Origin of the sequence: Paenibacillus sp. BK033, assembly GCF_004345425.1 — a bacterium.
GTDB lineage: Bacteria > Bacillota > Bacilli > Paenibacillales > Paenibacillaceae > Pristimantibacillus.
On record NZ_SLVP01000002.1, the window covers coordinates 1 to 115,343 of the forward strand.

The following is a 115,343-nucleotide window of genomic DNA, read 5'->3' on the forward strand; positions in this document are numbered from 1 at the left end:
GACCTTCCTCACCAGCCGTAAGAATAGTATAAAACGCCGCAGCAAAATTTTCATTATTCTGTGGTGCCCCGTGAGGGGCATGGATGGCTAACGGGCACTATAGTTCAATCAACAAAGGCTGTAGCAGATCAAAGGATCTGCTACAGCCTTTGTTGAAGTAAAGGGAGGATAGTGCAACAAAACAAGAAGAGCCTCGATTTAATGAGTGCTCCTCTTAGTCATAATAGTAATTATTGAGCCAATCGAGAATGCAATTGCCAACACCTACAAACGTATAAGCATTAAAGAAAAAGGTATTTGTATATTGATTTAATAATGGGTAGCGGTACAGTTTATATTCAGGATTATCCCAATTACCTAGAAAAATCATTTTCATCAATAAAACGAATTCCTCCATATATCGCTGCATCAACGATAATACAACTACATAGAAGAATAAAGTTTTTGGTTATTTTGTATTTGCTTGCCCAAGCATGTGCCAGAACGATTGTTATCCACAGTAGTGGTAAGTAAACAAGTGTAGATAATGACGACTGGAACATCTTTGTCAGCCCGAAACTAGAGACAAACTTGCCGGGTATTTTCGGAGCTCATTAGGGCGTTGAGAACCTGAGATCTATACAATAGATACATTGGGAGCCGCATATACTGCGGTTTTTTTCTTTTATGAGAATCATATTCTTGGTCTACTGGTGAATTTAGCTCAATCTAACGAATGACCAGCCCGCCTGACTGTTTTCCTATATTCAAGGGGGTTTGTTTTGGCTATTTCTTTGAAGACGCGTCCGAAGTGGCCGATGTTCTCGTAACCAACGCGCTCAGCGATCATCGTAACCTTCCAATCGGTCTCCCGGAGCAGCCTCTGTGCCTCGTTGATCCGGATGCTGTTTACATATTCGACGAAGGAAAATCCGGTTACACGCTTGAACATGCGGCTTAGATGATAGGGACTGATGTAATGCTCTTTGGATACGGATTCCAAGGATAAAGGCTCATCGAAACTGCCGTTGATGGCGGCGACGATTTCGGCAATTTTTTTATGGGCGGGGCTCTCATGTTCGAAATCCTCTACGCTTCCGAGGTTCATCCGGCGTACACACCATATGAGCAGTCTAGCCAATTGAGCCTGGAGTGTCGTTTCGGAGCCTGGCAGAGCATCGCTTGACTCCTTCAGCATCTCTAATAACAGGGTTTGCACCCATTCCCGCTCCTGAGGGGGGACCGAAAGCCGTCTGATTTTCATCCGGAACGGTTCGTACAGCAGCGGCTGGCTGAAATGGCGCAAGAAGCCGTCGGCGAAATTGATCAGAATACGCTCGTGATTCGGCAGACGTACGTCGCCTGTTTTGTGAAGCTCGTATCTATCAATGAATACAAGATCGCCTTCGCTGATACGATAGGTCAAGTCTTTAATAAAATAAGTCCGTTCGCCATTGATTAAATAATAAATTTCGTATTGGTCGTGAAAATGATTCTTGTGCATGGTGTAGAAGCCGTTCCGTTTATGGTGGTGGATGAACAAATCTTTCTGCATTCTATTGTCCCCTCCCTTTACTCCATATTAGTGCTATATTCTGAAAAAAATGCGCAAGAATTGCGAAGAAAGCGGGATAACTTCGCAATTATTCGGCAGAAAGGAATGTTTTACTGCGTTACAATGAAAGCGCTTAGAAAACGAGAAAGGGGAAGTAGCTTAGATGAAAAAAAAATATGCGTTGGTCGGTACAGGCGGACGCGCCGAATTCTATTACGGGGCACTTGCAGGGGAATACCGTGACCGTACCAAGCTCGTCGCCTTCTGTGACATCAACCCTATCCGGCTATCTTATGCGAACCGGCTGCTCAGGGAAAAGTACGCCCACCCCGAAATCCCCGTTTACGGCGCAGATCAGTTCGATGCGATGATTGAGAAGGAGAAGCCCGACACCATCATTGTCACGACTATAGATAGAACGCATCATAAGTACATTATCCGGGCTATGGAGCTTGGCTGCGACGTCATTTCCGAGAAGCCGATGACGATTGACGAGGACAAGTGCCAGGACATTCTCGATGCGGTGAAACGGACCGGGCGCAGCCTCAGAGTTACTTTCAATTATCGCTATGCACCACATAACACCAAAGTACGCGAACTAATAATGGATGGCGTTATCGGCGAGGTTCATTCCGTCCATTTCGAATGGCTGCTTAGCACCGAACATGGTGCTGATTATTTCCGCCGCTGGCACAGGGATAAACGGAACAGCGGAGGGCTGCTCGTCCATAAGTCGACTCATCATTTCGATTTGGTTAATTTCTGGCTGGGAACCCACCCTCTATCGGTATTTGCCATGGGCGGTCTCATGTATTACGGACGCGAAAATGCGGAACGCAGGGGAGTCACGCAATTTTACCAGCGGGCGCTCGGCAGCGATGCGGCAAAAAAAGACCCGTTCGCGCTTCATCTGGATTCTAACGATCATTTGAAGGCGCTGTATATGGACGCGGAGACAGCAGACGGCTATCAACGGGATCAAAGCGTGTTCGGCGACGGAATTAGTATCGAGGATACGCTTGGAGTTATGGTTCGATACGAGAACCAGGCGTTGCTGACTTATTCGCTTAACGCTTACCAGCCTTGGGAAGGGTTTAATGTCGTATTTAACGGCAGCAAAGGGAGAATGGAGCTGAAGGTCGTGGAACGATCGTACATCAACTCAGCGGGGGCGAAGGAGGATGAGGGAGCACTTTCCTACAAGCAGTTGACCGTACAACCGATGTTCCAGAAGGCTTATGAAGTCGAGATTGAGGAAAGCAGCGGAGGGCATGGGGGAGGTGATCCGATTCTGTTGAACGATCTGTTCGGAGAACCGGAGCCCGACCGCTTGAACCGCGCTGCCTCGCATATTGACGGAGCCTTATCGATTTTAACGGGGATTGCAGGCAATGTCTCCATGCGAACCGGACGTCAGATCAGGATCGAGGGTTTGGTCAAATATTAATTTTTGCAAGATTTGCAGTCCTATTTACGAACACGTGTAACATATATTGGAAATAGATACGTCGTTTGAGAGGAAGCAACCAAATTCATGAAAGTAACCATTAAGGATATTGCCCGTGCTGCAGGCGTAAGCCATCCCACCGTATCGAAAGCGTTAAACGGCTCACCGGGAGTGAGCAAAGCCGTCCGCGAAAGAATCGTTAGTATAGCCGAACAGATGAACTATATCCCGAATCAGGCCGCTCGAAGACTAGCCGACAAGAAAACGCAGACCATAGGTTTGCTATGGCCAAAGTCGGAAGCATTATTCTTTCATCACCTCAGCCTGCAGATTCAGCAGGAAGCCGCCAGGCGGGGACTGGACGTGATGATTTCGCTGGCTGATCCGCCCCGCGGACTTCGCGCGTTCAATGAGCATTTCGTCGATCGGATCATCTTCTGGAGTCCTCCGGGATGGCAGCCTGATATGGCCTTCATCAAGCAGAAGGAACTCTTTCACGGGCGTATGCTTCTGATTGGCGGCGGCGTCCTGAAGGGCGCGCACCGGATCGGCATTGACCGCAGCGGAGCGATTTATGAGGCCGTTTGCTATTTGGCGGCTAAAGGACACCGCAGAATTACCTTCGTCGGAGACTCCTCCGACAAGCAGCTGGGCTTCACCAGAGGCGTTCTGGAACAGCGGCTGGACTACCATGAGCATTACGTGATTGCCGCCAAAGAGGGGGATCCCTTTCCCGAACAGCGGGTCGCGGAGCTGCTGGATAGTCCCGACAGGCCGACGGCCTTTATTGTCGACAGTCAATCTTACGCCTTCGGGCTGATGAAGCTGTTCAGAGATAGGGAAATTCGTATGCCGGGTGACTATTCGTTAATTGTATATGACGATATTCCGGAGATGGAGAGGATGGAGATTCCAGTGACAACGGTCGGTCCCTCTATTGGGAAACTGGCAGCGCTTGCCTTGAAAATCATAGCCGGCAAAGAGGGGCAGGGCCAAGACCGCCTGGAGGATATTGAGATCAAATGCGAGCTGAATGTGCGAAAATCTACTGGACGCCTCTAAGTGTATGCAGTTGCGAACACGTGTAACTTTTCATGCAAGTTATTTCGTTCCTATCAAAGGGAGGTTCTTCTATGAAAAGGTTCAAACTTTTCTCGGCATCCGTTTTGATTGTGTTCTCCGCTGCAGCCTGTTCCTCGGAAACGACCTCGAATACTCCTTCGGCCAGCACGTCCGTCGAACCATCGGCTGCTCCGAAAGAAGTCACTTTAAAAATCGGTTTGCCCGGCAGCTATGATATTACAAGCAAAAAAATCATCGACGGCTTTGAGGCGAAGTACCCCAACATTAAGCTGCAGATCGAAGAAGCGCCTTGGGCTGATTTTACAACCAAAATCGTAACGAATATTGCGGGTAACAACGCGCCTGACATCTGGTTTCAGGAAAATGCCGTTATCCTCGGTTACGGGACTCGGGGCGTTGCCGAAAACCTCGAGCCGTACATTAAGCGAGACTTGAAGACGGAGGATTATATCGATTCCTTGCTGTCCGCCAAGACGCCCGACGGTAAAATCTACGGCATTCCGCACGGCGTGAACCCGATCGCGCTTGTGTATAATAAGAAACTCTTCCAGGAGAATAATGTCCCGTTTCCTACCGACGATTGGACTTACCAAGATATGATTGATACGGCTAAGAAATTGACGAAGGACACAGACGGCGACGGGAAGACGGATATATATGGTTTTCAAACGGCTAGCTCTATTACCCAGGGATGGATCCCATGGATCAAAGCATCCGGGGGCTCAGCGCTTGATGCAGGCTTGACAAAAGCGACATTCACCGATCCGAATACGATCGAAGGCTTGACCCGTTGGTCCGATACGATACTTAAGGATAAAATCAGCCCAACCCGCGAGATGCAGACGAACCAGAATTATTTCCAAAGTGAACAAACGGCGATGACATTCCTTCAATATTCCGGTCAAATCAACTTGAACAAAAACAAGCCTGATTTGGACTGGGATGTCGTTAAGGTTCCTATAGGGTTTAACGGCAAACGGTTCGTCCCAGTGGTTGTCAACCAATGGCTGATCTACTCCAAGGCGAAACCTGAAGCCAAGGAAGCGGCATGGACGTTCCTAAAATATTATTTAAGCGACGAAGCACAGACGTTTTTATCTGAAAGCGGTGCCAGCTTGCCTGTGAAGAAGACGACGCTTGAAGCGCTCGAGAAGTCGACCGGCAAGCCGGCGAATAAGCAAGCCTTTACGAAAGGGGTCGAGGAGGCGGGAGGCACACTAGATGAGAATCCGTCCTGGAACGAATGGCGCGCAGCGGCGACTCCGATATTGAACGATATCCTTGACGGTAAAATATCGCCGACCGACGGAGCGAAGGAAATACAGCAGAAAGTGCAGTCCGTTTTGGACGAGAATAAATAAGCACGGACTCCAAGGTCCGGTCGAATGAGGTGCTTTCGATGCGCAAACAAGGCTGGTGGGGCTTCTGCTTCACCCTTCCTTTTTTAATACAACTAGCCGTCTTCTTCCTGTTCCCGTTCTTCTTCTCGTTTTATTTGACATATACGAAATGGGACCTGTTCAACGCGCCGCATTGGATCGGACTGAGGAATTGGTCGCTAATGGTGCATAATGACGTATTCTGGCTGGCGCTTCGCAATGTATTCTACTTCGCGCTGCTGTTCGTGCCAGGTCAGACGATAGTCTCCTTGCTGCTGGCTTACATGTTGAATTTGCAAATTCGCGGGAAAACGTTTTTTCGGCTGGTTTACTTTCTGCCTGTCATTACGCCTTGGGTGGCCGGAGGACTGGTGTGGCTCTGGATTTATAATAACGAATTCGGGATTCTGAATTGGGTGCTGGAATCTCTGGGTCTAAACAGGGTCAACTGGATTCGCAGCGAAAAATGGTGGCTGGTCATCGGCTCGATCGGGATCGTTAATATTTGGAAAGGTGCCGGATATTCAATGGTGCTTCTCCTTGCGGGGATGCAAAACATTTCTAAAGACATCATGGAAGCTGCCCGGATCGACGGTGCCAACGGCTGGAAATATTTCACGAAAATTACGATACCAATCGTATCTCCGATGGTTTATATGGTCATGATCCTATCGACGATTTCGGCGTTTCACGCGTTTGACGTGTTTCTGGTTATGCTTGGCGAGAAGGGAGACATCAACTCCATTCATGACAGGAATATGGTGCCCAACATTATGATCTATCGCGACGCTTTCCTGAACGTCAAGATGGGCGCAGCATCCGCTTGGGCCTGGGGTTTATTCATTATCATTCTGCTGGTAACGCTGTTTCAGAAAAAAATGGAGAAAAGGTGGGTCCATTATGAATAAGCCGTCGTTAGGTCTGAGATGGACCGCTTACATCGTATTGATCGGCGGCTTGCTGTTCATGCTCGTACCGTTTCTGCAGATGCTCACTACGTCACTCATGAAGCCAGGCGATGAATTGACGCTGCCGCCAAAACTATGGCCCGATCCGTTTGAATGGAACAATTACTATAAGGTTTGGGTCGAGGTTAATTTTGTACGGTACTCGATGAATAGCATATTTGTCACCGTTCTCGATATGGCGGGCATGGTCATCTCCTGCTCGTTAGTTGCTTACGGACTTGCGTTTTTCGAGTTTAAAGGACGCGGCCTTATTTTTCTGGCGATGCTGGGGACGATGATGCTTCCATCGCAGGTCACGATGATTCCAACTTATTTCATATGGAAAGAGCTGGATATGCTCAATACGTATTATCCGCTTTACCTGCGCAGCTTTCTGGGAGGAGCATTTGGCATCTTTCTGCTGCACCAGTTTTACAAAACGCTTCCGAGGGAGTTGTACGATGCGGCTTGGGTGGATGGGGCGAATCCATGGACCATCTTTTATAAAATTTATCTGCCCCTGACAAAACCGGCAATATCAGCTCTGGCCGTATTTACCTTCATCAGTTCGTGGAACAGCACGCTGGAGCCGCTTATTTATTTACAGGACAAAAAAATGTATACGCTGCCTCTTGGACTACTGTTTCTTCGCAATGAAGTAGAAAACAAGACGACTATGATTATGGCCGGTTCCGTCATAACGATTATTCCGGTTCTGATTGTGTTTCTCTTCGCTCAGAAGCAATTCATTCAAGGTGTCGCATCTTCGGGATTAAAAGGTTGACTGCATAAGGAACAAAGGGAATAGAAAGGAGGGAAACGGAGATGGGAGCAGAATCGGCGACACCCGTATGGACGAATATGCCCGATATTTGGGGAGAGGGAGCACTGTTTGCATTTTCAGGGCTTGACGGAGCTACCGACACACGGTCGCAGTTCGTCGCTGCCGCAGGATCGACAGGCTACAATCTGCTTATTCATACGCCTGCCCGCCGGCTGCTTAAAGTTCGAACGGCCGATTCCGGCAAGGTACGGATCGCCACGGGTGATGTGCTGATTGCCGATACTGCCGGAGGCGAGATGATGATGACGTATGCAGCCTGGCATACGCTGATCGGTCATCTGCCCAATGATGGAGCAATAGCCATCGAGTTCGCAGACGGCGAAGGGGAGAACAGGGATAGGATGATACGGAGGATGGAGGTGCGTTCTGATGGAGGAAAGCTAACGATCACTGAGGATTCCGCAAACGGGGATGTTATTGCGCTTCTGTTAGCTGCGGATGAACGAACCTGGACATTGGCTTTCGGGACGAATTCGGCCGAAGCAACGGATCGCGCAGCTGTCGCCCTCAAGCTGGATCGGCATCAGGTGGCGAAGGAAAGACTGGCCATCTATGACAAGCTGCCCTTGCTTGACGATCCTGCAAGAGCCAGGCTGTTAAAAAAATGCGTAAGCGTCATGAAAGTGAATACGCTCTCTGCCGAGGCGTCAATCGGCCAGATGTGGTCGACACCTGACCGGGTACCGCACAGAGCCATGTGGCTGTGGGATTCCGTCTTTCATTCCTTCGCCATGAACAGCATAAATGCCGATATCTCCTGGATGTTTCTCCGGAGCGTGCTCGAGACTCAGCTTGGCGACGGGATGATTCCGCATATAAGCAGAGTAGACGGTACGGTTTCTTCCATTACGCAGCCTCCTATACTGGCTTGGGGCGTTTGGGAGAATTTCCGGTTTACGAAGAATCGGACCGCTCTGGAATATGCGCTGCCGCGTCTGGAGCGTTATATGGAATGGATCCTTGGGCACCGGGATGGTAATCATAACGGACTTCTGGAATGGATGATCGAGGGCAATCCACTTTGCCGGTCCGGCGAATCCGGTATGGATAATTCTCCGAGATTCGATGAGGCGGTGCAGCTGGATGCCGTGGATTTTTCCTCCTATGCAGCCGCTGATATGAAATATATGTCCCTGATCGCCGAAGAGCTGGGAGACAGTGAGCGAGCTATAAATTGGTCCCGGCGTTCGGCTGATATGTCGGCAAAAGTCCACAGTACACTGTGGGACGAAGAAGACGGATTTTATTACGATCTTGCGATGGACGGCAGCCTATCGAAAGTGAAATCTGTAAGCGGTTTCATGCCACTACTGCTTGAGGATATACAGGCAGCAAGGACGGAGCGCCTGCTCACAATGCTGCACGACCCGCGGCACTTCGGAACAAGGCTGCCTGTTCCCAGCACCGCCGTCTCCGAGTCTTCATTCTCCACGGACATGTGGCGCGGACCTGTGTGGCTCAGCACGAATTACCTGGTTATTACGGGGCTGCGCAAACAAGGGAAGGAGGAGGAAGCGCGGAAGCTGGCAGAGAGAACGATTGCTGCTTTACAGTTCTGGTATGAGCGATATGGCGTCATTTTTGAATATTTTGACGCGGTAGACAACACCCCTCCGCCCCAATGCTGCCGGAAGGGTCAGCCTCTGCAGCAATACGATCTGCGTCGAAAGATCGACCCGATCCGCGATTTTCACTGGTCGGCTGCATTAACCGCCCGTCTGCTGTTAGATTACCAAGCCATGTCCGGTTAGCGCGAAATACATGTAAGTTAATTTCTAGTCACAGTTACTTACGAAGGTCAACTAACCGTCACTCCGGTTTATATTTGGGAGCTAGTCCAACATATTTCTGAGAGGGGTTCTGAGGTATGAGTGACCAACAGACAAATCCGAATGAAGAAATTGCGGAAGTTTCCACCAAAGACAGATCGGGGATGAAGTTAAACCGAAGGGAGCTGCTCGCTTCCATTGGGGCGGGAGTGATCGCCTTTACTGTAGGAGGCCTGATCAACCCCAAGCTGGTGTTGGCAGCCACGTCCGCGTCCACTACTGACAGTTCAAGCAATAAACCGTGTATGACCGTGACGTTGAGCGGATTGAGAACAACGGCAGATCGTCTTCCTGAGGCTGCCTACTATGTGACGGATAAAGGCAAGGAAGGTTTTTTCCTGGTTGACAACGCAGATACGACATCGGCGGACAATAACGGAACTGTAGTCGTAACGACGCAGGGGAAAAGATTCAAGCGGGTATTCGGAGACACCATTGTACTCTCCTGGTTCGGCGCTGTTGGTGACGGTGTGACCGATGAAACGCAGGCTTTGCAGAATGCCCTTAACGCCGCAGCCGGCAAACGTCTGTATATCCCTAAGCAAAAAGCCAGTTATTATTTGTCCGGCCAATTGATCGTGCCGAGCGACATTGTTATCGAATTCGAACCCGGCACCGTGATCCAAGCGATCGATACGTTAAAAAAAGTAGCTCCCTATGAACGGCTGGTCCGAATTAAAAATGCGAAGCATGTGCATATCATCGGCAACGGGGCTACCCTGCAAATGAAGCAATCTGCTTACACCTCCGGGGAACAGGCGCATATTTTCGATATCAGCGGTTCGGAAAATGTCGTTATCGAAGGGATCCATGCGAACGACAGTGGTGGGGACGGCTTCTATATCGGCAATTACGAAGCGTCTCAGCCGTATAGCAAGGATATTGTCCTGCTGAACTGTACGGCTAACAATAACCGCAGGCAGGGGCTTTCCGTCACTACCGTGGACGGTTTGCTGGTGCAGAGCTGCAGGTTCACGAGCTCGGCGGGCACAGCTCCAAAAAGCGGAGTCGATATCGAGCCCAACAACAGTTCAGGCAAAGACCCCCTGAAAAAAATCCGGTTTGTGGATTGCGTGGCCGAGGGCAATGTCGGGCGGGGCTTTCTCGTTGCGCTTCAGAAGATGACTGCAGCTAATCCGCGCATTGATATTACCTTCGAGCACTGCCGCACCAAAGGCAATTCCTTCGGCAGCTCGGTCAATTACGGTGGGGAAGGAGCGAACGCGGTTAAGGGAGAGGTTAAGTTCATCGATTGCGTGGCGGAAGAGGAGCAGTATGCCGGGTATTCGGTCTTATCCAACTCTCCGGACAGCATCAAGGTGTCCTTCATACGCTGCCGAGCGGTCAATTGCAATACGGTGAATATGCCTGAAGACCCCTATGGTTACGGCTCTTCTTTCATTGTCACGACCGTGCCGCAATTTCCAAGAACGGCCATCGGCAACGTTGAGTTTGTGGAATGCGCTTCTATCGATGAGCGGCCGGTACCCTTGATTGCACGCGGATTTTCAGTTAAGAAAAATAGCAAGGAAACCATTCGAGACATCCGGTTTATCAACTGCACGGCTAAAGGGGGACAGCAGCGTCTGCTATATGTAGATCCGGCTGCAGACCTGGTGTTCGCAGACCTGTACCCGCGGCCGGAGCTCACGCTGTCGTCCGAAGCAGTGATTGACTCGGGTGCCAATGGACATCTTGTCACCAATACAGGCGCTTCTGGCGCATCTGCGTTCACGCTGCCGCCGTCAAGGAAGGGACAGCTGATATCGTTCGCGGTTGAGACGGCTTATCCGGTCATGCTGACGCCGCAGTCCGGATCGTCGATCCGAACGCCTACCGGTCTCAAGGGACAGCTTCAATCCGCGAATCCCGGCGATTTGATAGCTTTAAGCGGGCGGGCCGACGGTAACTGGGATATCGTCGGTTTAGTAGGCGGATGGTTTGAAGCTGCGGCTCCCCAAACGACTGAAAAACCGGTTACCGAAACGACAGAACCGCCGGTTACAGAAGAACCGGCTCCCGGAACGATTGAGCAACCGGTTACCGATGGAACCGCAACTCCAGCTCCCGAAACGCCACCGGTTACAGAAGGAACGGTACCAATCGGGGAATGAAGGAGCCGCAGTTCATAGAGAACAAGTCCGTGCGGGATAAGGAGATATGAAAAAAGATGGCTGATTTCAGTAAATTAATTTATTATGCACCGCAGGCAGCAGCCGGAACGCCGGAGCATATTGAAGCGGATATATGCATTTATGGCGCCACTCCTGCGGGGATAGCCGCAGCTGTTCAAGCAAGCCGGATGGGGCTCCGCTGCGTAATAGCCGAATTCGGCAATCATCCGGGAGGGATGACCGCGAGCGGGTTAGGCCGCACGGATGTCGGTAACAAGGATGCTATCGGCGGAATATCCCGGGAATTTTACCGAACGATCGGCAGGCATTACGGCAGCGATGAGCCGGACGGCTCCGCATGGGCCTTCGAGCCGCATATAGCGGAAGCTATTTTTGCAGAATGGCTGGAACGTGCGGAAACGCCTGTGTATTACCGGCAGCATCTTGACACGGTCGAAATGAAGAACGGCAAGATCGTCCGTATGCAGATGGAGAACGGTAATTCTTTCACAGCCTCTGTATTTATTGACGCTACCTACGAGGGAGATTTGATGGCTCGGGCAGGTGTGTCCTTTCATGTGGGCCGGGAAGCGAACTCGGTATACCGAGAGACGTTGAACGGCATTCACTTCGGGCATCCGAAGCATAATTTCTATGCTTGGACCGATCCGTACAGGATCCCGGGGAAACCAGGCAGCGGACTGCTTCCAGGCATCAGTGATGAATCGCCGGGCTATCAGGGACAGGGAGACCGCAGCGTCCAGGCTTACAATTTCCGTATATGCCTGACGAATGTTCCGAATAACCGGATCGCTTTTCCCGAGCCGCCGAACTATAACCCCGACCGGTTTGCGCTGCTGGCCCGGTACATCCATGATGGGGTATGGGATACTTTGAAGCTGAATAAAATCATGCCCAGGGGCAAATCCGACCTGAACAACCGAGGCGCGGTCAGCACCGATCATATCGGGGCTAACTACAATTGGCCGGAGGGGACCTATGCTGCTCGTGAGGCTATCTTTCAGGACCATGTGAATTATAATCTGGGGATGCTCTATTTTCTCGCGAATGATGAATCCGTCCCGTCCCACGTCCGTGCGGAAACACGCCAGTGGGGATTGCCAGCTGACGAGTTCAAAGAGACGGGCGGCTGGCCGCATCAGTTATATATAAGGGAAGGCCGTCGTATGATTGCCGAGGTCGTCATGACCGAGCATCATTGCCGTAAATATTCCGTGGTAGAAGATTCCGTCGGACTCGCTACGTACACAATGGATTCCCATAACTGCCGAAGGCTTGTGCTGGACGGCCGGTGCGTCAATGAAGGCAATGTGGAAATAAACCCTATCGGTCCATATCCGATTTCCTATCGTTCTATTGTACCTAAGGCAGAGGAATGCACGAATCTGATTGTGCCTGTTTGTCTATCCTCTTCACACATCGCCTATGGTTCGATTCGCATGGAGCCCGTATTCATGATTCTCGGGCAATCCGCGGCAACGGCGGCCGCGCTTGCTATGGAAGCCGGCTGCGCCGTGCAGGAGATCGACTACGCCAGGCTTCGTGAACGACTGGTACTAGACGGACAGGTGCTGGATGCGTAGCACTATGTCTTAAGTTAGCGGCCTGACGTTCGTATATCGTCAGGCTCTTTACGTTGAAACATGAAGGAGGCGATTATTATCAGCCGACCATTGGACCTATCGGAGCTGGATACACCGGCAGTGCTTATCGATTTGGATATACTCGAACGAAATATCAAGTGGACGGCGGAACTGGCGAGGCGTGCCGGAGTGAAACTAAGGCCGCATTTCAAAACGCACAAAAGTATATGGATTGCGCGCAAGCAGTTGGAATACGGCGCTTGCGGCTTAACGGTCGCCAAGCTTGGCGAAGCGGAAGTGCTTGCTGATTCGGGGGTCGAGGATCTGTTAATCGCCTTTCCGCTTGTCGGCGAAGCCAAGCTTGGCAGGCTTCGTGCGTTGATCGACCGCGGGATCAAGGTTACCATATCCACGGATCACGCTGCCGTAGCTGCAGATATATCCCGTTTGGGCGAATCCCTTAATTACCGTATTCCGCTGTATGTCGACGTGAACACCGGCCTGAACCGGTGCGGCGGCGAGCCGGGCGAGGAGACCGCCGCTTTGATCCGGCAAATGGCAGGCATGCCCGGTGTCGAGGTCCGAGGGCTGATGACCCATGGCGGTCATGCCTACGGCAAGAAGAGCCTGAGCGAGCTCCGGGAAGCAGCCGCTGAAGAGGTCGGCGGCCTGGTCCAAACGAAGGAGTTGCTGGAAAGGTCGGGCATTCGGATTCCCGAAATCAGCGTAGGATCAACTCCGACCTCCAAGTTTATTGCGGAACAGACAGGGGCTACGGAAACAAGACCGGGCGCCTACGTGTTCGGCGACATCTCCCAGCTGGCGATCGGTTCCATCACCATGGATGAGCTTGCCATGACCATCTTGGCGACCGTTGTCAGTACGCCTCGCCCCGGGACCGCCATTATCGATGCAGGCTCGAAAACATTCAGCAGCGATACGAATCCGCACCGTCCGGGTTACGGCTTTCTCCGAAGCGATCCATCGGTGTACATCGAACGCCTCAGCGAAGAGCATGGCATCGTCAAAGTTCCCGAAGGAGTACAGTTGTCTATTGGAGACCGGCTCGAATTTATTCCCAACCATTGCTGTACCGTAACGAATTTGCACGATGCCCTGCATGGCGTACGTCACCGGAAGGTTGAGAGGCTGATTACCGTTGATGCTCGCGGCCGAATCCAGTAATTATTTTGCGAGAAAGGTTGATTGCTATGCCTAAAGCTTATAACGTCCCTGAGGCTCCACAGTTTCCGCTGCCATTTTCTCATGCCGTCCAAGCGGGAGATTTCGTTTATGTTTCCGGGCAGGTTGGCGTGGATCCCGTTACGCGTGAGGTTGTCGGTTCGACCATCGAAGAACAGACCCGACAATGTCTCCGGAATATCGAAATCATCTTGGAGCAGGTGGGCCTTACACTGGATCATGTCGTAAAAACGAATGCTTTTGTCAGCAAAACGGAAGATTTCCCCGGATATAACCAGACCTATGCCGCGGTGTTACAGCAGCCTTATCCCGCAAGAACCACGGCGCCTGTCGATATGGGAGCCTATCTGGTAGAAATCGATGTTATCGCCTATGCTCCGGCAAAAAGAACGCAGGGATTACAAAATAGCTAGGGAGGGTATGCGGGATGGAACGCGATCGGTTATCGCAAGCGATCCGCCTATGGGTGGAAGAGCATCGGGAGGAGGCTGTTGGACTAGCGGCTAAGCTAGTACAAATACCAAGCGTCAACCACCCGCCTGATGGGGATGAAGCGGAATATCAGCGATTTCTGGCCGATTGGCTGCAAGAAGCAGGGGCTGAGGTAGATATGTACCAGCTTATGGATGTGCCCGGCTTAAAGGTTCATCCGGCTTATATGGACAGCAGGGTGTATACGAACCGTCCGAATGTAGCGGGGAGTTTTTTTGGCGGTACTGGCAGATCGCTGCTATTTTCAGGGCATGCGGATACGGTTTACCAGGGTACAGAGCGGTGGAATTACCCGCCTTTTGGCGGTGAAGTGCATGACGGCTATCTGTACGGCCGCGGCGCATATGACATGAAGGGCGGCATGGCAGCCGCCATGATGGCGGTGAAGTGTCTGATCTCGCTGAACGTTCCCCTTGCGGGGGCGGTACACATCGAGAGCGTCGTTGATGAAGAGCACGGGGGAGCGAACGGGTCACTGGCCGGCAGACTGCGGGGATTAAATGCCGATATGGCGATCATTCCAGAGCCCTCCAATATGAGGCTCTATACGGCACATTTGGGCGGAGGCATCTGGAAAGCGCGTTTCGAAGGGAAAAGCGGGATCGGCTTCTCAGGGGAGGAGCTCGTAAGCGCATTGGACGCAACGGTCGAGTTCGCCGCCATGCTGAAAGCATTCCGCGAATACCGTCTCGGCAGGTTGACACCCCATCCCCTATGGAAAGGCGGCCGCGAACCCGAGGTAACGCTGCTTAGTATTTACTCCGGGGATGCAAGCCGCGAGCTTCAGGAGAAGCTTCCCGCAACGGGAGAGCTTAACTTCTGGATCGAAGCTTATCCCGGAGTGACCGGTGAGGATATTTTGGCTGAATTATGGGATTATTACGAAGCCCAGCTGGTTCATTATCCGACGCTTGTCAAATGCCGTCCGCAGATTAAGCCGCTGATTCGATACTTAAGCGGCAGTGAAATGCGCAGGGATGACAGCACAGACAGCTTCTTGCAGATTGCCGCCAGAACCGGCCAAGCGGTGCTTGGGGTTCCCATCGGTCCGCCTCAGGGTTCTCCGTTCGCATGCGACGGCTTTATGTTTAATCTATACAGCAGTACGCCTGCATTAATATTAGGTCCAAGCGGGGAAAATGCCCATGCGGCAGACGAATGCCTCGAACTCGATTCTTACGAGCGCTTGATCCGCTGGTATGCGGAAATTCTCATTGACTGGTGCGGACTGCTTCCTTAAGAAAGGATGAATCAGCATGAAGCTTGCAGTAATTGGGATGTATCATGAAACGAATACATTTGCCCCGGGCAGGACGGGATTGGAGGCATTCAGCACCGAATGGGTGCTCGGCAATGATGAATTCCTTAGCCGATACAGGGACACACGCACTTCGATGGGAGGCGTAATCGATGCGGTTTGCAGTGAGGGTATAGAGCTTGCCTGCGGATTGTATGCAGGAGCAGTACCGAGCGGGATGATAGCAGCGGATGCGGCAGATCACCTGATCGGCGCAGTCGCCGGTTCGCTCGACACGACATCGGATGGCGTGCTGGTTATTTTGCATGGAGCTATGGCAGCTGAGGGGCTTCCTGATGTGGAAGGCGAGCTGTTACGGCGGGTGCGGGAACGGCTCGGGCTATCTAAGCCCATTGCGGCGACGCTGGATCTGCACGCGAACATAAGTCCCGAGATGGTACGCAATACCAATATTCTCGTGGGCTACGATACGTATCCGCATATCGATGCGTATGAGAGGGCGGTTGAAGCGGCTGCACTTCTGATCCGGACGATCCGCGGTGAAATCGTACCTACGCTTGCAATGGCGAAGCCTGGCATGTTGGTTGTTCCTCAGATGATGCCGACTCATGAAGAAGGTCCGATGAAGGAATGGATGGACCGGGCATTTGCCATGGAGCTTGAACCGAGGGTATTAAATGTTACGGTGGCAGGGGGATTCCCCTACAGTGACGTGCCGGACGCGGGAGTATCCTTCGTGGTGACAACCGATAAGGATCCGGAATTGGCGGTACGTTATGCCGATGAGCTAAAGCGGATGGCTTGGGACAGCAGGGAACGGTTCGCCTACGCGGCTCTGCCGGTGGAGGAAGCGGTGTCCAAAGCGATGGAGATCGCGGAAGGCCCCGTCATTCTGGTGGAAGGCTCGGATAATGTCGGTGGCGGAGCGCCTGCAGACGCACCCATACCCTGGCTCTTCTGACCGTCCCTTCGAAAAAAACGCTTATCGTCATGCATGACGAAGAGGCCGCTGCAGAAGCGTACAGTCTCGGAGTCGGAGCCGTTTATGACGGCAGTATCGGAGGAAGAAGCGACCGCCTGCACGGTGAGCCCGTTCGGATACACGGGATCGTCCGGACACTGTTCGACGGCAAATATACGCATATCGGTCCTTATATGACCGGCCAGTGGGCGGATATGGGGAAAACGGCCGTGATCGAGGCTGGTAAACTTACTCTCATTGTAACCGAGAAGCGAACGGCCCCTTGGGATGCGGGGCATGTCCGCTCTGTGGGGCTTCAAGCAGAGGATTATCATGTGATTGTCGTCAAATCCGCCTTAGCCTGGAAGACCGCATTCGGGTCCATTTGCAAGGCTGTCTTACCCGTCGATACGCCGGGCTGCTGCAGTTCCAACCTGTCCCATTTTCCATATAAACATATCAAACGTCCTATCTTTCCTTTGGATTCGTCTATATCTAGTTACGGAGGTAAATCCCAAATGTTAAATATTGAACGTTCCAAAGCCAACTACCAGCGAGCGCAGCGGCATCTTGCCGGAGGCGTCGCGAGCTCGCTTCGCGCTTCGATGAAGCCGGTTCCGTTGTACGCTGAATCTGCCAAAGGCGCCCGCCTGAAGGACGTAGACGGGAATACCTACATCGATTATTTACTCGCCTATGGCCCTTTGATTCTCGGGCATGCTCATGACGGATTAACAGATTCGATCTTAGCCTCGATGCGCAAAGGGTACACGTACGGATTGCAGCACGAAGGCGAAATCGAGCTGGCCGATCTGCTGGTGAAAGTGCTTCCCTGCGCGGAGAAGGTCGCATTCAGCGGCTCGGGTACCGAAGCGGTTATGCTTGCGCTACGCCTCGCCCGTGCCCATACGAGGAAAAGTAAGATTGTCCGTTTTCATGGGCATTATCATGGCTGGTCGGATTCGATTTTTACCTCTTTTCCCGGAGCCGGATTAAGCGGGCAGGCCGCCGGTGGAGAGACTTCCGCAGTACCTCCGGGCACGATGGGGCAAAGCGATAACAGTCTGGACGATATCATCCTGCTTCCATGGAACGATCCGGCCGCGCTGGAATCGACGTTAAGGACCCGAGCCCCCGAGATCGCTGCCGTTATTTCGGAGCCGGTTATGTGTAATTCGGGCTGTATTCAACCAAAGCCCGGTTATTTGGAGCTTATCGGCCGGTTAACGAAGGAGCTGGGGATCGTTTTTATTTTGGATGAAGTCATTACAGGCTTCCGATTAAGTCTTGGCGGCGCGCATGAAAGGTTCGGCATCAAGCCGGATCTGGTCACTATTGGCAAAGCGATGGGCGGGGGGATTGCAATCAGCGCTGTAGCCGGTACGTCCGCGCTTATGAAATATATCGACTCATCCGATGTCAGTCATCTGGGAACATTGAACGGGAACGGTGTGGCCATTACCGCTGCGCTCACTACGATCCGAGAGCTTGCAAGTAATGGGGGGACCGCCTACAAGCGTATGGAAGAGCTATTAGTCACCTTATCTGCCGGTATTCGCGCGTTGCTGAGCAAGCATCGTATTCCAGGCGTGATCAATCAGCTTGGTCCGGTTTTCCATCTGATGTTTACCGATGAGCGGGAGGTTACGGATTTTGACACCTTCAATAAAAGAGATGCAGGCAAGTATGCCCGATTTGCTGAAATTATGCTTAGCGAAGGCGTACTGCTGCGACCGAACGGCTTGTGGTACATTTCGACGGCTCACAGCCTGCCGGATATCGAAATAACACTGCTAGCCGTGGATCGGGCTTTAGGCCGTCTTTAGTTAAGGGAGGAGGCAAGGACATGCGCCTCAAAGATAAAGTAGCCTTAATTACAGGTGGATCGCACGGCATCGGCCGTGCCGTCTCCCTGCGTTTTGCACGGGAAGGCGCGAAGGTGGCGATTGCGGACAATGAAGCGGAGGCACTGGAGGAAATAAACGCATTGCTTCGCGCTGAAGGTGCAGAGGTGTTAGGGGTCGTTACGGACGTTCAAAGCAAGTCCCAGGTTGATACGATGATCGATAAAGTGACCGCTCAATGGGGCAAGCTCGATATTGTTGTGAATAACGCTGGCATTTGCAAGCCATCCGCTTTTCTCGAGATTATGGAGGAGGATTGGGACCGGCACTTGAACGTGAACCTGAAGGGCGCCTTCCTCGTATCTCAACGTGCGGCAAGGGATATGGTGCATCAAGGAACCGGTGGTTCGATTATTCAGATGTCGAGTGTGAACGGATTGGCAGCTGAGTCTGATCAAGCCCATTACAATGCGTCGAAGGGCGGTCTGAATCTACTAATGATGTCGATGGCGCTCGAGCTGGCCGAATACGGCATCCGCGTCAATTCGCTGTGCCCCGGCTTTATCGAAACGAGGCTGACTAAGCCGCTAATAGAGAATCCGCAGGCGATAGGGACCTATGTAAAGACGATTCCAATGCGAAGGGTCGGCCAGCCGGAAGATATTGCCGATGCGGCCCTGTTCATGGCGAGCGACGAGTCCCGTTACATGACGGGACACTGTCTGGTCATAGACGGCGGCCAGCTCATCAAGCTGTCTTAAGCCCTGCTCTCTTCAAACACCTAATGACCTCGATTCGTTTCCTGAAAAAGTAGAGTGAAACACTGGAACATAACCTGATTATTTTAACCGTGAAGGTGGCTTAACAATGCTTAATGATGAGGTTAGAAGACAATTAATTGAGATTGTTGGAGAAGCCTATTTCAAAGACGACTCTCATTCGTTGGTGACACATTCCTATGATGGGACGCCTATGCTGCAAGCATTACCGAATGCCGTTATGTATCCCGAAAATACGGCACAAGTTTCCCGTATTATAAAGGTGCTGAATAACTATTGTATCCCAATCGTGAGCAGAGGTTCTGGGACGAATCTTAGCGCAGGCACCGTACCTGTTCAAGGCGGAATAGTCCTGGTCATGCACAGAATGAACCGTTTGCTCGAAGTGGACTTGGAAAATTTGACAGCAACTGTTCAGCCCGGAATGATTACCAAGCAATTTACCACCCGGATAGAAGAGCTTGGGCTCTTCTACCCTCCGGATCCGAGCAGTATGGTCATCTCGACGATTGGTGGCAACATTGCGGAATGCTCTGGTGGACTTCGTGGTTTGAAGTATGGGACAACAAAGGATTATGTTATCGGTCTGGAAGCCGTTTTGGCGAATGGCGACATCATCCGCACTGGCGGAAAACTTATGAAGGACGTGGCAGGATACGACTTGACCAAGTTGCTTGTCGGTTCAGAGGGGACGCTAGCGGTCATTACAGAAGCGACGTTAAAGCTCATTCCTCCTCCGAAATATAAAAAAACGATGCTTGCCATGTACAAGGACATATATGGAGCGGCTAGGACGGTTTCGAAAATCATCGAAAACCGTATTATTCCGGCAACTTTGGAGTTTCTTGATAAACCAACGATTCAAGTTGTGGATGATTACGCTAAACTAGGGCTTCCCCGGGATATGGAGGCGATATTGTTAATTGAGCAGGACGGCGATGCGGAGATGGTGGAAAGGGATATAGCTCGGATTGAGGAGATATGTCGGGCAGAGCAGGCAGACCGAATTAGTGTAGCGGAAAATGAGGAAGAGTCGCTCAAATTGCTGACTGCGCGGCGAAGTGCCTTCACGGCGCTCGCTCGACTGCGGCCGACGACGATATTGGAGGATGCTACCGTCCCTCGCTCGAAAATCGCCGAAATGGTATTAGAAATCAATCGGATCGCGAAAAAATATGACGTACAAATTTGCACCTTCGGACATGCGGGCGATGGAAACCTTCACCCGACCGCGATGACGGATGCCCGAAACCCGGAGGAGGTACACCGGATAGAGGAGGCTTTTGAAGAAATTTTCGAAGCAGCTATCAGGCTCGGCGGAACGATAACAGGTGAACACGGTGTCGGTATCGTAAAGGCACCTTACCTTGAATGGAAAGTGGGTGATGCTGGTCTAACCATGATGAAAGGAATCAAGAAGGTGTTCGATCCGAACAATATCCTGAATCCGGGCAAAATGTTCGCCAAAGAAACACGCAAAAGGGTGGTGATTGACCGTGGATAACTCGAACCATCGGAAACCTGTGGCATGGGAAGCCAGTATTTCGATGACAGAGAAGCTGCGGCTTACGCTCGATTACGAGCAGCTCACCAACTGCATGCGCTGCGGCTTCTGCTTGCCTGCATGCCCGACATTCCGGGAGACGGGTGTCGAGGTCGAATCGCCGCGAGGAAGGATCGCACTAATGAAAGCGGTAGTCGATGGTGTGATTGAACCGGATCGCCTTTTCGAAGAGCAGATGAACCATTGTCTTGGATGCCGTGCGTGTGAACCCGCATGTCCTGCCGATGTGAAGTATGGGCAACTAATTGAGCAGGCACGGGATGCGATTGAGGACCATACGAAAAGCCATCGGTGGTGGGTTAAGGCGATACACCGTACTGCATTCCGGAGTATATTCCCAAAGCAAAGCCGGATGAAGCTGCTCGGCAATGTCATGGGAATTTATCAGAAGTCAGGCATACCCAAGATGGCACGCACTTCGGGGGTCATGAAGCTTTTTCCTGCCTATATTCGTGAGATGGAAGCTATCCTGCCGAAAGCAGCTATTCGCGGCGTTATAGAGCAGATGGGCGTACTTCATCCAGCCAAGGGGAATAAAATCGCGACTGTCGCTTTGTTCAGGGGTTGTATCATGGATGTGCTGTTTACGAAGACGAACGTCAGGACCGTCCAGTTGCTGAATGAAGCGGGGTTCGAGGTTATCATTCCCGAATCCCAGAATTGCTGTGGCGCGCTTCACGCACATAGCGGGGAATCGGAGGAAGCCAGAGCACTTGCCCGCCGTAACATACGTTGTTTTAAGGAAGCTGGAATTGATTATATTGTGACCAACGCCGGAGGTTGCGGCGCGTTGCTTGTCGAGTATGATCATTTGCTGCATGATGATCCGCAGTGGCGGGAGGACGCGGCTTGGTTCGCGGAGAGGGTAATCGACATATCGGAAATACTTGTATTGCATGGTCGTCAATTACGTTATGCTGATCAGGGCGAAATGACTTCCGTGCGTGTGACCTATCAGGATTCCTGTCATTTGCGCAACGTGATGCGAGCTTCCAAGGCGCCAAGAGAGCTGATCCGGCAAGTGGAGAACACGGTTTTCACCGAGATGAAGGAAGCCGACCGCTGCTGCGGATCGGCAGGTATCTATAATTTGACGCAGCCCGCAATGGCCGGACAAATACTCGAACACAAGATGGAACATGCCAATGCCACTGAATCTGAATTCATACTGACCAGCAACCCAGGATGTTTATTGCAAATGAAGCTCGGCATAGCGAAGCATGGTGATTACCGCAAGACACAATCCGTTCATGTGGTAGATTTTCTGTATGAACGCTTGTTGCCAGGGTAGGTTTACAACGCCTATGGATTTTTCACAGTTGGACTTCTCTTATTTCTAGTAATCGATACGTTTTTGGAAGGTCAGGAACTGGGAAGAGAGGTACCCGCTGTATCGCTGTATTTCAGGGACTAGGTCTTGTATGGTTTGGAGCTATCCTTAGTTTCCTTTTTCTCTTAGCGATGGATCAGGCAGGGGCTTCTAAGAATCGTTGTGATAAGAAAAACGTTGCATTTAAGATGAACTTCTAACGAAAACACGAGGAGGAATTTATATGCCATACGGTATTGGAGTCACAGGATTTATCCTTATTGTTGTCGTAGGCTTGCTACTGTTCGGACCTTCCAAACTGCCTCAGCTTGGAAGAGCCATTGGATCCACTTTTTCGGAATTTCGCAAAGGAACACGGGAAGGAATGCTACTGGATGAAGATAAAGAGGATGAAATGAAGAAATAAACCTAATAAGTCCGCTCATCAGCGGGCTTATTTTCAAAACTAGTATCGTTAATAAATGTGAAGAAAATTATTCATATTTGTGTTTACCGGTTTGATGAAGAGTGATGTCTCCAGATTTACCCTTAAAAGGGCATAAAAAAAAGCATCAGTCACAAAGGGACTGACCCCCGTTTTTGAGACAGGGATCAAAACACCTTTCAAGTTTAAGCAGCCAGTCGTCGGAAATCAACCGGCGACTGGTTGTTTAGTTTCGTTTGAATTCGAATTGAGTTATAGTAAGTGTAGTCTCGAACGGTCTGTTCAACGATGGCCGTCGTTGTATAGGTTAAACCTTCGAGGTAGAACGTTTCAGACTTTAGAGTGGAATGAAACGTTTCGATGGGGGCATTATCAGCGGGCGTTAACTACGAAATTGTAGATATTGCGGATTTAAGACATATGTATAAAATACGGGTTTTGTGAAAAAGCTAATAAGGAAAACCAAAGCTGGGCCAGTTTGCTCTTATTTAGTTGCCAGTTGCTTGTCTGCGCTATTTTAGATCTTTTTAATTTTATCTTCAGATTTTGCTTAGATCTTTTTAATTTTATCTTCAGATTTTGCTCTTAAATTTTAATCTTTAGATTTTGATCTTTAGATTTTGATCTTTAGATTTTGATCTTTAGATTTGATTTGATTTGATCTATTTCAATTTGATTTGATCTAATCTTATTAGATTTGATTCTTGTTAGATTTGATTCTTGATTAATCAATCTGGTTTGATTTTGCTGAACTTGTCATTGCAATCATTAAAAATTTGATGATCAATATCAATGTAATCATTGTTTGTTTGTTTCCACGTTTAAACGCGTATTCCGTATAACGCGCAAAAAAACCAAGCAGAATCATTATCTGATTCAACCTGGTTTTTTATCATTGTAAACGCTTACATTCTTTTTTCCCTTTTATCGCTTGCTTTGTGCTTGATAGGCCTCTGCCGCAGCGGCAAGATAATAGGCCAGCCCGGTTTGTTGAGCCTCCAGCATACTCAAATGGAAATCATCCTGCAGGAAAAATTTCGTTTGCGAAGCAAAATCCAAGGCTGAGAGTTTATGCCCGTGTCTATTCAGGAAATCTAAATGATTCTTTATATAATCAGCTATCTTCGCTTCGTTATGCTTCAATCCGGCTCTTAACGATTCAGCCATGTTGCTCATGAAGGTCACCGCTTCGGCAGCCTGCTCATTCATCGTTTGAACATCAGCCTCCTGAACCTTTAACGGCTCCATGCCGTAGGTTTCCTCCAGGTATTTACTCTGCTCTTCAAGGGCTTCATTCCATTGCCGCTCGTTAGCAAAGCCGGCAAATAATTGGTTGTTCTCCATAGTTATTCCTTCTTTCATCGACGTTATCGTTAATTTAATCGTATCAATAAGGGTATCAAGCCTTTGACTCTTGCTGATTAGCAGTGCTTCCTGTTTCTCGAGAATGCTCTTGCGATCCGGGTTGGAATTCATAATTTCCTTAATTTGATCCAATGAAAATTCCAGCTCGCGGTAAAATAGAATTTCCTGCAGGCGCTGCAGCTCTTTTTCACCGTACAACCGGTAACCGGCTTCGCTGATTTCAGTTGGCTTAAGGAGACCGATTTTATGATAATGATGCAGCGTTTTGATGGTCACATGGGCCATCTCGGAGACCTCTTTCACCGACAATAACATGCTCAACCTCCTGTTTCCCTAACTTTTGGAACGGCCGTTCACATCATGAAGTTTATAGTCTCCCCTAAGAGGAGAGTCAATGCTTTTTTCAATAAAAAGCGAACCGATCCCTCAAGCAGATCGATCCGTCTATTCCTTATCGGTGATTACCAAGCATTCGTCCAGCCGAATTCGTCTTTTTCCCGCTTGCATATACACTTCGATACAGAAAAAGCAGGCCAATGTGAAGAAGAGCCAGTACAAGATATAAATTACTGAATACAAAAGAGGCTTCGTTGGAATGCCAAGGTATCCAGCTCGACCGGGCGCTGTGATCCATCACTTTGCCGTATATCCCCGTAGAGACCGCACCGGACAGGAAACTGCACAGCGTCAACAACCCCATTCCAACTCCAATCTGATCCCTAGGAATGCTGCGCGAGATGGTATTGGATAGTACGATTTGCATAAACATCTGGCCTGCATTGCCAATGGTGAAAATGAATCCGATCAGAATGGCCGGACTCCCAACAAATATCGATAACAGAAGGAAACAGCTGAATAATAATAATGACGCTGTGTGATAAACGAAGGAATTGCCTTTGGAATCCGCCATTTTCCCTACTTTCCGACCCAAATAAGCGGACAAGCATGCTCCGGGAACCATGACAAAGCCAATTACGCCGGGCTCCAACCGATTGATATCCGCCAGCAATTGAGGCGTTAGGAACGGCAATGAATAACTGATGCTCATCACGATCGCCGCAATCATTAACCCCATTAAATAGATGCGATCCCTCATAAGCGCCCTGGAGATGAACGGATCAGCCGCTGTACGAATACGCCAGATGAAACCGATAAGCATCAAGGCACTTCCGATGCCCAGCCAAAGGTTCCCTTGCGTAATGGCCAGCAGCAGCAGGGCTACCGTCCCCGTAAGCAGGCCTGCTCCAAGCCAATCCATACGGCCGTTTTCTTTTGGATCCGAGCTCAAATGCTTACGATAGAACGGCAAGGTGATCAGAATGAGCAAAGGTATCGCGAACAACCATCTCCAATGAACGAATGACACCAAGAGCGAAGAGACAATGGGTCCAATCGCATTGCCAAGCGCTAATCCGGTAGCCGAAATTCCCAAGGCATGCCCCCTTCTTTCCGGCGGAAAATAACGGACGGGAATTAACATGGCTAGTGCCGGAATAACGGATGCTCCAACCGCTTGCAGTATTCTGGCCATCAGTACGAATGGGAATGATACCGCAAGCAGCCCTAGCAATGAGCCTGAAGCAAATACGAGGAGTCCAAAGGTAATCAAATTTCTAGCCTGATACCGATCGAGCAGCTTGCCGTAAATAACGGAACCTACTGCATAGATGAGTAAATAGGCTGTCGATACCCAACTGACTTGAGCGACGGAGAGTTCAAAGTCGGTCCGGATCTCGGGAAGAACAATATTGAACATCGTCGCGCTCATGGAAGATAAAATCAGGGTGAACGCAAGAAGCTTAATGAGTACGTTTCCTATTGCTGGTTGCGTGACATCAAGATGTTCCGCTGACATGGCATTTCCCTCCTGTTTCTCTTTATATTTACCAATATACCCCTGCCAATCGATAAAGGATAATATATAATATTGTATGTTATTATATACTCAGGTATATGGAAAAAGACTGGGAGGTTTACTTAATGGAACTGTTGCAGCTTCATTATTTCCGTACGGTTGCGAAATACGAGCATATGACCAAAGCTGCCGAAGTGCTTCGAATCGCTCAACCCGCGCTTAGCAAGACCATATCGCGACTCGAAGAGGATGTCGGCGTCCCCCTGTTTGACCGGAATAACCGGCAAATCCGGTTAAATCGCTACGGCAAGGCATTTCTGCAACAGGTTGAAATCGCGCTTGGCGCGCTTGACGAAGGACGTCGGGAATTGGCAGATATGCTGGGCACGGAGCAAGGAACCATAAGGCTTGCTACCCCAACGCTTAATCGACTCTCTTCCACCATTAGCGAATTTCGCAAGGAGAATCCGAACATTATTTTTCGCGTGACCCAGATCCCTCCAGCCTCTTCGGGCGACATGATCGGCCTCTTGGAGCGCGGCGACGTAGACCTCTGTTTCATTGCGGCGCCTCTGAACCAATCTTGGATCAAAGAGCAAATCGTATTGAAGGCGGAAGTCTGTCTTGCCGTTCCAATCACTCATCCGCTCGCGGACAGAGACACGATTACTTTGATCGAAACAGCGAATGAGGCATATATCGAATATCATGCGGGTCATCCGTTCCGGCAAATTAACGAAGCTTATTGCGAAGCCGCGGGTATATTCAGAACTATCATCTGCGAGGTCGATGAACCCTCTGCATTATGGAGCCTTGTCCAAGCGGGACTTGGCATAGCCTTTGTGCCGCGCAATACGAATGAGGATCCCAATGTTAAGCTGTTGAACATTCAAGATCCGGTCTGCGTACGCGAATTTTCCATCGCCTGGAATGAAAAACGATACTTATCCCGCGCATCAAGGCAGTATCTGGAATTTTTGAGATCCCACAAGCAACTAGATCTAACCGGAAATTAAAAAAAACCGGATCATTCTCCTTTAGAGAATCGATCCGGTTTTTGCACGGGTTCCGTATTAGGCTTATGTCCGCCGTCTGCGCCAGCCAAAGATCTTCACATGAACGATTGCTTTGGTCGACCAGTGGGCGACGAGATGAAGGATAATAAAGACAAGGACAAGCGGCTTGAACAATAACCAGCATACCGCCCACAGCACGAAAATTTGCCAAGGCTTCATTTTACGGAATAATTTATTAGGCCACAAACAAATCCGGTAGAGCACATATTGATTCTGAAGCGACTCCAGGTAATCATCCTGGTACTGCTTCTCGTCCGGATTTAACCGCACCGCGCTCCGCATATAAGTCTCATGCAGCTTGTAATCCCCTCGCCTGGCGGCAGACCAGGCCAAGTACATCAGCACAATCGGTTCTTCCGCGCCATAACGGAGAGCTTCCCGCTCGACATCTCTGGATACGGCATCATTCCCGAGCAAAGCTTCCGTGTAACTAAGAATGGACAGATATTGCGGATTCTCGGGTTCGAGCTCCAGAGCAACCTCGATTTGCTCCTTCGCTTCCTTGAACTTGCCCTTCTTGTTCAGCTGATTAGCCCGCAAGTAATAATAATGAGCCTCGTAAGGATCAATTCGCAGCGCTTCATGGACTGCCTCGTGAAAAGCAGCCTCGTTGCCGGTCTCATAAAACAACGAAACGCGGACATACCAGCCTAGATGATGCTCGGGGTCCCGTTTTAACGCTTCTTCCACCCAATGACGGGCTTTCTCGTAATCCCCCATTAACATGCAAATTTGAGCATATAAGGCGTAGGGATCCGGGTTATGAGGATCTTCCCTTAGCAGCTTCTCCGTTTCAAGCAAGGCTTCCTTATATTTCTTCCAGGACATCAGCTGGTACACGCTCGTATAGCCAGTAAGAGAGGATGGGGTTAATGTCTCTTCTTCCACTACTTCATCCTCCTCCCGAATCGTTTATTTTATCCCATGCTTCTTCGCGTAATCCAGCACAATCTTGTAATCCCCGTTCACGTCGCTGAAGGTGGCATAGTTTCTCGCTGTCGCAAACCATTCGATCGTTGTCGCCTTCCGCTCCTTCAGCGCTTTCCGGAGATCATCCTGCGTAATCGGCTGAATGTCGCCGGTCTCGAACGTTCTCTCCATCGCAGAGGTTACGGCATCATTCACAACCTGCTCCAGGTCGGCTCCGGAGAACAGCTTCGTCTCTGCGGCAAGCTTGCCCAGATTGAGCGAGCTCGTAGGCTTGCCTGCAAGCTTCAGCTGTAAGATGGTGGAACGCTCCTCCTCTTCAGGCGGCGGTACAAACACTAGATGATTGAACCTTCCGGGGCGGCGCAAGGCAGAATCCAGATACCAAGGCGTATTGGTTGCCCCAATGACGAATACCTGGTCGTTGCCGGATTGCAGTCCGTCCAGCTCCGTCAGAAGCTGATTGACGAGCATGCGCTCGTGATGCTGCCTCATCTGATGACGGCTGCCGCCCATTGCATCCAGCTCATCGATAAAGATAACGCATGGCTTATTTTCCCGGGCTTTCTGGAATACGTCGTGCAGGTTATGCTCGCTTTGACCGACATACATCGACAGGATCGCCTGCAGCTCGATATGAATGAAATTCGCGTCAATCTCGCCGGCGACCGCTCGGGCAAGGAACGTCTTGCCGCATCCGGGAGGTCCGAACAAGAGAAGGCTGCCGCCAGCCTCTTTGCCGTAAGCCTTGAAGATTTCCGGCTGCTGCAAAGGCAGTATAAAGTTCATGCGGATCTTCTTCTTTACTTCTTCCAGTCCGCCAACATCCTCGAAGGTTTCCTTCGGCTTGTCCGATTCGACCAAGGAATGCTCATCCTTATCGAACTGCATCAGCTTCAGCTTATTCCTTCGTCTTTCCGAGAGCTCATCATAATCCGACATTCTCGCTTCCTCCTTCACCGCTATATAGAAAATAGTAACATATTCATTTCGCCGTTTGTTTTACTTTCTCGTGAAGCAGCTCAAAGGCTTGTTTCAACCGTTCCTTCGGAATCGCGGGATAACGGTCTCCCAAGCTTACTTCATAATAGGAGGCCCCTTCCCCTGCGTCACGGACATTGCCCGTCAAGCCAATCCCGGACTCTTCGCATATCTCAAGCAAGATCCTCTCAAAGGTTTCTTTCGGCATGGCGGCATAAACGTGAAACATGTTCGATACCGGCACCATCGGGCGTGTTCTAATGCCTTCAATTCCGCTATTGTACAGGCCGGCTAGTTCTATGGCAGAAAGGTAATACTGCTCCATCTTCGGATGCCGTTCGTCAAACGCCTGATCCGCGCTTAGAATATACGGATAGAGACTGATCAGATCTCCGCCATGGCGCCGTTTCCAGATCTTCGATAGCTTCGTGAACTCTTCCTCGCCCGAAAGAATTGCTCCCGCAATACCGCCGATGCCTTTGTAAAAGGACACGTAAACACTATCAAACAAGCTGCACACTTCTGCCGCCGTCTTCCCGTAATAAGGCAAAATCTCAAAAAGTCTAGCACCGTCAAGATGAAGCTTGATGCCTTTCTCGCGGCAGTAGTCCGCAATCGCCTCAAGCTCCTCATAGGCGGGCAGCTGTCCTCCTATTTCCCTTTGGGGCAGTTCAAGCAGCATACAAGCAATGTCATCATCCATGCTCTTCACATCATCAAGCGTGATTAAGCGGTCTTTATCGGCCAGCAGTACGGGTTCCAAATGATGAAGCTCCTTCAGACCATCCTGCTCGTGAATCTCCAGATGGCATAATGGATGGTAAGCAACCTTGCGGCTGCTCTTCTCCTCGCACCATAGCCGAAGCGCGATTTGCTGGGCCATCGTACCGCTAGGAAAAAAGACTGCCGAAGGTTTCCCTAGAAAAGCCGCTATTTTCGCTTGAAAATCTTCGATCACTTTTCCCGTACCGTAAATATCGCTATCCATCTCGCCGTCCAGATGGTCAAAGGTATCCTTAAGGACCTGAACATTGCGTTTTCCATGTCCGACTACCGGGTATTCCGCTGCGTTAAACGCTTCTAAAAGTGTCTTTACCAATTCAATTTCCTACCTTCGTAATCTACGTATTCGCATTCCATTTCAGCCGCATCTCTTGCTAATGCCGACTGGATCACCTTCGTAATTCCTGCCGCGGACTGCTCGGGTGTCAGCTCGGCCGCTTCATCCAGCTTGCCCTGCATAAACGTCTTCACCCAGCCCGGATGAATGACCAGCACGCGTCCTCCCTGCGGCTTGAGTCCGTTATGTATGAGCTTCGATTGCATGTTCACCGCCGTCTTGGACATGCAGTACGCGTACCAGGCATCGCGCCAGCAATCAGTAACGCTGCCTGCTTCCGATGAAATATTGGCGATCAGCTTGGAATCGCTTTGCAGCAGAAGAGGCGTAAACGTCTGGCTCATGCGTAAGCTGCCTAGAGCATTCACGTTAAATACACTCAGCATTTCTTCATATTGGAGCTCTCCGAGAATAGTATTTCGAATATCTCCCAGGATCGCGGCATTATTTATAAGAACATCAAGCTTATCCGTCCGGGACCGTACCCATTCATGAGCTTGCTTCACGCTTGCGTCGCTTGCCACATTCAGCGGGAACACCGTCAGCTGCTCGCCGTATTGCTGCAGCAGCTCTTGCAATCCGGGGCTGTCCGCATATTGTCCCGCGAATACGCGGTTGCCGTCCTCCAGCCATTTGGCGGCAAGCGCCAAGCCAACCCCGCGATCCGCGCCTGTCACTAGCATAGTTCTGATCATGTTTCCCGTCTCCTCTCCCTGACTGTCCGTTCCTAATCTTTTTCAACCAAGTCTGAGCAGGTATCGCTTTCTAAGTATAGCATACAACCCTTCGCATGAAATCGTTTACGCAAACCGAATGGGAAAAACCGCTGCCGGAGCCGACAGCGGTTTTTCTCCTTACTCTTCAAGCTGATTGCTGTTTTGCTCCGATTCTCCCTGGCTGTTATCGGCTTCCGCCTCATGGGCGGCAGCGATCTTAAGCCGGTAGAGATCCCTGTAATTTTGCAGCAGAGTTGCCTCTTGTTCATGAATAAGTGCCGTAAGCTGCTCAATGCGAAATTCCAGGGACAAGCCTTGCTCCAGTATCTCTTCCTCTTCAAGAGGAGGCTCGTAGATTAGGGTCTTGCTGCAGCCGAAGGTTGATTCCGCCCATTCGTTGGCGTCATCCTTGCTGCTATGCTTATAGATCTCCACATACGTATCAAATAGCGCATTAACGGCTTTTCGGCAATCCCAGCCCAAAATAACAAGACCTTCTTTGGCTTTGTTCACCGCACGCATAAGCTGGAAGTCGTTTAATCTTCCGCGTTCGGCTTCTACACGGTCAATCTCCGCGACGAATACTGGATATGCGCGGCAAAATAATGCGGCAGCAGCGAAAAACTCCTCCTGCGGAATGTTTGTGGCATCCTGCTGCGGTTTGGAAGCTTGCTCCATTTTGTCGTCATTCCCCTCTTGCCAGACTTCCTTAAAGCCGGGTCAAGCATAACCCGATTCTAAAAGTATATGTAACATCGCGGAATGAAGCAAGACTTGCCTTGCCATGACTTTACTACCATATTCGTATATAATAGACCCAAGATCGATGTACATAAGAAAGCTGGTGCTTAAATGAATGGTCGTAAAGCAGTATTCATTATCATTGGATTATGCGTGGTTTTAGCCTTATTCGTATACGGCTGTATCCACTATGTAGTAAATGCGCATTCGAGCTGAATGCGCATTTTTTCTGTCCTCTATTAATCCCACGGATGGGCAACCGTCAAAAAGTCCGCGAATTTCTTGCTCTCCTCGCGGCGAATCCGCCGCATCTCCGCACGATGAGGAGCCGTCTCGTACAGCTTGAATTCCTCCTCGGACTCCGGAATGACCTTGGGCACGGGTACCGGGTGCTTATTCTGATCCAGAGCGACAAAGGTCAGGAAAGAGGTTGCCGCAACGACGCGCTCCCCGGTTAATAGATCTTCTTTAATGACCTTAACAAACACCTCCACGGACGTACGGCCCGTCCAAGTAACAAAGGACTCCAGGCATACGGAATCCGACGGCCGGATCGGCTGCAGAAAATCGACGGAGTCGGTGGACGCGGTTACGACGGCGCGCCGGCAATGCTTAGTCGCGGCAATGGACGCAATATCATCGATATAGGCCATCAGCTTGCCGCCAAATAACGTGTTGTGGTTATTCACATCCGTCGGGAAAATCCTGGACGTCTTGTAGCATCTGGATTCGCGGGAATAACGTTGTTCCATATGAGCCATCTTCTTTCCTTGTCGATATCAACTTATCTGTTCTTAAGGTGCAAGAAACACGGACAGCATTTGCCGCAGAGCACGGTCGGCATCCACTTCCAGACAGAATGTAATCTCTCTTCCAACGGCCGGAATGACCCGGCGGTCCGTAATGATCATGCCTGCCGTCAAGTCGTGTCCGCAATCGATATCCGCATGCATGACTCTTGTGTTCACAAGAGACGGATTAACCGCGACCAGCACCGCAAGCGGGTCATGCATCGGGCATTCGCCGAGGTATTGATTGGTTTGGAGATAGAAATCGAAATACTTCTCGAGCGATGTATGTAAAAAATCGACGATTGGCTGTTTGTTATCCGGTGCAAGCTGACGAAGCTGGGCCAGATGACCTTTGGATAATCTCGTTTCCAGCGTAACGTCCAGACCTACAATCGTAAGCGGCACCTCGGAACGGAACACTTGCTGAGCCGCCTCCGGGTCGCCCCACAGATTCGCTTCGCTGACCGGAGTGACGTTACCCGCAGCGAAGACGGTTCCGCCCATTACGACAACTTGACGGATCTTGCCCGCAATGGATGGATCCAGCGACAAGGCCAGAGCCAGGTTGGTCATGCGGCCGACGGTAATCACAACCAGCTCGCCCGGCAGTTCGTGGGCTTTACGGACGATAAATTCCGCTGCCGATTCCTTCAGAGGCTGCTGCTCCGTTGGCGGAATCTCCGCGTCGCCAATCCCGTTATAGCCGTGAATATGCGGCACCGGACCGGCATATTCACGCTTCAGCGGACCGGAAGCCCCTGCCGCGACCGGCACCTCGTAGCCGCAATTCGCCAGCTTAATGAGCCTGAGCGTATTTTCCGTAGCTTGTTCCACATGAATATTTCCAAAGCCGGTTGTTAGTCCTTCCACATGAATATCCGGCGAGAGCAAGGCATACAAAATGGCCAGTGCATCGTCAATCCCCGTGTCTACATCCAAAATAATTCGTGTCTTTGCGTTCATATTGCTATTCCTCCTGTCCGAATACCTCTATTGTAATCGAATTCGACAAATTTTGCCTACCCTAAGTGAAACGGCTGGAATTTAAAAAGAGCCAAGACTTCTTATAAGTCCTGGCTCTTACGCTTTATTTATATAGTCTTCTTCTGCGTTGCCTTACATACATGATTCTTCCTGCTAACAGCATGAATAGAAGCATGACGGACCAGGTAATCGCAATTCCCAGATGCCAGCCTGTGAAATTATCGGATTGTCCGCTGCCTTTGAGGGGATCCGAATTCTTAACCGAGGCAATCTGAACCTCTGCCTGTTCGGCAAGCGGAATGATCGGAACCAAAGTCCCCGCTGTTTCGGCCGGATTATAAACCTCCGAAGATTGAACGTAAGCTTTGCCGCTTGAGTCTACAACTACGTCAGGAACAACCCCGTCCTTGACCGTCACGTATAGCGGCTTGTCGGCCATAAATTCCGCCGGCTTCCCTGTGTCCCGCGTTACGAACGTCCGCTTCTCGTCGGCGGCCATAACCTGCATGCTCGAAAAATGGGCAAACCCGTAATCAAGCAGCTGCGTCATATCCTTATAAACGCCCGAATCGGTAGCGCCTTTCAGAATAACGCCAATAAGCTCCATATCGCCGCGCTGCGCCGCGGAAACCAAGGTATAGCCTGCCGCCTGCGTAAAGCCGTTCTTCACGCCAATGGCGCCATCGTAGCTGCCCAGCAGCTTGTTGTGGTTTTCTAGCTTGGAGACCCATTCTTGACCGACCCACGGCCTCGATTTGGTTGCCACCACCTGCCGGAATTGCTCGTTTTGCATCGCATATTGCGCAATCTTGGCCATATCTCTCGCTGTCGTGTATTGATTATCATCCGGCAAGCCGCTTGGATTGACGAAATTCGTATCCCAGAGTCCAAGCTTGCGCACAAATTCATTCATACGAACGGCAAATTGCTCTTTGGTACCGTCGATATGCTCCGCTATCGCGGTGGCCGCATCGTTCCCGGAGTTAATGAGCATACCTTCGATAAGATCCAGCATCGGCTTCTGCTCGCCTTCCGCCAGGTAGATCCGGGTGCCGTCTTCGCCCCGCGCCGTCTTGGAGACGGTTACGATGTCGGAAGGATCCGATTGCTCCAGCGCAATGATGCCGGTTACAATTTTGGTTATGCTGGCCGGGTACAAGCGTTCCGTTTCATTCTTGGCAAACAACACGGCGCCGGATTTGGCATCAATCAAGATTGCCGCCTCGGAATGAGGCGTTTCCGGCAGCTGCACTACCGTCTGATCGGCGGGCTGCCTGGTTTGTTCCCCTGGCGTCTGCAAGGTTTCTTCGGCAAAAGCGGGCATAGGTGCCAGCAAAACGAGAATAATGAACATCATTGCAATCAGGCCTTGAAGTCTTCTCATAATTCCCCTCTTTATTCCCAAGTAGTCAATCGAGACCGTTCTACTGCTATATATCGGGCGACCGCATCCTCATTATTGGTGCCGGCGATGCGGTCCGCCAATCGCAAGATTTGTTCATGCGCATCCGCGACGGCTATTCGGGTTCCTGCCGCTCGGAACATGCCTAGATCATTCAGATTGTCGCCAAATACCGTAACATCCGACAGCTCCGTTCCGACGAGCTTTGCCCATAACCTCGCCCCTTCGCCTTTATTCGCCAAGGGATGACTCATTTCGAGAAAATAATGATCTTTAATATACGCGTCTTTTATGAACTCCATGTGAACAAGCCCGCCAAACAATCGCTCTGCCGTCTGTTTCAACGGCTCAAGCTCTTCATACAGTCCGATGTAACTGATGATAAGAGAACGGAAGGAATCATCGACATGAAGATGCTCTAGTTCCGTAAAACGCGGGTCTTGGGGTCTGCTCTCATAAAAGGAAAGGTCTCCCGGCCGGGTTAGCTTCTCATGCAGCACTTTCTCCTGATCGTCTTCATTCAACGCGAATACGAGCGGAGCGAGTCCATGCTGCCGTCCCGCTTCCAGTATATCATTCGATAATTGAGGACTAAGCCAATTGCCGCCTAACACCCGCTTCCCTTCAGGATCGAAAATAACGGCGCCGTTATACAGCACAACCGGATAACGCCAGGGAATGGAAGAAGTAACCTTATGAGAGCTCGCATAACTTCTAGCTGTCGCATAGCTGATAATTACGCCCGCATTCAGCGCTTCCTTAAGCTGAGTTATCGTATAAGCCGATAAAGTCTGATCCGAACGAAGCAGCGTGCCGTCCAGATCCGTTAAATAGCAGGAAGGCATAATAGATTCCTCCATTAGAATAGCATTTGTAATCTGGCTATTTTCATATTACAATCCGTCTATTATGAATATTTTTTCGTAAATTATATTACCTTCTTAAAGGAGAAATAGCAATGAATTCAAAAGAAATGGAACAGATTATCATAGAAAGATATAAACGGGATGAAGATACGATGATTCTTGTGTTCGCCCAGTGGTGCGTGAATTATGGTCTGGATGCGGTAGAACTCTATTCCCGGGCGTATCCGCATCAGGGCGGAAATCCCCGCCTGCTTGCAGCATTACCATTAACCGCGCCTAAGGAAGAAGCGGGCGATATTGACGATGCTACCGTTTTGCAGGTGTTGTCGCTGTTTGGCAATGAAGAGCTCGCCTTTGTCGTATCGGAAGAGATTGACCGCCGTCCGCGGAAGGACCGTTAGCATTCGCATACATTACGGCATCCAAATAAAGGAGGTTGTTATATGGAAAAATATACAAAACGTATCGCAGTCTCCGTGCAGGTTTTTACGATGGACGTACAATTGAATTAGGATCGCTCCTTGACGATGAGTTAACGTATGAATTTTTATGTTGACTCATGTGGCATTTGCCGAACATATACGCTATAATGGTTATGCGAACATATGTTTGATTACTGCAAAACAGTCACAGGAGGTCCAATGAAAGGCACGACTCATCTTACTATCGGCGTTGCGATTGGCTCAGCCGCAGCGGCTCATTATCCGTTTACTCTCGTTAATGCAGCAACTTATATTGCCGTAGCCGCATTCTCCGCCTTAAGCGCCGATCTTGACGGGCCTAGCCTATTAAGCTCGAAAGCAAGCAAAATTTCCAAATGGCTGCACGGCCTGCTTCTCGGAAGCGGCTGGCTGCTGACCGCCGTCACGGCGTATCTATACTTGAGCGATCATTACATAAACATCCCTCTTGGCATTGCCTGCGCCGCCCTTCTGCTGTTAGGACTTGTCGTACGCAGCGGCACGATCCGCAACGCATTGGTTAGCGCGGTAGGCGCCGCATTGATCTATGGCGGAATAACGATGGGCATGACCTGGTTAATCGGTTTTGGCATCTTTGTCGTTTGGGTGCCTTGGCTGAAGCACCGCGGATTAACCCATACGATATGGGCGGTTGTCGCGTGGGGCGCCATTGCGTGGGGATTGGAGCAGCAGCTTCAGCTGGAAGGCGTTATGCAGATTGCCGTCGCCGGGTACTTATCGCATTTGATTGCGGACACGTTAACGCCCAGCGGAGTGAAGTGGCTGTATCCGCTCGTCAAGAAACCCTTCAAGCTTCCATTCCTATAGCTGCCCTTATAGCAATCGGGCCGGGGCAATATGAAGAAAAGACGCTTCAAGACCATGTGGTTACAGGGTTGAAGCGTCTTTCTTTGTATCGTTTAAGCGAGAGCTTAACGAAGAAATACGATATTGTCATTGCGGCAGTCGATGGTAAGATCCTTTCCTTCCATATACCACGCATCATTTTCCTCCATGTAGAACGTAATGCCGTCCTCCACCGTCGATACGGCCGGATAACGGGCGGTATCCTTCATAATGCCAAATGCGAAGGCGTCTTCTCCGCCGCCGCTGTAACGGACAAAGATCCGCACGCTGTCGTTGTTCTGGAAACCCCATTCTTGTTTGAAAAGTGCCGTTGCGGCAGAAGTAACGCTCATTTTCATCGGTTCTTCACCTCCTCTTCCCGTATTTTCACCCAGACTGTCCCGCTCCAGCTCACCCGATCGCCAAGAACCAGGTTTTCCGAAGTCTTGCTTCGGGGGACGTTAACAAACTTTCCTTCTACTTCGAGCCGCACCAGATCGTCCGTAAGGCCTGCTACGGATGCGATGCGTTCGATTTTGCAAGATTTCGGCTGTTGCTCCCGGTCCGTCACGCTTCCCGCTCCCCGTCTGCTACAATTGATGGATGGTGACCTCGCTTCGAATAAGGAATCGGGCATTCGTGCCGGTCTGGCTGATTCCTTTCGAAATATAAATCATGCCGTTCTCCATCTTGTGCATCCCTTTATAAATTCCCGCCGCAGGCAATGCGCCCTTCTTCAAATACTTGAACAGGAACGGAAGATGAAACTGCATCCCGTGAAAATGCCCTGCCATCAGGTAAGCGAACGAATCCTTGATATGCAGGACAACATTCGGATCATGCGTTAAAACAATCGATGGTTTGCCGGAATCAGCCTTCGCGAACGCACGTTCGGGATCGCTTTTTTTGCTGGTCCAATCATCAATGCCGATAAACTGATAATGCCCTTGATCCAGCACTTCGTTGTGAAGCAGGCGGACCCCGGCGCCCTCGAGTATCTTCGTTAATTGCTTCAGCGCGTCGGGAGCCAGATGATGATCGTGATTCCCGTAGACCGCCAGGATGGGTACGCCTGCGGATGCCAGCTCTTTCATGTAGCGCTGCAGCTTGTGAAGATACGGGGCAAGCTCGGTAAAATCACCGGTAATCGCAATATACGCGGGTTTCTCCGCCTTTATTAAACGGGTTAACCGGCTGGCCGGAATACGAATATGCTCGATATGAATATCGCTGATTTGAAGAACTTTTATACCTGCTCCCGTCTTATAACGGACTCTCTCGACCTTCAGCCATTGCGTAGGGAGAATAAACAAACCGTAGATCAGCGCAATTAGGGCCGCCAGCCCGATTAGGATGTAGACGATTATACCAGCCTCCCTTGCGGCACTTCAGACTTTGTTATCGTAAAAAATATGCCGTGCCTTCAGTTCGCCTTCCGTAATGCTCATAATGCCAAACGAATATTGAGGCTGCTTGCGTTTTGCCGTCGCCGAGCCGGGGTTAAACAGCAGAATTCCGCTTTGTTCCTTCAGGAATGGAACATGGGAGTGGCCAAATACGATCGCATCCACCTGTCCCGCGGCAAATGACAAGGCGGCGTTCTGCTCCGCCTTCTTGCTTGCGTAGGGAAGATGGCCGTGCGCAAGGCCAATCCGCTTCCCGCCGGCGTTTACGATTTTCTTATAGCCCAGCTTCTTGACGATCGTTTCCCCGTCATTGTTGCCGGCGACGCCTTTAACCGGTGCAAACCTTGACAGCTCCCTGTATACGTCTAAGCTGGTCCAATCGCCCGCATGAAGAATGAGATCGGCGTTCGCAAGCTCGGCAAGAAGCCTGGGCGGAAGAGCCTTCGCCATTCGCGGCATATGGGTATCCGAGACAACCACGATTTTCATAGCGCACAACACTCCTTAAGCCTTCCGGATTTGGGGTCAATCAGGCATAATGCTGCACATGCTGGAGCGTCTGAATAAAGATTTCCTTCACATGGTCATCGTCCAGCGAATAATAGACCGTCTTGCCGGCCTTGCGCCGTTTAACTATCCGGACGTTGCGCAAATACCGCAGCTGATGGGAGACAGCCGATTGCGCCATGTCGAGCACCTGGCATAAATCATGCACGCAGAGCTCCCGGTCAAGCAGCGCGTAAATCATTTTCACCCGGGTCGGGTCGCCAAGCGCCTTGAACATCTCCGCCAGGTCAATGGCGGTCGGCTCTTCCATTCTGGCATTTGCCAGACTATCGCTGTGAAGCTCCGTGCCATGGCACGAATCGTCGCATTGATCATCGATCATTTTTTCCATTACGAGCACCACCTTATGTACATACCGACATTATAGCAGAAAAAGAAGAAGCTCCTCTATAGAAGGAGCTTAATCGCGGATATGCGGTTTTATGCCCGTGCGCACCATCGAATGCAGGCCTCAACCAATTGCTTCATTTCGCTTAGGATGAGAGAGTGAAGATTATGGGCCGGGGTCAGGCAGCATACCCGTCCTTTGCCGTAAGGATGCGACCAGCCGCCGATCGATTCTCCGTCCTCCGAGAAGGTTCGCATGAACACATGGGTATTGGCTTCGTCGCAATAGACGAAATAGTGCTCTTCCACCGATTCGAAGCCTAACGCCGGGTTAATGACAAAATGGTCGGTTGAACCCGAGAAATCACTCGCCACAGGTTCAAAGCGAACCGGCTTCTGCTCGGGATGGTACTTGAAATATCCGCGTGTCATCGAGATGTATGCGCCGTCCTCCGGATAAGACGCAAGCCCGGAATGCCAGGAGAACCAGCCGCCGCCTTCATAGACGTACTGGAGCATCGCTTGCTCCGTCTCGGAATCCAGCCAATGCGCCGGGTTCTCGTCGGCCGGATTGATTTTATCGTCCTTGAAGAGAATGACCGCGTCCGGCTTATCCCGAAGCGCTGTCGTCAGACGGTCGACCGTCGTGTAAGCAAGACTTACGTTGCCGCTAGCCAGCCAGGATGCCAGGCTTTCCTCAAGTCCTTCTTTAACAACCGCCTCGGGATGATAGTAATCCCCGACTACCGCTAACAATTTATGCATCGTGCCGTCCTCCCCCCGTTGTTATTTATCGTTCTCCAGCAGTTCGACCAATACCTTAAGCTGCGGAACCGTATCGAAATACGCATAACGCCCGCCGGTATATTCGCCCTTCTGCTGCAGCTTCATGCCTTTGCTCTCCATGATGGCAATCTTCTCTTTCATGCCTTCAATCACAAACGCGATATGATGCGGTCCTTCCCCGTGCTCCTCCAAATAATTCCGCCAGGTGCTCGGGTGCATATCCGGTTCGATCAGCTCGAGCTGAAGGGAGTCCATATCGAAAAAGGCCAGCTTCGCCCGCGCTTCGGAAGGTTCGCCTTGAAACTCGGTTTGGGCTTTGTCCGGGGTATCCGTCCAGCTCCACCCCGGCTTTTCTACTCCGAAGAAATTCGCATACGCTTCGCTTACCGCCTCGATATCATGCACAAGAATCCCGATTTGGGTGATCATCTTTGTTCCGATTGCCGACTGACTCATACTTATACCCCTTTCTTTTCCGGACGCTGTAATGGGCAGGAGTTGGCTGAATAGAAAACGTTTTCTCCCTATATTGGGAGGTTCGCCATTCTCTCTATGATCCCTGCCGCTAAGCGCAAAAAAAGATTAGAGGGTATAGCCTAGCTTTTGCAATGCGTTATGAACTGCCGCTTTAAGCTCTTCCTTTTCCTCGCCTTGAAGGAAGGCTGCTTCAGCGCTATTAACGGTCAGCTGCGCAAGCTCTTCGATCGTAAAGCCGCAATGCTCCGCAAGCATCTCGAATTCGTAATTCATCGTAGTGCCGGACACCGTCATGTTATCCGTATTCACCGTAACCAGAAGTCCCTCCTCCAGAAATCTGCGGATCGGATAAGCATCCCAGCCCGTTACCGCTTTGGTCTGAATATTGCTGACCGGACACATTTCGAGCGGGGTTCGGGTTGTTCTTACCAACTCGATAACCGACGGATCCTCGGTAATGCGAACGCCATGGCCAATCCGGCGGGCACCTAGTCTGGTAATGGATTCTTTTACGTTAGCCGCGCCGCCCGCTTCGCCGGCATGAATCGTGATCGGCAGCTCGTAGCGATTCGCCAGCTCGAACACTTCTTGATGGAGTTCCGGAGGGAATCCCGCTTCGTCGCCAGCCAGATCGACGGCAACCACGCCTTTTCCGTAATATTCGCGGGCCGCCTCGATAACCTCAAGGTTTCTCTCTACCGAATCATGGCGCATACAGATGACGATCACTCTAGCTTTGACGCCAAACGTTTGTTCGCCCTTCTGCAGTCCGGCAATCGTATGCAGAATCGCTTCGCCTGCCGATAGGCCTTCAAGGGTATGAAGCAAAGGGGCAAATCGAACTTCAATGTAGAGACACCCGGAAGCCGCCGCCTGCTCGACCACCTCCTCCGCAATGCGCTCAAGCGATTCGGCCGTCTGCATAAACGGCAGGACGAAATTGAACTTGCTCAAATATTCAACCAGGCTGTTACAGGTTTCATCAATTTGCATCCATGGGGTCAGATCGCCTTCCGCGCCTGCCGGAAGCGGCTTTCCTTGCTCCTTCGCCAGCTCCCGGATTGTATCCGGCTTTACGCTGCCGTCCAAATGCACATGCAGATCGATCTTGGGCAGTTCCTTCATGCGTTCGTTTCGTTCGGTTTGTTGCGGATTCATGATGTACACCTTCCTTCCGGGGACGTTTATGGATAACGGTATGTGAAAACGGCATCTCCCTCTCTGCTTAACGCAAAAAGGTGGACACCGTTTCTCAAAATATAATTATATTACAGCTCGCGAAACGTAGGTTGTTCCGTCATTTTACTATGTTTGATCGTAAACATCCAGCGCGGCCTGCAAGCCCGCTCCCGCGTGAAGCTTTGCTCCGTGACGGATTAATACCGCTTCCAGCGCGCCTATCAATTGAAGGACATTTTGCCGGCGGCAGCTATAGCCCATGGTGCCGATCCGCCATATTTTCCCTTTCAAACTGCCGAAGGAGCTGGCGATTTCGATGCCAAAGGCGTTCAGCAGCATACCGCGAACCGATTCGCCGTCGATCCCGCCTGGAATCGTAATGCAGGTTACAACCGGCAGCTTACAGGACGGGTCGCCGTACAAAGCAAGGCCCATCGCCTCTAATCCGGCAATAAGAGCGGATTCGTTCAACCGGTGGCGGGCGAAGCGCTCCTCCAGACCTTCCTCCAGCACCAGGCGCAGCCCCTCGCGAAGCGCATACAGCATGGAGGTCATCTCGGTATGATGATTAAGCCGGGCCGGGCTCCAATAATCCTGCAGCTGGGCGAGGTCGAAGTAATTGCTCCGAATGACAGGGCGGCATGCAGAGCTGTTATCGAGGCTAGACGCCTGCGTTGTCCGCAGTCCCCGTTCAATAGACTTGCGGGCGTTAATCTTGGCCGCCGCGATGTCATTGTACGTAATCGGAGCCATTCCGGCAGGTACGGACAGGCATTTTTGCGTTCCGCCAATGACCGCGTCGATGAACCATTCATCCGTATTCACCGGAACGCCGCCGATCGTTGCTACCGCATCAACGACAAAGAGAATACCGAGCTCCCGGCATGCCTTGCCGATCTCGGCTAAAGGCTGCATCCGACCGGTCGAGGTTTCCCCGTGTACCATCAGCACAAGCGCCGGCTTTTCCCTGTGTATGGCGTTTATGACGTCCCCCGGATCGAACACGGTTCCCCATTCCGTCTCGATTGAAGCGATTTCGGCGCCAACCCGCTCCGCGATCTCGTACAGCAGATTGCCGAAGCGTCCGTAAATCGGAATAAGCACCTTGTCTCCCGGCTCGATCAGGCTGGTAAGCACCGCTTCAATCCCGGAGCGGGAGGTTCCGTCAATCGGGAAGGCCCAATGATTCGTTGTACGGAACAAGGAACGGAGCATCTCCATCGTGTCGTTCATATAAGACGTAAATTCAGGATCGAATTGGCCCAGAATCGGATAAGAGAGCGCCCGAAGCACTCTTGGATCCACTTCCACCGGACCCGGCGTCATAATCGTTCGTTGTGATGGGGCTAGTTCGGCGTATCGTTTCATGGCAATATCCCCTCGTATGCTAACTCGTATAATAAAGCGGCCAATACGGATACCCCTTCGGCCAGCTCTTCAGGCGACGTATATTCCTGCGGCGAATGGCTGATGCCGGATTGGCTTGGCACAAACAGCATCGCGGTAGGACAATGGGCGGTAAACATCTGCGCATCATGACCGGCTCCGCTGACCATCCGGCGGTATGGAAGAGACAAGTCATTGGAGATCCGCTCAAGCTTATCGCTCAGCTCTTTGTTCATCGGCGCGGGCTTTGCCTCCAGCCAAGGCACGATCGAGAGCTCGAGACCCCGCCATTTGGCAATCTCCTTGAATTTAGCGATGGCGTTATCGCAGAACTTCGCAATGACGTCTTCATCGATATGACGAACGTCCACCGTAAAGCTTACTTCGCCAGGCACGACGTTTGGCGTATTCGGGATGCATTCAATCCGTCCGACCGTAGCGACAAGCGGTTCTCCGCACACGAGCGCATCGGCTTCAAGCTGAAGGATCATCTCGGCCGCTCCAACGAGCGTGTCATGGCGCATGGACATTGGCGTTGTGCCGGCATGATTGGTTTCCCCTCTCACCGTTACGACGTAACGGCGCTGCCCGACTATCGCTTCAACTATACCGATACGCTTGCGCTGGCGCTCAAGAACCGGACCCTGCTCGATATGAATCTCGACAAAAGCTCCGATATCTTCCCGCTTGCTAGCATCCTGCTCCGGCTTGCCGAAGCCCGCTGCTTCCATCGCTTCCTGAAGGCTGACGCCGTCCGAATCGAACACGATCCCGCCGCTCTGCCAATCGTAGACGCCGGTCATATTGCCGGAGCCCCAATAGGTAAGCGGAAAACGGCTGCCTTCCTCCTCGCAGAAGGAGACGATCTCCAGCGTGTTAACCGGCTGACCGTACGTATCCTTCAAATAGGTGATTGCCGCAATTCCGGCCGCTATGCCGTATGCGCCGTCATAATGGCCGCCGGAACGCACCGTATCGACATGCGAGCCGGTCAGAATAACCGGCGCATCCTTGCTGCTGCCCTCCAGCCTCCCGAACAGATTGCCTACCCGGTCGAACTTTATATCCATGCCGAGCGATCTCATCTTCCCTGCCAGGAACAGCTGGGCCTGCAGCCACTCTGGCGTATATAACAGCCGCGTAACGCCCCCTTGTTCGTCTGCCCCAAAGGAGGCAAGCTCATCCAGAAGGCGGGATACAAAAGAGGCTGCTTCTTGTTCCATCGGTATCCTCATCGTAACAGCCTCCTGTTATGGGGTTTGTTGAGCCGCTTGAACAGGCTGCAGCAAGAGCTGACCCTGATTCACCGGATTAACGCCATGTTCTTCGGTATATACGGTTATCCCGCGTACTAGCGTTGCCGTCACCTTGCAGGTTATTTCCCGCCCAAGGTAAGGGCTGATTTTATGCCTTTGCCGCAATCGATCTTCCGTTAGGGTATAAGAACGTTTTGCATCCACGAGGACAAGATCCGCATCCGAACCAACGGCTATCCGACCTTTTTGCGGATAAAGACCGAAACGTTTCGCGGGTCCTGCGGACAAGAGATCAACCAGCTTGTGAAGCGGGATTCCTCTCTTGGTAAAACCTTCGTCAAGCATAAGCTCCAGACTGCTCTGCGCGCCGGCAATTCCGCCCCAAGCTTCGAAGAAGGTAAGGGATTCGCCGAGCTTCAGCTCCGGCGGGCAAGGGGAATGATCGGACGCGATGACATCCAGCTTACCGGCCGCCAGCATGCGCCAGAGCCCTTCCTTCTGTTCGGCGCTGCGAAGAGGAGGCGCGCATTTGGCGGCAGGACCTATTTCCGCCATATCTTCATCCGTCAGCAGGAGATAATGCGGGCATGTCTCGACCGTGACCGGAACCCCTCGCTTCTTCGCCCGGTCGATCAGCTCAACTGCCTCCACGCTGCTGATATGGACAAAATGCACCTCGCAGCCCGTTTGCTCGGAGAACAGGAGCGCTTTGTTGACGGCCTCCAGCTCGGCAATAACCGGGCGGGAGGCTACAAAAGCGCGGGCATCGGTCCTCCCTTCCTGTACGGCTTGTTCCGCGAGCGCGGAGGTAATGGCGTCACTCTCCGCATGGAGGGCAACAAAACCTCCCAATGCCGCGATCTTCTTCATTCCTTCATATAACGTCAAGTCGTCGACCTCGTGGAAGCGGCCTTCGCCTTCTCCTCCGGGATTGGACATAAAAGCTTTGAAGCCGCGTACGCCTTCCGCCGCCAGCTTCTCCAGCTGATCCAGCTTGCCCGGGACGAGACCGCCCCAGAACGTATAATCCACAGCGGAGTTTCCTTTGGCCAGCTCTCCCTTCAAGGCAAGAGCCTCCGGGGTAACCGTCGGCGGATTGCCGTTAAGCGGCATATCCGCGTAAGCGGTGCAGCCGCCGGCGGCAAGGGCCGAAGAACCGGTTGCGAAGCCTTCCCAATGGCCGAAATTAGGTTCATTGAAATGAACATGGATATCGATCATGCCGGGAAGGACGTATTTACCGTCGGCATCCAGCGTTTCGTCCGCTGCGAAAGCTTCCAGCGATTCGGAGAGCGCCGCGATTTCCCCCCCGATAATGCCAATATCCAATCGATAGGTACCGTCCGGGAGAACAACCTGCCCGTTTCGGATGATGCGGTCATAGGCCTGGTTCATCCTGAAGCCTCCTTTTGTTCAGCTTCCTCTGTAGGTGCTGTAGCCGCCCGGAGCGACAAGCAGCGGAATATGATAATGGGAATTCGCGTCCGTGACGGAGAATCGGATCGGAATCCGGTCGAACACCGGTTGCGCATCGAGAATATGTCGCCTCTTCTCATCACGGAAGTAGTCCCCCGCGTAAAAGACGATTTCGTAAACGGCGGTCAGCATTTCCTCGCTTCCCAGCAGCGGAGCATCCAGCCGTCCATCTTCATTGGTGGCTGCCGTCCGCAGTAAGGCGCGGCCCTCCGGCAACGCGGAGCTTGCGGCTGACTCAATCAAATAAAGTTCAACCTGAATGCCCACGGCAGGCTTGCCTTTCGACATGTCGAGCACATGGGTTGTTATGCGTCCGCCGCTCATAGGCTTCACTCTCCGTCCGTTCTTAGATCTTCTTGCGTCATCGTAAAGCCCTGGAAGCCATACGGCGGGCGAGGCTCGGTATAGACGCCGGCCGGATCATTCTCCGTGTTGTCCACAATAGTCTCCCACGTCCGGTTATTCGACTCGAAGCGGACTTCGGCGAGCTGCGGGAAGCGGGAAAGTATGCGGCGGCCGACTTGATAGATCAGGTATTGAATGGAAGGCGACTTCATCTCATGGAAGACGTTATGGGTGATGTCCCGGATCTGCTCGGCAGGCACATAACGTCCCAGCCCGGCATCAACGGCATCGCCGGCTTGCTCGTACTTCCAGAAGATATCCAGAAATATAAAGAGCGGACGGTCGTAGCTCTCGGGCAGCGTGGTATATTCGTCTCGCACAAAACCATAGAACGAACTGCCGCTTACCTTGATCAGCTGAAGGTCGGTAATGGCGCATTCATGCGATTCGATCATTGGCGCTCCGTCCTTCCGGCCCAGCTTCATCGAGGCGCTGGCATGATCGTTATGCGATCGGCGGTAGACGAGAGGAGTTGGCTCCAGTCCTTCTCCTGCCGGAGAGGCAACCTCGAGCGTATGGAACGGGATCCGGTCCGCGCTCAGCTCCACGGCATCGATATGAGGGTACCTGTCCATAAACTTCTGGGCGATAAACGCCAGCAAGCCTTCCGTCGTGCTTCCTTCGTAAGCGGCCGTGTTGCGCAGAATGAAGTTTTTCATCGAGTCGGTAGCCACGACCAGCGTGTTGTCGCCTTCGGTAAACGAAGTGAGAAGCTGTTCGCTGCTTACGGCAAACGTCATGTTATGGGCAAAGATGACATTGCTGTCACCGGTATAGGCGGATTCGGGAACTGACGTAACGGATAAAGGTTTAGCATAAGTGCGATAAGCAAGAACGTCGCCTTTTCCGTAATAAAGAGTACGACCGCTGCGGAGTTTAAGCATGAATATCAATCCCTTCTATTCTGTAATGAGGTCGTGCAACCGAAATTTCGTAATGCGGGCGATTTGCCATAAGGCCTCGTCGGCTTCTTCTTCCGGACTGTTATTCATTCTAGCTTTCATAGCGGCTAAAATATCGGATTTGTCCTTGCCGCGGACGGCCAGGATAAAAGGAAAGCCAAACTTGCCGGTGTATGCCCGGTTCCTGACCGAGAACACCTCGAACTCCTCCGGCGTCAGCCTGTCGAGTCCCGCTCCCTGCTGCTCCTTCGTCGAATAATCGCCGATTTTGATGCGGGTAGCCAGATCCGGATGCTCCCGGAACAGCTGGAGCTTCTTCTCTTCCGAAGAGTGAACGACAGCCTTCACCATCGCGTCATGAAGCTCCTCCACCGATCGGAAGGGGCGGGCTTCAAAAGCCAATTCGGCAACCCAAGGGGAATGCTCGAAGATAGCGCCAAGGGCTTCAACAAAGGCTTCCTTCGGCATTTCGTTAATCGCCGATAGATTCAGATTCATAGGCTTCCTTCCTCCACTCTATCGCTTTTTGCACAGCTCTCTTAATGCCTCCGTAACCGGTGCACCGGCATATATTGCCGGACAACGCTTCTTCAATCTCCAGCGGCGTCGGATCCGGCGTATGATCGAGCAGCGCCTTGACCGATATAATCATTCCCGGCGTGCAATAGCCGCATTGGAAGCCGCCTTCCTCGAGAAAGGCTCTTTGGATCGGGTCGATGCCGCCGGCTGCCGCCGAGACCCCTTCGATGGTTGTAATGGATTTGCCCGAGCATTGATAGGCCATCGTAAGACAAGAGTTAACGGGAACGCCGCCCACCATAACCATGCAGGCGCCGCATCGGCCGATATCGCAGGAACGCTTCGTTCCCGTCATCGCCAGGTCATCGCGCAGCACGTGAAGCAGCCGCTTGGCCGGCGGTACGTTCAAGCTGACTTCCTGACCGTTAATCGTGCACGGTATCGAACTTGCCGTAAGCGGACTCATGGACTTTGCCGAATCTTTCATTCTCCGCTCACCGCCTTGTCTAGGAATGATTCAAAAGATTGCGCGAGCAGAAGCTCCGAATCGATCGGCAGCTTCGTTACCCGAACGCCGATCGCGTCATAAATCGCTGCGGCGATCGCCGGTGCCAGCGTTACCGATCCTACCTCGCCAATCCCCCGGGGACCGAAATGGTCTTCTTCCGGCAGCTCTTCAATGGGATGAACGTCAATAGTGCCGCGATGCTCCGCTATCGTTGGGACCAGGTACGTATCCAGGTTTTTCGTCAAATATTGCCCGCCGCTCATCACAGCGTCTTCCGTAAGGGCAAAGCCGATGGCCATGCTGCTGCCGCCTTCGATCTGCCCAAGAAAGCCTTGCGGATTGATCACCGGCCCGGCGGCTACCGCGTGGTATTGATGCAGCACCCGGACCCGCCCGGTCAGCTGGTTCACTTCAACCTTGACGGCAACCGCCGAATACGTATACAGGAAATGGGCGCCTACCTTTTCCGTTGCCGAGGTTGGGAAATGGAACTGCGTTGTGCTCGTGATCGGTTCTCCGATAGCTGCCGCAAGTGCCGGATAGGTCATCAAACATTGCGCATGGCCAGAATGGCCAGATTCGGGGCACCCGGGGCTGGCTTCAATGGCGTAAATGCCGCCTTCGCCAAACCTCAGCCGGCTTGCGGGAAGCTGCAGGATATCCGCGGCTTTGCCGAGAATCGCTTCCTCGAACAGCGGACGCAGATTTTGCAGCGATTTCCACATCATGCTCGTGGCGCGGGATGCGGTGGTTGATCCGCTGTCCGGCACCACGTCCGTATCGCCGATAATGATTCGGATGTCCTCGGCAGCGAAGCCGAACTGCTCAATCAGCATTTGCTCAAGTGAAGCGATCAGGCCTTGCCCGAATTCCTCGTAGCCGAATACCGCTTCGATCTTGCCGTCCGCGGCGAGCGTCAACCGTCCGCCGGCCGGATCGGGAATGCCGAAGCCTAGTCCCGCTCCATGCATCGTAAATGCCGCTCCGATTCCGGTCCGGATCCATGGTTCATCCGGGACTGCCTTGGCCGCGGGACTGCACCGCTCCTGCCATAGCGAACTGGAAGTCATCGCGGCCGAGACCTGCTTCGCGCCTTCCGTCATGGCGATAGGCTGGTCGAACGGACCGGGGTCCTCGGTTCTCCGCATATTCCGGAGACGGAGCTCCCAGGGATCCATGCCTAGCTTTTCCGCCAGCCGGTCGAACTGCCCTTCCAGGGCAAATATCGCCTGGTTGCCGCCAAAGCCCCGGAACTCGCCCGACATCCCGTTATTCGTGTAGACCGAGAAGCCTTCCACGTCCAAATGCTCGTACCGGTAAGGACCTATCACATGCTCAACGGCGAAGTTCAGCACTTCCGCGCCAAGCGTGGCGTAAGGACCCGTATCCGCGATAATTCGGACTTGGTGGGCCATCAGCCGGCCGTCTCCGTCCACGCCGGTCTTCATCGTAATTTTCATCGGATGCCGCTTGAGGCCGGCCCGAACCGATTCCCATCTGGAGTTATGAAGCTTTACCGGTCGATTGGTTATCCGCGCGAGCAGCGCTCCGTAAGGCTGAACGTTCAGCTCGTCTTTTCCGCCGAAGGAACCGCCGATTGGGCTGGACACGATCCGAATCTCGCTTTGCGGAATCGCAAGAATGCGGGCCAGCTGCATGCGGTCCATAAAGCCATGCTGGGTTGGCGAATAAACGGTGAGCCGTCCGTCCTCGCCCGGTATAAACAGGCCGCCTTCCGTCTCCATGTACGTATGCATCTGCCGCGGCGTATAATAGGTTTCTTCCACGACATGGGCGCAGCTCTCAAAGCCTGCGGCAACGTCGCCGCGCTGGAATCCGTTCCGGTGAAGCAGATTTCCTTGCGGATGAAGCCGCGGCGCTTCGTCCGTAAGCGCATATTCCGCATCCTCCACAATCGGCAGCAGCTCATATTCGACTTCGATTAACCGAATCGCCTGCTCCGCAATTTCAAGGGTATCCGCCGCTACGGCTGCGACCGCATCCCCGACATACCGTACGCGGTCCTCGCATAGGACCGGCTGATCGGGATGCGCGATTCCAAACCGGTTAAGCCCCGGTACGTCTTTATGGGTAATGACGGCATGCACGCCCTCCAAAGCCGCGGCCTGCTCGATTCGGATTGCCGTAATCCGCGCATGCGCATGAGGACTTCGCAGCACGCGGCCAATCAGCATATCCGGTGCTGTCATATCGGTTAGATAAGCCAGCTTGCCGGTTACTTTACCAGGCCCGTCAGGACGAACACGCCAGCGATCCCCGCTTCCTTCTCTGTTCAAGAGCATAGTTGACCACCCGTCCTCTCTTTTGCTGCGACGCCGGAAGTTTCACCTTGCCGCTTTCCATAGTTCCGAAGCAATCAGATTCGCCGCTGCCTTCTTCCTGTAGCTGACCGGAACGAATGCATCTCCTTTGGGCTCGTAATGCTCGACAATCATGGAATAAACCTCCGTAATGATCTTCTTGTCGGCCGGCTTCCCAATCAAAAATTGTTCCACCGTCTCCAGACGATGCGGGATCGTCTGCCCGCCGCCAAACGCGAGCCGAACGTCTCTCAGCCGATTGTCCGGATCAAGCTGTATGCTGAATGCGGCGGTTACGACCGAAGGCGTAAAAGCATCCCTTCTGCCGACTTTATGGTAAGCGACGAATCGCTTCGTATTCGAATCCAAGGCAGGCTCGGTCAGGGAAACCGACAGGAGCAGCCGTTCCTTCCAGGCCGGATGCGCCGCCGCGGTGGACAGCCATTCCGATAATGGCTCCTCCAGTCCGCTTGAGCCGTCATGCCAATGCAAAACCGGATCATAGATAAGCAAGGCCGGTAAAGAGTCGCCTACCATAGACAGCACATTGCCGCCGATCGTGGCCAGGTTGCGGATGGACGGAGCGGCGATACTGCGCGCAGCTTCCGTAAGAAGCGGGAACCTCGTATTTACTATCGGGCTGGTCCGTATATCCGATAGAGTCATCATGGCTCCGAAGGAGCCTCTTCCGCTCCCGACGTCCAATTGAAGGCCTTGAAGCTCCACAATGGCCCCGATATTAATCAGATGGTTCGGCATGGCCGCCAGACCCGATTCCCATTGCGTGCGCAGCAGCGTGCCTCCTGCGGCGAATACGCCTTCCGCGCCAAGCGATGCCTTGAGCTGCACGGCCTCCGCGGTTGTTGCCGGATGCCAGACGAAAGGTGCTTCAGCCACTCCTTGTGCATTTGCAGCCATAACGCCATCCCCTTCCTTTAAAATCTTTGTTCGCGAATATACGGCGTGCCGAGCGACTCCGGCGAGCCCGACGGTTTATTGCGGTTACGCCACCCGAGGAACATCAGCACCAGAATCGTTACAAGGTAAGGAATCATCTTGAGGAAATAGGACGGAATCTCGCTGCCGATCAATTGAATGCGGAAACCGATCGTATCGAGTGCGCCGAAGAAATAAGCGCAGAACAACGCGCGGATCGGATTCCATCTTGCGAAAATAATGAGAGCAACGGCGATCCAGCCTCTGCCCGCCGTCATGCCTTCAATCCATGTTGGCGAATACACCATCAGCAGGTCTGCGCCCGCAAGGCCGATCAGCATGGAGCCGGCGATGATATAGCCATAACGGAACGTTTGAACCCGGATCCCCATCACATCGGCCGTTGGCGGATTATCCCCAATCGCTCTTAGATGAAGTCCCCATGAGGTGCGGTGAATGTATAAATGCAATACGATAACCAGAATAAAGCTGAACCAGGTTAAAACATCGAGATGAGCGAATATTCCGCCAATTACAGGCACATCGTCAAGCCCATTCAAGTTCACCTTCGGAACCGCGCCCGCTACCGGCTGTCCGGTAATGCTTTTGCCAAGATAAGCGCTAAGCCCCGTGCCGAATAACGTTAGAGCCAAGCCGCTGACAATCTGATTGGCCCGAAGCGTCACGCACATAAAGGCGTGCACGATACCAAGCACCGCGCTTATCGCACAGGCAGCCAGCAAGGTGAGGACAAGATTGCCCGTGTGCAGGTATGTCATACAGGCTATGACGGCTCCCATCAGCATTAGACCTTCCGCCCCGAGCTGGATAATGCCTGACCGTTCGATCAGAATGCCTCCAAGCGTGGCGAATAGGAGCGGTGTGCCGGAAGAGATGGCAGCTACAATGATTTGTACGAATAAATCCATGGTCTACACCATCCCTTCTATGCGTTTCTCCGGATACGGAATTTGCTGGCCATGCTCCCTGCAATCAGGAAGAACAGGATCGCCCCTTGAATCATCGATGAGATGGAGGACGGAAGACCAATCGTTTGAACGCTGAAGCCGCCGACGATAAGGCCGCCAAACAGGAATGAAGAGATGACTAGCCCTACCGGATTCAGCTTCGCAAGCCAAGCGACGATAATCGCCGTATACCCGTATCCCGGGGATATTCCGTACATGAGCCGGTGGGTGACGCCCGATACTTCCGCCATCCCGGCAAGGCCGGCCATGCCTCCGCTGATCAGCATCACGAGCAGGATATGGCGGCTGATTTTGATCCCCGCATTTTTAGCCGCTTCCGGGTTGGCCCCAATCAAGCGCAGCTCGTAACCCCAGCGGGTGTATTTCATCAGGAAGGCATACAGCAGAACTGCCACAACGGCAAACACGAGACCAAGATGCAGCCTTGTATCCCCCAGCACCGGAAGAGACTGCGCGTCCGTAAATACCGGAGTGCCCGGGAAATTAAAGCCTTTCGGATCCTTCCAAGGACCAAAGACGAAGTAGTTCAAGGCCAGTAAGGCCACATAGTTAAGCATCAGTGACGTAATCAGCTCGTTTACCTGGAAATACGTCCTCGGGATTGCAGTTAGCAGCCCCCAGATACCGCCCCCTAATATGCTGAACGCGATCATTGCAGGAATGACGAGGTACGCGGGCATATTCGGAAAATAAACCGTTACCGCTGTCGCCGCCATCGCTCCTGCCAGAAATTGCCCCTCCGCCCCGATATTCCAGACCGAGATGCGGTAAGCAATCGCTACACCGATTCCGCACAAAAGAAGCGGAATGGATTTCACGAGCGTTTCCGTAATGCCGAATGAGGTTCCAAAGGCTCCGGTAATCATTTTCGTATAAACCGTGATCGGGTTCATGCCGTTAGCGGCGATAAAGATGCCGCAGAAGACCAAAGCTAGCAGAATGGAGACGATCGTCATCCACCACGGGCTTTCTTTTCTCGATGGATCCAGTTCGATCCGAAGAGACAGCAGCTTGCTGCGGCGCGGCGCTGTATCCGGTTGTTCGATGGTTAGAGTGCTTTGTACCGGCTGCTTGCTCATACGACCTTCTCCTCCTCCGAGTCATCCCCATCCCGAACGCCGGCCATGTATAAGCCGATCTGTTCGCGGGTCGCTTCCCCTCGCGCCAATTCGCCGACCATTCGGCCGTTATAGATTACTAATATGCGGTCGGACAGCTGCATAACCTCATCCAGGTCCTCCGAAATAAGAAGGATGCTTTTGCCTTGCCCGCGCATCTCCGTCAAGAGCCGGTGAACGCCTTCCGTCGCTCCCACATCCAGCCCTTGCGTGGGGTGAACGGCCACCATAAAGAGCGGGTCCTGCTCAACTTCCCTGGCAAAAAGCAGCTTCTGCTGATTGCCTCCGGATAGCTGCCTTACGGGAGCGTCCAGCCCGGGAGTCTTTACGTCGAACTGTTCCACCAGCGATTGCGACCAGCTCCGGTTCGCGCGCGAGCGAAGGAAGCCGAAGCGGGAGCGATCGCTGGTGCGATAGGATTTGAAAAGCAGATTATCGACAATGCCCAAGCTTCCGGCAAGGCCGCTCTTCATCCGGTTCTCCGGAACATGGGCGATACGGGCTTCAATGGCTCCGCGAACCGAAGCGTTCTTCAGCGGGCCGCCGTTAAAAGTAATGCTGCCTTTGCGCCATGGACGAAGTCCGGTCAGCACCTCCGCCAGCTCCTTCTGCCCGTTGCCCGCTACGCCGGCAACCCCCACGATCTCGCCTTCATGCACCTGGAACTCCATCCGGTTCAATGCCTTCCGCCCATGATCCGCGAATACGTCCAGCTGATCGACGATAAGGAGCGGCTTGCCCTTCGGCCGGCTCGCAAGCGGCTTCTGCACGGCAATCTCTTTGCCAACCATCAACCTGGCAAGCTCGCGTTCGTTCGTTTCGCTTTTCGCCATCGTATGAGTGAGTTTGCCTTTCCTCATGATCGAGATGCTGTCGGAGATCGCCATGACTTCCTTTAATTTATGAGTCGTAATAATTACGGTCTTGCCTTCCGCCTTCATCTGCCCAAGCGTGATGAACAGCTGCTCCGCTTCGCCTGGCGTAAGAACCGAGGTTGGTTCGTCGAGAATAATCAGATCGGCGCCGCGATAAAGCGTCTTGACGATCTCGACCCGCTGCTGCTCCCCGACCGACAGCTGCCAGATCGGCCGGTCAACCGGGAAGGTCAGCCCGAATTTGACGGCTATCGCCTCAATCTCTCCCTGCTTCTTCTTCATCCAGCCCGGACCGCGCCAGAAGGATGATTTCTCGCCCAAAATAATGTTCTCGGCAGCCGTTAAGGTCTGAACGAGACGGAAGTTTTGAAATACCATCCCGATGCCAAGCTTCATGGCATCCTTGGGCGAGCGGATTTTGGCTTTCTCGCCGTGAATATAGATCTCGCCGCTGGTTGGACGGTAAACGCCGGAGAGCATGCACATCATCGTGCTTTTGCCGGCTCCGTTCTCCCCTAGCAAGGCGTGAATCTCTCCTGCCTTCGCTTTGAAATCGACTTGGTCATTCGCGACAACGGAGCCGAACTGCTTGACGATGCGCTGCATTTCCACGGAGTAGGTTTCGAGCATTCGCGCTTCCTCCTAAAAAGAATTGTCACACAAGCGGCCATCTATCTGGCCGCTTGTGATGATTCTTGCGCTGAAAGATTGGATGGCGGCCAATAAATCAACAAATCCCTTAAGCAAGGGATTTGTTGATCGGCCGTTTGGCTGGCTCAAGGCTATTGAGGAATCGTTCCTTCCACGCCTTTGACGAACCAATTCATCTCCAGAATTTGCTCCAGGCTCATCGTTTGGCCGGCTTCCTGCTTCGAAGCGCCGGATGCATCCGTGATCGGGCCGCTGAATACGTCAAGCTCTCCGCTGATGATTTTCGCTTTCGCATCCTCAACCAGCTTTTTCACATCGTCAGGAATGCTAGGCCCAAGCGGAGCGAGGCCAACCATGCCATCCACCATGTCGCCGGAGTATTGCTCGCTCTTCCAAGTTCCGTCGATCACGGATTGAACCACTTTCGTGTAATATGGGCCCCAGTTCCAAGTCGGGTTCGTTAAGTATGCTTCCGGTGCGTAACGGGTCATGTCGGAGTCGTTGCCGCCTGCGAGCGCGCCGCGTTCGGCAGCCGCCTGCAGGGTTGCCGGGGAATCCTGGTAAGCAAGCAGGACATCCGCGCCTTTATCCAGTAAGCTGATTGCCGCTTGACGCTCCGCGGTTGGATCATACCAGGTGTTGCTCCATACGACGTCTACTTTCGCGTCCGGATTCACGCTTTGGATACCCAGCGCAAACGCATTGATGTTATAGATCACTTCAGGAATCGGGAATGCGCCAACGTAACCAATGACGTTCGATTTCGTCATTTTCCCTGCCGCAATGCCGGTCAGATAGCTGGCTTCATAGTTCTTGCCGAAGTAAGTGCTCATATTGTCCGCTGTTTTGTAACCTGCCGTATGCATGAATTTCACTTTCGGGAATTTCTTCGCCACGTTTAACGTAGGATCCATGTATCCAAAGCTTGTTGTGAAAATAATGTCATGATTTTGAGCCAGCTCGGTAATAACGCGTTCGGCGTCCGCGCTTTCAGGTACGTTTTCTACCGTGTCAGCTTTAATGCCAAGCTTCTCTTCCATGTACTTCCTGCCATTGTCATGCTCGAAGGTCCAACCGCCGTCTCCGGGAGGCCCGATATAAACGAATGCGACTCGCGGCAGCTTCTTCCCGCTGTCCGTTGCTGCCGGTTCGGGCGATGTCTGTGTATTGCCCCCATTTGCCGTTTCGTTTGTTTTGTTGTTGCCGTTACTGGAACATGCCGACAATATAACGACCATAAAAACGAGTAATGCCAACCCCACTGTACGTGCTTTTGCAACTTGTTTCATATCGTTCCTCCCCAACTCTCTATCATCATCATGCCGTAGCGGATGATGTAGTCTCAATATACTTGCGCGTTACTATTGCGTCAATATATCTGACATTAGATTGGAAAGAGGTATAAAATAACGAAAATTCATTGTGCACGATGCACGTCTTCCGCAAAATATGTAACAAAAGGTTACGCATCATCCATGGTTAAGCTTGGTCTAAACGTCTAACCGCCAGGTCAAAGCCAGCTTCATCATCTACATCAAGCAGCCATTCAGCATCCTTACCTCTGAATTCAATGATTTTCCCCTTATACTCCGGCGATCCAAACAACTTGCGAGCCCCCATATCGCCTCTCAAGCCGCGAAGCGCCGGATACATGCTCTGCCGGATAACCGCAGGCGGCATAATGATTCCATCTGCGGAGAATGCGGCAAAGTCCAATGCGGGATTCTCCTCCATAACAGCAAGAAGACGCCGCACCATAGCAGCCGTGACAAAAGGTTGGTCACCTAGCCCGATCACGATCGCATCGGGATTCGGGGAGCTGGACAGCGCGGCGTCTACCCCGGCACGAATGGAATAGGACATGCCAAGACTTGCTTCTTCGCAGACGACGATATTCAATTGGGAAACGTATAGCTTATCTCTTCTTATATCCCGCAGCCAAGCAAGCGGATCGTCCGGACGGATCACAAGGTGTATCCGTCCGATTCCGCTAGCCAAGAGAGCGCGAAGCGCCATGCTGCCGAGCGTAACGCCCGGCGAAAGCTCGAGCGGCAGCTTCGGCTTGCCCATTCGGCTGCTCTGTCCCGCCGCCAAATAAATTGCGGATAGGTTCATGGAGTTCCTCCTTTTGCCGATCGGCCTTATGCTTATTCCGCCATTGGTAACGCAAAGCGATTAATTCAGCGGCAATGCTGACCGCAATCTCGTATGGACCTTCGGCCCCGATGGACAAGCCGATAGGCGCCTTGACATTAGCCGGCGGAACTTCCCCGTTAAACAGCATGCCTATTCTTTTGACAGAGCCCATAACCCCTATATACTTTGACTGCGAAGCCAATGCCCATTCAATCATTTCCCGGTCGTAATGAAGACGATGGCTGCAGACGATTACGGCATCCTCGGAGCTCGGCTGCAGCCTTTCGCGAAGCTGCCCCGGCGTGCCGATATAATGCTCCGCGTACGGAAAAGCAGCCAGCAGACGAGGACGCCAGTCCGCGACAACGACATGAAAGCTGCTTTGCGTCAAGAGTTGATAGATAGGAACGGCATCCGGACCGGCGCCAAACAAAATGACTCGTTGCCTGTTCGTTACGCGGAGACTAAACTGCCAATCATAGAACGGATCGGAAGAAGGAGGCGCAATTTCCTCCGTCGCAAGCTCGTAACTCAGCTCCTCCCCCTTCAGCCCGCGTACAAACCAAATGTTCCTGCCTTCTTCCAACAGTTCCAGAATATCCATCAATATCCGCCGAAGCCTTCCTTCTACCGGCTCCAGCAGAACGCGGATGACTCCGCCGCAGCCGACAGACTCTCCCCAGATGGGATCGTCGCCCGGCTCCATGTTGTATTCCGCCACTTCATAACGCTTGGCTTCCCAGACGGAGAGGGCACGCTCCCCGAGATCGGATTCGATACAGCCCGGACTAACCGTGCCGACGGCATCTCCGTTTAACAGAAGCAGCATGGCCGCTCCCGCCTTGCGGTAGGCATGCCCTTCGACTCCGATAATGGTTGCCAGGACTGCCGGCTGATCCTGCAACCGGATCGTACGCAGGATGTTAATCATGTCCATCGACAACCCCTCCTAAAAGTTTTGCGAAGCAAAACTGGCTTCGTAAGCTTTCGCTTTAAGTTTTGCGAAGCAAAACTGGCTTCGTAAGCTTTCGCTTAAGTTTTGAGCGAACAGCCGATTAGAGTCTTGCCAGAAGCTCCTTCAAGGTCCGGTCTGCCTCGCGCAGCACAAGCGGTTTGTCTACCGTCTTCATGATTCTGCCTTCCATAACGATCTGTCCGTCTATCATCACGGTATCCACATCGCCGCGCGTAGCCGCGTAAACCACTCTGGAATACCAGTCCGCATCAAACGAAGGATAGACATGGAAGTCTTCCAGATCAAGCAGCTGCAAATCCGCAAGCTTTCCGACTTCAATGCTGCCGATTTTGTCCTCCAGGCCAAGCACGTGAGCACCGCCCATCGTCGCCATGCGAAGAACGGTCTTTGCGTTCATGACGGTTGGACCATGCTTCACCTTCTGGATAAAGGCCGTAAGGCGCATCTCTTGGAACATATCGAGATTGTTATTGCAAGGCGCTCCGTCTGCTCCGATACCGATATCGATCCCTTCCCGCAGCAGCTCGGGAACCTGCGCGACGCCGGATGCCAGCTTCAGGTTCGAGCCCGGGCAATGCGTAACCTTCACGCCCCGTTCCTTGATAATCCGTTTTTCCTTTTCATCCATCCAAATGCTGTGCGCGAGAATAAGATTCGGACGAGCGAGACCGATATGATCCAGATAAATCACGTTTCGCATGCCGCGCTCGGCTTCGACGATCGAGATTTCCTCCCGGTTCTCCGACGCATGGGTATGTACCTTTACGCCGTATTGAGCGGATAAATCTCGTACTCCGACAAGAAGCTCTTCCGTACACGAGACCACAAACCGCGGGCAAAAAGCGTATTCGATCCGTCCGCCCGCAGCTCCGTGCCACTTTTCCAGCAGCTCCACGCTTTCCTTGAGCGACTGCTCCGTCTTCTCCTGTAGAGGAAGCGGAACCTCCGTTCCGTAATCCATCATCACCTTGCCGGAGACGGCACGGATCCCGCTTTCGAGAATGGCTTGAAATGCCGACTCCGTATGATTGACGGTCTCCATATCGAGAATGGTCGTTGTGCCGCTTCGGATGAGTTCCCCGATACCCAGCAAGGCCGAATAATAGACGGATTCCTCATTATGCGCTGCCTCTAGCGGCCAGATGCGCTGTCTCAACCAATCAATCAGCTCCAGATCGTCAGCTCTTCCTCGGAACAAGGTCTGGCACAAATGAATATGCGTCTGGATGAAGCCGGGCAGAAGCACTTTCCCCCGGGCGTCTATGATACGGTCCACCTCAATATCCTGAATATTCGGACCAATTTGAGCAATTTTGTTGTCTTTCACAAGCACATCGCCGATTAAAATCTCATCCGATGCATTCATCGTCATAATGACGGCATTGCGAATCAAGGTCGAATTCATGTTTACCGCTCCTTTGTTGCAGCCCGAATCGTTATAGGATGGCTGGTTAGGTTTGTTCGTTCATTAACAGCTTGCGGAATAAGAATGCGATCTTGAGCCTGAGAAGATCATTCATTTTCTTGAAATCCACCCCTAATATCTCGCTTAGCTTCTCGATCCTGTAAGTTGCCGTGTTACGGTGGATATAGAGCTTCTTCGCCGTTTCGTTTAATTGGCCGTCCTGCTCCAGATAAGTCTCGAGCGTGCGCAGCATTTCGTTGGCGTAGTCCGGATCCTTGTTTACGAGTCCGCCCAGCCAGCGATTGCAGAACGCTTCCATCCGGTCCCTCGACACATGCTCGAACACGATTGCCAAGTCCATGGTATCAAAGGAGGTAATGGGTTGCGCGACTCCCCATTCGGAAGCAAGTCTTTGGGTTTGCCTGCATTCGTCGAAAGCCTCGTAAAGCTGGTCTGCCCGCTTCTTCCGGCTGCTGACCGCCGCCCGCGGATTCCCGCCGCCCTCCCGCTGGATGGAAGCAAAGCAAATCGTTAACGCGGACTCCAGGCATCCGTCCGCCTGCCCTTCCAACTCCGGGAATACCGACAATAACCCTTCCTCCATTACCATATGCATGCCTCTCAATTCCTGAAGTTTCGCATGGCTTAAAAAATCCGTTTTTAGCTTCTCGAGCTTCTCGGCCCTTTGCGGCGCCGATGCATGAGGGACATCGCTCAGCACGCAGACGTAATGGCTTTGGAACACCTCGAGCTCCCACCGGTCCGCATACTCCACAACCTTATCAATCGGCAGACCGTTCCTCAGGTAACGCTTGATCAACACGCCGAAGTCCTTCTGCACCGACAGCTCGAAATAATCCTCGTAATTAAAATTCATTTGGTAGGATAATAGCTCCGCCGCCTGCAGGTAGAGACTTTCTTCAATAGTAGAAAGGAATAGCTGCGGATTAAAAAACAGAACAAATCCCGTACAGCGGGACTGCTTCATAAGAGGAATGCGGAATGCCTGCCACTGCTTGCTCTTCATCCACTTCTGCTGCTGCGGCCAAGGCCAGCTGCCCGTTAATTCAGTATCGGCTACCTGCGAGCTGTTGTATACGATCTGGCCTCTCGACCCCACGATCGCCATCGGGAACCCGATAATATCCGCAACCGCATCAAACAATTCGTTGATATGATCCGTCTTGAGAGCCATCCTCATCAGCCGGACCTGCTTATCGAATATATCCTGCAGCACGCCGGTATTACGGCGCAGCTCTTCCTTAAACAAACCGCTCATCTGGTCGGAGAACGTGAATTGATAAGGGAGCTCAATTAGAGGAAACCCAAGCTCATTGGCAAAAGCAATCATCTGCTCCGGAATCGCGTCCCAAAATCGGCCAAGCTTGATCCCGAGACCCGACGATCCGCGCTGATTCAGCTTAGCCAGCAGCTCCGTTGCGTCCTGCGGGTGGTCCTTGATCAGATAGGCAGTCGTGAACAGCATTTCCCCTTCCTTGATCCAATCGGTAATATCAGGGGCATCCATCACATTGACGGATTTCACGATCCGATTGCGCCCTGCTGTTCCGGCAACCAGCTTCCCTTCCGATAAAGGAAACACGTTCAGCGCCTGTTCCACTGTCAAATGCATAGCGCACCTCCGCTCACCATGTAAACATCTTCCGACGTTACTTTATATAACATCATAAATCAGAGATTTCCTTTAATCAATAGTTATGTAAATATAATTAACCATATAAACTCTCAAACTATCAGTTCATCTATTAAAATCTCCATATTCTGGTTGTAGATCTTATATAACTAACATATATATAACGCATTTGGCCGAAAAAATGCCGATAAGAGCAAATTCGCTCTTATCGGCATTTAAAATTGCGTTTTATTATTGCTTCACTTCCGGCAATGGCAGGAACAGAAGGTTAATCGGCAGGTTACTGCCGGATGCCGGCGTAAATACGATCGACACCGATTCTTCGGTATCTCCCGTCCTGTAAAGGACGCCTGCTTCGTTCGCATTGCTCAGAATAGTTGTATTCGTCGCGTAGACCAGCTTGTTGTTTACCAAGAATGCGCCGCCGTAATGGCCACCGCGCGGATTCAAGGCAATAAGCGTGTGAGGCTTAACGTGCCACAGGTTCAGGACGTACAGAGCACCGTTGTTGCCGTCGTTGGACATGGCGTCCCCTGTCAGAACGTCAAAGCCGGACAAGCGGGTATCTACCACTTTGTCGGCCAAAATCATGCGGGAAGGAACGTCGCCAATCGTCTGCAGAACGTTGATGCCGCGGTTCGCCTGTTCGAAGGTGCCGCGTACGTGCTTGCCGTCGCGAGGCAGAATCGGAAGCTGCGGAAGCGCCTGCAGCACGTCTTTGCTTGCATCTACCACGATAACGCTGAATTTGATCGGCGCGGAAGTCGTTACGTCGGCATACATCGTAATGACGCGGCCATTTACTACTTCCTTGCTGCTTAACGGGCTAAGTACAACACGGCTTTGTCCCGCGGGAATGGTTGTCACCGTTCCAACCGGATTAACGGTTCTCGACAGCAGGTAGTTCGCCGTAGCGGCCTTGCCTGCTTGCGTTACGTAAGGGGCTGGCCCCCCAAGACCGATACGCTCATCGGTTACGGTAGCTGCCGTGGAATTTTCGTTTGTTGCGACAATATAGACCTTAACCGGATTAGGACGGTTATTCTGGTTGTGGATCAAGAAACGGACATTGCCGTTTGCCGTATCCTGGTAATAAATCCCCTCGTCGTTAATCAATTCGGGACTATTGCTGCGGATAAACGTTTGCTGACCGTTCGAAACAACCGTATACGACTGCGTAGGAAGCTTAAGCACGCTTGCGCCGTCAATCGAGAACTTCTCTCCTTGATCGGTGTACAGCTGATCGAATTCCTGCTTCGTATACAGCGAATCGTTCGTAATCGTAATCGTCTGCGAGAACTCGCTTGTAAGGCCGTGAGCATCCGTCACTTTCAGCGTTACCGTCTGGTCGCCCGGTTCAAAGAAAGCTTTGGCGTTATTGACCCACTCGCGTTTCGTAATCTTATTCTCGTCATCGGTGCTGATGTCATTGTATTGAATAAGTTCGCCCATTTTGTAATAGGACTTGTCCGTCGCGAAACGCGCTTCGGGCGGAAGGTTCGGCGGGAGCACGTTAAACGTTACCGAATACGGATCACTCCATACGCCGTTCACATCTTGGACCCATTTGGTTACCGTATACGTTCCAGCTGCTTCGAATACGGTTTGTTTGCCTTCCCAACGTTCGTTCACGATGGCAGCGCCGCTTGGGGAATACGACATATCGCCATATGTTACTTCGGTTTGGCCGGCGTAAATAACTCCGCCGACAATGTTGAATTTGGCTACCGGCTTAGTTGTCCAGGTCAGGACAATCTTCTTCTGAGCCGGAATCGTCGACAATGTCATTCCGAACGGCTGAAGCACCGTACGAAGCGGGATCATCAGACTTCCGTTTTGCACAAAAGGCGCACCCGTAAACGTTGCGCGGGTACCATTTACCGTATAGGAAGACTTGTTTACCGCATAACGGAGTTCGTTAGTCGCGCTGCGAAGGACATACTCTTTCTTGTTCGCATCATAGAGCACGGATCCCCCGAGTCTGCCCGCAATGGCGGTAGCGGAAATATAAGTCGTGCCTTTCAATTCGGTGAGCGGCTGTGCAGCCATGTAAAGCTTGCCGTTATGGTACATCTGCTTTGTTTTCTGAAGAAGGATCAATTGATTTTGACCGCTGGAAGCACCTTGCGCCGCTACGGGAATGGCAAACAGCAAGAGCGCAGCAAGGACTACTAAGCTGACTTTCTTAAACATTGGATTCTCCTTTTCTCTTTGGGATGGTTTGAAGTGACATAGATTAAACGCATCCCGGAGCAAAAGGTTGCACCGGACAGCCTACTTTTTTAAGGCTCCCGCAATATGTTCAAATATCAGATTGCGAGATTTGACCGCTTCGTTCCTTCCGGCAAGTGCTTTACGAAGCATGATAACCAGTCGTTCTTCAGGCGCAACGAGCAGATACTGCCCGCCGTGCCCAAAGGCGAAATAGCAGTCAAACGCTCCGTTATGTTCGGCCGGCGACTGCCACCAATGGTATCCGTAGGCCCCGTAAATAGGAGGTTCATAGTGAAGAAGTCCTCGATGATGCCTCTTCGTGGAGTCCTGTACCCATGAGGCAGGCAGCAGCCTCCGCCCAAACCATTCTCCTTCCCGCAAATGCAAAAGACCAAGCTTGGCCAAATCGCGGCCGAATAACTGAAGCCCCGTACCTCCCTCATTGATCCCTTTATGAGAGGTCCATTTCGCTTGACGAAAGGCCATTGGCCTGAATAGGCGGCTCGTGGCATAATCAAGAGCGCTCTGGCCCGTGGCCGATGTCAGAATAGCCGATAAGAGATGGGAGCCTCCGGAATTATACAGATAGGCATTCCCGGGTTCGCTGATCATCGAGCGTTCCAAGACAAACCGGATGGGATCCGCGGCTTTTTTCATCGCTTTATAAGGCTTATCGAAGTCCGGCCAATCCCACCCGGAGGTCATCGTCAGCAGATGCTTGATTTGAATGGACGAGTCCGGCATTCCTTCGAAATAATCCGCAATGGGCTGGTCTACGCTTTGGATACGCCCTTCCGCTATGGCAACCCCGATAAGCGCGGATAACACGCTTTTCGTACAGGATAAGAGCGGTCCTACCGCATCCTCCCCCCTGGTATGCCACTCCCAGGCTATCGCATCCTCACGCATTATAATGACCGATGTTATCTTCCAAGCCTCCAGCCGTTCCTTCATTCCCTCCAGCTTCGATTCATCCAAAGCAGCAGCCGAAGGCGCAACGAAACGCAAATAAGGATCATCTGTCAAGGTTGTCAAAGTTGTCATGCCATTCATCCGCCTTTCCGGTTCTATGAGGATGCATCCGCAGCATCCGATGCGGCATGGCCGCCTTCCGTGCCTGCTTTCGGCAGCATAAGCATGGACAGCAGCACCGCGACGGACATGACGCCAAGGATCAGGAAGATCCGGTGAAGGCTATGCTCCAGCTTAAGCGCATCAATCGATTCCGAGTTTCCGGTGTTGAGCAGCAGGCCAAACATGGCTATCCCCACCGTCTGTCCTAGCGTACGGATAAAGTTATTGCTGCCAACCGCCGCTCCGCGCAGCTCCCAGCTTACGGCCGAGGTTACCGCCACGGTAAAGCTTGTTAACGACAGGCCAAATGACAAGCCCGACAAGCAGGTATAGATCATAAACAGCGCGATGGGGGTATGGGCATTCATGAGCATAAACCCGGCGCTGCCGGCAATGAGGAACACCGAGCCCGTTACCGCAATGCGGCGCATGCCATACTTGGCAATAAAATTGCCGGCTAGAATAGCTCCAAGGGGCCAACCTATGGACAGCGGGATCATCGCCATACCGGAGTACGTTGCGCTCTTTCCCGCTACGCCTTGGATCCACAGAGGAAGGTAAAAGATTGCAACGACATTGATCACGCAGAGCAAAAAGCTGATGGCGTTGACGGCGCTTATGGTCCGGATTTTAAAGATCTGCAGAGGAATAATGGGCTCTCTCGATCGTTTTTCGATATAGTAGAACAACGTCAGCAGAATCGCCGCAGCCGCTAAAAGCAAAATAATCTCGGTGTCGGATCGGGAAGCATCCGGCTCGCGAAGAATGGTCAAGGCGTACAGGAAAGCAAACATCCCTGCCGCGAAAGCCGCGATACCGGGATAATCGATATGGCGCTTCTGCTTCACGGACACTTCTTTCATCGATATCATCAGAAGAGCAAGCGCCACAATGCCAAACGGAAGATTCATATAAAAAATCGCCCGCCAGGACACGTAATCGACGAGAAGTCCTCCCGCAAGCGGCCCTGTAATGCCGGCTATCCCCCAAATGCTCGACATCCAGCCCTGGACTTTAGCCCGTTGCTCGAAGGGGTATAAGTCGCCGATAATGGTATATGGAATCGTGGTCAACGCCCCCGCTCCAAGTCCTTGAACCGCCCGGAACGCAATCAGCTGCGGCATGGCGGCCGCAAGGCCGGACAGCATGGAGCCAAGAAGGAATATGGCAGCTCCCGCGATAAACATTTTTTTGCGTCCGAACAGGTCGGACAGCTTGCCGTAAATCGGCGTTGTGATCACCGTAGCGAGCAGATAAATCGAGATAATCCAGCTGTACTGCCGGATCCCGTGCAATTCGCCGGTAATGCTCGGCATCGCCGTGCTTACAATGGTTCCTTCGATCGCTGCAAGGAAGGTCGCGACATACAGAGCAACGGTTACGGTACGTCTGTTGGTAGTTGTATTCATTATTTCTCCTTTCCGTACGTCTTATGACTTGGTAAAAATGCGAAACACTCTATTATGATCCTGGTCCGCGGAAAAGATCAATGTTTTTTCAGGTTTATGGGAAAGAACACAGTTAATTCGACCTACCGGAACGCAATGATTTATGTTAGCCTAAATGAAGCGATTATGGCTCAAATACGTTGATGATGTAAGGGATGAATAAACAAATGGGTTACGATTATTTAATATCCATTATTGATCAGTTCGGCTACGTCTCTCTTTTTCTGGTACTGTGCCTTGGCTTAATCGGACTTCCGGTTCCTAACGAGGTTGTCGTGATGACGGGCGGCGCGTTTGTTGCATCGGGCTTGTTGAGTCCTGTTCCCGCCTATTTGATGGTATTCCTTGGAATATGCTCGGCGATGACTTTTAATTACACGATTGGCCGGTTCGCGGGCAGCAAAGTATTCGACTGGTTCATGAGAAAAAAGAATATGGATAAATTCATCCATCAGGCTCAGAACATGAGCGAAAAATACGGCGGCTTTGCGCTAAGCATTGGCCTTGTTCTTCCCGTGCTTCGGCATGTGATGCCGTTTGTCGGAGGAACCAACAAGATGACGTACAAACGATTCGCGCTGTTTGCGTATCCAAGCGCCTTTGTCTGGACGCTCATTTATTTTATCCTCGGTACGTTTGTCGGCGACCGGGTGCAGGCGATTGGCGACTCGATTGCCGATAACGGCATGATTGTTGTCTACGCTTTGCTTGCCGTAGCGGCTGGCGCGGCAGCCTGGCTGTACATCCGCAGCCGCACGGCGAAGAAAAACGAGAAGGCTGGACGGCCGATGTAACGCAAAAAAACCTCCGGAACCCTGAAACACGGGGAAACCGGAGGTTTTCTTATTTGTACTTCGGATCCAATTTCTCTTCCGCCGCGTTCACCAGATAGTCAAACAGCTCGTCATCCTCCTCGAGCATGTCCTCTACCGCCAGCAGCTGATCCTCGTCGCCCGATTCGTGAAGGAAAAAGAGGCCGTATCCCCACTCCGTTCTCTTCCGGCTGTGAATGGTCATTTCATATTGATTGGGCTGGCCAAGCATTTCGAATTGAATGCGGCCTACATACCCTTCTTCCTTCGTGTAAGTCATCGAAGCATCCAAAATTTTAACATTATCCATTTTGTTCTATACTTCCTTCCGATCATTCGAGTTGGCGATTGAAATGGCTAAAAAGCCTGTCCTCTAATTGTATACGGTTTGCCGCATTCGTCAACAAATGTTCAAGGCGGTTAAGCACATTCTCATGGACGCCGTGATGAACGCCTATAGACGGCTTTGCATACTGTACAATACGGCAGCGGTTACCGAGGCCGTGTATCCCATGAGAGGGTGATTCTATGGCCATTGATTTAGTGGCGCTGCATTGGGTGTATCTCGTCTTCATCGTCGCCATTATCGGCTTTATGGTGATGCGCAGAGATACGTCGCTCATTTGTATCGTCGGCATCTTTGTGCTTGGCCTACTGGCAACCGAATCGCTGAGCGATTCCGTCAGCGGTGTGTTTAACAGCTTTATTTACGCCATTAAAGAACTAATGGGCACTATTCTCATTATATCCATAATTGTCGCAATGAGCCGGGTGCTGATCCGGACTGGCATAAATGAAGTGATGATTTCCCCGTTTGCCCGCTTCCTGCGAACGCCTACTCTGGCCTTCTGGGGAATCGGCCTAATCATGATGGTCACGTCGTGGTTCTTTTGGCCATCCCCTGCCGTAGCGCTGATTGGCGCCGTATTGCTGCCGGTTGCGCTGAGAGTCGGCCTTCCCGCATTGGGAGCCGCGATGGCGATGAACTTGTTCGGCCACGGCATTGCGTTGTCCGGCGACTACATCATTCAAGGCGCCCCAAAGCTGACGGCCGATGCGGCCGGCTTGCCGGTTAGCGATGTTATGGAAGCAAGCATTCCGCTCGTCATCGTAATGGGTCTGGTGACGACGGTTACGGCTTTCTGGATGATGCGCCGCGATATGAAAACCGGGAAATGGAATGACGGCATCATCTCCAAAGTGGAGGGCGATAAAGAGCTGACCGGCGAAGATGATCTCGCCTTCAAAAATGTACTGTCACACGGTACTAAGCTGACGCTTGCGATCTTGATCCCTTTACTGTTTGCCGCAGATGTGGTGGCCATGTTTATACTGGACCTGCAAGGCGGCGATGCAACCGCGCTTGTCGGCGGAACCGCGATTTTCATCCTGCTCATCATCACAATGCTTGCCCACAAGAACAAAGGCCTGGAGAAAACAACGAATTATCTGATTGAAGGCTTCCTGTTCGGCTTTAAAGTATTTGGTCCCGTCATTCCAATCGCGGCATTCTTCTACCTAGGCGACTCCGGCTTCACCGCCATCTTCGGCGATACGCTTCCAGCCGGTTCACAAGGCATCGTCAACGACCTTGGCGTTGCCCTTGCGAACAATGTACCCGTGAATGGCGAGGTAGGCTCCGTTACGTTGACGCTGGTAGGCGCTGTTACCGGTCTAGACGGCTCCGGCTTCTCGGGTATATCGCTTGCCGGCTCCATCGCCCATCTGTTCGGAGGGGCCATCGGTTCCGGCGTTGCCACCTTGACCGCTCTCGGTCAGGTTGCGGCGATTTGGGTAGGCGGCGGTACGCTTGTGCCTTGGGCACTTATTCCCGCCGCGGCAATTTGCGGTGTAAGCCCGTTCGAGCTGGCACGCCGTAATTTGAAGCCCGTTATTATCGGTCTCTGCGTTACTACGGTTGTAGCCATGTTTCTGGTCTAACCGCAAAAAAGGATGCTCACACTGGCGCAAGGCCAGAAGAGCATCCTTTTGTTGTTTACAAAATAATAAAGGCAAATACAATGGCAAGAGCAAAACGGTAATAGGCGAACCACGACAGGCTGAGACGCTTGATCAGGTTCAGGAAGGTTACAATCGCGATCATCGCAACGACAAAAGCAGCGATAAAACCGATAATAAACAGCGGAGCATCCGATGCCGTAAGGAAATCGCGGCTCTTGATCAAGTCGATGCCGCTCGCTCCCGCCATAATCGGCACCGATACCATAAACGTAAATTCGGCTGCCGCCTTTTGGCTTGCGCCGAAGAACATGCCGCCCGAGATCGTCGAACCGGAACGGGAGAAGCCCGGCCATAAAGCGAGAACCTGGAACATACCGATTGCAAAAGCTTGCTTGTATGTAATGTCATCCAGCTCTTCCGCGGTAATTTTCTTTTTCATCCGGTCTGCTGCGATCATCAGGATACCGCCTGCTACGAGACCGATAAGCACCGTTTCGGGGCTGAATAAATAATCTTTGATAAATCCGTGAAGCAAGACGCCCACTAATCCGGCAGGAATCATGGCAAGCACAAAGTGAAGGGCGTTGACGCCCGAGCCTTTTCTGAAATCGAATTTCAGCAGGCCTAGAAACTTTCTCCAGTACAACACGAGGACGGCAAGTACGGCGCCGAATTGGATAACAACCTCAAAGACTTTCGCGCGGTCATCCTGGAAGTTTAACAAATCTGCTGTCAGAATCAAGTGGCCCGTCGAAGAGACAGGCAAAAATTCCGTAAGGCCTTCAATGATGCCCATTATAATGGCATTAAATAAATCTCCCAAATGTAGTCCTCCATCTCCTAAATTTTCTTTCGCTTATTTTCTGATTTAACCAACCTTATTATCATAGCACAAGGTTGAGACAAGCGAAAGCAACCAACGTTTTAGGAGAAAAGCCGCATCCCTGCAACCGGAATACGGCTCGTTGGTCCTTATTCGTTAACGAGGTTAACGATATTGACGATGATTTCGATCTTGCGGATGCGATGCCGTTCCTTCTCGCGAATAATAAAGGTCAGCTCTTCGTAATCCTGAGGCTCCCCAACCTGCAAATCGGGATATTGGTTAAACAACCAGCCTCCGATCGAGTCCACGTCATGGCTTTCCAGACGGGAGCCAAGCGCTTCATTCACCTCGCTGATTAATGCTTTGCCGTCCACTATAAAACGATTCGGCTCGATGGCATCAATTTCCTTTACCTCATCGGCATCAAATTCGTCACGGATCTCTCCGACTATTTCCTCAAGGATATCCTCGATGGTGATCAATCCCGAGGTCCCGCCGTATTCGTCAAGCAGAATAGCGATATGCACCCGCTCCTGCTGCATTTTCCGGAGAAGCTTCTTGATGGGCATCACTTCCGGCACCGACATAACCGGCTGCAGCAGCGTCGCAACATCGGTCTCGTCATTGCCGAAATACTGCATGAAGAACTGCTTCGTATTAATGATGCCGATTATATTATCCTTGCTGCCTTTCGCAACCGGGAACCGCGTATATTGCTCACGCCGGATGATCGAGATATTGTCGACTTTGGAATTCTCGATAAACAAACAAACCATGTCCGTTCGCGGCACCATGATTTCCCTTGCTAGCCGTTCATCGAATTCGAAAATCCGGTTGACGTAGCTTAGCTCGCTTTGATTGATTTTACCGTTCTCGAAACTCTCCGACATGATGCTTTTGATTTCTTCCTCCGAATGAGCTTCATGCTCGCCCGTCGGCTTGAAGCCCATCAATCTGACGATACTGTTGGCGGAGCCGTTAAGCAGCCAAATAAACGGAAACATTACTTTATAAAATACGATAATGATTGGAGCCGCGGTTAAGCTGATTTGCTCCGGCTTGATGATAGCAACGGTTTTTGGCGCAAGCTCGCCAAGCACGACATGAAGATAAGTCACGGCCGCAAAGGATAAAATAAAAGAAAGCACATTAACCAGATTCCCGCCGATATGCAGGCTGTGAAACAAAGGATCCAGCAGGTCATGGACGGTTGGTTCGCCAAGCCAGCCCAAGCCGAGCGCGGTAATCGTAATGCCTAACTGACATGCTGACAAATAACTGTCCAAATGCGTAATTACATTTTGCACCGCTGCCCCGTTTCGGACGCCTTCCGCGACCATTTGGTTCACGCGGCTGGGACGGAGACGGACGACTGCGAATTCTGTTGCAACGAAAAATGCAGAACAAAACAGCAGCACCGCAAACAAGATCAGTTTCAGAACCATAAGCGTCTCTCCTCGGCACTGTTCGTAATTACATGTATTTTACCCTTCCCGTCCGTTTGTGAATCCTGAAAAAATAAACCGTATCCGAATCAGTAAGATCCGGACACGGTTATTTAACGTTTCTTATTCATTTCCAACTTATTAATATCCAACTTCGACGGATGCGTTAACAATGTAGATGAGATCGTTTTTGTCGTCCTTGTCCGGCAGTAAAACTCCGCTTGTCGTCATCATCCCGCCATCCATAATTTCCACGGTGACCTGACCGTATGGCAATACGGCCTTCACCTGCTCCACGTCAAGCAGCTCCTTGTCGCAAGGAACCGCCAGCTTGACATGAACCCTCATATTGTCGAGCGTCCCGCCCGGCAGAACCGAACGCAATCCTGGCATCGAGTTATGATGGATCGCATTCTGAACCGCTCTTACCGCGGCTTTGGTTACGTTCTGACCGTGCAAATCACAGCCCATGCCAATCTCGATAAAAAATAATTTGTCCATCGTCTTTCCCTCCGTTACCAAGGTACGTCATCATCCTGAGCGGACGATTCCTCCACATACGGCTGTATAGCCGGTTCTTCTTCCTTGACGTTAGTGCCGATAATCGGCAGGAGCTGCTCTAAATCCGGAGGCAGGAGCAATTCGACAGGCGAAACCCCTTTCTCGAATTGGAACGCGTCTCCTTCAATAACCGCAACGTAACGTCCGTTATGTTTAGCGAAATGCAGTGTAATCCCAAAGTCAGCGAGCAGCCCTTTAACCGTTACCCCGCCAAGCTTGAACGAAAACGGTAAATCCGGTTTTTGTTCAACAAGCGCAGCCGAAGCCGTACTTACCTGTTCATGCGTCCAATATTCCTGAAGCTCGCGCTTCTCGCTGGCAGCCCATACCTCGATCGCATTCTCTTCTTCGCGTCTTTCCGCGCTTTCCGGCTCGGTCTGCCACTTATCCTCCATATACTGCTGAACCATGCCAAGCACCTGTTCGCCCATTACTTCGGGAAGCGGCTTTTCATAGGACACAAACTTCAGAAAATCCTCGAAATAACGGGCGTGCGAAGCCTGATGGATTTTCAGCTCCCAATGGTCAAGCGAGCCTTCCTCCGGCATATGCGGATATTGAATCGACTTCATCCCGCGTGCGCTGATCGCCATCTCGACATGCGATATCAGGCTCCGTTCATCGGAAATTCTCGCGATCTTTGGTTCGAAATCGCATTTAAGCAGGAATAGGAACGGCTCGTCGAAATACGTATTGAGCTTTGCCCGCGCAATGATAAACGCTCCGCCGCGAACGGCGGTCGTATCCATATAGATATGTACCAGCTCGTCGGCGATTCCGATAAAACGCTCTTTCGTGTCGGCTTCCCGCAAACGCTGGAATAAGTTATAGTTCTGGTTGCTTCCCAGTTCGTAACCCGGCTCAACCATGAAACGGCCGATTTTCGTAGGCGCGTTTTCGGTATTCGGGTTGCGTTCTACTTTTCTTTTTACGATTCGCGTAAATTCCCCGTCGAGAAACCGTTTGATTTCGCTGTCTTCATAATCGTCTTCCTCCAGCGTCTGAAAGTGCTTATACCGCTTTGCGGAAGAGCTGTCCTCGCCATCCGTTACAATAACAAAGAAAGAGAGATATTCCAATCTGAAATCCACCTGTACATTTTCCCCCATAACCTAGGCTTATTAATCATTCCGAATATAGGGAGCCTTCTGATAGCCGTATGCCGGCTTCAGCTCCGTATTGTCAAATCCGCGATGCCATACCGGAGTTGTCGAAGGCGACATTGGCGGGATGAGCCAGGACCACCTGCCGGTTAGCAGCCTTTCGTTATTTTTCTCCTGCTGGGCGAACCGCATGAACTGCTCCGAGGCGGTATGATGGTCCACAATGCTCACGCCATGTTTCTTGTATGAGTGAATGACCGCGACATTCAGCTCGACGAGCGCACGGTCCTTCCACAACGATGTATTAGTCGACGTATCAAGCCCCATTATCCGGGCAACCTCGGGCAGCTTATTGTATCGGTTGAAGTCCGCCAGATTGCGTGCTCCGATCTCCGTCCCCATATACCAGCCGTTGAACGGCGCGGCCGTATATATCAAACCGCCGATCTCCAGCTTCATATCCGAAATAAAAGGCACCGCGTACCATTGCAGCGCCAGCTCCTCAAACCGTTCGATTTCGGGATGAGTCAATGGCACTTCCTTCACTAGCCCCTCCGGGAGCTCGTACCAGCATGGAGGATCGTTATTCACCTGTACAACAAGCGGCAGCACGTCAAATGCCGTCCCCGCCCCTTTCCAGCCTAGGGCCGCGCATGCTTTGGTAAAATCCAAGGAGGCCGGATCCCCCAAAATTCCGCTATCCGTTTCGTAACCTGCATACCGCACAAGCTGATGGTTCCAGATCCGGATCCGCCTGTCCCCGAATTGCGGCGCGAATACCGTAATGGCTGGACGGACCCGCCCTTCGTTCGTCGCATACTTAATGTGATTAAATATCTGTGCCGCGATTTGATCGGCGTCCTGTAAAGAACGCGCGTCGATGACCTCAAGCGATTGCCAGAATAGCCGGCCTATGCAGCGGTTGCTGTTCCTCCAGGCCATCCTTGCTCCATGCCGAAGCTCCTCTAACGTATGCACGTAATAGCCCTTATTCTCAATCGACTGCCCGATTTCCTTCAGACGCTCCGATGCCTCCATTTCCGTCTTGCCCAGCTCGCTATAACAATTGGCGATAAACTGCTCCGCCTCTTTATACAATTCTGTGGCAATCATGCCCGCACCTGCTCTCTATCCAGCAACTTTCTTCTTACGATAACGCATTTTGAAGGCCCATGCCACCTTGCGAGTTGTCAAAAACGGCGCGTTCACTTATTGTTCACGGATTCATTTAACCGGGTTGTCACAATTGGCTTCCGGACAGCGTACGGCAAAAGAAAATCGCCTTCTCCCATGCGGCAGGAGGAAGCTTATGCAAGCTTCTCCGGCCCACTCGGAAACAGGCGATTCAAATCTCTCATTGTTCGTTTTTCTGACGGCCAAGCACCAGAAGAACGGTAATTAAAATAAATGCGGTCAGCGCCATCAGCGGGATGGTGATGAAACCAAGCCAGTTCAGATAATCGTAGTTGCATGGAATTCCTGAGCGGCAAGGCATCATATCGCCCACCTTCGGAAACCAAATTTCGAAGTTATGGTAGATCGAGATCAGCATTCCGATAATGCTAAGCGGCAGGACATAGCCGATGATGCGACGGTCGCCGCGGTAAGCCGCAATCCCGAGCAGAAGGACCTGCGGATACATGAAGATTCGCTGGTACCAGCACAGATCGCATGGAATAAACCCGCGAATTTCGCTGAAATACAAGGATCCGCCGGTAGCAACCAAAGCGACAAGCCAAGCCAAATATAAACCATATCGCTGAAACCAGCTTTCATAGATTTCGGATTCGGTTGTCGTTGTCAAGTTCCCTACCCCTTATTCACAGCTTCGTCGATTGCCGCTTTGATACTCGCGTAATCAAGGTTGCCGGCATATTGGACGCCGTTAATAAAGAGCGTTGGCGTACCCGTTACATTAAGCGGGCCTACTTTTGCATTGTCCTTGTTCACTTCGCTTTGATACGTTTTGTCGTCGATGTCCTTCTTCAGCTTGTCGAAATCAAGCGTAAGCTTCGCATCCTTCGCGAGCTGGACAAGGTAGTCCGAGGTTGCCCATTTGGTCTTCTCGTCCTTCTGATTATCATAGATCGTTTTGTAATACGTCCAGAACGCTTCGTCGCCCGCTTGCTGCTGCACAGCCTCGGCAGCCAATGCCGCAGTCGTTGAGTCAGGACCGATAAAGGTATAGTTCGCGAAATACAAAGCTGCTTTACCCGTATCGATAAAGTCCTTCTCCAGCTGCGGTTCTACGTTTTGCGCGAAATACTGGCAAATCGGGCATTTGTAATCGCCGAACTCAACAATTTTGACAGGAGCTTCCGCATTACCTTTAACCGGCATACCGGTATAATCGATATCGTATACCTTGTTTGCCAGATCGGCCTGCTGCTTCGATTGATGGTTAATACCTAAAATGATAACTACGATTACGGCTACGATCGCCAGCGTCAATACAATTAGCGACTTGTTCGATTGCTTCTTTACCGGCTGCTTGTAAGTGCCTTGCCTCGGCCGCTGCTGCTTGGCCTTTGCTTTTGCTTGAGTGCCCAAACTTGTCCATTCCTCCCCGGCATTCGAATAATATCCTTGGCATATCCAGCGCCAGGCACAATTTCCGGTGCCCTGGCGCTGTTGATATGCCCGTACTTGTGACCAGTGTAGTTACAACGGGCTTTAATGTCAATAACTAGCTGTGACATGACGAAATACTGTCATATTTGAACGCTATTCTTCATTGATTAATGTCGTTAATGATTCACGATGGAGCAGCTTCAGCTTATGAAGCGCACGCGTGCAGCCTACATAAAGAAGCTTGGCGTCATCTTCCGTATATATATCCGCCCCGGCGTCTGCAATCAGCACCGCGTCGAACTCCAGCCCCTTCGACAGGTAGACGGGAACGACCGATAGCCCGCCTCCATACTCCGGCTGCTTGCTCTGTACAAGCGATGCTTCAAGCCCTTCCCGAACCAGATAATCATGCAGCTCGGCGCATTGCTCCGCGGTACGGCCGATAACCGAAATCGTCTGGAATTGGCCGGAAGCCTGCCATTCACGGATCGACTGCGCAATCTGTTTGTGCCATGCCGCTTGGTCCACCTGCACAACCTCAACCGGATCGCCGCTCCGGAACACCGGTACGGCCGGCTTAACGCCGCCGCCCATCGCGCCTAGGATCCGGTTCGCGAATTCGATGATTTCCATGGTCGAACGATAGCTGCGGTTCAGCTCGAAGAAGCCGGTCTGCTCGTCGTTAAAGAGCTGGATCAGCTCCGTCCAGCTGTTAATTCCCGCATAAGCATGAATGCCTTGCTGAAGGTCGCCAAGAACCGTCATGGACGGCGTTCGTTGGCAAAGCTTCAGAGCTTCCAGCTGGAATGGCGAGTAATCCTGCGCTTCGTCGATAACGATATGATCGTAAGCCGGGATCTTTAATCCGTACAGCCGCAAATGAATGTAAACAAGAGGCGCCAAATCCTCCGCTTCAACCAGGCCATCCTTCAATGCAGCGGCGGTAGCTGCCGCGATATTTTTCGGGATGACGGGGACGGCTTGCTTGCCCTGGAATAAAGCAGAATAGAGCTGAGGTGCCGTGTAGGAAGGGATCTTTTTCGCAAAAGCAGAAAGCTTGGCCTGCGCTTTGGCGCGCAGCTTCTTATCCACGATCCTGCGAAGCTTAAGCTCCGATTCGTACCAGCGGCGGATGCGGTTTACGAGCCGTTCGCGCTTTTGCATCAAAGTCTCGTCACCGTAATCCGTCTCGTACCATTCTTTCATCTGATCGGGCGTAAGCAGCAGACCCGGCAGCGGTTCAAACGGGATAACCGGAACGATCCGCTGCGCCAGCTCTTCAATACGGGAATCGATTGCTTCCTTGAACGCGAGCGAGCCTTTAATCCGGCCCGGCGCATTAGCCATCTCTGCCGCCGAACGATGCTGCTCGAACCAGTATGCCAAGGCATCCGACGCGCTTCTCAGCTTCACCTCGTGCCCTAACAGCTCAAGCGACCAGTCCGCAAACGTCGTCTGCAAAATATCGCCGACGCCAAGCTCGGGCAGAACGCCCGAAATGTAATCCAGGAACATCCGGTTGGGAGCGAAAATGATCATCCGTTCCGCTTTCACACGGTCCGCGTATTGATAGAGAAGGAAAGCAAGCCTGTGAAGGGCCACCGTCGTCTTGCCACTGCCCGCTACTCCTTGAATGAACAGCGCTTTACTCCGTTCGGAACGGATAATCCGGTCCTGTTCATGCTGGATCGTCGATACGATATCCCGCAATTTATTGTCTTTGTTCTCGCCTAAGCGGTATAAGAGGAATTCGTCCGTAACGGACTCTTCTTCTTTCCCGCGCACGTAACTGTCCACCATGCGGACAAGCTCACCCTGCCGCACCATAAAATTTCGTTTCAGATGCACATAGCCTTCGATATCGCCTTCAGGCGCCGTATATGTAGCCGCATCCTCGCCGCCCGTAAAAGAATAGAACAAGCTGGCTACCGGCGCGCGCCAATCGATAACAAGCAGCTCGTTGCTGCCTTGCTTCGCCACGCCTGCCTTCCCGATATACAGCGGCTTCTTCTCGCCATCCGGCAGCTCTTCGAAATCGATCCGTCCGAAGTAAGGCTCGCGGAAGGCAACCTCCAGACGCTGTTTGCGCTCCTCGCGCTGCAGATCGAGCATCTGCTCCGTAAAATCATCGCCCGTATAACGGGGACCTATGCCTGCCAGCTGACTCTTGATATCGTCCAGCGACCGAGCCAGCCTCTCTTGCTCTTCTTGATAGGCACTTTGAACCGTGGTCATGTCAGTTACCTCCTAAAAAGAATGACTGCACAGTAGACTTCAGTCAACTGCTGTGCTTCTTAACCCGTAAGCATAGACTAGAGTAATATAGTGGTTTGCCAAAAACGGATAACCAATATACCACAGGACAATTGCCTTAAGCAATGTAATTGAAATTCATCCCGATCAGACCCGACAAATAATAAATCACGACAAGATTAAGGAGGAACAGTAAAGGGATTCCAACCCGGAACGAGGTATGCTTCGTCTTGTGCCGCCATACCTGCATGCCGATCCAGGCGCCTAACGCTCCGCCGATTGCGCTCACTCCAAACAGTCGTTTTTCAGGAATGCGCCGCTTCTTGTGTCTAGCGTAGCTTTTGTCCATTCCCATCATCGCGAACGCGATCATATTAATGACAAGCAAATAAATAATCAACAGTTCCATACTCGCATCCCCTTCTTGTTGCCGATTACGTGCGCGGTCTCACCCGGTTCGTCGGCTGCGCCGCGTACGGATCATCCGGCCAATAATGCTTCGGATACCGTCCCTTCAGGTCTTTCTTGACTTCGAAATAGGCCTCGTTCCAGAAGCTTCTTAGATCTCTGGTCACCTGCACCGGCCTTTGGGAGGGCGATAAAAGATGAAGCGTCAATGGCAGCTTTCCGCCCGCGAGGCGCGGCGTCTCCCGCAGCCCGAACAGCTCTTGGAGCCTAACGGCAATAAACGGCGCTTCCGGATCGCTGTAATCTATCGGAATACGCGAACCGCTGGGCACCGTCATATGCGTAGGCACCTGTTCGTCAAGCTCCTGCCGCTGTCCCCATGACAGCATTCCTTCCAGCAGCTGCACCATGTTAAGCCGCTGCAAATCCGACTTGCTCTTCATGCCGTACAGATGCGGCAGCAGCCAATCGCGAACCGTGGCACGCAGTGCCTCCTCGGACACATCCGGCCAACCGCTGTTATGATGCGCCATAAGCCGCATCCTTGCCTGCAGCTGCCAAGCAGCCTTCGACATCGGGAGCAGTCCAAGACCAGCGCCAGCAATACCGTCGGCAAGCGCTGCCGCAATCTGCTCCGGCGATGGCTGCTGAATAGGCGCTTCCTTTAATATAATCGCGCCTAACCGGACGCGTCTTCGCGCGCGCACGGCTTGCGCTCCTGAGTCCCACTCTACGCTGTCTTCCGCTTGGAACTGCTCGCCGGCCGCTTGCTCCAGCATATCCAATTCAAGCTCTGCTGCCAGGCGTATGCGGCTTTCGCTGCCCGCATCGTCAAGCTCTGCCGCAGCCAAAAAGGCCGACCGCGACAATGGCTGAAGCTCCGGCAGCACGGCGCCCCGGCCATTCGCCAGCAAATAACGGCCATCCGGCCGTTTCTGGGCGATCCGGTCCGGGTAAGCCAAAGCGATCAACAGACCCGCATAGGAAGTTCCCTTCCAATCCCGTTTGCCTTTATGATCATGTTCCTTATCCGCCACCATCTGCTGCCATTGCTTTGCTTGCGCCTTAATCCGCTGCACGGCACCTCGGTCAGCCATCGGTCTGCCGCCTGCTCCATGCAAGGCGTCAAGCCGTAACGCTACATCGACATTCCGCTCTTGAGGCAACAAATCGCGCTCGCTTAGCAAACCGGCCAGCTCGCATGCTTCCTTTAATAAATTCAACTCCGCGGCCTTAAGAAGCATAAACCCCAGCCTTGGGTGAAGGCCAAGCTTGGCCATTCGCGTTCCCCGGCTCGTTATGCGGCCATCCGCATCAATAGCCTGGAGCAGCTTCAAGAGCTCAAGCGCCTGACGGTAGGCCGCCTGCGGAGGGGCATCCAGCCACATCAGCTCGCCGGGTTCGGCGGCCCCCCATACAGACAACTCTAACGCAAGCGGCGCCAAATCCGCTTCCAGCAGCTCAGGTGTATTATGCTGCGGTAAATAGGCATGCTCCTGCTCCGTCCAGAGCCGGTAGCAGACGCCAGGCGCAAGCCGTCCCGCCCGGCCTCGGCGTTGGTCGGCCGAGGCTTGCGAGACAGGCACCGTTTCCAGACGTGTCATACCGGTGCGGGGAGAAAACCTCGGAACCCTCATCAGACCGCAGTCCACAACGATACGAATTCCTTCGACGGTTAAGCTGGATTCCGCGATGGAGGTCGATAATACAACCTTGCGCTCCCCCGGTTTGCAGGGAGCAACAGCCGCATCCTGCGCCTCCAGCGGAAGGTTGCCGTGAAGTTCGGCGATTCGGACGGATGAAGCATGGCCGGATTGCGCAAGAAGGCCTGCGGTCCGCCTGATCTCTCCAACGCCGGGCAGGAAGACGAGGACGTCCCCTTCATCATTTCGGATAGCATCCGCAATAGCAGAGGCAACATGCGGTTCTATCCTGCCCTCAACTTTTGCGCTCCGGTAGACCGTCTCCACAGGAAAGGCGCGTCCGCGGCTTTGGATCACAGGTGCTCCGCCAAGAAGCTTTGCGACAGGCTCCGCATCCAGCGTAGCCGACATGACGATTAGGCGAAGATTTTCCCGCAGCAGCGATTGGGATTGCAGCGCTAACGCCAGTCCAAGATCACCGTGCAGATGGCGTTCATGGAATTCGTCGAACAGAACCGCCCCAACCTCTTCAAGCGCCTGATCCTCTTGAAGCATGCGAGTCAGAACGCCCTCGGTAACCACTTCAATTCTCGTTTTGGCGCTTACTTTCGTATCCAGTCTTACCCGGTAGCCGACAGTCTCTCCGACTTGCTCCCCCAATGAGGAAGCCATATATTTGGCAGCGGATCGCGCGGCGAGCCGGCGCGGCTCCAGCATGACGATTTTTCGCCCGTCCAGCCATGTCTCATGAAGGAGAGCCAGTGGTACGCGGGTCGTTTTGCCGGCTCCGGGCTCCGCGACAAGCACCGCGCTTGTTCCGTCCCTCAAGGCCTGCAGCAGCTCCGGCAATACGGCATCAATAGGCAGTTGCTTCATAGGTTATACATTCCTTCTCATTCATTTAACCTCGTTAAATATCTATTGTTTAATGCCATTAAAAATATAATTAATACCGTGAATTATTTGACTATCCTCATCATTTGAACAACCGGCCGGTTATCTCCGGTCAGTATTTTTTCCGCTGACCGCAGCTGGGACGAGCCGTCCCCGTCTAGAAAGATTCCATCCTCCAGCATGCCTCCGCCTACCTTTTCTACTATCGCATCGCGAAAAGCCTGCAGCGACCCTTGGGAACTGCTAACAACCAAATAGAGCATACCCTCACGGTCATAGACAGCCGCCGAACGCAAACGAGCATCGTCAGGGTAAGGCGCTTGCTCCGTCTCGATCTGCTCAAGCCAGCTCCGATCCCGTCCGAGACTCATGCTGATGCCGCCCTGCGCCCAAAACCTGGTGTGGTCCATTACCTTCAAATCGGCTGCTTCGCGCACTACCTGCACGCTCAGCTTGTCCGAAGCTCCATCCCAAACCAAGGTTCCGCGGGCATATTTGACATTTTCCGCACCCGATCCGTAATCGTCCAGCGACCCATTGACCGGCATTCCGTCTACCACGGCGATGCTCAGCAGGGAGTTCTCAAAGAAGAATCCGCCATTAACCCCGTAATAAGGCGTTAAAGAGACGTTGGTTTGAACGGATGCTAACGTAACATTCGACGGTCTTGTCTCCAGCACGTGAAGCTTCATCCCGTTTGTCGCTTCAAGCTCCTCATACCGATAAGCAGACGGGGCATTTGCATCCCGCTTCGGCCCTTCGCTTTTCACCTGCATGGCATAGATCATCACGGCAAACAGCAGTCCCAACACAAGAAAGATGCCCGCCATTATGCCGGCAATTTGCAGCTTTCTCTTCTTATCAAGAACCGTAACAGATGGATTTTCCATGAAAAACCCCAATTCTATAGAATCGATCTTCTTGTTCTTCTAATCAAACCAGCCTTTTCTGCGGAACCAGATGTACATGGCAACGCCAAGCATGACCATAAAGCCGATTAGGCCAAAATATCCCCAATGCCAGCTAAGCTCCGGCATATTCTCGAAGTTCATCCCGTATATTCCGGCCAGAAACGTCAGAGGCATAAAAATCGTTGTAATTACCGTTAACGTCTTCATAATCGAATTCATCCGATTCGAATTGTAGGACATAAAGCTGTCGCGCAAATCCGCGGTCATCTCTCGCGAGGCGTCGGTCATCTCCGACAGCTTAAGCAGATGATCGTAGACATCGTGATAGAACGCCAGATACCCCTTTAATCCTTCAATCCGTTCCGTATTCAGCGTGCGGTAGAGCAAATCACGCATAGGCAATATCGTCTTGCGGAGGCGAAGCAGCCGCGAGCGAATGTTGAAGATTTCGTCCATCGTCATTTGATTGGTGCTCTCGCTTCCGCTGCCGATCTCCATATCCAACACCTGCTCCTCCAGCTCCTGAACGGCAGGGAAATACTGATCGACCAGCTGGTCGATCACCATGTAAGCCGCAAACAGAAAGCCGTCGTTCCCAAGCTTGGAGGCAGATTGAATTTTGGCCCATGCTTCGTTTATTTCTTCCGAGTTTTTAACGTGATAGGTCACGATAAACCGGGGGCCGATAAATAAGTTGACCTCCTCCACGTCCAGGCTGCGCGGGTTAACCGAATGCAGGACGAAGAAATGCGTATCGTCATAGTGGTCCAGCTTGGGACGCTGCAGCAAATGACAGCAGTCCTCAATGGCAAGCGGGTGAAAATGAAAGTATGTATCGAGGAGCTTTGTCTCCGAGGCCTCCGGCTCGCTGAAATCGACCCAATACCAGTCAAGATCAAGCTTTTTGAGATCCTCCAACGGGATGTTGTTCACCCAAGTTTTTTCTTTCGTATACCCTTTTATCCGAATCATAGCCGAATCCTCCAACGTGATAACCGATTCTCTTATTCTAACGTGTTACAGCCAATCTGTAAAAAAGTTGCGCCGTTCAAAATAGTCATGCTATCATCGGTGTCAATAAAGGAGAGTCGATCGATATGTCGAATATACGCGGACGTTTCGCTCCTACTCCGTCCGGTCTGATGCATGTAGGCAATGCCTGGGCGGCGCTGCTCGCCTGGCTGCAGGTCCGCAGCCGAAACGGTCAATTCGTGCTGCGGCTGGAAGACATCGACGGGCCGAGATGCCGCCCCGAGCTGGCTCTACAGGCGTTAATCGATCTTCGTTGGCTTGGTCTTGATTGGGATGAAGGCCCCGATGTCGGCGGACCTTATTCCCCGTACACGCAAAGCGAGCGGATTTCCTTCTACGAGGAGGCAATGGACAAACTGCTTGCAAGCGGCAGGCTTTATCCCTGCTTCTGCAGTCGTGCGGAGCTGCTTGCGGTCGCGAGCGCTCCGCACGGGTTATCCTCGGAAGGTCCGGCTTATGCCGGAACATGCCGGCATCTGACGCATGAGCAGCGGCGGGAACGGGGAGAAGTCAAGACACCTTCCCTGCGTTTTAAAGTGGACGAGGAACGGGCGATAACTTACGAAGACGGGATTGCAGGGACTTTACGCTTCCCGCCCGGGATCGGAGGCGATTTTGTGGTCCGCCGCGCGGACGGCATTATCAGTTACCAGCTGGCCGTCGTCATTGATGACGCTGCCATGCGTATGACCGATGTCCTCCGCGGAGCGGATCTTATGGATTCCACCCCGCGCCAGCTGCTCCTGTACGAAGCGCTTGACCTTCCCGCTCCCCGGTTCGCCCATGTGCCGCTGCTAATGGGAGAAGACGGTAAACGGCTGGCCAAACGGCATGGCGATACTTCGATTGCCGGTCTAAAGGCGGCAGGCGTTGGACCTGAGCGCATTATAGGCTGGCTTGCCTTTCTGGCCGGGCAAACGGACAGATTCGAGCCGGTTGCCGCAGCCGAGCTTATCCGGCACTTCGATCTGAACCGGGTTCCCAAGGGACCGATTACGATCCGCGAAGCCTTAATGAAGCAGCTGTTCAACGAATGAAGCGGCCAACAAGAGAGCCGGTTCCCGTTCTTTTTCGTCTGATGCGAAAGGCGGAAGCCCGCTCTTTTGTCGTTTCATGCGGTTAAGGAGGAAGACGCGTAATGAAAAAAGAGCCGGTTCCCGCCCTTCACGCATGACGTGACTGGCGGAATCAGCTCTCGTGTTGTGTCCGGCAGGCTTCATGCACCGTCTCGTACACAAGGCGGCCTATCGCATTGCCTATGGTTGTGGCCGCTCCCGCATAAGCATGAACGGCATGGCAGGCAGGATTGCCGCTAACCCCAACCACCACGGCATCCGTCGTTGTACCGGTCGCAATCCGGTTCGTCTCCGGATCCATGAGCTGCAGATCGGCAAGAGCTGCAGCTTTCGCTTCGGCGTAAGTAATGATCGCGTTTGTCATGGCGGAATCGGTCATCCGACCATCCACAAGCAGCACCGTATTAATGGTACCCGCCGAATACGCGGAGAACGTCTCCCGAGGCAAGCCGGCTCTGGCTGCGTTCCGGGTACCGGCCGTCGTCAAGCAGAGCAGCTTGAAGCGATCGCCTTCGAATTCGGCTACGGATGCATGCGTCAGCTTTGCCGCGGTCAGAAGGCCAATCGTACGGTCCGGCTCATAGCCCCACTGCTTCAATTGAGCAGCAGCATCACGGGCAGGATCGGTACCGCTATAATGCAGAGGTACCTTCCAGTTAACGATAACATCCGCCTCGGCCAAGCCTCCGGTATGAATCGCGTTACTTAACGTCCTTAACTTCCCGGGACAGCGCATTTCCAATCGCTCGTCCCGATACGTGATGCTTAGCCCATTCCACAATTCCGAACAGTAATGCCGACCTTGCCTGAATGGCTGGCTCATCGGGCGGCCGCCTCCCGGAACTTGGACAAAGAGCGCTCGAGCGCCTCAAGCAGCCATTCGTTCTGATGGCGGAGCTTTACCGCGAAGCGGCAATAGGATTCATCCAGACCGATAAAATGCGAGGCATCCCGGATGAGAATTCCCATTCGTCCCATTTCATGCTGCAGACCCGCGGCCGTTAATCCCGGAATATCGGGCAGCCGAACAAGCAAGTAATTCACCTTCCCGGGGATAACCCGGAAACCAAGGGCTTCAAGCCTGCCGATCAGCCATGGCCGCTCCTCCTGCAGCCAATTCATCGTTCGCGCTGCGTATTCCGCCTCATCCAGCACCGCTTCTCCAATCTGCTGAGCCAAGGAATTCACGCTCCAGGGCACTTGAAGCCTGCGAAGTTCGGCGATTTTATGAGGGGATCCAACCATATAGCCTAGTCGAATGCCCGGTACGGCATAAAATTTGGTCATCGACCGGATGACGAACAACCGTTCATGCGACGCCGCTTCCCTCAGAAGCGTATATTTCTCTTCCTCCGGCACAAAGTCCATAAACGCTTCGTCAACCACAACCGTCGCGCCGCCGTATACCAGCTTCATGATCAGCTTAGGATCCACCAGTTGGCCGGTTGGATTGTTAGGCGATCCAAGCATATAAAAGGTTGCTTCCATATCCTCGACCATCGGTGGAGTCAATGTAAAATCATTGCCCGCGGATAACATGACCGGCGATATCGATCCGGCGGTCTTCATCACGGCGTCACCGTATTCCGTAAAGCAAGGATAAGCTAATGCCGTTACGGCCGGACGAAGGGCCCTCACGACCAAGTCGATCAGCTCGGCGGCGCCGTTTCCGATCAGAATGGACTGCTCGTCTACGCGGTGAAGCTTCGCCAGCTTGGTCCGAAGTTCGCGAACGGCCGGATCCGGATAACGGTCAATCTGCTCCGCGTAACGCACCAAGGCGCGTTTCACACCTTCCGGCGGGCCCAAAGGATTCATATTCGAGCTGAAATCAATAAATTGCCGGGCCGGGAAGCCGAAGGTTTCTTCCGCCGTCCGTAAATCTCCCCCATGTCCGTAGCGTTCAAGCATGGATATTCCCCTCTTCCCATCGCTAAATGACGTGAATGGCCAATACGCTTGCAAATAATAATACGGCTTCAACGGCTTCATTAAGCGCACCGTAGGTATCCCCCGTCAAACCGCCAAGCTTGCGGCTAAGCCATACGGCGAATAACGTTCCGGTAAGTATCGTTAATAAAATGCAGCCGGCAAGCAGCAGAAATGTTTCCTGCCAAGGCAATCCGCTTAGAATTAAGCTGAGCGCCGTTAAGACGACAGCTGCAATAAAGCCTGCGGCAACCTGCCGTCCCGAAGCCAAATGGAATAAAGCCCCGATTCCTTCGCCCTGCCGGGCATTCGGCCAGCCCGCGATGGCGGCTCCCATCCACCATCTGCTCCAGACCGGAATGATCGCTAGAAGGGATAATGCGCGGCTGCTATCCTGCTGGCCAAACCATTCCGCCAGCAAGGAAAATTTAAAGAGAAGAAGCAGCACTGCCGCAATGACGCCCATAGCCCCTACGCGGCTGTCCTTCATAATCTCCAGCATCCGCTCCCGGGACCTGTGGCTGAGCACGCCGTCTGCCGTATCCATCCATCCGTCGAGGTGCAAGCCTCCGCTTAGCGCCGTCCAAATAGCCAGCAGCAATACGGCAGCCGGCATAGCGGGCGTGAACTGCTCCAGCAAAGCAAACCCTCCTGCCAATATCGCTCCAAGAAGAAAGCCAGCCGCAGGGAAATAAATAACCGTCCTTGCCAGAGTCACCGGTTCAAACGGAACCGTTACCGGTACGGGAATCCGCGTAAGAAACTGCAGGGCCGCAGCGGCAGCCAACGCATGGCGTTTTAACGAAGCAATAACCATAACCCCAACACTCCAGCCATCATAAGAATACTAACGGTATACAAAAGCCGGACGGAGCGGACGATATCGAAAGGCTCCATGGCTCTAATCGGCCATCCCATCCTGGCCCGCTCGCTTGGCTGTCCGAAATAATAATTAAGTCCGCCAAGCTCAATGCCAAGAGCTCCGGCCACGGCGGATTCCGGAATACCGCTGTTGGGACTCGGATGATAACGGGCGAACCGGCGAACCGAAGCCCAGGAACGGGCAGCCGACATTCCCCCGTTCAGAAACGCGGCTAGCGTAAGCAGCAGTCCGGTAAGGCGTGCCGGAATATAATTGAGCGCATCATCCGTTCGGGCGGAACACCACCCGAAGTTTACATAATTATCATTACGGTAACCAACCATGGAATCCAGCGTATTTGTTGCCCTATAGAGCATGGCAAGCGGCGCACCGCCGAGGATGGCGAACAGAATAGGCGATACAAACGCATCCACCGTATTTTCCGCTACCGTCTCCACAGCTGCCCGGGAAGCTTCGGGAGGCGTCAGGTTCGCGGTATCGCGCCCAACAATGTATCCGACGAATTTGCGCGCATCCTCCAAATTGCCGGCAGCAAGCGGTCGATAGACAAGCATTGCCGCATCCTTCAATCCCTTTACCGCAATCGTAGTGGAGATGAACCAGGCGCTTACCGCATAACCAAGCCACGGATGGATCCAGGCTGCCGCGGCCGTCACTGCCCACATGATGCCGAAGGATGCGGACAAGGTAACGATCGTCAAAATAATGCCGGTTCCCTTAACCCGCGCGGCGTCCCGACCTTCTTCCTTCCCGCGAAGACGCTTCTCGAGTACGCGAATAAGCCGACCGATCCAGATAACGGGATGGGTCGGCCACTTCGGATCGCCGATAATCCAGTCTATAACGATCGCAGCCGCCGCAAGCAGCAGCGTTTCCTGCAAAGAATAAAAAATCATAAGCTCTCCCACCGAAATGCCAAGGCTTTCAATTCGACCGGAATTCCCGCCGTCACGAGAAAAACTTTTTCCGACAGCGCAGCCATCCGTTGATTCAGCCGTCCGGCTTCATCGCGGAATCTTCTTCCCAGCGGATAAGCCGGTACAATTCCGTCTCCTACCTCATTGGTCACGAGGATAAGCGGATAATGATATTCCTGAACGGCAGCGGCCAGTTCATGAAGCTTTTCACTCAGCCAATCCCGGCTGCTCTCCGCCGAATCGGATCTTTCCCGTTCCTCCGCTTCCATTAGCACATTCGTCAGCCATAACGTCAAACAATCAATCAAAACCACCGGAGGCTTACCTTCCATTAACTCCAGCTCATAGGCTTCCTTCGCCAGTTGCCTCAGCCTGGCCGGAAGCTCCATCGGCTCCTCAATGGTTGTCCAACGAAAGATGTCCTGTTCCCGATTCTGTTGGTGCAAAGCGATCCGTTCCGCCATCTCCCCATCCCAAATCCGGCTGGTTGCGAGATACACCCCTTGTTCCCCAAGCCGGGCCGCAAGCTTCTCGGCGAAGGAGCTTTTGCCGCTTCTCGCTCCGCCGGTTACCAACATTGCCATCCTCGCCCACCTACTCCCTGGAAACTCCGGCGCTTGAGAAGGTCGCCATTTCCTGCATCAGCTTTAAGGCGGCGTCAACGAAATGGAAGCATAGTACGGCGCCAGTCCCCTCTCCAAGCCGCATGTCAAGCTGAATCATCGGAGACAGCCCCATCGTCTCCAGCACAACCGCATGCCCTTGCTCCTGGGATAAATGGGAGGCGAACAAATAAGGCTTCGCCTGTTCCGCCAGCCGTACGGCAGCAAGCGCGGCAACCGAGGAAATATAACCGTCAACGACAACCGGACAGCCGTTGGCCGCCGCTCCGATGATAAATCCGGCCAATCCCGCAATCTCAGCACCGCCAACCTTGGCGAGAACGTCAAGCGGGTCAGAAGCGTCAGGCTTATTAACGGCTATAGCGCGTTTCACGACTTCGATTTTATGCCGCCAGCTTTCATCGTTAATGCCTGTTCCACGGCCAACGGACAATTCGGGCGATAATCCCGTCCATACGGTTGTCAGAGCCGCGCTTGGGGTCGTATTGCCAATGCCCATCTCTCCCGTTGCGAACAGCCGGTAACCTTTCCCCGCTAATTCCTCCGCTACCTGTACGCCGGCCATAACGGCTTGAAGCGCTTCTTCCCAGCTCATCGCAGGCTGCTTTGCCATATTGGCCGTCCCGCGAACCACCTTGCGGCTGATCAGTCCCGGATGCTCGAGCTCGGCATTAACGCCAATATCCACGCAATAGACATCGGCTCCCGCCTGCCGCGCCAGTACGTTAACCGCAGCGCCGCCGTTTAAGAAATTAAGAACCATTTGCGGCGTCACTTCCTGCGGATAAGCGCTGACTCCTTCCTCGCACACGCCGTGGTCTCCAGCCATGACGACTACCGCTTTGCGGGACAAATCCGGCCATAGGCCTCCTGAAATCCCGGCTAAGCGAAAAGCGATCTCTTCAAGCTTCCCGAGACTGCTGGTTGGCTTTGTCAGCTGATCGGAATGCGCCTTGGCTTCAAGGACAGCTTGCTCCTGGATAGGCCTGATTCGTTCGATAACCCGTTTCAGCTTGGCCGCTAGTTCATTTGCCATAACGTTTTCTCCTCTCCATCTATAACTCTAGGTCACTTTAATTAATAGGTCAGCTTCCTGCAACTTCGGCTGCAGCAAAATTTGCGGCGTACCGGTTAACGGATGCTTCACGATCGATGCTTCCGTCTGATAAACCTCCCGGATCAGATCCGCGCTGAGCACCTCCGAAGGAGCTCCCAATGCCGCAATCCCGCCTTTATGCAAGACGAGTATCCGGTCGCAGTACAGAGAAGCCAGATTCAGATCATGCAGAACCGCCACAACGGTCAAGCTGCGTTCCTTCTGCCACTGCCGCACGGTATCCAGCAGCTGCACTTGATAACCGATATCCAGATAAGTCGTTGGCTCATCCAGCAAAATAACCTCCGGCTCCTGCACGATTACCTTCGCCAGAGCGACCCTTTGACGCTCCCCGCCGCTAAGCTGATCAAGCGATCGGCTCGACAACGCTGTAAGACCCATAGTCTCAAGGGCAAAATCAATCAAAGCCGAATGATCCTCCCGCTCGTCGCCGAACCAATTCTGATAAGGAAACCGTCCCATCTCAACGACTTGGCGGACGGTAAAGCCCGCAGGCGGGAGCCCGCCTTGCTGCAACACTGCCAGACGTCTTGCAAGCGCTTTGCGGGAATAATTCGACAGGTTGACGCCGGCTAAGCTGACCTCGCCTTGAGTGGGCTTCGACACACCGGACAACAGCTGCAGGAGCGTTGACTTTCCTACCCCGTTTGGCCCGATGATGCCGTGAATCCGGCCCGGCTCCAGCTCGAACGAGAGGTTCTCCAGCACGGAACGGCCGTTCACTTTCTTGCTCGCTTGTTGAACCGAGATCATTAGAAGCCCTCCTGTCCTTTTTTGCGCCGGTACAGCAGATACGCGAAGAACGGCGCGCCTAGCAAAGCGGTTACGACGCCTAGCGGAATTTCCTTGGGTGCAAGGGCAACTCTCGCAAGGGTGTCGGACCATAACACGAATATTCCACCGCCTATGGCCGAGAGAGGAATAAGAAGCCGGTAATCGGGCCCTACCATTAACCGGATGAGATGCGGCACTACCAAGCCCACGAAGCCGATAACGCCGCTGACCGATACCGCCGCCGCTGTAAGCAGCGTCGAGCCGATCAGGACGATCAGTTTTGTCCGCTCAACCCGGATTCCCAGATGCGCCGCATGCCGCTCGCCAAGCACAAACAGGTTCAGCGCTTGTCCGTAAGCAATCAGAAGCGGCAGCCCGATCGCAAGACATGGAAGCACGATATAAACGTCCGCCCAGTTTTTCATCGCCAGCGATCCCATAAGCCAGAACAAAATCTGATTAATGACATCGTCGGACATCGATACCATAAACGATACGAACGCGCCTAAGAAGGATTGAATGATGACGCCAGAGAGGATCAACGTCTCAATCTGCATGACGCCTCTGCTGCGCGCCAGGAAGAAAACGCCAAGCAGCGTAACCGTTCCCGTGATAAAAGCGACAACCGGAATGGTCCACTCGCCCAGCACCGCCTGATAACCGAACAAAATAAGAAAAGCCGCCCCTACCGAGCTGCCTGATGATACCCCTAACGTATAAGGATCGGCAAGCGGATTGCGGAGCACGCCTTGAAAGCCGGCCCCGGCAAGCCCAAGACAGGCGCCAACAAGCACGCCCAGCAGCACGCGGGACAGCCGAACCTGCGTCACAATCGCAATCTCTCCGGCACTCCAGCGACTGCCTGCGTCATCCGTCCAAGGAAGCTGATGCCAGAGAATTCCCCATACGTCGGAAAACGGCAGCATGGAGGATCCAATCGACAAACTTAGAACGATAGAAACAGCAAGAAGGAGCAAAGCTGCTCCTCCATAGACCGCTAGTTTTCTTTTCATCTTACTTCACAAGATCCGGGTGAAGAGCTTTGGCAATCTGCAGCAGAGCATCCGCAAGACGCGGACCTACGCGCGAAGTCTCGTCATTGCCAACCTCGAACATCTGCTTGTTCTTCACCGCATCAATCGCATCCCAGCCCGGACGGCTGTTAATGCCGGTCACGATTGGATTCGGATCCTCTCCCAGATCAGGATAAAGGATAATTTCAGGGTTTTGCTTCACGACTTCTTCCGCGCTAACCTCGTACCAGCCTGCTTGCGAAGCGCCTACATTCGTACCGCCCGCAATCGTCAGCAATTCATCCAGGAACGTGCCGGAACCAACCGTCCAGCCTGGCGAGAATTCCAGGTAAACCAGCTTCTTCGGAGCATCCTTCACGGCATCCGTCACCTGCTGCTTCACATCGCGCATATGCGACGCAACCTGAGCCGCTTCCTTGTTCTTATTCATAATTTTACCGATTGTCTCGATTTTGGCAATTGTTTCATCATAAGTTTTGGGATCCGTCGCAAGAACCGCAATGTTCAGCTTGCGAAGCTGCTCGACAGCGTCGGCGTTCATCGAAGAAGAAGCCACAACGAGATCGGGATTCAGTGCCGCGACTGCTTCGATGTTGGTTGTCATGTCGCCTACTTTAGGCTTGGAGGCCGCTTCTTCCGGATAATTGCTGTAGCTGTCAACGCCGGCTACTTCTTCGCCCGCGCCAACCGCATAAACAACCTCCGTCTCGCTTGGCGCAAGCGATACGACCTTCGTTGGAGCTTTCTCAAACGTCAATTCCGTTCCCGTAGCATCCGTAACTTTAAATGGATATACCGTCTCTGCGGCCGCTGCCGGACTTTCGGCAGGCTGCTCGCTTTGAACCGGCGACGCCGATGCGTTTGCATTCCCCTTATTGGCGTTCGTGTTCGCGTTATTAGCGCCGCATGCCGCCATAAAGACCATAATTGCGGCGATCAACGCCGCCAGCATTACTTTCGACAATCTTTTGTTTCTCTCAACCATTCTTTCCAAGCACCCCTTCAATGATCTTGAATCGAAAACAAAAAAAGGCATTCCCGGCAAAGGTGCCGGAAATGCCGGAAGTCCTCTTTGCATGCGCGCAAAGAAAGACGGGTTCCTTCATTCCAACACTTCCCTAATTCCGCGTAGGTACAGCGTTATGCGAACAGGCAGGTCTCCTGACTTGAAGCACTAGGGCCAGCGTCTTCCCGAATTTTTCATTCAGTGACGTAAGCTGGCACACGGGTCTTTCAGCAATTGCTTAGACCGCTTCTTACAGTGGCGGGTCCGTGCCGGATTTGAACCGGACTTCCCTATTAAGCTTGCAACAGCCTTGCGGCTGATGCAGCACCTGTTCCATGATTTATTCGTTTTCGACCAACGTAACTATACCACCCATATTCTAGAATTGTCCAGCGGCTCTTCTTAATCTGGCCCCAAGCCGGATGGCGTTGCCCACCACCGATACCGAGCTGAAGGCCATTGCGGTACCGGCCATCCATGGCTGAAGCATGCCGCATGCGGCGAACGGAATGATAAGCGCGTTATAGATAAAAGCGAACGTCAGATTCTGGCGGACGTTGCGTACCGTTAGACGGCTGACCAGCAAAGCCTCCGGAATAGCGGTCATTCGAGGCTGGAGCAGCGTAATATGGCCGGCGGTTAATGCCGCGTCCGTACCGTCTCCCATTGCGAATCCTACATCCGCCGCGGCTAGTGCCGGGGCATCATTCCAGCCGTCACCGGCCATGCCGACCTTGTAATCCTGCTCCTTCAAACGGTCAACCAGCTCCAATTTATCTTCGGGCAGCATATTGGCATAAACCTTCGAAGGATCGATCCCCGCCGTATGGGCTGCGCTTAGAGCCGGAGCGGGATGATCTCCCGTTGCCAGAACCACGGTTACTCCGGCTTTACGGAGCTGCTTTACGGCCGGTTTGGCGAAAGCCTTTACGGCGTCGATAAAGGAAATGGCTCCAATTACCCGGTTATTATCCGCTACGTACAGCACCGTTTCCCCTAGCTTCTGTCGTTCTTCCGCGAATCTTTGCACAGTCGGACTGCCGAAGCCCCAATTTTTGAGTGCCGCAAACCCGGCATTGCCGATTCCGATTCTCCTCTGCTCTACGACTGCTTCTACCCCTTTGCCCGTCGTATAAGAAAAGCCGGTCGCCGCAGGAGGAACCAGTCCGGTCTGCACGGCCTCCACCCGGATGGCGACGGCAAGCGGATGAGTCGATTGGGCTTCGACGGCGGCCGCCAGCCTCAAGAGCCCCTGCCTGCTTCCTTGCGTGACATGCATGCTTCCGATCTTCGGCTTACCTTCCGTTAACGTTCCCGTTTTATCGAGCACGAGCATATTAAGCTGCGCCAGCCGTTCAAGGGCTCCCGCTTCCTTCACCACAATCCCTCTTTTGGCCAGCCGGCCCGAGGCTACGACCAGAGAAATCGGAGTTGCGAGTCCGAGAGCGCAAGGACAAGCCGCCAGCACAACCGCAACCGCACAGCGGAAGGCCGTCGTCCAATTGCCCGGATCCACAGCCGCAACCCAAATAACGAAAGTGCCTAACGAAAGAAGAAGCATCGCCGGAACAAACCAGGCTGAAACCGTGTCGACCTGTCTCTGAATTAACGACTTCGACCGCTGTGCCTGCCTGACCAGATCAACAATCCGGCTCAGCATGGTGGCATGCCCCGCAGCGGTTGTTCGGATGCGCAGGCTGCCGCTTTCATTCCGCGTTCCCGCCCATACCTGGTCGCCGGGGCGCTTGGCTAGCGGAACGCTCTCGCCCGTCAGCAAGGATTCATTGACTTCCGATTCCCCGTTCGCAATGACGCCGTCAACAGGAATAATTTGTCCGGAGGGCACAAGCACGTAATCGTTCTGACGGACAAACTCCGTCTTGATCTCCATTTCAACGCCGGCCCGCTCCACCTTCACAACCGTGTTCTGCAGCTTCCTGTATCCCGAGGCATCCTGCTGCGCGCGCGAGGTAACCGATGCTTCAATAAATTTGCCTAGCAGCACGGCCGTTATGACCACGGCGGACGTCTCGAAATACAAAGGGACCTCATGGGCATACAAAGCGGTTCGATCTGCGTTAAATACGAGAAAATGACTGTACAAATAAGCGGCCGAGGTACCGGTTGCCACCAGTACATCCATATTTGTCGCCCGCGACCGGATGGCGTGATAGGCCCCGATATAGAACGGCAGACCTATGCCGAATTGGATAATGGTCGCCAGGACGAGCTGAAGCCACGGATTGGTCATAAGCTCGGGCAGCTCGATCCGCGCAAAAGGAGCCAGATGCTGCACCATCGCCGAGAGCAGAGGCGCCGTAAGAATCAAGGAAATAATCAGCCTGAGCCTCAGCCGGCTTCGTTCCTTCTCGAAGCCCTCCTTGGCGTTTTCTGGCAGATCGGCTTTAAAGCCCAGCTTGCCAATCTGCTCCATAATGGCTGACGGTTCAATGATTCCCGGCTTATATTGCACCCAGGCCGTGCGCGCCGAATAGCTGACCGCTACGGCTTCAACGCCTGGCATTTTTCCGACATTCTTCTCTATTCTGGCCGCGCAAGCGGTGCAGCTCATCCCTTGCACGGATAAATCGATCGTAATCCCCTTCTCGTCCATACAGCCTCACCCGCCTTCCGCTTGTCCATTCTCCCGCCGCAATCGAACAAGCTCCTGCGTTAATCTATATGACTCGAATGGGGGTTGTAGAATTAAAAAAGCGTGCTTGCGAAAGGCCAATTGCCGCCCTGACAAGCACGCTTTGTTTTATTTGCCGTATTCGACTTCGCCGTTCCAGGCCAGCATGCCGCCGGTCATGTTGGTTACGTTGTAGCCTTGGGCATGAAGGAAATCGCAGGCTCTTCCGCTGCGTCCGCCGCTTCGGCAAACCATGATCAGGGCCTGATCCTTCGGCAGCTCTTCGTAACGTTCGCCGAATTGCGAGAGCGGAACGTTGACCGCTTCCGCGATATGTCCCGCTTCCCACTCGTCATCTTCACGCACGTCAATCAGATTCAGCTTCTCGCCGTTTTTCAGGCGCTCTTCTACTTCGGCTGGCGTAATTTCGGGATACACTTCATTCCACTCCTTCGTATTTCTTCAGAATCTTTGTTTCATATTGCTGAAAAACCGGCGATTGCCGAAGTCCGCGTGCTTCCATGAGCATTTTGAACCTCAGTTCTTTCTCCGTCAGCTTCTTTTGGAGAACGTCTTTTTCATCCGGATTCCGGCATAGGCGAATCATATCGCGGAGGCTGACGATTTCCTTCCTCACAACCATCTCTTCCGGAATCATTCCGGCGTTGCTCAGAAGCTTGTAGGCAACCCGGAGCTCCTCTGGCACATGGGAGTTATCCTCCAGCTCGAGCGGCTTGCCTTTCCCGCTCAGGTTGTCAAACTCGCCTTTCTCCATCGATTCCTTGATCCGCTGCTCCACTAGCGAGGACATAAAATCCATGCTTGCTCCGCCTCCTGTCATGGCCCGTTATCCATCGCTTTCTTTAAGCATTGTAACGAAAAAGAAGCCTCCCGGCAATGAGAAGCTTCTTATTCAGCCTTCAATTTAGATGCGCACGGCCGTGCCGCTGACAGCCACCATCAGCATACCGTCGCGCACAACCTCATAGTCGATATCGATGCCGACAATCGCGTTTGCTCCCATGCGGAAAGCCTGGTTTTTCATTTCCTCAAACGCAACATCCCTTGCTTCCTTCAGCTTGCTTTCGTAAGCACCGGAACGTCCGCCTACAATATCCGTGATCGATGCGAAAAAGTCGCGGACAACGTTGGCGCCCATAATCGCTTCGCCGGTCACAATGCCCGTATATTCGATAATCGGATGTCCTTCAATCGCTGCAGTTGTTGTTACTAACATAAAATATGACCCCTCCCGATAATAATAAAGCCGATGATATGAAGGAATACGTTGCCGACTCCAAAACGTTTCATTTAGTACTAAGAAAAATCAGCAGCTGCTAACGACTGAGCCTAAGAATACGATTAGCGGGCTTCCGCTCCTCAACCCCTCAGCTCCTCGATCCGAATATCTCTAACTTGACCGGAGTCGGTTGCTACAATGACATGGACGCGCACGCCAAATTCGGATCCGCCGCCCCTAAGCCATAGCTTAAACCGTTCCTCCGCCCTCGATCCGCTCGCCGAAAAATGTCCCTCGTACTTGTAATCGATAATATCCGCATCCGGATATTTATTTGCCGTCTCCTGCATCGCGATCCTGCCGTATTTGGCATATGAAGGCTCCGCATGCGCGGCTGAAGGCACCGCAAACGCAAATACGGCGACAATCAGCATATAGATCAAAGGTCTGCATTTTTGGATTGACATAAGGCCACCTCGCTAACCACATTTTTGGGTACTCCCTTTATTGTGGCTGTTGAGGGAAGCGGGCATACATGCTATTCCGTTTCAACCGGCTCAAGCATAGGGGCATACAACATGACCGCTTCATTGCCGGCAACGAATTCTTCGTCCAGCAGCTCTCCTTCATCGAGCGCGTATGTCCTGCGGTAGATCGAGTTGCTTCTGACGTAACCGCCACACGGCTTCAGCTCGATCCGATGATCCTTTTCCACGACTTCGTACCGGCAGTTCACCGGCAGGGATGATCGCCATTCGCCAACCAGCTTACCTTCCGTAAGGCCCACAATCAGCTGAAAAGGCTGCTTCGTCGGGTTATGGATCCGTAGATCCAAATCATTGTACGCGCAGGTCGCACCGCTCCCGAACGGCTGCGTCCGCCCGGCGTCCGGGAAGACATCATAGCCGTGCCGATGCCGTTCCGTCACCTGGAGCGGAGTATGCAGCGTCATCCAATAGATGAGATTGGACATTTGGCATAATCCGCCGCCTACTCCCGGCTTATATCCGTCGTAAAACAAAATCATGCCGTCCACATAACCCTTCCTTCTTGTCGGTTTGCCTATGGTCCGCCAAAAGGAGAAGGTTTCGCCCGGCATCAATACAATGCCGTTCAATCTCTCTGCCGCCAGCCGCAAATTGATTACCTTATTGATCTGCAGCCGCATGTCCGCATTTCGGAGCTGCCTCATGAGAGGAGTCGCATGGGTAAAAACCACATACGGCAAAGACAGCTCCTTACGGATCCGGGCCGGCTTGCTTGCGCTAAACAGCCATTTTATCCGCCTTTTATTCGTAAACCACCATTTACCGGCCTGCAGGCGCAGGAACGAACGTTTGACCGGCCTATGCTGCATCAGGTTATCCAACTTCCCTTTTCTCTCCTTTACAGAAGTCCAAATTTGTTCAGCGGCCATATCCGGCACACGGCCTTTCCTTCAATGCTGGAGAAGGCAATCGGCCCGATTGTCCGGCTGTCCACGCTATGCTCGCGGTTGTCGCCAAGAACGAAAAGCTCCTTCGGGGCAATCGTATAGGGCAATAGCATCCTGCCCGGCATCGTACTCCCTACCGAATAGGACTCCGATAACGGCTGTCCGTTCAAGACAACCAATCCGTCCCGGACGTCAATGATATCGCCAGGCACGCCTATTACTCTTTTGACTAAACGCAAGGGGCTTTCCGGTCCATGGATGATGACGATATCTCCGCGTTCCGGGGGGGTGAAACGGTAAGACCATTTGTCTTCGATCAGGCGCTGGCCTTCCGCAAGCGTTTTTTGCATCGAAATGTTATGTACCTTCGCCTGCGCGTAAACATAGTTTTGGAACAGCAATGCGATCATGATTGCGGCCGCAATCGAAAACAGCCACTCTCTCAGCTCGCGCGGTACGTTGCTCTTCCCGGTTAGTCGATCATCCATTCCCTTGCACCCCTTGAAGAAACAGGATTTCAACATCGCCATCGCCTCTAACGATTTTGCCCGGACTAAAGTTACCCGCGGACTAAAAATACCGTGACAGGTGCGTGGCATGTCTTATAAAGTAGATTTATATGAGGGAGGTAACCAGAATGGAACCATCAACACGATCGCAGCGACTACTTTTTATGACGGTAACGTTAATGTTCTGGATTGCGATGTATACATACGTGCCGACGTTGTCGCCTTACTTAAGCTCGAGAGGGCTTTCGCTTGATTTAATCGGAATTGTGCTTGGCAGTTATGGCTTCGTTCAGCTGTTAATCCGTTTTCCGCTCGGGATGCTGTCGGACCGTTACGGAAAAAGAAAGCCTTTTATCCTGCTCGGCATGCTGGCCGCCGGTGTCAGCTGTCTTCTGTTTATCATACCGGGTAGCTGGCTATGGCCGCTTGCGGGCCGCGCGATGGCGGGATTATGCGCATCGACCTGGGTCGCGTTTACGGTAATGTACGCGAATTATTTTGCGGCTGAAGACGCCACGAAGGCGATGGGAAACATAAGCGTGATGACCGTATCGGGCCAAATGATCGGGATGCTGTTAAGCGGCTGGATGTCCGAAGGATTTGGAGCGGATGCTCCTTTTGTGCTTGGGGCGATAATTGGAGGAATTGGCCTTTTGCTGGCGCTCGTCATTCACGAGCCGGCCAAACCGCTTCATGAGCGGAGCGGAATATCGTTCTCTAAGATTCAAAGCGTAATCCGGACAAAGCTGCTGCTGCGGGTCGCCCTGCTCTCTTTGCTCGCGCATTGCGTGCTATTCATTACGATGTTCGGATTTACGCCGTTAAAAGCGGAGGACATGGGCGGCAGCGGACTCGAGCTTACGCTTCTCGTATTCGCTTTTATGGCGCCGCACGCCCTCGCTTCCATGTTTACGGCCAGGTGGTTCGCGCCGCGCTTCGGGAATTGGACGACGGTCGGCACCGGCTTTATTCTAAGCGCCATCTGCACCGGCTCGATCTGCTATGCGCATTCCATCTGGGTTCTTATGATTACGCAGATGGTTAACGGATTTGCGCAAGGCTTGCATATCCCTCTGCTGCTTGGGCTTGCGATCCGCGACGTGGACCCTCCCGGCCGGGCTACCGCCATGGGACTGTACCAGGCGGTCTACGCGGCGGGCATGTTCGCGGGTCCATTCCTTGCGGGCTGGCTGAACGAAGGCTGGGGGTTAAACAGCGGATTCGCGCTGGGCGGGATGTTTGGTCTCATCGCAGCCGTGCTATGTCTCGTCTATTACCGGTCGGACAGGAATTTAATTAAGTCCATTAATAATTAATGCCATTATCTGATTAAAAAGAGAATGATAGCGGCGACAGCCGCGGAAAAGACGATACTTATATCCTCCCGGCTGAACTTCAGCCGGAGGCCGTGCGTTGGCTTCGCAAGCGGATGCCCGATTCCGCGGGCTTCCAGCGCATCCGACATCTGCTCGGCCAAACGCAGCAAGGAACGGATGTACGGCACCATGGCAGGCAGCAGCATCCGGAACGGTAGCGAGCCTACGGCCGTTGTGACTTTGCCCCTCGCATGCGCGATCTTGACGTAACGCTCCCATTCCCCCGCAAGCAGCGGAATAAAGCGGAAGATCAAGGTTACCGTTAGCGCCACGGACGCCACGGGGACTTTGAAGCGGCTCAGCCAGCCAAACGTCTGCTCCAGGCTGCGCTGGACCCGCAGCGGCGTCACGAGTCCCATAAGCGGCAAGCCCAGCATCATCACGAGCAGCAAACCGCTGAAGCGCTGAATCGTCTGGAGGGCCGCCTCCCATTCGAAGGCAAACGGGCTAAAATGCACGCCCGATATAATGGCGATCACCGCCGTCATGATCACGTAGGCCCGGATGGCTTTCATCCAGGGCCTTATTTGCGCCCGCAGCGGGATCAGAACCGCGAGGGAGATGACCGCGGCGACTGCCAGCCCGGCCCAGCTGCGCTGGAGCAGGACGGTCGTGGCGAGCAAGAGGTACGCGGCGATTAACGCCCGCGGATCGAACCGCGCAGCGAGCCCTTGGGTTGGAGCCGCAGCGGGCGGAGCCTGCGGCGAAGCAAGCGCTGCTGCGGGCGTATCGGCAGCAGCGCTTGCGGCAGCGGCTTGCAAGGACGGGCGTTCCGCCGTCCTTGCGCCGTGGGCGGCGCGCTGCGCCGCCAGCAGCGCCGCGAGCTCGCGCGGCGCCGGCCAAGGCGCGCCGCCTGGCGCAGCCGGCGGCGCAAAGCCGGCCGCGCGCAGCTGCGCCAGCGCGCGCTGCGCCTGCGGCGCGGCGGCCTCGTGGGCGCGGTTCTCCGCCCACGAGGCCGCCGGAGCCGCTTCGCGGACGGAGCCGCCGGCAAGCACGGCGACCTCGTCCGCAAGCGGCAGCAGCGCGTCGAGGTCGTGCGTGGCCACGACCGCTCCGCGCCCCGCCGCCCTGTGCGCGTCCAGCATCGCGCATAAGCGGCGGATGCCGTCGGCGTCCAACCCCGCCGTCGGCTCGTCGAGCAGCAGCCATTCCGGCTCGCATGCCAACAGGCAGGCCATGGCAAGCCTTCGCTGCTGCCCGCCGCTTAGCGTCCAAGGATCGCGCAACAGCAGCTCCCTTGGCAGTCCCGCCTGCTCCATTGCTTTTTCGATTCTGCTAGCCTTCTCTTCGGCATTCAGCCCGTAAGGCTTCAACGAATATTCGAACTCTTCCCTTGCCGTCGACGCAAACCATTGCGATTCGGATTGCTGAAGCGCAATGCCCGTCCGAAGCACAATCGACTTATTCAACCGCTGCTTTTTCCCCTCGTTCATCCATAAGTTTTCATTTCCCTGACCGATTTTCCCGCCGGCTAATCGGCGCAAACCCGCCATCGTCTCGAGCAGCGTTGATTTGCCCGAGCCATTATGTCCGACAAGCAGCGTAATAGCTCCTTTTCGGAAGGTCAGGTTAATCTCGCTTAACAGCAGCTTGTCCGGCTCATGGGCCGCGGCAACCGATACCTGCTTCAGCTTCCAATCTTCTGTCATACCGTTGTCACCGCCTTAACAAGCATTTCTGACGTCATAGGCAGCGGCTGCAGCTTTAGTCCAAGCTTCTCGAGCTCCCAAGCCGTCCGAATGACGTAAGGAGCTGAAAAGCCCAGCTCCTCGCATGGACTGCTTCCCTCGGCAGAGCAACGTTCGAACAGCTTCTCTGCGGTTCCATCGAACCGGAGCTCTCCTTGCTCCAGCGCCAGGACGCGGTCGCCGGCAGCAAGCTCCTCCAGCTTCTGCGTTATCCAGATGACCGTTACTCCGCCGCTGTTCAGCTCTCTAACCTTAGCCATTACACTTATGCAGGCTTCGGGATCCAGCATAGCCGTAACTTCATCCAGAATAAGCATCGGCGTTTGCACGGCGAGACAGCCCGCTATAGCCGTCAGCTGCTTCTGACCGCCGGACAAGGTTTCTACCGGTTGATGCATGCGCGAATGCAGACCGGTCTGACGAAGGGCAGCCTCTGAGAGCCCCGCAATCCTGCTGCCGTCGACGCCATGCTGCTCGAGCATCATCACGATATCCTCCCAAGGTGTTGAACCCACCATGGACGCATCCGGCTGCTGCAGCACCATTGGAACCTGACCCGTTATGAACCGGGCTTGATCCTTCTCAACCCCGCCTACAATCCGAAAAGCGCCGAAACCGGCGATTAGCCTCGCCAGCGTGCTTTTCCCGCTTCCGTTCCTACCGATCAGGTTAATCCATTCCCCTTCTGCAATCGTCGCCGACACGTTGCGCAGCAGGAAAGGCTGGGCCTTCATTTGCTCCCCGTAAGCAAGAGGCTGAACTGACACATTGGTCAGCTCTGCCAAATTTTTTTCCGAAAACATTTCTTCTACCTCTTCCCCAAATGAAAAAGCTGTGCTAAAATCCGATTTGTTAACCTTAATAAAATATAAATGGTTAACAATTAAATTGCAATCACCAAAGGAGTCGATCTACCATGCGCACCGGCAGTAATATTCGAGGCACCGTATTTATCGCCTTATTCGCAGCTCTCTTCATCGTAATGAGCGCCATTCAGATCAAAGTGGGTTCTTATGTGCCTATTACCCTTCAGACGCTTGCAGTCACGTTAGCGGGAGCGATTCTGGGCCCTCGCAAAAGCTTTATCTCGCTTTGGATCGTAATTGCCCTAACCGCGACAGGCCTTCCTCTATTAAGCGGCAGAGGCGGTCTTGAGACGCTGACCGGAGCAACCGGCGGATTTATCTTTGCCTTCCCGTTCTGCGCTCTGCTGATCGGCTTTGCGACGCAAGCTCTCTTCCGCAGCGAAGCTCTCATGCGCAACCGGATTGTTGGATTTATCGCTTTGTTTATCGTGTTCGAGCTGTTCGGCTCTTTCCTTACTTATGTGCCGGGCGTGCCCTGGCTGATGCATGTAACGGGCCTTGGCTTTGGCAAAGCCATGACGGCCGGGTGTTACCCTTACCTTCCCGGTGACGCCGTTAAATCCTTTGTTGCGGCAGTTATCGTACTGTCTCTCAAACCATACATTCTGAGAATTCAATCGTCAATCCATTCCGAACAGGAAGGCAGCCAGCTCCACACTACCATTTAATAAAATAGTACATGCAAAAGCGGCTGCGCCAGGACTTATCCTGCACAGCCGCTTTTTTGCGCATGCCTTTAATTAACCCCATTAAGGAATGAAAGTCCGACTTAACCGTACGATTTAAAACTGAAAAATCCCTGCATTCCGCCCAAAAAAAAGAGGCAGACCAGGTTCTCGCCCTAATCTGCCCAGCTGGCTTATATCTTTACAGAGACAATCGATAGATCGCCACAACATCTTCCTTCGTCAGCTTGCGGAAGTTGCCGCGGGTACCGCTTCCGGTTGTTTTCTCCGCCATCTCTTCCAGTCTGCTGTCGTCGATCTCGTAGTCCGCGAGGCGCGACGGAGCGCCGATCGAATTCCAGAACTCGCGCAGCTTCGCAATCCCTTCGCGGGCTACTTCAAGGTCGCTGCGGCCATCGGCATTCACCCCGAATACATTGACCGCGAACTGCTTGAAGCGTGCCACGTTTTCCTCCACCACATAGTTCATCCAATTCGGGAACAGAATGGCAAGACCGCCGCCGTGCGGAATGTCGTACACCGCAGACACCGCATGCTCCATGTCATGGTTCGCCCAGTCGCCGATAACGCCCATAGACAGCGTTCCGTTCAGAGCCATCGTGCCGCAATACAGAATCGTCTCGCGCAGCTTCACGTTTGTCAGATCGTTCACGAGGCCTGGAGCTGTCGCAATTACGGTGCGCAGAATCGTTTCGCAGAAGCCGTCCTGCACCGGTGTATTCGCGTCATGATGGAAATACTGCTCCAGTACGTGAGCCATCATATCCACCATGCCATAGACCGTATGGTCTTTTGGCGCGCTGGCCGTAAATACCGGATCCAGAATGGAGAACGTTGGATAAGCCAAAACGTTGCCCCAGCCATGCTTCTCCAGCGTCTCTTGATTGGTAATAACCGAACCGGAGTTCATTTCGGAGCCCGTTGCCGCAAGCGTGAGCACGGTGCCAAGCGGAAGCGCTGCTTCGGGCTTCGCCTTGCGCGTTACGACGTCCCAGAAGCTGCCCTCGTATTTCGCGGAGATAATAATGGCTTTCGCGCAGTCAATGGTACTGCCGCCGCCAACGGCCAGCACCCAGTCAATCGACTCGGAGCGGCACAGCTCGGCTCCGCGGTGCACCGTCGACAGACGCGGATTAGGTTCAACGCCGCTTAACTCGGTAACCGTACAACCCGCTTCATCCAGCTTGGCGAGTACTTGCTCGTAAAGACCGTTTCGCTTAATGCTTCCGCCGCCATAGACAAGCAGCACGCGTTTTCCCAGCTTTGCCGCTTCGACGGGGAGCTGCTTTAATTGCCCTTCACCGAAGTGCAGGCGGGTCGGATTGTAGTATGTAAATGGATACATAATCGTATTTCTCCTCTTCTAATTGGTTTTTAAGGCTTAAATGCTCCGACAGTTCATTTTGGCACAATCCCGTCTTTATTATGAGAGTCTCCGCCGAAATTATAGGGAAAAATAAAGAGAAGCGATCCGATGCAGAATCGCCTCTCTCTTTATTCTAGTCGCATTCAGCCGGCGCTTCCACCGTAGCGTCTTCGACATTGATTTTCTCGGATACCGTATCGCGTACGATCGAAATGACCAGCTGCAGCAAATAGTTGATGTCGGATTGGCTTTGCTGGAACTCCGATACGATTGGAATACCGTCCAGCTCGTCCTGCAGCACTTCCATTTCGCCTTCGATTTTTTTCACCATTTGCTCGTTTTTGAACGTTGTTTCGAAGGCAACGACTTCTTTTTGCTTCTTCTTGATAAGCGAGATCAGCGATTGGACGCGTTCATTGCCTTGAATCTGCTTCTCGGCCCGGCGGTAATGCTGGACTTCCTCGGAAGTAAAGATAAGATCAGCCAGCTCCTTCGCCTTTTGCATAATATCTTCGCGGACCAGAAGATCGCGGGTATTGAATTTCGGAACATTGCAGCCATGGTCATGGTCATGGTCATGGTCATGGTGGTGCTGCGAATTAACTGCGGTCTGTTGTTCGGACATCTATCATCTCTCCCACTAATATGAGTCGCTTTTAGGATACGTTGCTGGCGGAACTCGCCAACGGTTCTGCTCTAATATACCATGTTTTTGCTTCCGTTACACGAACTTGTATGAATTGTCCGATCCATTCTTTTGGACCTTCCAAATGCACGAGCTTATTCGTTCGCGTCCGGCCGGCCAAAATATTCGGATTATTCTTGCTCTCGCCTTCCACGAGCACTTCCACAATCTCGCCTTCCATCCGCTCATTGCTTCTGCGGCCCAGCTCGGCCATCAGCTCGTTCAGCCGCTGCAGGCGCTTCTTCTTCACTTCCATCGGCACGTTGTCTTCCATAGCGGCAGCAGGTGTGCCTTCCCGCGGCGAATAGATGAAAGTATAGGCAAAATCAAAGCCGACCTGGCGAACCAAGGTCATCGTATCCTCGAATTGTTCGTCCGTTTCGCCCGGGAAGCCTACGATAATGTCCGTTGAGAGAGAGACATTCGGAATTTCCCGCTTGATTTTCGCTGCAAGCTCAAGTATTTGCTCCCGGGAGTACTTGCGGCTCATCCGCTTGAGCACTTCCGTGCTGCCGGATTGAATCGGCAGGTGGATATGTTCGACCAGATTGCCGCCTTGCGCCAGCACCTCGACCAGATGATCGTCGAAATCCCGCGGATGGCTTGTCGTAAAGCGAACGCGAGGAATATCGATTTTGGACATGTCATGCATCAAATCGCCAAAGCGATAAGAGATGTCTTCGAAATCTTTTCCGTAGGCGTTTACATTTTGCCCTAGCAAGGTAATCTCTTTAAAGCCTTGACGTGCCAGCTCGCGCACCTCCGCAATAACATCCTCCGGCCGGCGGCTTCTCTCTTTGCCCCGCGTGTAGGGTACGATGCAATACGTGCAGAACTTGTCGCAGCCATACATGATATTCACCCATGCCCGCATGCCGTCCCGCTTCTTCGGCATATTCTCGATGATGTCGCCTTCCTTGGACCATACCTCGACTACCATTTCTTTGCTGAAGTAAGCGTTTTGCAGAAGCTGAGGCAGACGGTGAATATTATGCGTGCCAAAGATCATATCCACGAAAGCATGCTTTTGCAGAATTTTGCCCACCACCGACTCTTCCTGCGACATACAGCCGCATACGCCCAGCAGCAGCTCCGGCTTTTGCTGCTTCAAGGTTTTGAGATGCCCGAGCTCGCCGAATACTTTATCCTCGGCATTCTCGCGGATCGCGCAGGTATTCAGAAGAATGACATCCGCCTGCTGGCGGTCTTCGGTTCCGGTATACCCCATCTCCTCGAACATGCCCTTCATCACTTCCGTGTCATGCTCGTTCATTTGGCAGCCGTATGTTTGTATTAAATAGAATTTCCCTTTACCGATGGTTTGCAGCTCCTCGGGAATCGAGAAATCGTAATGAACCTCTATGTCTTCTTTACCGCGTTTCTTTTCGTCTTTATAGTTCGGAGTGGAGTTGATCTGTACGTTCCTGCCTTTAATGCGGTAGGTCGTTACCCCGTCTTCCTCACTAAGCACCTTAGCATCCGAGAAGTCAAAGTATTTGGAGTAGTCTTTAACCTTGTCGGTTTGAGCTTTCGGGTTCCCCTTAGACATGGTTGTTCACACTTCCCTCTACATGAAATATTGCGGTTTGCCCCATTGATTAAACATACCTTTGCCCAATAAAAAATTATAGCACAACTATAGCAAGGATATCCATTTCATGGCGACTATACGAAAAAGGCCGACAGCGGTACGGGACCGCTTGTCAGCCTTCTTAAACAGCCTATGACAGGCCTCTATTCGATAATTTCGGCTGTATCGCCATTTTTGATGCCTGCCGCATTCGCTTCATCGGTATCAATATGCATATCCAGCGCAAAATCCGGCGATACGCGCGCAATAACCTGCTCGAATACAACTCCGCGCTCGCCTTGGAAACGAACCTTCAGGTGCTGCTTGTCCGCAATGCCCCATTTTTCCGCGTCGCTCGTATGGAAATGAATGTGGCGGGCCGCAACGATAACGCCCTCCTCGATCGTAACCTCGCCTGCCGGTCCTTTGAGCGTGATGCCTGCGGAGCCTTGAATGTTGCCGGATTCCCTGACGGGCGGGTTAATGCCAAGGGCAAAAGCATCCGTACGCGATACTTCCAGCTGGGTAGCTTTGCGGACCGGACCCAAAATTCTTACTTTCGGGAAAGAGCCTTTCGGACCGATTACCGCAACCGTCTCGTTCGCCGCGTATTGCCCCGGCTGGGACAACGGTTTTGCTTCCGTAAGCTCGCTGCCTTCTCCAAACAATATAGCGACATGCTCCGCAGAGAGGTGAATATGTCTTGCCGATACGCCAACGGGCACCATTTTTTGTTCCATATGTTTCTACTCCTTTGTATCTATGTATGGTTACAAGCGTAAACGGCTGCGCCGTCCTTAGGAGGGCAGCATGCGTTCCGCGAATGAAATATAAGCATCGTATAGAAAAAAACTATACTTCCTTATATTTTAAAAAAAGCATACGGCAGATAAAAATGCCGTATGCCCATCATACACTTATTTAAATTCGGCAACAAGTTTATTGAACTGTTCTTCCGACAAAGAAAGATCCTTCTTCGCAAGAGCTTCCGCGCCAAAGCCGCTGATCATGTCCTCATACGATTTGCGCTGCGTGTTCTGATAGATCAGACCCGTCAGCATGCCTTCCGTTTCCATGATCTTGTTCATCGCCATAATGCGGTTCGAAGGATCGTAATCAGGGAACTGCTCCAGGTTTACGATGTTTTGTTTGAACCAGTCGTACGTGTTTATTTTGTTGAAGGTAACGCACGGGCTGAACACGTTGATCAAGGAGAAGCCCTCATGCTTGATACCCGCTTCGATCAGAGCCGTCAGCTGCTTCAAATCGCTCGAGAACGATTGGGCAACAAACGTTGCGCCGGCCGACATCGCAATTTCAAGCGGCGACAAAGTGGATTCGATCGATCCTTCCGGGGTCGACTTCGTTTTGAAGCCTTCCGCGCTGCGCGGCGATGTCTGGCCTTTGGTCAGACCGTAAATCTGGTTATCCATAACGATATACGTAATATTCAGGTTACGGCGGATAGCATGGACGGTATGGCCCATGCCGATCGCAAAGCCGTCTCCGTCGCCGCCCGATGCGATAACGGTGAGCTCCCGGTTGGCAAGCTTGACGCCTTGCGCGATTGGGAGCGCGCGGCCATGAATCCCGTGAAGGCCGTAGGCGTTGATATAGCCGGAAATACGGCCGGAGCAGCCGATACCCGAAATGACCGCGAGTTCTTCCGGTTCTAGGCCCACGTTCGCCGCCGCGCGCTGAATAGCGGCTTGGATGGAGAAGTCTCCGCAGCCCGGGCACCAGTTCGGCTTCACATTATTTCGAAACTCTTTGAATGTTGCCATGATTAGTCCAACTCCTTGCACGCTTTATAAACTTCCGATGGCAGGAACGGATTACCGTCATATTTCAACAGGTTGCGGATTTTTTCCGCGAAGCCCGCATGCATCTTGATCTGGCCGGCAAGCTGTGCGGTCGCGTTGTTCTCGATAACGACCACTTTCTTCGCCTGCTGCAGATGAGGAATGAGCTGCTCCGCCGGGAACGGATGAATTTGACGGATCGTAATATGATTCGAAGTAATGCCGTCGTTTGCCAGCCATCCGCGGGCCTGATCAATCGTTCCGCCCGTAGAACCCATGCCGATAACGAGAAGATCCGGCGTTTCGTTTGGCGCATCGATGCGGAGACCTTCGCGAATTTGCAAGCCGTTCAGCTTGTTGAGACGTTTATCCATCATCTTCTGACGGTTAACCGCGCTTTCGGAGGGACGGCCCGTTTCGTCATGCTCAACGCCGGTTACGTGGTGGATGCCGTGCTTCGCGCCAGGCAGGACGCGCGGCGAAATGCCGTCTTCCGTCAATTCGTAACGCTTGAAGAGCTGCTGCGGCTCGAGCTCCGGCGCTTCCTGAACAAGCTTGCCGCGGTTGATTTGAATCGAGTTGAAATCAAACGGTTCGCAGGACTGCTTGCCGAGCGACAGCTGAAGATCCGTCATTACGATAACCGGCACCTGATATTGCTCCGCCAGATTGAAGGCTTCGATCATATCGTGGAAGCAGTCTTCGATAGAAGCCGGGGCGATAACGATCTTCGGAATCTCGCCATGCGTTCCGTAAACCATGGCGTTCAGGTCGGATTGCTCCTGCTTGGTAGGCAGACCCGTCGAAGGCCCGCCGCGCTGCGTATCCACGATAACAAGCGGAGTTTCGGTCATACCGGCAAGACCAATCGCCTCCATCATTAGAGACAGGCCAGGGCCGGCAGAAGCCGTCATCGTGCGTACGCCTGCGTAGTTGGCGCCAATCGCCATCGTAACCGCGGCGATTTCGTCCTCCGTCTGAACGACGGTGCCGCCAAGCGCCGGCAGCTTTTTAATCAGGTATTCCATAATCTCGGATGCCGGAGTAATCGGATATGCGGACATCAAGCGGCAGCCTGCAGCCAGACAGCCAAGGCCAATCGCTTCGTTGCCGATCATGAACAGCTTCTGGCGGCCGTCGGCCTCCTCCAGCTTGAATTCGTTAAGCGGTCCGCCCGCTTGCTCCAATACGAACTCGGCGCCTTGCTTAACCGCTTCGATGTTTTTCTCTACGACTGCCGCGCCCTTGCGTCCGAATTCTTCTTCTACCGCTTTATTAAATACCTCGAGAGGCAAACCGAGCAAAGCCCAGGATGCGCCCGAAGCAACCATGTTCTTCATCAGGGAAGTACCGAGTTCCTCCGCCATTGCCGTAATCGGAACGGCGAACAGACGCGCGTCGATCCCTTCCGGCACAACGGGATTAAACTTCGCATCTGCCACGATTACGCCACCGCTGCGAAGCTCTTTTGCGTTCAAATCTATGCTTTCTTGGTCGAACGCCACGAGGATGTCCAGATCATCGGAGATCGCCCGGATCGGATATGTGCTGATTCGAATTTTATTATTTGTATGTCCGCCCTTGATCCGAGACGAGAAATGACGATATCCGTATAGGTAATACCCAAGCCGGTTAAGCGCCGTGGAAAAAATACGGTCCGTACTTTCGACGCCTTCCCCTTGTTGCCCTCCGATCTTCCAAGACAATTGACTAATCAAAACGCCCATCTCCTCTTTTTGATGGCTTAAGCCGCGTACATTACTAAGGCAGTTATCCAACAATAATTTATATAATGAATGAACAGTCAAACCAAGTGTAAAGGTGCGGTTTGAAAATTGCAAGATGTAAACGTTTAATGAATGATAATGATTTTCGATTGTATATATACCATATTCAGATTTGTTTCGAGCCGCTTGTTATGCCGGGAGATTTACGCTTAAAAATGAAAGCGCATTACCCGAAAGAAACCGCTTGGTCTGCTCCTCCGAATAGTTTTTCAGCAGCGCTTCCCGCAGCCTGTACACCTCTCCGGGATGAGTCAGCCCGTTCACATATTTGTCGATTCCGTCAAAGTCGGAACCAAGCATAATATGGCGCTCCCCGCCAAGCCCGCCGACATGATCGATGTGCCTTAACACGTCATCAACCGTTGTCTTCTCCCCTTCCGCTACAAACCAAGGCACGTAAGTAATGCCGACTAGACCCTGCAGCGCAATGATCGCCTTTATCTGGTCATCCGTCAGATTGCGTGGATGATTGAGAAGCGCCTTTGCATTGGAGTGCGAGGCAATAATCGTCTTCGCAGCCAGGTCAGCCACATCCCAAAAGGCTTTTTCGGACAGGTGAGACACATCAACAAGTATGCCCAGCTTGTCGCATTCGGCGACAAAGTCTTTACCCTTGGCCGTCAGACCGCCTCCACGGGCCTCCATAACGCCGTCTGCGGCCCAGTTCGCATGGTTCCAGGTCAATCCTGCCGCACGCACGCCGAGGCGGTAAAGGAGTCTTAGAATCGGCATGCTGCCTTGCAGGCCGTCAACGCCTTCAAGCGAGAGCAAAGCGCCGATCTTGCCTGCAGCGAGGCTTTCCGCCAGATCGGATTGACTCCGGATCAGCATCATATCCGGACAAGCCAGCACCTTCTCGTAGAAATGGTCAATACATTCCAGTATGGGCTCGATAGAACCGTTCAGCTTCTCCGGTATGTATACCGCAAAGGTCTGCAGGACGGCTCCCGATTCCTTCAACCGTTCATACGTTACGTCCAGCAGACCCGGTTCACTTTCTTGAAAAGTCAGATTCGGATGCGCAAGCAGCTTGCTTAATACATCGCAATGAAAATCCGCTATGCCATAGGACACGATTCGATCACCTCTCCCTTACTCCGCCAGCATCAACAAAGCAAAAAACCTGTCTACTTCGTAAACAGGTTCAAATACCCGGTACCATCCAGCCTTGCTCGGTTAGATATTACCTAGGTTCAACAATCAGTTTAATCGCTGTTCGATCTTCTCCATCAATGACAATGTCAGTAAATGCCGGTACGCAAATCAAATCCACCCCGCTTGGAGCTACGAATCCTCGAGCAATCGCTACCGCCTTGATCGCTTGATTGAGTGCACCCGCCCCGATGGCTTGCAATTCAGCGGCGCCGCGTTCACGCAAAACTCCGGCTAGCGCACCTGCAACGGAATTTGGATTGGACTTTGCTGAAACTTTTAATACTTCCATGAAAAAGGACCTCCTCGGGAATGATGGATGGATTCCACTATTTAGATAGTATTCGAGAGAGGTTAAAAAATTCCTGCTATCACCGCAATAACTTTCATATCAATTCTGAATTGACTAAACTTTTAGAATATTCATATAACTACTGCATGAGCAGCCAGTCGTCTTCGGTAAGGCGAATTTTCTGGATTTTGGTCGCTTGCCCCGTTGCATCGTCAATCTGCACCGATACCGCATGCAAATGCCAGTCGCCTTCATCCACGACAAAGCGAGTTGGCAGCTGGGTTAAGAACTTGTGCAGGACAGCGTTGCGTTCCATACCAAGAACGCCGTCGCGAGGTCCTGTCATACCTACGTCCGTCAAGTAAGCCGTTCCGCCCGGCAGAATCCGGTCATCGTTGGTTTGCACATGCGTATGCGTACCTACCACGATTGAAGCCTGGCCAGCCAAATGCCAGCCCATCGCAATTTTCTCGGAGGTTGCTTCCGCATGGAAATCCACCAAAATGTTTTTGGTTTTTTCTTTCGCTTGCTCAATAAGCTCTTCCGCTTTCCGGAACGGGCAGTCAATCGGAGGCAGGAAGGTCCGGCCTTGCAAATTAATGATAGCAAGCTGCTTGCCGTTGGCTTTGATTAGCGCGAGACCTTGGCCCGGCGTGCCTTCCGGGAAATTGGCCGGACGGACCATTCGCGGCTCTTCGTCGATCCACTCGAAAATATCCTTGTTGTCCCAAGTATGATTGCCCATCGTAATGCCGTGAACGCCCCATTCGAAAAACTCCCGGGCAATCGCATGCGTAATGCCCCGGCCCGCTGCGGCGTTCTCGCCGTTCACGATAATAATATGCGGGTTGTACTTGCTTCTCAGTGCCGGCAGCACCTGCTTTAACGCTTTGCGTCCTACGCTTCCTACGATATCGCCAATAAATAATACGTTCACTCTGCCACTCCTTTAGTATGCAAAAAAAGTGGCTGACAAGCAGCCACTTTTCGTTCTTGAATTCTAAGGCTTAGAATTCTCCGGATTGATACGCGCTTCCCCGCCTAAGGAGGGCGATAGCCGTTTCAACTTGCCTTTTTGCATGTGATCTACTTCGCATATTCAACTGCACGGGTCTCACGAATAACCGTAACCTTAATATGTCCCGGATAATCGAGTTCACTCTCGATCTTCTTCGTAATGTCTCGTGCAAGCCGGAATGCTTCCGTATCGTCGATCTTCTCAGGCTGAACCATAACGCGTACTTCGCGTCCTGCTTGAATTGCGTAAGATTTCTCGACGCCGTCGAACGACTCCGAAATATCTTCCAGCTTCTCCAGACGTTTGATGTACGTTTCAAGCGTTTCGCGGCGTGCGCCAGGACGAGCGGCAGACAAGGCGTCTGCTGCGCCGACGAGCATCGCGATAACGGAAGTCGCCTCCACGTCGCCGTGGTGGGAAGCGATACTGTTGATCACAACAGGATGCTCCTTGTACTTCTTCGCCAGCTCTACGCCGATCTCGACGTGAGAGCCCTCAACCTCGTGGTCAAGCGCTTTGCCGATATCGTGCAAAAGACCCGCTCGCTTGGCAAGCGTAATGTCTTCGCCAAGCTCTGCAGCCATAAGCCCCGTCAGATAAGCAACCTCCATCGAGTGCTTCAATACGTTCTGACCGTAGCTTGTCCGGTACTTGAGACGTCCCAGAATTTTAATCAAATCAGGGTGCAAACCATGAACCCCAACCTCGAAAGTAGCCTGCTCACCGTATTCACGGATACGCTCGTCCACTTCCTTGCGGGACTTCTCGACCATCTCTTCGATTCGAGCCGGATGAATACGTCCATCTGCAACAAGCTTCTCAAGGGAAGTTCGGGCAATTTCGCGTCTAATCGGGTCAAAGCCTGACAGGATGACCGCTTCCGGTGTATCGTCGATAATCAGATCGATACCGGTCAATGTTTCGAGTGCACGGATATTACGGCCCTCACGCCCGATAATGCGGCCTTTCATCTCTTCGTTAGGCAAGGTAACAACGGATACCGTCGTTTCTGCAACGTGATCTGCCGCACAACGTTGGATAGCGAGCGAAATAATATCGCGTGCCTTCTTATCGGCTTCTTCTTTCGCTTGCTGCTCGATCTCCTTGATCATCTGTGCCGTTTCGTGACGCACTTCCTGCTCCACATTCGACAAAATAATCGACTTCGCATCCTCCATCGTTAAGCTGGAGATGCGCTCCAATTCACTTAACTGCTGCTTGTAAATGGATTCAATTTGTTCTTGTGTTTCATCGATCCGTTTCTCTTTGTTGGCCACTAACTCTTCTTTGCGTTCGAGCGCTTCTATCTTTTTATCCAGCGACTCCTCTTTCTGGAGCAAGCGTCTTTCTTGACGCAATGACTCGTTACGCCGCTCACGGATGTCTTTTTCAGCCTCCGTACGGAGTTTGTGGATTTCATCTTTTGCTTCGAGCACCGTTTCCTTCTTCTGGGCTTCTGCTTCCTTCTTCGCATTCTCTACGATTTGAACAGCAGCTTGCTCAGCGCTGGAAATTTTGGCCTCGGCAATCGACTTGCGAATAAAATAACCAATCCCAAAGAAAATAACGCCAACAACGAGACAGATCAACACCGTCCAAATAGGGTCCATCTTGTTCACCTCCTCGTTGCATTCACCAAGGCAAGCTTGGGATGATATTAGGTTTTTAGCCGGTTTCCATACCGATTGATTCTCTAACTTATTGACGAAAATAATCGTTTCAAATCAACTTTTGGAAGGAAAATTGATTTGATATAAAAGGAATACAATTTTATTTTATCTTTTGGCAAAATCAATTGTCAAGCAAAAGCCCTTCATCCTCATCCGCCTGCTCGAATTCCGCTTCATCTATAGCCGCTTTTGCCGCTTGTTTCACGACATCCGAAGGAAAGCCCCGACGCATTAAAAAGGCCATCAGTTTCTGCCGTTTCTCTCTGTTCTCGCCTTTGAGAGAACGCCATTTCTTCTTCGCCGCATGTACAGCCGACGCAAGCTCGTCATCCTTGTCGATCGAATCAAGCGCTTCGGAAGCCGCCTCCCTCGATACTCCCCGCTGCTGCAGCTCCTGCCTGATCCAACGGCTGCCCTTCTGACTGTAACGGATACGCTGCTTGGCGAAATGCCGCGCATACTCTCCATCATCAACAATATGCTCCGATTCTAAACGTTCAAGCGCATACGCAATTGGTTCAGGTTCAAATTCCTTGCGGAGCAAATATTGCTCGATCTGCTTGCGGGTTCTTGCTTTTATGCCGAGGTAGGCGATAGCTAACGCATAGGCGTGGTATCTTTCATCCTCATCGGCAATCTCCGCAATAGCTTCGCTGGTCAGCTCCGTCCCTTTAAATAGCCGGAATTTAATAAGAAGATCTTCATGAACAGATAACAGAGGCTCTTCAACGCCGTTCGTATAGATATGGTATCGTTTGCGGTCCTTGCGGTCCTGCTCCACCGCGGAAATCTCGATTAACATGCTTTTTACACCCCGTCTCCTTGCAAAGAAGCAGCGCCGTCCTCGAAGGGACGGCGCTGCTTCTTCCTTATTTATTAATCGTCAAGTTCCGACTCATCAAAGTCATCATCGTCATCCTGCGAGAAGTTAGCAGGCTGCGCGGAAGCGGACAAATTGCTTTGCTCGCGGATTTGTTTCTCGATAACGGCAGCTACCTCCGGATGATCCTTCAGGAATTGCTTCGCATTCTCGCGGCCTTGACCGAGACGGTCGCCATTGTAGGAGAACCAAGCACCGCTCTTCTGAACGATATCCATCTCTACGCCAATATCTACGAGGCTGCCTTCTCTCGAAATGCCTTCGCCGTACATGATGTCAACCTCCGCTTGCTTGAACGGAGGAGCTACCTTGTTCTTCACGACTTTAATCCGCGTACGGTTACCAACCATATCGTTGCCTTGCTTGATCGTTTCAATGCGACGCACTTCCAGACGCACGCTGGAATAGAACTTCAGTGCACGGCCGCCAGGCGTAGTCTCCGGGTTACCGAACATCACGCCGACTTTCTCGCGCAATTGGTTAATAAAGATGGCGATTGTCTTCGACTTGCTGATCGCGCCACCCAGTTTACGCAAAGCTTGCGACATCAGACGTGCCTGCAGACCAACATGGGAATCCCCCATATCGCCTTCAATCTCTGCTTTCGGTACAAGCGCTGCTACCGAGTCGATAACGATAATGTCAACTGCGCCGCTTCGTACAAGAGCTTCCGCGATCTCAAGCGCCTGCTCGCCCGTATCCGGCTGCGACAACAGCAGCTCATCGATATTTACGCCAAGCTTGCTCGCGTACAATGGATCAAGCGCATGCTCCGCATCGATAAATGCAGCTTGTCCGCCGATCCGCTGTACTTCCGCAATAGCGTGAAGCGCAACGGTAGTTTTACCGGAAGATTCCGGTCCATAGCATTCAATAATACGGCCTCTTGGCATACCGCCGATTCCAAGAGCAATATCTAAAGCAATTGAACCGCTTGGCACGGTCTCAACTTGCATATGTGTGGATTCCCCTAATTTCATGATGGAGCCTTTACCAAATTGCTTCTCAATTTGGCGTAAAGCCATCTCCAAAGCAGCACGACGATCCGACAAGCTACTCACATCCTTCGTTATTTATAATTGTATGATACCTTTTTTCTGCTCAAATGCCAAGCTTTTTTTCGAACATACATTCGTCTTTTTTATTTCCAC

General features: G+C 52.5%; 108 protein-coding genes, 1 pseudogene and 1 riboswitch. Of the genes and pseudogenes, 25 read left to right on the top strand and 84 right to left on the bottom strand.

Translation table 11 applies throughout. The features are described from left to right. Nucleotides 1–703: 703 nt before the first annotated feature. Nucleotides 704–1,534 (bottom strand): helix-turn-helix transcriptional regulator, encoded by an 831-nt coding sequence (locus EV294_RS07145; protein WP_132305330.1) that lies wholly within the window; start codon nt 1,532–1,534, stop codon nt 704–706. Nucleotides 1,535–1,697: 163 nt separating this feature from the next. On the opposite strand from EV294_RS07145, the gene EV294_RS07150 reads away from it, so the two are divergent. The 17 genes from EV294_RS07150 (at nt 1,698) to EV294_RS07235 (ending at nt 22,618) form a co-directional block, all read left to right on the top strand. Then, a complete protein-coding gene (locus tag EV294_RS07150) occupies nt 1,698–2,981 on the top strand; it encodes a Gfo/Idh/MocA family protein (RefSeq protein WP_132305332.1) in 1,284 nt (427 codons plus the stop codon). A gap of 87 nt (nt 2,982–3,068) precedes the next feature. Next, on the top strand, nt 3,069–4,043 hold the full coding sequence (locus tag EV294_RS07155; protein WP_132305334.1) for a LacI family DNA-binding transcriptional regulator: 975 nt from the start codon (nt 3,069–3,071) through the stop codon (nt 4,041–4,043). 71 nt (nt 4,044–4,114) lie between these two features. After that, on the top strand, nt 4,115–5,425 hold the full coding sequence (locus EV294_RS07160; RefSeq protein WP_132305336.1) for an ABC transporter substrate-binding protein: 1,311 nt from the start codon (nt 4,115–4,117) through the stop codon (nt 5,423–5,425). Nucleotides 5,426–5,463: 38 nt separating this feature from the next. Continuing rightward, complete coding sequence (locus tag EV294_RS07165) at nt 5,464–6,351, top strand: carbohydrate ABC transporter permease (RefSeq protein WP_132305338.1); 888 nt, start codon at nt 5,464–5,466, stop codon at nt 6,349–6,351. After that, nucleotides 6,344–7,174 carry a carbohydrate ABC transporter permease gene (locus tag EV294_RS07170; RefSeq protein ID WP_132305340.1) on the top strand — a complete coding sequence of 277 codons (831 nt, stop codon included), beginning with the start codon at nt 6,344–6,346 and terminating at the stop codon, nt 7,172–7,174. Before EV294_RS07165 ends, EV294_RS07170 begins: the two co-directional genes overlap by 8 nt. 41 nt (nt 7,175–7,215) lie before the next feature. Beyond that, entirely contained in the window at nt 7,216–8,985 is a 1,770-nt protein-coding gene (locus EV294_RS07175) for an amylo-alpha-1,6-glucosidase (RefSeq protein ID WP_132305342.1), read from the top strand. A gap of 116 nt (nt 8,986–9,101) precedes the next feature. Continuing rightward, the gene (locus EV294_RS07180) at nt 9,102–11,177 is read left to right on the top strand and encodes a right-handed parallel beta-helix repeat-containing protein (protein WP_132305344.1); all 2,076 of its coding nucleotides are present in this window, start codon (nt 9,102–9,104) and stop codon (nt 11,175–11,177) included. Nucleotides 11,178–11,233: 56 nt separating this feature from the next. Then, a complete protein-coding gene (locus EV294_RS07185) occupies nt 11,234–12,781 on the top strand; it encodes an FAD-dependent oxidoreductase (RefSeq protein WP_132305346.1) in 1,548 nt (515 codons plus the stop codon). 60 nt (nt 12,782–12,841) lie between these two features. After that, a complete protein-coding gene (locus tag EV294_RS07190) occupies nt 12,842–13,966 on the top strand; it encodes an alanine racemase (RefSeq protein ID WP_132305348.1) in 1,125 nt (374 codons plus the stop codon). A gap of 26 nt (nt 13,967–13,992) precedes the next feature. Next, complete coding sequence (locus EV294_RS07195; RefSeq protein ID WP_132305350.1) at nt 13,993–14,397, top strand: RidA family protein; 405 nt, start codon at nt 13,993–13,995, stop codon at nt 14,395–14,397. 14 nt (nt 14,398–14,411) lie between these two features. Beyond that, nucleotides 14,412–15,716 (top strand): M20 family metallopeptidase, encoded by a 1,305-nt coding sequence (locus EV294_RS07200; RefSeq protein WP_132305352.1) that lies wholly within the window; start codon nt 14,412–14,414, stop codon nt 15,714–15,716. Between the two features lie 16 nt (nt 15,717–15,732). Beyond that, nucleotides 15,733–16,695, top strand: a complete 963-nt coding sequence (locus EV294_RS07205; RefSeq protein ID WP_243711591.1) for a M81 family metallopeptidase — start codon at nt 15,733–15,735, stop codon at nt 16,693–16,695. Between the two features lie 29 nt (nt 16,696–16,724). Further along, the gene (locus EV294_RS07210) at nt 16,725–18,521 is read left to right on the top strand and encodes an aminotransferase class III-fold pyridoxal phosphate-dependent enzyme (protein WP_243711592.1); all 1,797 of its coding nucleotides are present in this window, start codon (nt 16,725–16,727) and stop codon (nt 18,519–18,521) included. Between the two features lie 20 nt (nt 18,522–18,541). Next, nucleotides 18,542–19,300, top strand: a complete 759-nt coding sequence (locus EV294_RS07215; protein WP_132305354.1) for an SDR family NAD(P)-dependent oxidoreductase — start codon at nt 18,542–18,544, stop codon at nt 19,298–19,300. Between the two features lie 106 nt (nt 19,301–19,406). Beyond that, nucleotides 19,407–20,822, top strand: coding sequence for an FAD-linked oxidase C-terminal domain-containing protein (locus EV294_RS07220; protein WP_132305356.1), 1,416 nt, complete (start codon nt 19,407–19,409; stop codon nt 20,820–20,822). A 43-nt stretch (nt 20,823–20,865) separates the two neighbouring features. Continuing rightward, nucleotides 20,866–22,173, top strand: a complete 1,308-nt coding sequence (locus tag EV294_RS07225) for a (Fe-S)-binding protein (RefSeq protein WP_132305358.1) — start codon at nt 20,866–20,868, stop codon at nt 22,171–22,173. A gap of 262 nt (nt 22,174–22,435) precedes the next feature. Further along, entirely contained in the window at nt 22,436–22,618 is a 183-nt protein-coding gene (locus tag EV294_RS07235) for a twin-arginine translocase TatA/TatE family subunit (protein ID WP_132305360.1), read from the top strand. A 203-nt stretch (nt 22,619–22,821) separates the two neighbouring features. Here EV294_RS07235 and EV294_RS07240 read toward each other — a convergent pair. The 3 genes and pseudogenes from EV294_RS07240 to EV294_RS07255 form a co-directional block, all read right to left on the bottom strand. Then, a pseudogene (locus tag EV294_RS07240) lies at nt 22,822–23,019 on the bottom strand (IS3 family transposase); the annotation flags it as partial. A gap of 541 nt (nt 23,020–23,560) precedes the next feature. Then, nucleotides 23,561–24,316 carry a MerR family transcriptional regulator gene (locus tag EV294_RS07250; RefSeq protein WP_132305362.1) on the bottom strand — a complete coding sequence of 252 codons (756 nt, stop codon included), beginning with the start codon at nt 24,314–24,316 and terminating at the stop codon, nt 23,561–23,563. A 136-nt stretch (nt 24,317–24,452) separates the two neighbouring features. Next, nucleotides 24,453–25,856: an MFS transporter gene (locus tag EV294_RS07255; protein ID WP_132305364.1), complete on the bottom strand. Its 1,404-nt coding sequence runs from the start codon at nt 25,854–25,856 to the stop codon at nt 24,453–24,455. A gap of 125 nt (nt 25,857–25,981) precedes the next feature. On the opposite strand from EV294_RS07255, the gene EV294_RS07260 reads away from it, so the two are divergent. Further along, nucleotides 25,982–26,872, top strand: a complete 891-nt coding sequence (locus EV294_RS07260; protein ID WP_132305366.1) for a LysR family transcriptional regulator — start codon at nt 25,982–25,984, stop codon at nt 26,870–26,872. A 63-nt stretch (nt 26,873–26,935) separates the two neighbouring features. Here the strand turns inward: EV294_RS07260 and EV294_RS07265 are convergent, their stop codons facing one another. From EV294_RS07265 to EV294_RS07305, 9 genes are all read right to left on the bottom strand, one after another. After that, nucleotides 26,936–27,820: a tetratricopeptide repeat protein gene (locus EV294_RS07265; protein WP_132305368.1), complete on the bottom strand. Its 885-nt coding sequence runs from the start codon at nt 27,818–27,820 to the stop codon at nt 26,936–26,938. A 24-nt stretch (nt 27,821–27,844) separates the two neighbouring features. Then, a complete protein-coding gene (locus EV294_RS07270; RefSeq protein ID WP_132305370.1) occupies nt 27,845–28,801 on the bottom strand; it encodes an ATP-binding protein in 957 nt (318 codons plus the stop codon). A 43-nt stretch (nt 28,802–28,844) separates the two neighbouring features. After that, the gene (locus EV294_RS07275; protein WP_132305372.1) at nt 28,845–29,945 is read right to left on the bottom strand and encodes a threonine aldolase family protein; all 1,101 of its coding nucleotides are present in this window, start codon (nt 29,943–29,945) and stop codon (nt 28,845–28,847) included. Next, nucleotides 29,933–30,655, bottom strand: coding sequence for an SDR family NAD(P)-dependent oxidoreductase (locus EV294_RS07280; RefSeq protein WP_132305374.1), 723 nt, complete (start codon nt 30,653–30,655; stop codon nt 29,933–29,935). The genes EV294_RS07275 and EV294_RS07280 overlap by 13 nt, the downstream gene beginning before the upstream one ends. A 159-nt stretch (nt 30,656–30,814) precedes the next feature. After that, nucleotides 30,815–31,354 (bottom strand): hypothetical protein, encoded by a 540-nt coding sequence (locus EV294_RS07285; RefSeq protein ID WP_132305376.1) that lies wholly within the window; start codon nt 31,352–31,354, stop codon nt 30,815–30,817. 302 nt (nt 31,355–31,656) lie between these two features. Beyond that, nucleotides 31,657–32,169: an acyl-CoA thioesterase gene (locus EV294_RS07290; RefSeq protein ID WP_132305378.1), complete on the bottom strand. Its 513-nt coding sequence runs from the start codon at nt 32,167–32,169 to the stop codon at nt 31,657–31,659. A 42-nt stretch (nt 32,170–32,211) separates the two neighbouring features. After that, nucleotides 32,212–33,171 carry a nucleoside hydrolase gene (locus EV294_RS07295; protein ID WP_132305380.1) on the bottom strand — a complete coding sequence of 320 codons (960 nt, stop codon included), beginning with the start codon at nt 33,169–33,171 and terminating at the stop codon, nt 32,212–32,214. A gap of 124 nt (nt 33,172–33,295) precedes the next feature. Then, on the bottom strand, nt 33,296–34,576 hold the full coding sequence (locus EV294_RS07300; protein ID WP_132305382.1) for a D-alanyl-D-alanine carboxypeptidase family protein: 1,281 nt from the start codon (nt 34,574–34,576) through the stop codon (nt 33,296–33,298). A gap of 11 nt (nt 34,577–34,587) precedes the next feature. After that, nucleotides 34,588–35,439, bottom strand: coding sequence for an HAD hydrolase family protein (locus EV294_RS07305; protein ID WP_132305384.1), 852 nt, complete (start codon nt 35,437–35,439; stop codon nt 34,588–34,590). Nucleotides 35,440–35,552: 113 nt separating this feature from the next. Here EV294_RS07305 and EV294_RS07310 point away from each other — a divergent pair, with 113 nt between their 5' ends. Together EV294_RS07310 and EV294_RS07315 are read left to right on the top strand one after the other, a co-directional pair. Next, a complete protein-coding gene (locus tag EV294_RS07310; RefSeq protein WP_132305386.1) occupies nt 35,553–35,861 on the top strand; it encodes a hypothetical protein in 309 nt (102 codons plus the stop codon). 240 nt (nt 35,862–36,101) lie between these two features. After that, nucleotides 36,102–36,749, top strand: a complete 648-nt coding sequence (locus EV294_RS07315; protein WP_132305388.1) for a metal-dependent hydrolase — start codon at nt 36,102–36,104, stop codon at nt 36,747–36,749. A gap of 104 nt (nt 36,750–36,853) precedes the next feature. Here EV294_RS07315 and EV294_RS07320 read toward each other — a convergent pair whose 3' ends face one another. The 28 genes from EV294_RS07320 to EV294_RS07455 form a co-directional block, all read right to left on the bottom strand. After that, complete coding sequence (locus EV294_RS07320) at nt 36,854–37,126, bottom strand: HesB/YadR/YfhF family protein (RefSeq protein WP_132305390.1); 273 nt, start codon at nt 37,124–37,126, stop codon at nt 36,854–36,856. Continuing rightward, entirely contained in the window at nt 37,123–37,338 is a 216-nt protein-coding gene (locus tag EV294_RS07325) for a DUF3006 domain-containing protein (protein ID WP_132305392.1), read from the bottom strand. Before EV294_RS07325 ends, EV294_RS07320 begins: the two co-directional genes overlap by 4 nt. Before the next feature lie 19 nt (nt 37,339–37,357). After that, entirely contained in the window at nt 37,358–38,080 is a 723-nt protein-coding gene (locus tag EV294_RS07330) for a metallophosphoesterase (protein WP_132305394.1), read from the bottom strand. A gap of 75 nt (nt 38,081–38,155) precedes the next feature. After that, the gene (locus EV294_RS07335) at nt 38,156–38,662 is read right to left on the bottom strand and encodes a metallophosphoesterase family protein (RefSeq protein ID WP_132305396.1); all 507 of its coding nucleotides are present in this window, start codon (nt 38,660–38,662) and stop codon (nt 38,156–38,158) included. Nucleotides 38,663–38,702: 40 nt separating this feature from the next. Then, nucleotides 38,703–39,071 (bottom strand): ArsR/SmtB family transcription factor, encoded by a 369-nt coding sequence (locus tag EV294_RS07340; protein WP_132305398.1) that lies wholly within the window; start codon nt 39,069–39,071, stop codon nt 38,703–38,705. 89 nt (nt 39,072–39,160) lie between these two features. Next, complete coding sequence (locus EV294_RS07345; RefSeq protein WP_132305400.1) at nt 39,161–39,832, bottom strand: ThuA domain-containing protein; 672 nt, start codon at nt 39,830–39,832, stop codon at nt 39,161–39,163. A 21-nt stretch (nt 39,833–39,853) separates the two neighbouring features. Further along, nucleotides 39,854–40,309, bottom strand: a complete 456-nt coding sequence (locus EV294_RS07350) for a VOC family protein (RefSeq protein ID WP_132305402.1) — start codon at nt 40,307–40,309, stop codon at nt 39,854–39,856. Nucleotides 40,310–40,435: 126 nt separating this feature from the next. Then, nucleotides 40,436–41,488 carry an adenosine deaminase gene (add, locus tag EV294_RS07355; RefSeq protein ID WP_132305404.1) on the bottom strand — a complete coding sequence of 351 codons (1,053 nt, stop codon included), beginning with the start codon at nt 41,486–41,488 and terminating at the stop codon, nt 40,436–40,438. Between the two features lie 147 nt (nt 41,489–41,635). After that, entirely contained in the window at nt 41,636–42,877 is a 1,242-nt protein-coding gene (locus tag EV294_RS07360; RefSeq protein ID WP_132305406.1) for a pyridoxal-phosphate-dependent aminotransferase family protein, read from the bottom strand. Further along, complete coding sequence (gene allC / locus EV294_RS07365) at nt 42,874–44,130, bottom strand: allantoate deiminase (protein WP_132305408.1); 1,257 nt, start codon at nt 44,128–44,130, stop codon at nt 42,874–42,876. The genes EV294_RS07360 and allC overlap by 4 nt, the downstream gene beginning before the upstream one ends. Before the next feature lie 15 nt (nt 44,131–44,145). Further along, nucleotides 44,146–45,546 (bottom strand): allantoinase, encoded by a 1,401-nt coding sequence (locus tag EV294_RS07370; RefSeq protein WP_132305410.1) that lies wholly within the window; start codon nt 45,544–45,546, stop codon nt 44,146–44,148. Nucleotides 45,547–45,564: 18 nt separating this feature from the next. Then, a complete protein-coding gene (gene uraH / locus EV294_RS07375; RefSeq protein WP_132305412.1) occupies nt 45,565–45,951 on the bottom strand; it encodes a hydroxyisourate hydrolase in 387 nt (128 codons plus the stop codon). A 5-nt stretch (nt 45,952–45,956) separates the two neighbouring features. Beyond that, nucleotides 45,957–46,916, bottom strand: a complete 960-nt coding sequence (pucL, locus tag EV294_RS07380; protein ID WP_132305414.1) for a factor-independent urate hydroxylase — start codon at nt 46,914–46,916, stop codon at nt 45,957–45,959. 15 nt (nt 46,917–46,931) lie between these two features. After that, nucleotides 46,932–47,432, bottom strand: a complete 501-nt coding sequence (gene uraD / locus EV294_RS30615; RefSeq protein ID WP_132305416.1) for a 2-oxo-4-hydroxy-4-carboxy-5-ureidoimidazoline decarboxylase — start codon at nt 47,430–47,432, stop codon at nt 46,932–46,934. After that, complete coding sequence (locus EV294_RS07390; protein ID WP_132305418.1) at nt 47,407–47,940, bottom strand: (2Fe-2S)-binding protein; 534 nt, start codon at nt 47,938–47,940, stop codon at nt 47,407–47,409. Before EV294_RS07390 ends, uraD begins: the two co-directional genes overlap by 26 nt. Further along, complete coding sequence (gene pucD, locus EV294_RS07395) at nt 47,937–50,264, bottom strand: xanthine dehydrogenase subunit D (RefSeq protein ID WP_132305420.1); 2,328 nt, start codon at nt 50,262–50,264, stop codon at nt 47,937–47,939. Before pucD ends, EV294_RS07390 begins: the two co-directional genes overlap by 4 nt. Nucleotides 50,265–50,306: 42 nt before the next feature. Beyond that, complete coding sequence (locus EV294_RS07400; RefSeq protein WP_132305422.1) at nt 50,307–51,200, bottom strand: FAD binding domain-containing protein; 894 nt, start codon at nt 51,198–51,200, stop codon at nt 50,307–50,309. A 17-nt stretch (nt 51,201–51,217) separates the two neighbouring features. Continuing rightward, complete coding sequence (locus EV294_RS07405; RefSeq protein ID WP_132305424.1) at nt 51,218–52,147, bottom strand: ABC transporter permease; 930 nt, start codon at nt 52,145–52,147, stop codon at nt 51,218–51,220. A gap of 17 nt (nt 52,148–52,164) precedes the next feature. Continuing rightward, a complete protein-coding gene (locus EV294_RS07410) occupies nt 52,165–53,286 on the bottom strand; it encodes an ABC transporter permease (protein ID WP_132305426.1) in 1,122 nt (373 codons plus the stop codon). Beyond that, a complete protein-coding gene (locus EV294_RS07415) occupies nt 53,283–54,830 on the bottom strand; it encodes an ABC transporter ATP-binding protein (RefSeq protein WP_132305428.1) in 1,548 nt (515 codons plus the stop codon). The genes EV294_RS07410 and EV294_RS07415 overlap by 4 nt, the downstream gene beginning before the upstream one ends. A gap of 152 nt (nt 54,831–54,982) precedes the next feature. Beyond that, nucleotides 54,983–56,140: a BMP family ABC transporter substrate-binding protein gene (locus EV294_RS07420; RefSeq protein ID WP_132305430.1), complete on the bottom strand. Its 1,158-nt coding sequence runs from the start codon at nt 56,138–56,140 to the stop codon at nt 54,983–54,985. Between the two features lie 190 nt (nt 56,141–56,330). Continuing rightward, a complete protein-coding gene (locus EV294_RS30620; RefSeq protein WP_243711636.1) occupies nt 56,331–56,921 on the bottom strand; it encodes a nucleotidyltransferase family protein in 591 nt (196 codons plus the stop codon). After that, on the bottom strand, nt 56,842–57,924 hold the full coding sequence (locus EV294_RS07430) for an XdhC family protein (RefSeq protein WP_132305434.1): 1,083 nt from the start codon (nt 57,922–57,924) through the stop codon (nt 56,842–56,844). The genes EV294_RS30620 and EV294_RS07430 overlap by 80 nt, the downstream gene beginning before the upstream one ends. Nucleotides 57,925–58,042: 118 nt before the next feature. Beyond that, nucleotides 58,043–59,368, bottom strand: a complete 1,326-nt coding sequence (locus EV294_RS07435; RefSeq protein WP_132305436.1) for a 5'-deoxyadenosine deaminase — start codon at nt 59,366–59,368, stop codon at nt 58,043–58,045. 46 nt (nt 59,369–59,414) lie between these two features. After that, nucleotides 59,415–61,001: a PucR family transcriptional regulator gene (locus EV294_RS07440; protein ID WP_132305438.1), complete on the bottom strand. Its 1,587-nt coding sequence runs from the start codon at nt 60,999–61,001 to the stop codon at nt 59,415–59,417. 252 nt (nt 61,002–61,253) lie between these two features. After that, a complete protein-coding gene (locus EV294_RS07445; protein ID WP_132305440.1) occupies nt 61,254–63,215 on the bottom strand; it encodes a stalk domain-containing protein in 1,962 nt (653 codons plus the stop codon). 81 nt (nt 63,216–63,296) lie between these two features. Beyond that, nucleotides 63,297–64,280: a serine hydrolase domain-containing protein gene (locus EV294_RS07450; protein ID WP_243711593.1), complete on the bottom strand. Its 984-nt coding sequence runs from the start codon at nt 64,278–64,280 to the stop codon at nt 63,297–63,299. Nucleotides 64,281–64,303: 23 nt separating this feature from the next. Then, nucleotides 64,304–65,719, bottom strand: a complete 1,416-nt coding sequence (locus tag EV294_RS07455) for an MDR family MFS transporter (RefSeq protein ID WP_132305442.1) — start codon at nt 65,717–65,719, stop codon at nt 64,304–64,306. 194 nt (nt 65,720–65,913) lie between these two features. On the opposite strand from EV294_RS07455, the gene EV294_RS07460 reads away from it, so the two are divergent. Further along, entirely contained in the window at nt 65,914–66,552 is a 639-nt protein-coding gene (locus EV294_RS07460; RefSeq protein ID WP_243711594.1) for a DedA family protein, read from the top strand. A 49-nt stretch (nt 66,553–66,601) separates the two neighbouring features. Here the strand turns inward: EV294_RS07460 and EV294_RS07465 are convergent, their stop codons facing one another. Next, on the bottom strand, nt 66,602–66,880 hold the full coding sequence (locus EV294_RS07465) for a hypothetical protein (RefSeq protein WP_132305444.1): 279 nt from the start codon (nt 66,878–66,880) through the stop codon (nt 66,602–66,604). 218 nt (nt 66,881–67,098) lie between these two features. On the opposite strand from EV294_RS07465, the gene EV294_RS07470 reads away from it, so the two are divergent. Beyond that, on the top strand, nt 67,099–68,511 hold the full coding sequence (locus tag EV294_RS07470) for a hypothetical protein (RefSeq protein WP_132305446.1): 1,413 nt from the start codon (nt 67,099–67,101) through the stop codon (nt 68,509–68,511). Nucleotides 68,512–68,566: 55 nt separating this feature from the next. Here EV294_RS07470 and bacA read toward each other — a convergent pair whose 3' ends face one another. The 12 genes from bacA to corA form a co-directional block, all read right to left on the bottom strand. Continuing rightward, nucleotides 68,567–69,355: an undecaprenyl-diphosphate phosphatase gene (gene bacA / locus EV294_RS07475; protein WP_132305448.1), complete on the bottom strand. Its 789-nt coding sequence runs from the start codon at nt 69,353–69,355 to the stop codon at nt 68,567–68,569. Between the two features lie 149 nt (nt 69,356–69,504). After that, a complete protein-coding gene (locus EV294_RS07480) occupies nt 69,505–70,803 on the bottom strand; it encodes a hemolysin family protein (protein ID WP_132305450.1) in 1,299 nt (432 codons plus the stop codon). Between the two features lie 141 nt (nt 70,804–70,944). Further along, complete coding sequence (locus EV294_RS07485; RefSeq protein ID WP_132305452.1) at nt 70,945–71,304, bottom strand: Lin0512 family protein; 360 nt, start codon at nt 71,302–71,304, stop codon at nt 70,945–70,947. A 14-nt stretch (nt 71,305–71,318) separates the two neighbouring features. After that, nucleotides 71,319–72,455, bottom strand: a complete 1,137-nt coding sequence (locus EV294_RS07490) for a DUF3900 domain-containing protein (RefSeq protein ID WP_165930611.1) — start codon at nt 72,453–72,455, stop codon at nt 71,319–71,321. A gap of 30 nt (nt 72,456–72,485) precedes the next feature. Further along, nucleotides 72,486–73,580, bottom strand: a complete 1,095-nt coding sequence (locus EV294_RS07495; RefSeq protein ID WP_132305454.1) for a nitric oxide synthase oxygenase — start codon at nt 73,578–73,580, stop codon at nt 72,486–72,488. Nucleotides 73,581–73,821: 241 nt separating this feature from the next. Then, a complete protein-coding gene (locus EV294_RS07500; protein ID WP_132305456.1) occupies nt 73,822–74,271 on the bottom strand; it encodes a disulfide oxidoreductase in 450 nt (149 codons plus the stop codon). 5 nt (nt 74,272–74,276) lie between these two features. Further along, nucleotides 74,277–75,017 (bottom strand): DsbA family protein, encoded by a 741-nt coding sequence (locus EV294_RS07505; protein WP_243711595.1) that lies wholly within the window; start codon nt 75,015–75,017, stop codon nt 74,277–74,279. Nucleotides 75,018–75,191: 174 nt separating this feature from the next. Next, nucleotides 75,192–77,273: a HelD family protein gene (locus EV294_RS07510; protein ID WP_132305458.1), complete on the bottom strand. Its 2,082-nt coding sequence runs from the start codon at nt 77,271–77,273 to the stop codon at nt 75,192–75,194. 136 nt (nt 77,274–77,409) lie between these two features. After that, complete coding sequence (locus tag EV294_RS07515) at nt 77,410–77,700, bottom strand: DUF1294 domain-containing protein (RefSeq protein WP_132305460.1); 291 nt, start codon at nt 77,698–77,700, stop codon at nt 77,410–77,412. A 25-nt stretch (nt 77,701–77,725) separates the two neighbouring features. After that, complete coding sequence (hrpB, locus tag EV294_RS07520; RefSeq protein WP_132305462.1) at nt 77,726–80,218, bottom strand: ATP-dependent helicase HrpB; 2,493 nt, start codon at nt 80,216–80,218, stop codon at nt 77,726–77,728. Nucleotides 80,219–80,301: 83 nt separating this feature from the next. Next, nucleotides 80,302–81,126: a hypothetical protein gene (locus EV294_RS07525; protein WP_132305464.1), complete on the bottom strand. Its 825-nt coding sequence runs from the start codon at nt 81,124–81,126 to the stop codon at nt 80,302–80,304. A gap of 39 nt (nt 81,127–81,165) precedes the next feature. Further along, on the bottom strand, nt 81,166–82,119 hold the full coding sequence (corA, locus tag EV294_RS07530) for a magnesium/cobalt transporter CorA (protein ID WP_132305466.1): 954 nt from the start codon (nt 82,117–82,119) through the stop codon (nt 81,166–81,168). A gap of 125 nt (nt 82,120–82,244) precedes the next feature. On the opposite strand from corA, the gene gluQRS reads away from it, so the two are divergent. Then, nucleotides 82,245–83,216: a tRNA glutamyl-Q(34) synthetase GluQRS gene (gene gluQRS, locus EV294_RS07535; protein ID WP_207918116.1), complete on the top strand. Its 972-nt coding sequence runs from the start codon at nt 82,245–82,247 to the stop codon at nt 83,214–83,216. 151 nt (nt 83,217–83,367) lie between these two features. Here gluQRS and EV294_RS07540 read toward each other — a convergent pair whose 3' ends face one another. The 16 genes from EV294_RS07540 to lepB form a co-directional block, all read right to left on the bottom strand. Then, nucleotides 83,368–84,078 (bottom strand): adenosylcobinamide amidohydrolase, encoded by a 711-nt coding sequence (locus EV294_RS07540; protein ID WP_132305470.1) that lies wholly within the window; start codon nt 84,076–84,078, stop codon nt 83,368–83,370. Next, the gene (cobD, locus tag EV294_RS07545) at nt 84,075–85,166 is read right to left on the bottom strand and encodes a threonine-phosphate decarboxylase CobD (RefSeq protein WP_132305472.1); all 1,092 of its coding nucleotides are present in this window, start codon (nt 85,164–85,166) and stop codon (nt 84,075–84,077) included. Before cobD ends, EV294_RS07540 begins: the two co-directional genes overlap by 4 nt. Before the next feature lie 22 nt (nt 85,167–85,188). Next, nucleotides 85,189–86,001 (bottom strand): adenosylcobinamide-GDP ribazoletransferase, encoded by an 813-nt coding sequence (gene cobS / locus EV294_RS07550; RefSeq protein ID WP_132305474.1) that lies wholly within the window; start codon nt 85,999–86,001, stop codon nt 85,189–85,191. Next, nucleotides 85,983–86,963 (bottom strand): adenosylcobinamide-phosphate synthase CbiB, encoded by a 981-nt coding sequence (gene cbiB / locus EV294_RS07555; protein WP_132305476.1) that lies wholly within the window; start codon nt 86,961–86,963, stop codon nt 85,983–85,985. The genes cobS and cbiB overlap by 19 nt, the downstream gene beginning before the upstream one ends. Then, nucleotides 86,960–87,568, bottom strand: coding sequence for a bifunctional adenosylcobinamide kinase/adenosylcobinamide-phosphate guanylyltransferase (gene cobU / locus EV294_RS07560; protein WP_132305478.1), 609 nt, complete (start codon nt 87,566–87,568; stop codon nt 86,960–86,962). The genes cbiB and cobU overlap by 4 nt, the downstream gene beginning before the upstream one ends. Before the next feature lie 10 nt (nt 87,569–87,578). After that, nucleotides 87,579–88,643, bottom strand: a complete 1,065-nt coding sequence (cobT, locus tag EV294_RS07565; RefSeq protein WP_132305480.1) for a nicotinate-nucleotide--dimethylbenzimidazole phosphoribosyltransferase — start codon at nt 88,641–88,643, stop codon at nt 87,579–87,581. A gap of 27 nt (nt 88,644–88,670) precedes the next feature. Further along, nucleotides 88,671–89,477, bottom strand: coding sequence for a heme ABC transporter ATP-binding protein (locus EV294_RS07570; protein ID WP_132305482.1), 807 nt, complete (start codon nt 89,475–89,477; stop codon nt 88,671–88,673). Then, a complete protein-coding gene (locus EV294_RS07575) occupies nt 89,477–90,511 on the bottom strand; it encodes a FecCD family ABC transporter permease (protein WP_132305484.1) in 1,035 nt (344 codons plus the stop codon). Before EV294_RS07575 ends, EV294_RS07570 begins: the two co-directional genes overlap by 1 nt. Before the next feature lies 1 nt (nt 90,512). Beyond that, on the bottom strand, nt 90,513–91,517 hold the full coding sequence (locus EV294_RS07580) for an ABC transporter substrate-binding protein (protein WP_243711596.1): 1,005 nt from the start codon (nt 91,515–91,517) through the stop codon (nt 90,513–90,515). Nucleotides 91,518–91,666: 149 nt separating this feature from the next. After that, a riboswitch (cobalamin riboswitch) is annotated at nt 91,667–91,885 on the bottom strand. 32 nt (nt 91,886–91,917) lie between these two features. Beyond that, the gene (locus EV294_RS07585; protein WP_132305488.1) at nt 91,918–94,152 is read right to left on the bottom strand and encodes a heavy metal translocating P-type ATPase; all 2,235 of its coding nucleotides are present in this window, start codon (nt 94,150–94,152) and stop codon (nt 91,918–91,920) included. 147 nt (nt 94,153–94,299) lie between these two features. Continuing rightward, on the bottom strand, nt 94,300–94,608 hold the full coding sequence (locus EV294_RS07590; RefSeq protein ID WP_132305490.1) for a rhodanese-like domain-containing protein: 309 nt from the start codon (nt 94,606–94,608) through the stop codon (nt 94,300–94,302). A 1-nt stretch (nt 94,609) separates the two neighbouring features. Beyond that, on the bottom strand, nt 94,610–94,990 hold the full coding sequence (locus EV294_RS07595) for a DnaJ family domain-containing protein (protein WP_132305492.1): 381 nt from the start codon (nt 94,988–94,990) through the stop codon (nt 94,610–94,612). Nucleotides 94,991–95,095: 105 nt separating this feature from the next. Then, nucleotides 95,096–95,407 carry a YbjQ family protein gene (locus tag EV294_RS07600; protein ID WP_132305494.1) on the bottom strand — a complete coding sequence of 104 codons (312 nt, stop codon included), beginning with the start codon at nt 95,405–95,407 and terminating at the stop codon, nt 95,096–95,098. A 143-nt stretch (nt 95,408–95,550) separates the two neighbouring features. Further along, nucleotides 95,551–95,877, bottom strand: a complete 327-nt coding sequence (locus tag EV294_RS07605; RefSeq protein ID WP_132305496.1) for a YqzG/YhdC family protein — start codon at nt 95,875–95,877, stop codon at nt 95,551–95,553. Between the two features lie 71 nt (nt 95,878–95,948). After that, on the bottom strand, nt 95,949–96,779 hold the full coding sequence (locus EV294_RS07610; RefSeq protein ID WP_132305498.1) for a VanW family protein: 831 nt from the start codon (nt 96,777–96,779) through the stop codon (nt 95,949–95,951). A 17-nt stretch (nt 96,780–96,796) separates the two neighbouring features. Next, on the bottom strand, nt 96,797–97,333 hold the full coding sequence (gene lepB, locus EV294_RS07615; protein ID WP_243711597.1) for a signal peptidase I: 537 nt from the start codon (nt 97,331–97,333) through the stop codon (nt 96,797–96,799). A gap of 149 nt (nt 97,334–97,482) precedes the next feature. On the opposite strand from lepB, the gene EV294_RS07620 reads away from it, so the two are divergent. Next, nucleotides 97,483–98,670 carry an MFS transporter gene (locus EV294_RS07620; protein WP_132305502.1) on the top strand — a complete coding sequence of 396 codons (1,188 nt, stop codon included), beginning with the start codon at nt 97,483–97,485 and terminating at the stop codon, nt 98,668–98,670. A 5-nt stretch (nt 98,671–98,675) separates the two neighbouring features. On the opposite strand, the gene EV294_RS07625 is transcribed toward EV294_RS07620, so the two are convergent. Together EV294_RS07625 and EV294_RS07630 are read right to left on the bottom strand one after the other, a co-directional pair. Continuing rightward, on the bottom strand, nt 98,676–100,379 hold the full coding sequence (locus tag EV294_RS07625) for an ATP-binding cassette domain-containing protein (RefSeq protein WP_132305504.1): 1,704 nt from the start codon (nt 100,377–100,379) through the stop codon (nt 98,676–98,678). Continuing rightward, nucleotides 100,376–101,221 carry an ATP-binding cassette domain-containing protein gene (locus EV294_RS07630; RefSeq protein WP_132305506.1) on the bottom strand — a complete coding sequence of 282 codons (846 nt, stop codon included), beginning with the start codon at nt 101,219–101,221 and terminating at the stop codon, nt 100,376–100,378. The genes EV294_RS07625 and EV294_RS07630 overlap by 4 nt, the downstream gene beginning before the upstream one ends. Nucleotides 101,222–101,334: 113 nt before the next feature. Here EV294_RS07630 and EV294_RS07635 point away from each other — a divergent pair, with 113 nt between their 5' ends. Next, entirely contained in the window at nt 101,335–101,952 is a 618-nt protein-coding gene (locus EV294_RS07635; RefSeq protein WP_132305508.1) for a biotin transporter BioY, read from the top strand. 199 nt (nt 101,953–102,151) lie between these two features. Here the strand turns inward: EV294_RS07635 and EV294_RS07640 are convergent, their stop codons facing one another. The 12 genes from EV294_RS07640 to recA all read right to left on the bottom strand — a co-directional run bounded on the left by EV294_RS07640 (nt 102,152) and on the right by recA (nt 115,244). After that, complete coding sequence (locus EV294_RS07640; RefSeq protein WP_132305510.1) at nt 102,152–103,315, bottom strand: iron-containing alcohol dehydrogenase; 1,164 nt, start codon at nt 103,313–103,315, stop codon at nt 102,152–102,154. 154 nt (nt 103,316–103,469) lie between these two features. Beyond that, nucleotides 103,470–103,961: a YlbF/YmcA family competence regulator gene (locus EV294_RS07645; RefSeq protein ID WP_132305512.1), complete on the bottom strand. Its 492-nt coding sequence runs from the start codon at nt 103,959–103,961 to the stop codon at nt 103,470–103,472. A gap of 31 nt (nt 103,962–103,992) precedes the next feature. After that, the gene (gene miaB, locus EV294_RS07650) at nt 103,993–105,570 is read right to left on the bottom strand and encodes a tRNA (N6-isopentenyl adenosine(37)-C2)-methylthiotransferase MiaB (RefSeq protein ID WP_132305514.1); all 1,578 of its coding nucleotides are present in this window, start codon (nt 105,568–105,570) and stop codon (nt 103,993–103,995) included. 185 nt (nt 105,571–105,755) lie between these two features. Continuing rightward, a complete protein-coding gene (gene pduL / locus EV294_RS07655; protein WP_132305516.1) occupies nt 105,756–106,331 on the bottom strand; it encodes a phosphate propanoyltransferase in 576 nt (191 codons plus the stop codon). Between the two features lie 177 nt (nt 106,332–106,508). Further along, nucleotides 106,509–107,375, bottom strand: coding sequence for a 2-oxoacid:ferredoxin oxidoreductase subunit beta (locus EV294_RS07660; protein ID WP_132305518.1), 867 nt, complete (start codon nt 107,373–107,375; stop codon nt 106,509–106,511). A gap of 2 nt (nt 107,376–107,377) precedes the next feature. Next, the gene (locus EV294_RS07665; RefSeq protein ID WP_132305520.1) at nt 107,378–109,111 is read right to left on the bottom strand and encodes a 2-oxoacid:acceptor oxidoreductase subunit alpha; all 1,734 of its coding nucleotides are present in this window, start codon (nt 109,109–109,111) and stop codon (nt 107,378–107,380) included. 198 nt (nt 109,112–109,309) lie between these two features. Further along, nucleotides 109,310–110,254, bottom strand: a complete 945-nt coding sequence (locus tag EV294_RS07670; RefSeq protein ID WP_132305522.1) for a dipeptidase — start codon at nt 110,252–110,254, stop codon at nt 109,310–109,312. A 109-nt stretch (nt 110,255–110,363) separates the two neighbouring features. Continuing rightward, a complete protein-coding gene (locus tag EV294_RS07675; protein ID WP_005550495.1) occupies nt 110,364–110,624 on the bottom strand; it encodes a stage V sporulation protein S in 261 nt (86 codons plus the stop codon). Between the two features lie 139 nt (nt 110,625–110,763). Next, nucleotides 110,764–111,561: a TIGR00282 family metallophosphoesterase gene (locus EV294_RS07680; protein WP_132305524.1), complete on the bottom strand. Its 798-nt coding sequence runs from the start codon at nt 111,559–111,561 to the stop codon at nt 110,764–110,766. A 149-nt stretch (nt 111,562–111,710) separates the two neighbouring features. Next, nucleotides 111,711–113,252 carry a ribonuclease Y gene (rny, locus tag EV294_RS07685; protein ID WP_132305526.1) on the bottom strand — a complete coding sequence of 514 codons (1,542 nt, stop codon included), beginning with the start codon at nt 113,250–113,252 and terminating at the stop codon, nt 111,711–111,713. A 181-nt stretch (nt 113,253–113,433) separates the two neighbouring features. Continuing rightward, the gene (locus tag EV294_RS07690; RefSeq protein ID WP_132305528.1) at nt 113,434–114,114 is read right to left on the bottom strand and encodes a RecX family transcriptional regulator; all 681 of its coding nucleotides are present in this window, start codon (nt 114,112–114,114) and stop codon (nt 113,434–113,436) included. Nucleotides 114,115–114,188: 74 nt separating this feature from the next. After that, on the bottom strand, nt 114,189–115,244 hold the full coding sequence (gene recA / locus EV294_RS07695; RefSeq protein ID WP_132305530.1) for a recombinase RecA: 1,056 nt from the start codon (nt 115,242–115,244) through the stop codon (nt 114,189–114,191). Nucleotides 115,245–115,343 lie beyond the last annotated feature (99 nt).

What these genes read in the sequence shown, in the direction of transcription:
- EV294_RS07350 (WP_132305402.1), bottom strand. Translation starts at nt 40,309, where the DNA reads ATGAGTCAGTCGGCAATCGGAACAAAGATGATCACCCAAATCGGGATT.
- EV294_RS07400 (WP_132305422.1), bottom strand. Translation starts at nt 51,200, where the DNA reads ATGGCTGCAAATGCACAAGGAGTGGCTGAAGCACCTTTCGTCTGGCAT.
- EV294_RS07255 (WP_132305364.1), bottom strand. Translation starts at nt 25,856, where the DNA reads ATGTCAGCGGAACATCTTGATGTCACGCAACCAGCAATAGGAAACGTA.
- EV294_RS07340 (WP_132305398.1), bottom strand. Translation starts at nt 39,071, where the DNA reads ATGGAAAAAATGATCGATGATCAATGCGACGATTCGTGCCATGGCACG.
- EV294_RS07290 (WP_132305378.1), bottom strand. Translation starts at nt 32,169, where the DNA reads ATGGAACAACGTTATTCCCGCGAATCCAGATGCTACAAGACGTCCAGG.
- EV294_RS07225 (WP_132305358.1), top strand. Translation starts at nt 20,866, where the DNA reads ATGACAGAGAAGCTGCGGCTTACGCTCGATTACGAGCAGCTCACCAAC.
- cobU (WP_132305478.1), bottom strand. Translation starts at nt 87,568, where the DNA reads ATGGCAATGTTGGTAACCGGCGGAGCGAGAAGCGGCAAAAGCTCCTTC.
- hrpB (WP_132305462.1), bottom strand. Translation starts at nt 80,218, where the DNA reads ATGAAGCAACTGCCTATTGATGCCGTATTGCCGGAGCTGCTGCAGGCC.
- EV294_RS07595 (WP_132305492.1), bottom strand. Translation starts at nt 94,990, where the DNA reads ATGGATTTTATGTCCTCGCTAGTGGAGCAGCGGATCAAGGAATCGATG.
- EV294_RS07150 (WP_132305332.1), top strand. Translation starts at nt 1,698, where the DNA reads ATGAAAAAAAAATATGCGTTGGTCGGTACAGGCGGACGCGCCGAATTC.
- EV294_RS07310 (WP_132305386.1), top strand. Translation starts at nt 35,553, where the DNA reads ATGAATTCAAAAGAAATGGAACAGATTATCATAGAAAGATATAAACGG.
- EV294_RS07170 (WP_132305340.1), top strand. Translation starts at nt 6,344, where the DNA reads ATGAATAAGCCGTCGTTAGGTCTGAGATGGACCGCTTACATCGTATTG.
- EV294_RS07315 (WP_132305388.1), top strand. Translation starts at nt 36,102, where the DNA reads ATGAAAGGCACGACTCATCTTACTATCGGCGTTGCGATTGGCTCAGCC.
- EV294_RS07305 (WP_132305384.1), bottom strand. Translation starts at nt 35,439, where the DNA reads ATGCCTTCCTGCTATTTAACGGATCTGGACGGCACGCTGCTTCGTTCG.
- EV294_RS07540 (WP_132305470.1), bottom strand. Translation starts at nt 84,078, where the DNA reads ATGAGCCAGCCATTCAGGCAAGGTCGGCATTACTGTTCGGAATTGTGG.
- EV294_RS07335 (WP_132305396.1), bottom strand. Translation starts at nt 38,662, where the DNA reads ATGAAAATCGTGGTTGTCTCGGATACCCATATGCCGCGAATGGCGAAG.
- pucD (WP_132305420.1), bottom strand. Translation starts at nt 50,264, where the DNA reads ATGCTCTTGAACAGAGAAGGAAGCGGGGATCGCTGGCGTGTTCGTCCT.
- EV294_RS07370 (WP_132305410.1), bottom strand. Translation starts at nt 45,546, where the DNA reads ATGAACCAGGCCTATGACCGCATCATCCGAAACGGGCAGGTTGTTCTC.
- EV294_RS07190 (WP_132305348.1), top strand. Translation starts at nt 12,842, where the DNA reads ATGAAGGAGGCGATTATTATCAGCCGACCATTGGACCTATCGGAGCTG.
- EV294_RS07625 (WP_132305504.1), bottom strand. Translation starts at nt 100,379, where the DNA reads ATGACAGAAGATTGGAAGCTGAAGCAGGTATCGGTTGCCGCGGCCCAT.
- EV294_RS07455 (WP_132305442.1), bottom strand. Translation starts at nt 65,719, where the DNA reads ATGAATACAACTACCAACAGACGTACCGTAACCGTTGCTCTGTATGTC.
- EV294_RS07180 (WP_132305344.1), top strand. Translation starts at nt 9,102, where the DNA reads ATGAGTGACCAACAGACAAATCCGAATGAAGAAATTGCGGAAGTTTCC.
- EV294_RS07145 (WP_132305330.1), bottom strand. Translation starts at nt 1,534, where the DNA reads ATGCAGAAAGATTTGTTCATCCACCACCATAAACGGAACGGCTTCTAC.
- EV294_RS07470 (WP_132305446.1), top strand. Translation starts at nt 67,099, where the DNA reads ATGGCCATTGATTTAGTGGCGCTGCATTGGGTGTATCTCGTCTTCATC.
- EV294_RS07320 (WP_132305390.1), bottom strand. Translation starts at nt 37,126, where the DNA reads ATGAAAATGAGCGTTACTTCTGCCGCAACGGCACTTTTCAAACAAGAA.
- miaB (WP_132305514.1), bottom strand. Translation starts at nt 105,570, where the DNA reads ATGTCTAAGGGGAACCCGAAAGCTCAAACCGACAAGGTTAAAGACTAC.
- cbiB (WP_132305476.1), bottom strand. Translation starts at nt 86,963, where the DNA reads ATGATTTTTTATTCTTTGCAGGAAACGCTGCTGCTTGCGGCGGCTGCG.
- EV294_RS07295 (WP_132305380.1), bottom strand. Translation starts at nt 33,171, where the DNA reads ATGAACGCAAAGACACGAATTATTTTGGATGTAGACACGGGGATTGAC.
- EV294_RS07175 (WP_132305342.1), top strand. Translation starts at nt 7,216, where the DNA reads ATGGGAGCAGAATCGGCGACACCCGTATGGACGAATATGCCCGATATT.
- cobS (WP_132305474.1), bottom strand. Translation starts at nt 86,001, where the DNA reads ATGGTTATTGCTTCGTTAAAACGCCATGCGTTGGCTGCCGCTGCGGCC.
- rny (WP_132305526.1), bottom strand. Translation starts at nt 113,252, where the DNA reads ATGGACCCTATTTGGACGGTGTTGATCTGTCTCGTTGTTGGCGTTATT.
- EV294_RS07570 (WP_132305482.1), bottom strand. Translation starts at nt 89,477, where the DNA reads ATGATCTCGGTTCAACAAGCGAGCAAGAAAGTGAACGGCCGTTCCGTG.
- EV294_RS07250 (WP_132305362.1), bottom strand. Translation starts at nt 24,316, where the DNA reads ATGTTATTGTCGGTGAAAGAGGTCTCCGAGATGGCCCATGTGACCATC.
- EV294_RS07155 (WP_132305334.1), top strand. Translation starts at nt 3,069, where the DNA reads ATGAAAGTAACCATTAAGGATATTGCCCGTGCTGCAGGCGTAAGCCAT.
- EV294_RS07580 (WP_243711596.1), bottom strand. Translation starts at nt 91,517, where the DNA reads ATGGTTGAGAGAAACAAAAGATTGTCGAAAGTAATGCTGGCGGCGTTG.
- EV294_RS07575 (WP_132305484.1), bottom strand. Translation starts at nt 90,511, where the DNA reads ATGAAAAGAAAACTAGCGGTCTATGGAGGAGCAGCTTTGCTCCTTCTT.
- EV294_RS07510 (WP_132305458.1), bottom strand. Translation starts at nt 77,273, where the DNA reads ATGACCACGGTTCAAAGTGCCTATCAAGAAGAGCAAGAGAGGCTGGCT.
- EV294_RS07415 (WP_132305428.1), bottom strand. Translation starts at nt 54,830, where the DNA reads ATGCTCGAAACCTACTCCGTGGAAATGCAGCGCATCGTCAAGCAGTTC.
- EV294_RS07630 (WP_132305506.1), bottom strand. Translation starts at nt 101,221, where the DNA reads ATGTTTTCGGAAAAAAATTTGGCAGAGCTGACCAATGTGTCAGTTCAG.
- EV294_RS07165 (WP_132305338.1), top strand. Translation starts at nt 5,464, where the DNA reads ATGCGCAAACAAGGCTGGTGGGGCTTCTGCTTCACCCTTCCTTTTTTA.
- EV294_RS07640 (WP_132305510.1), bottom strand. Translation starts at nt 103,315, where the DNA reads ATGTATCCATTTACATACTACAATCCGACCCGCCTGCACTTCGGTGAA.
- EV294_RS07690 (WP_132305528.1), bottom strand. Translation starts at nt 114,114, where the DNA reads ATGTTAATCGAGATTTCCGCGGTGGAGCAGGACCGCAAGGACCGCAAA.
- EV294_RS07345 (WP_132305400.1), bottom strand. Translation starts at nt 39,832, where the DNA reads ATGCATAAATTGTTAGCGGTAGTCGGGGATTACTATCATCCCGAGGCG.
- EV294_RS07440 (WP_132305438.1), bottom strand. Translation starts at nt 61,001, where the DNA reads ATGCATTTGACAGTGGAACAGGCGCTGAACGTGTTTCCTTTATCGGAA.
- EV294_RS07235 (WP_132305360.1), top strand. Translation starts at nt 22,436, where the DNA reads ATGCCATACGGTATTGGAGTCACAGGATTTATCCTTATTGTTGTCGTA.
- EV294_RS07195 (WP_132305350.1), top strand. Translation starts at nt 13,993, where the DNA reads ATGCCTAAAGCTTATAACGTCCCTGAGGCTCCACAGTTTCCGCTGCCA.
- EV294_RS07200 (WP_132305352.1), top strand. Translation starts at nt 14,412, where the DNA reads ATGGAACGCGATCGGTTATCGCAAGCGATCCGCCTATGGGTGGAAGAG.
- uraH (WP_132305412.1), bottom strand. Translation starts at nt 45,951, where the DNA reads ATGAGCGGCGGACGCATAACAACCCATGTGCTCGACATGTCGAAAGGC.
- cobT (WP_132305480.1), bottom strand. Translation starts at nt 88,643, where the DNA reads ATGGCAAATGAACTAGCGGCCAAGCTGAAACGGGTTATCGAACGAATC.
- EV294_RS07360 (WP_132305406.1), bottom strand. Translation starts at nt 42,877, where the DNA reads ATGAAACGATACGCCGAACTAGCCCCATCACAACGAACGATTATGACG.
- EV294_RS07435 (WP_132305436.1), bottom strand. Translation starts at nt 59,368, where the DNA reads ATGAATTCGACCTTGATTCGCAATGCCGTCATTATGACGATGAATGCA.
- EV294_RS07485 (WP_132305452.1), bottom strand. Translation starts at nt 71,304, where the DNA reads ATGGACAAATTATTTTTTATCGAGATTGGCATGGGCTGTGATTTGCAC.
- EV294_RS07430 (WP_132305434.1), bottom strand. Translation starts at nt 57,924, where the DNA reads ATGGACATGATTAACATCCTGCGTACGATCCGGTTGCAGGATCAGCCG.
- add (WP_132305404.1), bottom strand. Translation starts at nt 41,488, where the DNA reads ATGAATCCGCAACAAACCGAACGAAACGAACGCATGAAGGAACTGCCC.
- EV294_RS07600 (WP_132305494.1), bottom strand. Translation starts at nt 95,407, where the DNA reads ATGTTAGTAACAACAACTGCAGCGATTGAAGGACATCCGATTATCGAA.
- cobD (WP_132305472.1), bottom strand. Translation starts at nt 85,166, where the DNA reads ATGCTTGAACGCTACGGACATGGGGGAGATTTACGGACGGCGGAAGAA.
- EV294_RS07220 (WP_132305356.1), top strand. Translation starts at nt 19,407, where the DNA reads ATGCTTAATGATGAGGTTAGAAGACAATTAATTGAGATTGTTGGAGAA.
- EV294_RS07260 (WP_132305366.1), top strand. Translation starts at nt 25,982, where the DNA reads ATGGAACTGTTGCAGCTTCATTATTTCCGTACGGTTGCGAAATACGAG.
- EV294_RS07480 (WP_132305450.1), bottom strand. Translation starts at nt 70,803, where the DNA reads ATGGTTCTGAAACTGATCTTGTTTGCGGTGCTGCTGTTTTGTTCTGCA.
- EV294_RS07390 (WP_132305418.1), bottom strand. Translation starts at nt 47,940, where the DNA reads ATGAAAGATTCGGCAAAGTCCATGAGTCCGCTTACGGCAAGTTCGATA.
- EV294_RS07280 (WP_132305374.1), bottom strand. Translation starts at nt 30,655, where the DNA reads ATGATCAGAACTATGCTAGTGACAGGCGCGGATCGCGGGGTTGGCTTG.
- EV294_RS07270 (WP_132305370.1), bottom strand. Translation starts at nt 28,801, where the DNA reads ATGTCGGATTATGATGAGCTCTCGGAAAGACGAAGGAATAAGCTGAAG.
- EV294_RS07445 (WP_132305440.1), bottom strand. Translation starts at nt 63,215, where the DNA reads ATGTTTAAGAAAGTCAGCTTAGTAGTCCTTGCTGCGCTCTTGCTGTTT.
- EV294_RS07585 (WP_132305488.1), bottom strand. Translation starts at nt 94,152, where the DNA reads ATGGACGAGAAGGGGATTACGATCGATTTATCCGTGCAAGGGATGAGC.
- EV294_RS07420 (WP_132305430.1), bottom strand. Translation starts at nt 56,140, where the DNA reads ATGAAACAAGTTGCAAAAGCACGTACAGTGGGGTTGGCATTACTCGTT.
- EV294_RS07635 (WP_132305508.1), top strand. Translation starts at nt 101,335, where the DNA reads ATGCGCACCGGCAGTAATATTCGAGGCACCGTATTTATCGCCTTATTC.
- EV294_RS07215 (WP_132305354.1), top strand. Translation starts at nt 18,542, where the DNA reads ATGCGCCTCAAAGATAAAGTAGCCTTAATTACAGGTGGATCGCACGGC.
- EV294_RS07300 (WP_132305382.1), bottom strand. Translation starts at nt 34,576, where the DNA reads ATGAGAAGACTTCAAGGCCTGATTGCAATGATGTTCATTATTCTCGTT.
- corA (WP_132305466.1), bottom strand. Translation starts at nt 82,119, where the DNA reads ATGATTCGGATAAAAGGGTATACGAAAGAAAAAACTTGGGTGAACAAC.
- EV294_RS07605 (WP_132305496.1), bottom strand. Translation starts at nt 95,877, where the DNA reads ATGTCAATCCAAAAATGCAGACCTTTGATCTATATGCTGATTGTCGCC.
- EV294_RS07660 (WP_132305518.1), bottom strand. Translation starts at nt 107,375, where the DNA reads ATGGCAACATTCAAAGAGTTTCGAAATAATGTGAAGCCGAACTGGTGC.
- lepB (WP_243711597.1), bottom strand. Translation starts at nt 97,333, where the DNA reads ATGGATGATCGACTAACCGGGAAGAGCAACGTACCGCGCGAGCTGAGA.
- EV294_RS07515 (WP_132305460.1), bottom strand. Translation starts at nt 77,700, where the DNA reads ATGGAACTGTTGATTATTTATTTGCTTGTCATTAATATGATCGCGTTC.
- uraD (WP_132305416.1), bottom strand. Translation starts at nt 47,432, where the DNA reads ATGAATCTGAATCTATCGGCGATTAACGAAATGCCGAAGGAAGCCTTT.
- EV294_RS07210 (WP_243711592.1), top strand. Translation starts at nt 16,725, where the DNA reads ATGCATGACGAAGAGGCCGCTGCAGAAGCGTACAGTCTCGGAGTCGGA.
- pduL (WP_132305516.1), bottom strand. Translation starts at nt 106,331, where the DNA reads ATGGAACAAAAAATGGTGCCCGTTGGCGTATCGGCAAGACATATTCAC.
- EV294_RS07495 (WP_132305454.1), bottom strand. Translation starts at nt 73,580, where the DNA reads ATGATTGCCACAGAATTGTATAAAGAGGCGGAGCAGTTTATCGCCAAT.
- EV294_RS07525 (WP_132305464.1), bottom strand. Translation starts at nt 81,126, where the DNA reads ATGGAAAATCCATCTGTTACGGTTCTTGATAAGAAGAGAAAGCTGCAA.
- EV294_RS07450 (WP_243711593.1), bottom strand. Translation starts at nt 64,280, where the DNA reads ATGACAACTTTGACAACCTTGACAGATGATCCTTATTTGCGTTTCGTT.
- EV294_RS07645 (WP_132305512.1), bottom strand. Translation starts at nt 103,961, where the DNA reads ATGTCCGAACAACAGACCGCAGTTAATTCGCAGCACCACCATGACCAT.
- EV294_RS07620 (WP_132305502.1), top strand. Translation starts at nt 97,483, where the DNA reads ATGGAACCATCAACACGATCGCAGCGACTACTTTTTATGACGGTAACG.
- EV294_RS07205 (WP_243711591.1), top strand. Translation starts at nt 15,733, where the DNA reads ATGAAGCTTGCAGTAATTGGGATGTATCATGAAACGAATACATTTGCC.
- pucL (WP_132305414.1), bottom strand. Translation starts at nt 46,916, where the DNA reads ATGCTTAAACTCCGCAGCGGTCGTACTCTTTATTACGGAAAAGGCGAC.
- allC (WP_132305408.1), bottom strand. Translation starts at nt 44,130, where the DNA reads ATGAGGATACCGATGGAACAAGAAGCAGCCTCTTTTGTATCCCGCCTT.
- EV294_RS07675 (WP_005550495.1), bottom strand. Translation starts at nt 110,624, where the DNA reads ATGGAAGTATTAAAAGTTTCAGCAAAGTCCAATCCAAATTCCGTTGCA.
- EV294_RS07465 (WP_132305444.1), bottom strand. Translation starts at nt 66,880, where the DNA reads ATGGATAATGTTAAAATTTTGGATGCTTCGATGACTTACACGAAGGAA.
- EV294_RS07410 (WP_132305426.1), bottom strand. Translation starts at nt 53,286, where the DNA reads ATGAGCAAGCAGCCGGTACAAAGCACTCTAACCATCGAACAACCGGAT.
- EV294_RS07460 (WP_243711594.1), top strand. Translation starts at nt 65,914, where the DNA reads ATGAATAAACAAATGGGTTACGATTATTTAATATCCATTATTGATCAG.
- EV294_RS07285 (WP_132305376.1), bottom strand. Translation starts at nt 31,354, where the DNA reads ATGGAGCAAGCTTCCAAACCGCAGCAGGATGCCACAAACATTCCGCAG.
- EV294_RS07160 (WP_132305336.1), top strand. Translation starts at nt 4,115, where the DNA reads ATGAAAAGGTTCAAACTTTTCTCGGCATCCGTTTTGATTGTGTTCTCC.
- EV294_RS07405 (WP_132305424.1), bottom strand. Translation starts at nt 52,147, where the DNA reads ATGGATTTATTCGTACAAATCATTGTAGCTGCCATCTCTTCCGGCACA.
- EV294_RS07185 (WP_132305346.1), top strand. Translation starts at nt 11,234, where the DNA reads ATGGCTGATTTCAGTAAATTAATTTATTATGCACCGCAGGCAGCAGCC.
- gluQRS (WP_207918116.1), top strand. Translation starts at nt 82,245, where the DNA reads ATGTCGAATATACGCGGACGTTTCGCTCCTACTCCGTCCGGTCTGATG.
- EV294_RS30620 (WP_243711636.1), bottom strand. Translation starts at nt 56,921, where the DNA reads ATGGGCAAGCCGAAGCTGCCGCTCGAGCTTTCGCCGGGCGTTACGCTC.